We start from the raw sequence: 112,357 nt of genomic DNA, 5'->3' as shown, positions 1-112,357 counted from the left end.
TGCGCTCGCTCCTCGGCGTTCCCCGGCGCTTCGACGAGCTGGCGGGCGACCTCGCCGCGCTCCCCGTGCCCGCCTACGCCACCGACGCGGAGACGATGGCCGCCGTCGTGGGTTTCCACCTCAACCGGGGCGTACTCGCGGTGGCCGACCGGGCCGCGCCGCCCGACGTGACCGAGCTGCTGCGGCACGCCCGGCTCGTGGCGGTGCTGGAAGGCGTGAACGACCACGAGAACCTCGGAGCGCTGTTCCGCAACGCCGCGGCGCTGGGCGTCGACGCGGTGCTGCTGGGCCCGCGCTGCTCCGACCCGCTCTACCGGCGCAGCGTGCGCGTCTCGATGGGGCACGTGCTCCGCGTCCCGTTCGCCGAGCTGCCCGGCCCGTGGCCCGCGTCGCTGGACCTGCTGCGGGCCGCCGGCCTGCGGGTGGCCGCGCTCACCCCCGCCACCGACGCGCAACCGCTCGCCTCGGCGGCGCTGGGCGGGCAGCGGGTCGCGGTGCTCCTGGGTGCCGAGGGACCCGGGCTCACCCCGGAGGCCCTCGCCGCCGCGGACCTGCGGGTCCGGATCCCGATGGCATCCGGCGTCGACTCGCTGAACGTGGCCACGGCGGCGGCCGTGGCGTTCCACGCGCTTACGCCGCCGCCTTAGTTCCCCGCCGGGGCACTAGCCCGATTGGTCCGTTCTCACGCTGCCACCGGAACACCGCCGACCTAGGCTGGCGGGGTGCGGCTCGGTTCGGGGGGACGGGTCCTGCTCGGTGAGCGCCGGGCGGGCGATCCACCCCTGCCGGCCGAGCTCGAGGACGCGCTGCGCGAGTGGGCGGCGTTCGCCGTCACCGTCTCCGGATCGGGCGGGGCCGAGGAGCGCGACATGCTGCAGCGCAGGGGGCGTCAGCTGGCCGTCCGCGTCGCCGACGCCCTGGGCCGCACCGTCACCTACACCGATCCCGTGTCCGGGCGGGTCGAGGCGGTGCCCGCCCCGCCCACCGGTCTGATCCCGCGCCGGCCCGATGACGCCGAGCCCACGCCGTGGGCCACCGGCCTGGGTGTGTCCGTGTTCACGGCCGTGGTCGTCGCGGTGGGCGACGTCGCGCTGAGCCGGGCGTTCGCCGAGGCGTTCGGCCTGCTCTGGGTGCCGGCGAACATCCTCGTCGGGCTCGGCCTCGCGCCCTCGCTGCACCTGCTGCGGCTCACGCGGTTCTGGCGCTGGCCCGCGCTCGGCGCCGCCGCCGGCCTCGCGGTCGCGTGGATCGTGCTGCTCCTCGGCGAGCTCGGTTGACGCTCAGTAGGTGTTCGAGATGCCCGCAGGTGGGCCGCAGACGCCGGTGATCCAGCAGGTCCCGGCTGCCCTGGGTGGCCCGCTCCGCGCTTCCCGAACACGTTCTCATGGACGACCGGCGTGGGCGGCCGGGGCGCGCGCGGTGAGCACCTGCCCGGTCTCCGGGCCGGTCAGCAGGCGTCGGATGTTCTCCTCGAAACCCTCCTGCATGTGCCAGTCCGCCGCGAGCACGAACAGCGTCCGGCCGTCCTCGCCGCCGAGCGTGCAGGCGAACCCCGCCCGGTTGAGCGGGACCGTGGCCAGCACCTCCCCGCCCTCCGCCACCCGCAGACAGGCGGGCCCGTCGTCGGTCCAGCCAGGAGTCCACACGGCACCCTCGGCGTCCAGGACGATGCCGTCGCCGGGCACCGGAGCCCACACCCGCCGGTTCGACAGGCTCCCGTCCGGCTCGATGTCGAACGCGGTGAGTGTGCCGGCGAACGACTCCGAGACGATCAACGTCGAACCGTCCGGCGTCACGGCCATCCCGTTCGGGAACGCGATCCGATCCGCGACCCGCCGCACGGCCCCGTCGGGGGTGACGAGCGCGACGAACCCCGGCGCCTCGCCCGCGTCCGGGTGGAAGTCCGTGCCGCCGTTGACGTAGATGTTGCCGCGGCCGTCCACGACGATCTCGTTGAGGCCTGCGCCGAGGCCGCTCAGATCGGCGTGATCGACCAGCGAACCGTCGGGTTCCTGGCGCAGCAGCCGCCCCTCGGGCCCTGCGACCACCAGCAGCCGTCCGTCCGGAAGCCAGTCGATCGAGAACGGCATGGTGGTCGGCACGGTGGCCATCACCTCGGTGGTGCCGTCGAGGCCGACCGCCAGCACCTGCTGGGTGCCCCAGTTGGACAGCCACAGCCTTCCCCCGTGCCAGCGCGCGGACTCACCGATCTTCAATCCGGTCAGCAGAACGTCGCTCATGCCACCCATACGAACGGGAGCCGCCCGATTCGACAACTACTGGTGCGGGGCACTAGGCATCGGGCGGGATGAGCCCGGCGTCGTGGGCGACGATCGCGGCCTGCACCCGGTTGCGAACGCCCAGGCGGCCCAGGATCGTGCTGACGTAGATCTTCACCGTGCCCTCGACGACGTGCAGCCTGCGGCCGATCTCCGCGTTGGACAGGCCCGCCCCGATCAGGCCCAGCACGTCCCGCTCCCGATCGGTGAGCGCGGCGACCCGCGCGTGGGCGCTGCCCGCGTGGCGCGTCGTCGGCAGGCCGTCCAGGACCCGGCGGGTCACCAGCGGCGACAGGTACGCGGCACCCGAGGCGACGGCGCGGACGCCCGCGATGAGCTCCTGCGGGTCGCCCGTCTTGAGCACGAACCCCGCTGCCCCGCCGCCCAGGGCACGCGAGATCGATGCGTCGTCGGCGAACGTGGTCAGCACGAGTACCGGGGTGGCCGAACCGATCCGGGCCAGCTCGGCGGCCGCCTCGACGCCGTCGAGGTGCGGCATCCGGATGTCCAGCACCGCCACGTCCGGCCGGTGCGCCCGCACCAGCTCAACGGCCTCCCGCCCGTCGGCGGCCTCCGCGACGACCTCGATGTCGCCCGCCGTGCCCAGCACCGCGGCGACACCCACGCGGACGACCGGCTCGTCGTCGGCGACCACGACGCGGATCATCGGGCGATCAGGTCCACACCGACCACGCGGTCGTCGCGGACGCAGAGCCGGTACAGGTCGCTGCCGCGCGCGTCGAACGGGTTGGCGTGGGTGCTGTAGTAGCGGCAGCTCGCGCCGGGCGGTTCCGGCGGCACGTCGCCGGGACCGTCCGTGCGGATTCGGGCGGGCAGCAGGGACGAGACCTCCGAGACCGGATCGCCGGGACGGATGCCCGCCGGGTCGAGCACGGACGTGGCCGCGTCGAACCACATGTACGCGAGCACCGCGGCGAGTCCACCGACCGACACGAGCGCGGCGGCCAGGACGACCCGCCGTCCGGAGCGCCGCACCCGTTCCTGGGCGCGGCGGTGTTCGACGTCGGTGGTCATGGGGGCGGGGGCCGCAGGTGACCGGGGAAGCGCGGCCGTGACGCGGAACCCGCCGTCCGGCGTGGGGCCGGCCGTGAACGTGCCGCCCAGCAGCCGGACGCGTTCCGCGAGGCCGGCGAGCCCGAGCCCTGCGCCGGGTGCGGTGGCGCTCGGCGCGGGACCGCTGTCGACGGTCACCTCGGGCCCGTGCACGGCGTCCTGCACCCCGACCAGGACGCGGGCGTCGGGCGCGTGCTTCATCGCGTTGGTCAGCGCCTCCGCCACGACCCGCGTCAGCGTGGCGGCCACCACCGGATCGTGCGGGCGGAGCTCGCCGGTCTCGAGGGTGACGTCGAGACCGGCCGCGGCGCTGCGTTCGACGAGCTCGGACACGCTGGTGCCGGGATCGTCGGGCTCGGCGCGCAGCAGGCGCACGGTGTCGGCGAGCCGCTCGGCCGCGGCCGTGACCCCCATGCGGGCGATCCCGGCGGCGGAACGGTACTTCGCGTCGAGAGCGGGGTCGAGCTCGAGCGCGCCGATCTGGAGCGCCGCCTTGGCCAGCTCGTGCCCGACGAGATCGTGCATCTCCCCGGCGAGCCGCGCCCGCTCCCGGGCGCGGGCGTACTCGGCTTCGCGCTCCCAGCGGGCCGCCCGGTCCCAGCCGGTGCGCACCAGCTCGTCGTGCAGGCGGCGGTAGCGGCCCACCGTCCACGGCACGGTGGACAGGACGGCTGCCCCGACGGCGGTCCCGATCGCGGTGTCGGCCTCACCGGTGGTGAGGAGGGCCGTGGCCGCGCCCGCTGCGGGTCCCAGGACGAGCACGACGGCATCGCGGTGCCCCGACGCCGCGCTGTGCCCGCTGAGCAGTGCGACACCCGCGAGCCCGACCGCGAGCGCGGACGCCCCGAGCAGCGAGTCGACCTCCGCCCGGCCGAGGAACACGATCTCCCACCCGGCGACGGCGATCGCCAGCGCGAGGGCAGGGCGCCGCTCGGTGAGCAGCACCGCGGCGCCGAGAGCCGCAACGTGGGCGGCGATCTCGGCCGGGGTGAGCCGGCCGGGTGAGGAGGTGAGACCCGCCCACAGCACCGGAAGGGTGCCGAGGACCCACAGGGTCGCCCGCAGCCTCACCGCACGGGGAGCGGCTGTGTCGGAGCCTCGACCGGCCCCGAGCCGAGGGCCAGCCTGCCCACGGGCCGGGAGCGCAGCCGCAGCACGGTCGTCTCGCCCATGCGGGCGATCGTAGGCAGCGCCGCGGCCACGACCGCGCCGAGCAGGAATCCGGCCACGACGTCGTGCGGGAAGTGCACCCCGACCACCATCCGGGACGCGGCGGCTGCGGCGGCGAGCACGAGTACGGCCGCACCGAGGCGGAGGGCCGACCACAGCACGGCCACCGCGACCGCTCCCGCGACGGCGGCGTGGTTGCTCGGGAACGACCAGTCGCCCACCTCCGGGCACGGCGCGATCGTCGGCACGGCGAGAAGCCGGCACGGCCGGTCGACGGCCTTCCACTCCTTGGCCGTCTCGCTCAGCGTGTACGCCAGCACCGTGACGACGGGAGCGGCGAGCGCCCTGGCCACCACCGGCGCCGTCCGGGTGCGGGCGCGCCACCACAGCAGCGCGAACGCGGCGACGTACACCGCGAGCACGGCTTCCGTGGCGAACGCGGCCGCGGCCTGCAGCGGGGCGGGCAGCTCGGCGGCGGCGTCGACGATGCGGCGGTACCACTCGGCGCTGACGTCGGGGACGTCCGAGATGTCGGCAACGATCACCCGTCCCAGCGTCGGGACGGCGGGTGATCGGCACCGCTGCCGAACGGCAGTGGTCGCCCCTGTCGATCGGCAACAGTTCCCGTGCGGTGCGGGTCAGCGCTGGCCGCGAACCCCGAGCAGGACCTCGTCCCAGGACGGCATCACCGGCTTGCCCTTCTTGGTGCGCTTGCTCGCGGCGGGCTGCTGTGCCGCCGCGGCTGCCGGCTCGGGCGCGGTAGCGGGGGCCTCGGCCGGCTCCTCGGGAGCAGGAGCCTCGGTGGCCGGGGGCTCGGCGCTCGCCGCGGGCGTGCTGGGCTTCTCGGGACGGGCCGGTTCCGGACGACGGCGCTCGGGGCGGCCCGCGGGCTGGCGCGTCGCAGGTTCGCGGGCGGCCTGCTCGCGTATCGCGCTGCCGTTGTTCGCCCGCGGCTCCGCCGCGTCGGGCTTGGCGCGCTCGGTGCGCTCCGGTCCACTCACGGTGGTGGCGGGCTCGTCGTCCTGCGCGGATGGCCGACGCCGGTCACCCGCCTCGAGGGGGGCGGGCGCGCTGCGGTCGGGGTCGGCACGGGGCGGCTCGGCGGGCGGGGGTTGCCGCTGTGCGGGTGCCGCCGGCCGGCGCGGCTCCTGTGCGGTACGGGCCGGGGCACGCTCGACGGCGCGGGCCTCGGCGGCGGGTGGCGGATCGATCCGCGAGCCGCGGACGTTGTCCGAGGCGACGGCCCGCAGCTCCTCCTCGGGCCCGGGAGCGGGTGCCGGGTCCTCGGGGCGGGCGATGTCGATGACCGGTCCGACGGTGCGCAGCGGCCGCGCGGGCAGGCCCTCGACGAGGTCGCTGGCGTGCTCGTCGACGGCGGTGACGGTGCCGCCGTGCGCGCCGGGCTGGAACGTCCAGTGCGCGCGGTTGTCGGAGCGCCCCGCGCGCCAGGACAGGGCGACGACCCACTTGCCGTCCTCGCCCTTCCAGGAGTCCCACTCGGCGTCGGCGTACTCCTGGCCGCGCAGGCCGAAGGTGTGGGCCACGACGTCGCCGAGGGTCCGGGTGTCGGGTCCCTCTGGGCGCATGGGGTGGGCGCGCTGGGCGACTTCGGCGGTCCGGGAGCGTTCCAGCAGCACGGGGTAGGCGAACCGCTCGATCTTCTGAAGCGGGACACCGGCCGCAGCGGCAACCTGCTCCACGGACGCTCCGGCACGGATCCGGGCCTGGATCTCTCGTGGACGCAACTGGCTCTCCAACTCGATCGAGATCTGTCCGAGCCGGGTGAGATCCCCCCTCGCAGCGGCGCGCAGCTGCTCGTCCGCAGGCACGGTGAAGCGCTCGCGTCGCACCGGGTCCTCGAGGACGACGGAGAACTCACCGCCACCCTCGGTGATCCCGACGACCCGCAGCGCCCGCATCAGCGGCCCTCCCGCTCTCGTTCTCCCCGTCCGGGTGACGTTAGTTGCCGGATCGCACCCCGCGTCGGAGGCGCGCCGACGACACCCGGGTTGAGCTGGGACGCATGTTACTGGTGTGACTACGCACCGCTTACAGCGGTGATCAGGACAGCCGCTCGACGACCCAGTCGATGCACTCGGTGAGGGCGCTGACGTCGGCCGGCTCGACCGCCGGGAACATGCCGATGCGCAGCTGGTTGCGCCCCAGCTTGCGGTACGGCTCCGTGTCGACGATGCCGTTGGCCCGCAGCGTCTTGGCGACGGCCGCTGCGTCGACCGAGTCGACGAAGTCGATCGTGCCGACGACCTGGGACCGGTGGGCCGGGTCGATCACGAACGGGGTGGCGAACTCCGACTTCTCGGCCCATGCGTAGAGCCGCCCCGACGAGTCGGCCGTGCGTGCGACGCAGGCGTCGAGCCCGCCGAGCCCGAGCATCCAGTCGATCTGCTCCGCCATGAGGTAGAGCGTGGCGAGCGCGGGCGTGTTGTAGGTCTGGTCCTTCACCGAGTTGTCGACCGCCGTGGCGAGGGACAGGAACGGCGGGATCCAGCGGTCGGTGGCGGCGAGCTCGTTCACGCGCTCCAGCGCGGCGGGGCTCATCAGGGCGGCCCACAGCCCGCCGTCGGAGGCGAAGCCCTTCTGCGGCGCGAAGTAGTACGCGTCGGCCTGGCTCACGTCCACCGGCAGCCCGGCGGCACCGGAGGTGGCGTCGATCAGCACGAGCTGGTCGGACGTGGCGCCCTCGGGGCGCACGACCGGAACGGACACCCCGGTGGACGTCTCGTTGTGCGCCCACGCCAGCACGTCGCAGGAGGGGTCGGCGGTGGGCTCGGGCGCGCTGCCCGGATCGGCATTGACCACCACCGGCTCGGCGAGGAAGGGGGCTCCGCGGGTGGAGTCGGCGAACTTGGAGGAGAACTCGCCGTACGCGAGGTGCAGCGCGCGCTCGCGCACCAGCCCGAACGCGGCGGCGTCCCAGAACGCCGTGGAACCGCCGTTGCCGAGCACGACCTCGTACCCGTCCGGCAGGGAGAACAGCTCCCGCAGCCCGCTGCGCACCCGCCCCACCAGCGACTTCACCGGCTTCTGGCGGTGCGAGGTGCCCATGATCGCCGCACCTGCCCCGGCGAGTGCCGTGAGCTGCTCCGGACGGACCTTGGAGGGGCCACAGCCGAAGCGTCCGTCGGCGGGCTTGAGGTCGGCGGGGATCTGCAGGTCGGTGGACGAAGAAGCGGTCACGGTCCCAGTGTCGCAGCCGCGGCGAGGCCCGAACGGGTGTGGGTCCTCACGGTGGCCGGAGACGAACCGCACTTCACAGACCGAATGCGCACATCACACCGCGCCGGCCTTGTGTGAAGCTCGCACCGGGTGTGTGAAGTCACGGCGGCGTGCGCCCGACTCGTCGGCGCCGCCTCCGTTCGGCGCCACGGGTGCGGCCGTTCGCTGACACGATGGTGGTGGATCATCGGCCGAAAGGGCAGTGGAGATGTCGAACGCATCGGATGGACCGGAGCCGGGTTCGCGGCCCGACGGGCAAGGCGCCGGGCAGCCGGGCGAGCCCGCCCCGCAGGCCGGCGACCGGCCGACCGCCCCCGTACCCGAGCCGGACGAGGACCAGCGGGAGGCCGAGGCGCCCGATGCCGGGGCCGAGCCGGCCGCCGCCGCGACGGCTTCGAGTGAGCCCGCTTCGAACGAGTCGGCTTCGGGTGAGTTGGCCGTGGGTGAGTCGGCGTCGAGTGAGCCCGCGTCGAGCGAGTCCGCTTCGGGTGAGGCGGCGGCGGGTGAGTCCGCTTCGGGTGAGTCGGCTTCGGGTGAGGCGGCGGCGGGTGAGCCCGCTTCGGGTGAGGCGGCCGCGAGTGAACCTGCCGCGGGTGAGTCGGCTGCGGCCGGTGCCGGTGCGCACGATGCGGCTGCGGCTCGCGATGCGGACGCGTCTTCGCCGCCCGCCGCCGATCCAGGCGTGGAGCAGAGCAGCGCAGCCACCCTGCCGGGGATCGACCTCGGGAAACGAACGACCGAGGCCGCGACCGAGCCCGGTCCCGTCGATCCCGGGACCGGCGGTCCCGCGGGGCATCCCGAGCCCGGGTACGGGCCTGCGGGTTACGGGCCCGCGGGCTTCGGCCAGTCCGGTTACGGGCCCGCGGGCTTCGGGCAGTCCGGGTACGGACCAGCGGGTTATGGCCAGTACGGCCCCGCGGGTTACGGCCAGGCCGGGTACGGGCCTGGGGGTTACGGTCAGCCCGGGTACGGGCCTGCGGCGTACGGGCAGGCCCCCGGGTACTGGACCGGCTACGGCCAGCCGTCCTGGTACGGGCAGCCTGCCTACGGGCCACCCGGCTACGGGGCGTTCGGCTACGGCCAGCCGACGGCGTTCGGGCCGCCGCCCTACGGCGGGGCGTCCGGTGGCCAGGCGCCGCGGCCGGGCATCGTGCCGCTGCGCCCGCTCGCCGTCGGCGACCTCCTGGCCGGCGCCGTCGGCTACATCAGGGCCGACCCGCTGCCGACGATCGGGGTGACGGCGGCCGTCATGGTCGTCACCCACGTGATCCAGCTGATCGTCGAGCTCGCCCTGCCCCGGATCGACCCGGCCGACCTCGCCGAGGGCCGCACCGGCGGGCTGGCGGCTGCTGCGGCCGGCGGGTTCCTGAGCGGGATCGTCGGCATCGTGCTCGGCGCGGCGCTCACCGGCCTGCTGCTCGTCGTGCTCAGCCGGGCGGTGCTCGGGCAGCGCGTCGACGTGCGCGAAGCGTGGCAGGCGGTCGCCCACCGGGTGCCGGGCCTGGTCGGGTTGACGTTCCTGGTCGCGCTCGCCGTCGGGGCGATCGCGGTCGTCCCCGTCCTGATCGCGCTCGTCGTCGGCGCGACGGGATCCGGCAGGATGATCGCGCTCGGCGTGCTGCTCGTGCTGCTCGCGGTGGCCGCCGCCGCCTACCTCTCGGTGCGGTGGGTGCTGGCGCCGGCCGCGTACGTGCTGGAACCGATAGGGGTGACGGCGGCTCTCGGCCGCTCCAGCAGGCTGGTGCACGGTTCGTGGTGGCGGATGTTCGGCATCATGCTGCTCAGCGGGCTCATCGTGGTCATCCCCGCGGTCGTCGTCCTGGGCGTGTTCGGCGCGTTGGCGCCGGAGCCGCAGGACACGGGCACGCTCGTCCGCGCCGCGATCGCCTACATCGTCGTCGGCACGTTCGTCACCCCGTTCGTCACGGGGGTCACCGGGTTGCTCTACGTCGATCAGCGGATTCGCCGGGAACGCCTCGACCTCGAGCTGGCCCGCTATCCCTCCGCCCCGCGGTAGGTGCGGCGGTACGCCAGCGGTGCCACGCCGATGGCGGCGTGCAGGTGCTGGCGCAGCGACGCGGTCGTGCCGAACCCGCACTCGGCGGCGATGCGCTCGACCGGCAGCTCCGTGGTCTCCAGCAGCCGCCTCGCCGCCGCCACCCGCTGGGTGGAGAGCCAGCGGGTGGGGCTCATGCCCGTCTCCTCCCGGAACCGGCGGGTGAAGGTCCGCACGCTCATGGCGGAGTGCGCGGCGAGGTCGGCGAGGCCGAGCGGTTCGTGGAGGCGTTCGACGGCCCATGCCCTGGTGCGTGCCGTGCCGGGGCCGTCGGGGTCGGGCATCGGCTCCATGAACTGCGACTGCCCGCCCTCGCGCCACGGTGCGACGACGCTGCGGCGGGCCACCCGGTTGGCCACGCCTGCGCCGTGGTCGCGCCGCACGATGTGCAGCAACAGGTCGATGCCTGCGGCGTTGCCCGCGGAGGTGAGCACGTCGCCGTCGTCGACGTACAGGACGTCCGGGTCCAGCTTCACCTGCGGGAACAGTGCCTGGAACGCCTCGGCGTGCATCCAGTGCGTCGCGGCCGGGCGGCCGTCGAGCAGGCCGGCGGCGGCGAGCACGAAGGCGCCGGTGCAGATCGAGACCATCCGGGCGGAGAGGCCGTGCAGCGCCGCGGCGAGGTCCGGTTCGAGGACGCCGCGGTCCTTCGCCGATCCGCTGTAGATGCCGGGGATGATCACGGTGTCGGCGGTGCGCAGGATCGAGGCGTCGTGCTCGGGGAGCACCTGGTACCCCGCCGACGTGCGAACCGGGCCACCGTCGAGGGTGGCCACGCGCACGCGGTAGAGCAGGCGCTCCTCGTCGTCGACGGCCGTGCCGATCAGCTTGTGCGGAAGGCCGAGCTCGAACGCCACCACGTCCGGCAGCGCCAGCACGGCGACCTCGTGGCGCGCACCCATGGCCGGATTCTTTCACGTATTGGCCGTCGGGCCACTGTTGGATCGCGCCCGGGACAGCGATGCTCGGTGCGTGACGCAGCTTGAGACCGCGCGACGCATCCACCCCGCCTGGTGGGTAGCGGCCGTGACCTTCCTCGCCCTCGTCGGCGCGGCCGGGTTCCGAGCCGTGCCCGGCGTGCTGATGACCCCCCTGCACGACGAGTTCGGCTGGTCCATCAGCACGATCTCCCTCGCCGCCGCCGTCAACATGGCGCTCTACGGACTCACCGCTCCGTTCGCGGCGGCGCTCATGGAACGCTTCGGCATCCGCCCGGTCGTCACGGCCGCTCTCGTGGTGGTCGCCGCGGGGAGCGGCCTCACCGTGTTCATGACGGCGAGCTGGCAGCTGATCCTCTGCTGGGGCGTGCTCGTCGGCCTGGGCACCGGGTCGATGGCGCTCGCCCTCGTGGCCACCGTGACGGGGCGCTGGTTCGTCGCCCGGCGCGGCCTCGTCTCCGGTGTGCTGACCGCGGGCGGCGCCGCGGGCGGGCTGGTGTTCCTCCCGCTCGTGTCCCAGCTCGCCGAAGCGTACGGCTGGCGGCCTGCGTCGCTGGCGGTCGCGTTCTCTGCGCTCGCCGTCGCGCCGCTCGTGATGTGGCTGCTGCGCGACCGGCCCCGCGACCTCGGGGTGGCGCCCTACGGCGGCACCCCGGCCGACGACGTCGACCCGGTGCGCACCGGGGCCGCCCGGATGGCCCTGCGTGTGCTCGCCGACGCGGCTCGGACGAAGGGGTTCTGGTACCTGGCCGCAGGCATGATGATCTGCGGCGCCACGACGATGGGCCTGATCCAGCCGCACTTCGTCCCGGCCGCGCACGACCACGGCATGCCGCAGACGGTGGCGGCGGGACTGCTCGCCCTCGTCGGGATCTTCGACGTGGCCGGCACCATCGCGTCCGGCTGGCTCACCGACCGCGTGGACCCGCGCTACCTGCTGCTCGTCTACTACGTGCTGCGCGGGTTGTCGCTGCTCGCGCTGCCTGCACTGTTCGGGCCGGACATCCAGGCGAACATGGTGGCGTTCATCGTGTTCTACGGCCTGGACTGGGTGGCCACGATCCCGCCGACGATGGCCTTGTGCCGCGAGCTCTTCGGCGCGGCGGCACCGGTCGTCTTCGGCTGGGTGTTCGCCTCGCACCAGGTGGGCGCCGCGGCCATGGCGCTCGGCGCCGGCATCGTGCGCGACGAGCTGGGCGCCTACGACATGGCCTGGTACGCGGGCGGCGCGATCTGCGTGGTGGCGGGCTTCCTCTCGCTCCTCGTGCGCAAGCGCGTCCCGACGAACGGCGCGCTCGTCGGATAGGTTCCGACTCCCTCAGTGGCACGACAGCGCCGTTCGTCGGAATCAGGCGTGGTTGATCTCGTCCCAGCCCTCGACGTCCTCCGGGCGCCTCGGGCCGGGGCCGATGTACTGCGCGCTCGGGCGCACCAGTTTGGCCTCGCGCTTCTGCTCCATGATGTGCGCCGACCAGCCCGCGGTACGGGCGCTGGTGAACATCGCCGGCATCATGTGCGGCGGCACCTGGGCGAAGTCGAGGATCACGGCGGCCCAGAACTCGACGTTGGTCTCGATGGGGTGGTCCGGCCTGCGGGAGCGCAGCTCGGTGAGCGCCGCCTGCTCGAGCGCAGCGGCGGCCTCGTAGCGCGGGGCCTTCAGCTCCAGGCACGTTCGGCGCAGCACGCGGGCGCGGGGGTCCTCGGCCCGGTACACCCGGTGGCCGAAACCCATCAGGCGCTCCCTGCGGTCGAGGATGCCCTTGACCAGGCCATCGGGGTCGCCGGTCCGCTCGACCTCCTCGATCATCGGCAGCACCCGGGCGGGTGCGCCGCCGTGCAGCGGGCCGGACATGGCGCCGATCGCGCCGGACAGCGAGGCGGCGACGTCGGCGCCGGTCGAGGCGATGACCCGCGCCGTGAACGTCGACGCGTTCATCCCGTGCTCGGCGGCGGAGACCCAGTACGCGTCGACGGCCGCGATGTGCGCCGGGTCCGGTTCGCCCCGCCAGCGCGTCATGAAGCGTTCGGTGATCGTGGAGCACTGGTCGATGCGCGACTGGGGCACGGCGGGCACGCCGATCCCGCGCGCCGACTGCGCCACGTACGACAGCGCCATCACCGATGCCCTGGCGAGCTGGTCGCGGGCCTCCTCGTCGCCGATGTCCAGCAGGGGGCGGTAACCCCAGTAGGGGGCGAGCATCGCCAGCGCTGCCTGCACGTCCACCCGGACGTCGCCGGTGTGCACGGGGATCGGGAACGGCTCCGCGGGCGGAAGGCCCGGCCCGAAGCGGCCGTCGACGAGCAACGCCCACACGTTGCCGAAGGTCACCTTGCCGGCGAGGTCCTCGATGTCGACGCCGCGGTAGCGCAGCGATCCGCCGTCCTTGTCGGGCTCTGCGATGCGGGTGCGGAAGGCGACATGGCCCTCCAGGCCGGGGGCGAAGCCGGGCGGGGGCGGGGGTACCGCCTCATGGCCCTGGTCGGATCCCGGTGCGGTCGGCGCAGTGGTCACCGCGTCCTCCTCGTCGTGGTTGTCGCAACCCTCCCGCTGCATCGGAGGTGGTGCAACGGGCGACCGGGTGTCATCGGTCACCGGGGGTGCCCATCGGCTGGTGTTGCACATAGCGTGGTGGGTCCGCTACCGGGGGAGGGCGTCGATGGCAGAGCAGCTGGCGACGATGCGCGTCGACTACGTGCGCACGGACGAGCTGGACGTGGGTGATCTCGCTGCCACGTGGCACGAGCAGCTGGCGCGGTGGATGGACGAGGCCATCAGCGACGGTGTCGCGGAACCGAACGCGATGGTGCTGGCCACCACGGGTGAGGACGGCCGGCCGTCCTCGCGCACCGTTCTGTGCAAGGGCCTCGACGCCCGCGGGATCGTCTTCTACACGAACTACACGTCCGCCAAGAGCCACCAGCTGCGCGCCACGCGGTACGCCTCGGCCACCTTCCCCTGGTACGCCCAGCACCGGCAGGTCCACGTCCGCGGCCACGTCGAGCTGGTCTCCGCAGCGGAGAACGCGGCGTACTGGGCCAGCCGTCCCCGCGGCAGCCAGCTCGGTGCGTGGGCGTCCGCCCAGTCCGTGGAGGTGCGGGACCGTCGCGTGCTCGACGATGCGCTGGAGGTGGCCACCCAGCGCTTCGCCGCCGACGAGGAGGTCCCCGCCCCGCCGCACTGGGGTGGCTGGCGGATCCTGCCGGAGCAGGTGGAGTTCTGGCAGGGCAGGCGCAACCGGATGCACGACCGGCTCCGCTTCGAGCACGATCCCCACAGCCGCACCTGGCGCATCCGCCGCCTGGCCCCCTGACCCGACTCGCGCGCACTTCGGTCAGCGCGCGCGTGTCGGGTGATTCGTCTGGTTCTGCCGTGAAGCAGGGCACTCGGGGTGGAACCGGGGCGCGCTCCGGCCGGGTCGGGTGGTAGTCGTTGTCGTATGACAACGTCCGGTCCGGATGGGCCAACGAAGCCGATCGACGCCGGCCCGGACGCCCCCACGAGCCCGACCGGGCGCCCCGAGCCCGCCACCAGGCGCATCGCCCGGGCCGTGCGCGGGGTGCTCACCGACACCAGGCCCCTGCGCACCCCGGCCTACCGCAGGCTGTGGACGGCCGGCATCGTCACGGTCATCGGAGCGCAGCTCTCCGTCGTCGCGGTGCCCGCGCAGATCTACGAGCTCACGGGCTCGTCGGCGTACGTCGGGCTGACCGGCCTGTTCGGGCTCGTGCCGCTGGTCGTCTTCGGGCTGTGGGGCGGGGCGATCGCCGACGCCATGGACCGGCGCACGCTGCTGTTGCTCAGCGGGGCGGGCATCGCGCTGTCGTCGCTGGCGCTGTGGGTCACGGCGGCGAGCGGCGTGGGCGGGGTCTGGCTGGTGCTCGGTCTGTTCGCCGTGCAGACGGCGTTCCTCGCGGTCAACCAGCCGGCGCGCAACTCCGTGATCCCGCGCCTGCTGCCCGCCGACCAGCTCCCCGCCGCCAACACGCTCAACATGACCGTCTACCAGACGGGCGCGATCGCGGGGCCGCTGCTCGCGGGCGTCCTGATCCCGGTGATCGGGCTCCCGACGCTCTACCTGCTCGACGCGGTGGCGCTGCTCGCCACGCTGTGGGCCACCTGGAAGCTGCCACCGGTGCCGCCCGAGACGGGTGGCGAGCGCAGGCGGGCGGGGTTGCGGGAGATCGCCGAGGGCTTCCGGTACGCCGCCCTGCACGCCGTGCTGCTGGTGTCGTTCCTGATGGACATCGTGGCGATGGCGTTCGGCATGCCGCGCGTGGTGTTCCCGGAGCTCGCGCAGACCGTGTACGGGGACCCGCCGGGCGGGGGGCTCGCGTACGGGCTGCTGTTCGCCGCGATCCCGGCCGGGATGGTCATCGCCGCGCTGTTCTCCGGCAGCCTGAACCGGATCCGGCGCCAGGGCGTCGCCGTCACGCTCGCGATCTGCGTGTGGGGTCTCGGCGTGGCGCTCTTCGGGCTCGCCGGGTCGCTGTGGCTCGCAGTGATCTTCCTCGCCGTCGCCGGTGCCGGCGACATGGTGAGCGGCGTCTTCCGCATGTCGATGTTGCAGTCCGTGGCAACCGACGAGATGCGTGGGCGCATGCAGGGCGTCTTCTCGGTGGTCGTCGTCGGCGGTCCCCGGGTCGCGGACATGTGGCACGGCCCGGCAGCCGACTGGTGGGGGCCCGGCATGGCGGCGACGGTCGGCGGCGTCCTCGTGGTCGTCGGGGCGGTGGTCGTGGCCGCGGCGTTCCCGGCGTTCTGGCGTTACCGCCCTGTGCACGGCGTGTGACAACGGTCGTGATGAACGCGTCAACGCCAGGAGGGGCGCAACCTGGATCCGGAGCACTAGCGTTGCGGCCAACCACGCAAAACATGAGTGTGAGGGAACCTCCACATGGCCGACGAGACCACCAGCGCCGCTGTTCTGAACCACCCCGGCGGCGAGTACGAGATGTCGATCCGGCCGGCGACCGAGGGTGCTTCCGCGTTCGACATCGGGAAGCTGCTCCCGTCGACCGGACTCGTCACGTTCGACTCCGGATACGGCAACACGGCTTCCTGTGCGTCCGCGATCACCTACATCGACGGTGACGCCGGCATCCTTCGGTACCGCGGGTACCCGATCGACCAGCTCGCGGAGAGCTCCTCGTTCCTGGAGACCAGCTACCTGCTGATCTACGGGGAGCTGCCCACGAAGGAGCAGCTGGACTCGTTCACGAACCGGATCAGCCGCCACACCCTGCTGCACGAGGACCTCAAACGGTTCTTCGACGGCTTCCCGCGCGACGCGCACCCGATGCCGGTGCTCTCCAGCGCCGTGAGCGCGCTGTCGACCTTCTACCAGGACAGCCTCGATCCGTTCGACGAGGACGCCGTTGAGCTGTCCACCGTCCGGCTGCTCGCCAAGGTGCCGACGATCGCGGCGTACGCCTACAAGAAGTCGATCGGCCAGCCGTTCCTGTACCCGGACAACTCGCTGGGCCTCGTCGAGAACTTCCTCCGGATGACCTTCGGGTTCCCGGCCGAACCGTACGAGGTCGACCCCGACTTCGTGCGCGCCCTCGACGTGCTGCTCATCCTGCACGCCGACCACGAGCAGAACTGCTCCACCTCCACCGTCCGCATGGTGGGCTCGTCGCAGGCGAACCTGTTCGCGAGCATCTCGGCAGGCATCAACGCCCTGTTCGGGCCGCTGCACGGCGGTGCCAACCAGGCGGTGCTGGAGATGCTGCAGCGGATCCGCGACGTCGAGGAGGGCAACGTCGACGCCTTCGTCGAGCGCGTCAAGAAGAAGGAGAAGGGCGCCCGGCTGATGGGCTTCGGGCACCGGGTCTACAAGAACTACGACCCGCGCGCCCGGATCGTGAAGCAGAGCGCCGACGAGATCCTCAAGAAGCTCGGTGTCAGCGACCAGTTGCTCGACATCGCGAAGGCGCTCGAGGAGCGGGCGCTGGCCGACGACTACTTCGTCGAGCGCAAGCTCTACCCGAACGTCGACTTCTACACCGGCGTGATCTACCGGGCCATGGGTTTCCCGACGAAGATGTTCACGGTCCTGTTCGCCCTCGGCCGCCTCCCGGGCTGGATCGCCCACTGGCGCGAGATGATCAACGATCCGGCCACGAAGATCGGCCGGCCGCGCCAGCTGTACGTGGGTGCCACCGAGCGCCCGTACGTGCCGATGGCCAACCGCTGATCCGGTGCCCCGGCGCGCCAGGGCGGCGGGGCGTGACGCGGATGGCGGGCGAACGGCTTACCCTTCGTGCGCATCCGGCGGAAGGGTGAGAGTCGATGGCGAAGAACGTCGAGGGGCACCGGGGTCGTCGCGGCCGATGGCTGGTGCTCGCCGTGTTGCTGGCGATCGCGGTGTGGGTCGTCCGGTCGCGGCGGGCAACCAGAGCGGAGTACGGCGGGGAGTGGCAGCTGCCCCCGGAGGCCGCGCCCGCCCCGCATCCCGTGCCCGCCCCGGCCGCTGCCGACGCCGCGCCTCGTCGCCCGTCGCCGCGGCCTCGTCCCGCTCCGACGGCCTGATCAGGACGACTTGCTGGTCAGCGCCTCGCGGAGGCTGACGCGGGCGCCGGTGCGCAACACCGAGTTCCGGTAGATGCGCCCGGCGACCCGCACCACCACCACGATGGTGGCCGCGGCGAGCGCGGCGGCCACCAGCACCTCTCCCAGCGACGCGACGCCGAGGGCGTAGCGCGCGGGCATCACCGTCTGCGAGAAGAACGGCACGAACGACAGCACGGCGGCGAGGCCGTTGCGCGGGTCGCTCGGCAGCAGGTTCACCGTGAGGATGAACGGGATGAGCAGCAGGAAGATCATCGGTGCCACCACCGACTGCAGCTCCTCCTGCCGGGAGACCGTGGAGCCGACGGCGGCGTAGAGCGAGGCGTAGAGGAAGAAGCCGAGCAGGTACCAGAGCACGACCATCACGAACATGCCCAGCGCGGCGCCCGGCAGCACCAGGAGCCCGGCGGCTGCGGCGCCGAGGCCCGCGATGGCGCTGAGGATCACCAGCTGCAGCAGCCCCACCGCGCCCAGCCCGATGACCTTGCCGGCCAGGAGCTGCCACGGTGTGATCGTGGCGAGCAGCAGCTCCACCACCCGGCTCTGCTTCTCCTCGACCACCCCGGTTGCGACGAGGTTGCCGTACCCGCTGAGCGAGAAGAACAGCAGCAACGTCCCGACGAAGGCGATCGCGAGCCGTTGCCCGCTGCCGCTGTCGAACGGTTCGAGCGTGGTGACGGCGAGCGCTGATGAGCTCGCGACCTGTGCGGGGTCGACCCCGGCTCCGGCGAGGGCCGCCGACACCGCCTGCTGCTCGACCGCCGCCTGCACGATCGCCTGCAGGCCGCCGTCCACCGAGTCGTGACCGACCAGGTCGAAGGCCCCGGGTGCGCCGGTGAGGAGGGCATCGAGTTCGCCGTCCCGCACCTGCTCGCGGCCCGGGGCCTCGTCGACCTGCCGGACGTCGAGCTCGACCCCGTGGCCGTGCGCGGTCTGCTCGAGGACCGGGCGCAGGCCCGCGGCCTGCGGCGTGACGCCGAGCGCGTGGCTCGAGGTCTGGCCGCTGATGTAGCTGCCGAGCAGGAACATCCCGGCGAAGAAGACGAGCGTGATCAGGATCCCGATCACGAAGCTGCGCGAGCGGACCTGCGTGACGAACTCGCGGCGCGCGACGAGCACGACCGCGCTGCGGGCGGGCAGCGGCGCGTTCACGCCACCGCCTCCGTCGACGCCGGGCCTGCCTGCACGACGTCGCGGTAGAGCTCGGTGAGCGGCGGGTGCCACCGGCGGAACTCGTGCACCGGCCCCGCGGCGAGCGCGGCCCGCAGCACGTCCTGGTCGTCGGTGCCTGCGGCGAGGCGCACGCGCGTGTGCCCGGCCCCGTCGTCGCTGAGCACCTCCACACCCGGCAGGGCCGCCGCCCAGCCCGCCGGCGGCCCCTCGACGTCGAGCACAGCGGCGGCGCCGTCCCGTTCCCGCAGGTCGGGGACGCTGCCGACGGCCACCATGCGCCCGCCCGCGATGATCCCGATCCGGTCGCACAGCCGCTCCACGAGCTCGAGCTGGTGGCTGGAGAAGATCACCGGGACGCCGGCGTCGGCCTTGTCGCGCAGCACGCTGCTCATCACCTCCACGGCCGTGGGGTCGAGGCCGGAGAACGGTTCGTCGAGCACGAGCACCTCCGGGTCGTGCACGAGCGCAGCGCACAGCTGCACGCGCTGCTGGTTGCCGAGGGAGAGCTTCTGCACCTCGTCGCCGAGCCGGGCGCCGACGCCGAGCCGCTCGGTCCACCGCGTGACGGCCGCGGCGGCGTCCGGCCCGGAGAGGCCGTGCAGGCGGGCCAGGTAGCGCAGCTGCTCACCGACCCGCATCTTCGGGTAGAGGCCCCGCATCTCGGGCATGTACCCGATGCGTCGCCGCAGGTCGGCGTCCACCGGGCGGCCCTTCCAGCTCACCTCTCCCGCGTCGGTGGAGAGCACGCCGAGCACGATGCGCATCGTCGTGGTCTTGCCTGCCCCGTTGCTGCCGACGAACCCGAACACCTCGCCCGGCTCGACGGTGAACGAGACGTCGTCGAGCGCCTGCCGCGTCCCGAACCGCTTGCTGATCCGTGCGATCTCCAGCACGCACAGACAGTAGTGCCAGCTGTTGCGGGCCCTCCGGACCGCTCATAGGTTCGGCCGGCAAGACCGTTAGGGGAGCTTATGACCACGCCGCAACAGCAGCAGGCACACGAGGTCGACGAGCGCACCGTGCGCAAGGCGGTCGGTGCCGCTGCCATGGGCAACCTCGTCGAGTGGTTCGACTACGGCATCTACAGCTACGTAGCGATCTACATCGCGATGAGCTTCTTCCCGGGCGGTGACTCCGGCTCGAACGTCGCGCTCACGTTCGCCCTCTTCGCGGTCGCGTACCTGGTGCGCCCGCTCGGCGGCACGATCCTCGGCCCGCTGGGGGACCGGATCGGGCGAAAGCGGGTGCTCGCGCTCACGATCGTGGTGATGTCGGCGGCGAGCTTCGCGATCGGGCTCCTCCCGACGTTCGGCGCGGTGGGCTGGCTCGCACCGATCCTGTTGGTGATCGCGCGGCTGGTGCAGGGCTTCGCCACGGGCGGCGAGTACGGCGGGGCGGCCGCGTTCATCGCGGAGTACGCGCCGGACAAGCGCCGCGGCTTCTACTGCAGCTTCCTCGAGTTCGGCACGACGGGCGGCTTCGTGCTCGCGGCGGGGCTGGTGACGGTCCTGCAGCTCGGCCTGTCCCCCGAGGCAATGGCGTCGTGGGGATGGCGGATCCCGTTCCTGATCGCCGGTCCGCTCGGGCTGGTGGGGCTCTACCTGCGGAGCAAGCTCGAGGACACGCCCGCGTTCCGGGAGCTGGAGGAGCGGCACCAGGTGTCGGAGTCGCCGCTCAAGGACACGCTCGTGCACCACTGGCGGCCGGTGCTGGTCTGCATGGGGCTGGTGCTGTTCTACAACGTCGCCGTCTACACGATCCTCTTCTACATGCCGACCTACCTGCAGACCACGCTCGGTCTCGGGGAGACCCCGGCGCTGCTGTACATCCTCGGCATGATGCTGATGATCATGTTCGTGATCATCCCGGTGGGCGCGCTGTCGGACCGGGTCGGCCGCAAGCCGCTGATCGTGACGGCGTGCATCGGGTTCATCGTGCTCGGTTACCCGTCCTTCATGCTGCTCGCGCTCGGCACGGTGCTCGGAACGGTGGCCGGCCTGGTCATCCTCGGTCTGCTGCTGGTGCTGCTGCTCGGCACGATGTCGGCCACGCTGCCCGCGCTCTTCGCCACGGACGTCCGGTACGGCGGCTTCTCGATCGGCTACAACCTGTCGACGTCGATCTTCGGGGGCACCGCGCCGTTCATCCTGGAGACGCTGGTGATCAGCACGGGCAACAACGCGATGCCGGGGATCTACATCGTCGTCGCCTCCGTGATCTCGCTGGCCGCCGTGATCGCGGTGACGGAGAGCGCGCGGAAGCCGCTGCCGGGAACCTCGGCGGCGGTGTTGCGGGTGCAGCCGGCCTAACGCCAGCCGGCGGGAAGGGGCCGGAGCCCGTCGAACGGGGCCGCCCACACGTAGCTCCAGCAGATGGTGCCGTCGGCCGCCACGACCCGCTCGCGGCGGTACTGCCCGCCCTCGTACTCGTCGAGGACGGGCAGGAGTGCGGCCGGGTCGCGCACCGGCACCAGCCAGCCGGGTGCGCGGTCCGCGGTGCCGCGGCGCAGGGCCGGGTAGCCGAGGCCGGTGTCGTACACCGACCCGACGACGGTCGCGCGCCGGGGATCGCCCGCGGCGTGCGGCGCCACCAGCGACCATGAGGGCTGGCCGGGCTGCAGGAGCCCGTAGACGAACAGGGCCGCAGGCCACTCGTCGCCGTGCGGCGTGCCGGCCACCGTCGGTGCGTCGAGGCCGTCGTCGCCGGGCTCGCCGGCGAGCCCGCGCGCCGCTTCCTGCGTCAGGTCGGCGCACCGGACAGGTGCCCCGTCCACGAGCAGGGGGAGGCGGATCGCGCCGTGCCCGACGTAGCACCACGGCTCCGGGATCCGGACGCCGTCTGCCGTGTGCACCTCCCCGGTGCGCAGCCGGGCCAGCCGGAAGCGTTCGTCGCGGCCCTCGCAGCGGTCCAGCACCGCGATCTGCTCGCTCGTCGCGAGCCAGACGACGTGCTCCTCGACCACCCCGGGTGCGTCGGCGAGCACCGCGGGCCGCTGGCCGTCACGCCTGCGCAGCCCGCTCGCCCATACGGCCGCGACGTCGCGGGTGCGCACGCGCAGCGCCACCACCGGGTCCTCACCCATCCCAAGGGCCCGGCGCAGCCAGGTGATCTTGCTCGGGCAGCGGTTGGAGCCGTAGGCGAGCAGGGGAACGCGCTGGGAGCAGGGCACTGCGCCGTGGGCGGCCAGCCAGTCGTCGACGGGGGTGTCCGCCACCGTCCAGCTGTCCGTGTGGAGTACGTGCGACTCCCCGTCGACGTGCGCGAACGAGAAGTCCGGCACGACGCCGGGATAGGGATCGGCGGGGAAGTCGGCGTCGGGGAGCGGTGCCACCCGATCAGGGTGCCGCGACAACCGGCGCCCGTGCACCCCGACTTCGCTCACGCGACGCGTCGACGGGTGGCGCGGGCGGCGATGGGGCGGGTCAACGGAGAAGGGGCGCGTCGGCCACGATCCGGCGCCGACGCCAGCGGCGGGTGAGCAGGCCGTGGCTGGGCGAGAGGAGGAGCGCCAGTACGAAGCAGGCCGTGCAGACCAGGCCCATCGCGCCCGCGATCGAGCTGTCCATGGGCAGCGCGACGGCGTACCCGGCGGCCGCGCCCACCCATCCGACGGCGATCGCGAGCGCCACCATGACCACGAGCCGGTCGGTGAGCAGGTACGCGGTGGCGGCGGGCACGATCAGCAGCGTCACCACGAGGATCGCGCCGACGGCGTCGAACGCGGCCACCGCGGTGACGGCCGCCGCCACCAGCAGCAGGCGGGAGAGCAGCCGCGGGCGGAGCCGGACCGTGGCACCGAACTGCGGGTCGAACGTGGTGGCTTTGAGCTCCTTCCAGAGCAGCCCGACGAGCAGCAGGTTGAACAGCACCACCCCGCCGAGCACCAGGCCGGACCGCGCGACCTCGTAGCCGCCGAGCCGCACCGTGTCGAACGGCACGAACGCGATCTCGCCGTAGATCGTGGAGTCCAGGTCGAGGTGGATGCCGGCGGCGTAGCGGGTGACACCGAGGACCCCGAGCGAGAACAGCGCGGGGAAGACCAGCGCGATCGCCGCGTCGGACGCGACGAGGCCGGTGGCCCGCAGCGCGTCGATGCCGAGCACGCAGAGCACGGCGAATGCCGCAGCGCCGACGATCACCGGAAGCGGGGCGCGGGTCTGGGCCACCAGCCAGACGGCGACGATCCCCGGCAGCACCGCGTGGCTCACCGCGTCCGACAGCAGTGCCATCCGCCGCAGCACGAGGAACGGTCCGAGCAGCCCGCACGCCGTGGCCACCAGCCCGGCGATGAGGACGATGAGGATCCCGTCAGGCATCGGCGACCTCGCAGATCATCGCGGAGCTCCTGCTGCGAGGGCGCGGAGCTGGGCGACCGCGTCGTCGCCGAGGCTGCCGCGCAGGTCGGTGGGGTCGGGTTCGCGCGCGTCGGGCAGCCGGATCGACGGGCCGTGCTCGAGCCACGCCGTCCACAGCGCCCTGCGCTCGGCCGTCTCGGCTGCCGCGGCCCGCCCGGCGGCGGTGAGCGTGCCGTCGGCGGCGAGCAGCCCACGGCGGCGCAGGCCCGCGCGGACGAGCCGGTCCCGTAGACCGCTCACGGGCGCGTCGGGCTGGGTGAGCACCGCGTCGCGACGCACGGTGCGCCGCCGCGCCGCGAGCCGACGGGCCTGCCACAGCACGCCGCGACCGGGTGCCAGCAGCAGCGCCGCGACCGCCACGGTGAAGCCGGTGAGGACGACCACCGGCCCGGTGGGCAGCTGCCCGCGGGTGGCCGTGAGCGCGCCCGTGACCCCGACGGCCGCCCCGATCAGCCCGGCGAGCACGAGGACGCGCGGGAAGCGGTCGGCGAGCTGGCGGGCGGTGACCGTCGGCACCACGAGCATCGCGACCATGAGGATGGCGCCGACCACCCGCACCCCGATCACGACCGCCACGACGAGCAACGCCGTCATGACCGTCTCGAGAGCTCGCACCGGGAGCCCGATCGCGCCCGCGTAGGCGGGGTCGAACAGGGTGGTGGTGAGCGCGCGCCGCAGCACCCCGACCACGAGCAACGCCGACGCGGCGAGCCCGGCCATCACCGCGACGTCGCGTTCCAGCAGCCCGGCGGCCTGCCCGAACAGGTAGTTCTCCAGGCCGGCCTGGTCGGCGTCGGAGCTGTTGGACAGGTGCGTGAGCAGTACGACGCCGAACGCGAAGAATCCCGACAGGACCACGCCGATGGCCGCATCGGGCCGGATCCGGCTCGCCCGTTCGATGCCCACCATGAGCAGCGCGGCCACCAGGCCCGCGATCGCGGCACCGAGCAACAGGCCGGGAACGTCCTTCATGCCCGCGACGAGGAACGCGACGCAGACGCCCGGCAGCGTGGCGTGCGCGACGGCGTCACCGACCAGGCTGCGGCGGCGCAGCACGGCGAACGCTCCGAGCACCCCGCTCGTGATGCCGAGGACGAGCGCGCCCGCGATCACGACCGCGTCGGTGTACGGCAGGCCGAGGGCCGTGCTCAGCATCGATGGTTCGCTCGCGAGCTCGCTCACGCCGTCCACGTCACGTCCGCCCCGTACGCCGCGCGCACCGCGTCGGTGGTGAGCACGTCCACGGTGGGCCCACACCCCAGCACGCGCACGTTGAGCAGCAGCGTCCAGTCGAACGCCGCGCGCACCTGGGCCATGTCGTGGTGGACAACCAGCACCGAGCCGCCCGCGTCGCGCAGCTCGCCCAGCAGGCGCAGCAGGTCCTCCTGGGTGCGAGCGTCGATCCCGGCGAACGGCTCGTCCATGACGAGCACCGGTGCCCGCTGCGCGAGGGCGCGGGCCAGGAAGACCCGCTGGCGCTGACCGCCGGACAGCTGCCCGATCTGACGCTTCCCGAAGCCCGCCATCCCGACCCGCTCCAGGCACTCCGCGGCGATCGCCCGATCGGCCCGGCCGAGGCGGCGGAACCAGCCGGCCGATCGGTAGCGGCCCATCTCGACGACCTCGCGGACGGTGATCGGGAAGTCCCAGTCCACCGACTCCGCCTGTGGCACGTACGCCACGCGGTCGAGCGCGCCGGTCCCCTCGACGCCGTCGATCAGCACGCGCCCGGCGTCGGCGGGGACGAGGCCCAGTGCGGCTTTCAGGAGCGTCGACTTGCCCGCCCCGTTCGGCCCGACGATCGCCGAGAGGTGCCCGGCGGGGAACGCGCAGTCGACCTCCCAGAGCACGGGCGCCGAGCGGTAGGACACCGTCAGCCCGCGCACCTCCAGCGCACTGGCGGTCCGGGTCTCGGTCGACATGAGCATCGCGTCATCCCCTCTCGTCGGTCAGCCCGTCCGCGATCCGGTCGGCGTTGGCCCGCAACATCCCGATGTAGGTGCCCTCGGGGGTGCCGGGGTTCCCCGCGGCGTCGGTGAAGAGCTCCCCGCCGACGTGGATCCGTGCGCCCTGCTGGGCGGCGGCCGCGAGCAGGGCGTCGATCGTCTGGCGGGGCACGCTCGACTCGATGAAGACGGCCGGGACCTCGCGCTCGGCCACGAGCCGCGCCACCCGCTCGACGTCGGTGGTGGTGGCCTCGGCCGCGGTGGAGATGCCCTGGATGCCTGCGACCTCGAGCCGGTAGCGGCGGCCGAAGTAGCTGAACGCGTCGTGCGACGTGACGAGCACGCGCCTGCGGGGCGGGATCGCCGCGAGCCGCCGCTCGATCTCGGCGTCCAGGGCGGCCAGCTCGGCGAGGTACGTGTCGCGCCGGGCGCGGTAGCCGTCGGCGTGCTGCGGGTCGCGCTCGACGAGCGCGGCGGCGATCGTCTCGCTGACGCGTGCCCACAGCGAGACGTCGAACCAGATGTGCGGGTCGTACTCCGTGGTGGTGTCGGGAGGAGCGAGCAGCTGCTCGCGGGGGATTCCGTCCGTGACGGCGGTGGTGGGTTGCCGCTCGGCGAGCTCGTGGAGCAGCTCGCCCATGCGGCCCTCCAGGTGCAGCCCGCAGTAGAGGATCACGTCGGCGCCGCGCAGGGCCTGCACGTCACCCGCGCTGGCCCGGTAGAGGTGCGGGTCGACCCCCGGGCCCATCAGGCCGGTGACCTCCACGCGGTCGCCGCCGATCCGGCCGACGGTGTCGGTGAGGAAATTGGTGGTCGTCGTCACGCGGACCCGCCGGCCGCCGATCGGGTCGGTGGCGGACGGCGGCGCCGCCACGCAGCCGGAGAGAGCGAGCAGACCGGCCGCGACCAGCACGGACCGCCGTCCCACCTCCGGCATTAGCCACCTCTAATTCAACAGTGAGCCTCGTCTAATGATCCACGATAGCGTATGCGCCGGACTACCCGGAAGCGTGAGACCTACGCTCGGGGTGTGGTCTCGACCAGCACACCCGCGGGCATCACCGGCGGGCCGTTCCGGTTCATGCTCGGCGCCACCGTGCTCTGCTTCAGCGGGTACGCGCTGCTGCTCCCGGTCGTGCCGCTCTGGGCGGAGCGCGGCGGATCGGGAGCGCTGGGCTCGGGTGCCACCACTGCGATGCTGATGGCGACGACGGTCGCCACCCAGCTCGCGGTGCCGTGGTTGCTCGTGCGAATCGGCCACCGCTGGGTGCTCGCGGCCGGGTCGGTGCTGCTCGGCGCCCCGGCGCCCTTCCTCGCCCTCTCGGCCGACCTCGCGCCCGTGCTCGCGCTCTCCGCGCTGCGCGGCATCGGGTTCGGGCTGGCGACGGTGGCCGGGAGCGCGTTGGTCGCCGAGCTCGTGCCGCGTGCGCAGCACGGCCGGGCGGCGGGCCGGTACGGCCTCGCGGTCGGGGTGCCCCAGCTCGTGCTGCTCGCGGTCGGGGTGGCCGCGGTCGAGCGGTTCGGCTTCACCGCGGTGTTCGTCGTGGCGGGGGTCGCCCCGGTGCTGGGCGCGCTGCTCGTGCCGGCGATCCGGATGCCGGGTGCCCCCGCCGCGACCCTGACCCGTCCACGTCCGCGGCCGGCAACGCGCTCGGCGCTCGCCCCGGTGCTCGCGATGGTCACCTGTTCGATCGCGCAGGGCGGCCTGATCACCTTCCTCCCGCTCGCCGTGCCCGATGCCGGGCTGCTCGTGCCCGGAGCCCTGCTGGCGACGGCGGCGGGGGCGTTGTTCGGCCGGCTGGCGGCGGGCGAGCTGGTGGACCGGCGCGGCTGGGGAGGCAGGCTGCTCGTCCCGGGGATGCTGCTCGCCGCGGCCGGGATGGGAGCCGAGGTCGCCGGCGGCGGCGCCCTGGTCGTGATCGGGGCGGTCGCCGTCGGCTTCGGCTTCGGCCTGGTGCAGAACGATTCCCTCACCGTGCTGTTCGCCGCGTTCGGCAGCAGCGGTTACGGCGCCGCGAGCGCGCTGTGGAACATCGCCTACGACGCCGGCACGGGCGTGGGCGCCCTCGGCCTCGGAGCCGTGGCGGAGCCCTTCGGCTACCCCGCCGCGTTCGGGGTGGCGGCGGTGCTGCTGGTGGCCGGGGTGGTGGTGTCCTGGATCAGGCCGGGGACGGCCGTCGGTAGACCGTAGGTGGCGGCAGGTCCCACAGGCGCGGGCCACCAGCCCGTCGCCGGGGCATCACGCACCGATTTCTATCCGACGAACGGCGCGTTCGTCGGATAGGTTCCGACGAACGCGCCGTTCGTCGGAATGTCAGTGACCGCGCGCGATCCACTCCTCCAGGTGCGGCAGCTCCGCCCCGATCGTCGTCTGGTCGCCGTGGCCCGTGCGGACCACGGTGTCGCCGGGCAGCGTCAGCAGGCGTCCGCGGATCGAGTCGATGATCGTGTCGAACGACGAGAACGAGCGGCCGGTGGCGCCGGGCCCACCCTGGAACAGGGTGTCGCCGGTGAAGACCGTGCCCAGGTCGGCGGCGTGCAGGCTGCACGAGCCGGGGGAGTGGCCGGGGGTGTGCAGCACCCGCAGCACCACGCCGCCCGCGGTGAGCTGCTCGCCGTCGGCGAGCTCGGCGTCGGGCTTCCGGTCGGGGTGGGTCATCTCCCACAGCGGCGCCTCGGCGGGGTGCAGCAGGATCGGCGCGCCGAACCGGTCGGCGAGCGCGGGGGCCTGGTTGACGTGGTCGTCGTGGGCGTGGGTGCACACCACGGCGACGACGCGCCGGTCGCCCACGGCCGCGGCGATCGCCTCGGCGTCGTGCGCGGCGTCGACGACGAACACCTCGCGGTCGTCGCCGACGATCCACACGTTGTTCTCGACGTCCCAGGTGCCGCCGTCGAGCGAGAACGTGCCCGACGTGACGAGGTGGTCGACCGGCGGCATCAGAAGACCACCACCGAGCGCAGCACGTCGCCCTTGTGCATCTTCTCGAACGCGGCCTCCACGCCGTCCAGGCCGATCGTCTCGCTCACGAACTTCTCCAGCGGCAGCCTGCCCTGCAGGTGCAGGTCCACGAGCATGGGGAAGTCGCGCGAGGGCAGGCAGTCGCCGTACCAGGACGACTTGAGCGAGCCGCCTCGGCCGAACACGTCGATCAGGGGCAGGTCGATCGTCATGTCCGGGGTGGGCACGCCGACGAGCACGACGGTGCCGGCGAGGTCGCGGGCGTAGAAGGCCTGCTTGTAGGTCTCCGGGCGCCCGACCGCCTCGACGACGACGTTCGCGCCGTTGCCGTCGGTGAGGGCCTTCACGCCCTCGATCACGTCCTGGGTGCGGGAGTTGATGGTGTGGGTGGCGCCGAACTCCTTCGCCCATTCGAGCTTCCGGTCGTCCACGTCGATCGCGATGATCGTGGACGCGCCGGCGAGGCGCGCACCCGCGATCGCCGCGTCACCCACGCCGCCGCAGCCGATCACGGCGATCGAGTCGCCGCGGCCCACCTTGCCGGTGTTGATGGCCGCGCCGATCCCGGCCATGACGCCGCACCCGAGCAGGCCGGCGACCTCCGGCTTGACCTCGGGGTTCACCTTCGTGCACTGCCCGGCGTGGACGAGGGTCTTCTCGACGAACGCGCCGATGCCGAGCGCGGGGGACAGCTCCTGGCCCGACTCCAGCGTCATCTTCTGGGCGGCGTTGTGCGTGGAGAAGCAGTACCAGGGCTCGCCGCGGCGGCAGGCACGGCAGGTGCCGTCGACGGCGCGCCAGTTGAGGATCACGAAGTCGCCGGGGGCGACGTCGGTGACGCCCTCGCCGACCGACTCGACGACACCGGCGGCCTCGTGGCCGAGCAGGAACGGGAACTCGTCGTTGATCCCGCCCTCGCGGTAGTGCAGGTCGGTGTGGCAGACACCGCAGGCCTGCACCTTCACGACCGCCTCACCGGGCCCCGGGTCCGGCACGATCACCGTCTCCAGCGAGACCGGCTCACCCTTCTTGTGCGCGACGACCCCGCGGACCTGCTGCGGCATGACTATCCCTCACCTCATCGTCCGGATGCATTCATGCGCAGCCTGCCACGTGACGGCCCCGTCGGTACGTTGCATGCGTGCTCGAACGCGATGACGTCGATGTCGAAGGTGTTCCCGTCGCGGTGCTGCGCATGGCGCACGGCCCGGTCAACGCGATGGATCTCGAGCTGTGCCAGGCGCTCGCCGAACGGTTCCGCGAGCTGGTGGCCGATCCTGCCCGCGCGGTGGTCGTCACCGGATCGGACCGAGCCTTCTCGGCAGGTGTCGACCTCAAACGTTGCACGGCGGGCGGCGACGCGTACGTCGAGAAGTTCCTCCCGGCGCTCGCCGACGCGTTCCGGGCCGCCTTCGAGCTGCCGAAGCCGCTCGTCGCGGCGGTGAACGGGCCCGCGATCGCCGGTGGCTGCGTGCTCGCTGCCTGCGCCGACGTCGTGCTGATGGCCGAGGGCTCTGCCCGGATCGGGGTGCCCGAGCTCAAGGTCGGGGTGCCGTTCCCCCGCATCGCGCTGGAGGTGCTCGGCGCCGCGGTGGGTGAGCGGGGTGTGCGCGAGCTCGTGATGGGCGCGCAGACCTACCCGCCGGAGCGGGCCGCGCAGCTCGGGCTGGTCCACGACGTCGTCCCCGCGGCCGAGCTGGGGTCGCGGGCGGTGGCAGCGGCGGCCGCGCTGGCGGGCGACGTCCCGCCCGACACGTTCGCCACCGCCAAGGGACAGCTGCGGCGCGCCGCGCTGGAGCGGACCGACCGCTACGCCGACGAGGACGAGCCGGTGGCGACCCTGTGGAAGCGGCACATCGCCGACGGCTGGGTGGCGCGGTACCTGGCCTCGGTCACCGGACGCCGCTGACCCACCGCCTCGGATCCTGCCGAGGGGCCGTCACCGGGCGGTGAGGGTGTCGATCACCGATTCGATGTACGCGGGTATGCCGGCCCCGGTCGGCGCCGCGTCCGGGGTGGCGTGGGCGAGCTGCGCGTGGCCGAGGTAGGCGGTGTAGGCGAGCAGGCTCCGCTGCCGGGCCTCGTCCGGTGGGAAGCCGAGCTCGCCGAACATCCGGGACAGGTAGTCGAGACGGCGTGCGGTGATCCGGGCCAGCACGGGGGCGACCAGCGGGTGGTCGGCGCTGGGTTGCAGCGCGAGCTCGACGCTCGACGCCGGGCGCTCGATGCCTGCGCCCAGGGCCACTGCGAGCAGCATGCGCAGCCTGCGGGGGACGTCCGGCTCGGTCTCGACGAGCGTGATCACGTCGTCGGTCTCGGTGCGTTCCCACTCCAGCAGGGCGGCCTGCAGCAGCGCGTCCCGGCTGTCGAAGTGCCAGTAGAAGCTGCCCTTGGTCGTGCCGAGGGACGCCGCGATCGGCTCCACCGCCACCGCCGCGACCCCTCCGCGGGCCAGTGCCTCGAGCGCGGCCGACGTCCAGTCGCGCGCGGTGAGGCGCTTCCGACCGGGCATTTCCGTACGGTAGCGTACAGACATTCCATACGGTGGCGTACGGAGGTGGCCCGGTGGTGCGCAACGTCCACGCGCGGATCGTTCATGCTCCGGTCGAGCAGGTCGGTCCGCTGCTCGACCGGCTCGGCGGGCCCGACGACGTGCTGTGGCCGACACCGGGCTGGCACCCGATGCTGCTGGACGGTCCGGTGGCCGTCGGGGCGGCGGGCGGGCACGGCGCGATCCGCTATCGCGTCACCGGCCACGAGCCCGGCCGCACGGTCGAGTTCGAGTTCACCCCCGGGCCGGGGATCCACGGGTGGCACACGTTCTCGGTCGAGCCCGCGGGGCCGGACCGCACCGCGCTGCGTCACGTCGCCGAGGCCCGGTTCTCCGGCGTGATGCGGCTGGCGTGGCCGCTCGCCGTCCGCTGGGCGCACGACGCGGTGCTCGAGGAGCTGCTCGACAACGCCGAGCGCGCCGTCGGGGCCGAGCCCGTTCGCCCGGCCCGCCGGTCGGCGTGGGTGCGGGTGCTGCGCGCGATGTGGACGCCCCGGTCCCGGCCCACGGAGCCGCAGCACACCCCGCTGCTGGACGGCGCGCTGCCCCGCGTCGACGCGATGGACGCGCAGGCCGTCGCCGCCCTTCCCGGCATGCCGCTCGACCCGCAGGTGTGGGCGGACGCGTTGTTCCGCGACCCACCGCGCTGGGTTCTCGCTGCCCTCGGGCTGCGTGAACTGCTGGTCGGGCTCGTCGGCATCGACCGCGGTGGCCCCGGTGCGTTCGACACGCTCGCGCGCACCGACAACGAGGTCCTGCTCGGCGCGGACTCCAACCACCTCGACTTCCGGGCGTCCGTGCGTCGCGAGCCGGACCGCGTCGTGCTGACCACGGTCGTGCAGCTGCACAACCTGCGCGGACGGCTCTACTGGGCGCTGGTGCGGCCCGTGCATCCGATCGTCGTGCGGGCGATGTTCACCCGCGCGGCGCGCCGGCTCTCGGGGGTGACGCCGCGGAAACCGGTGGACCGATCGGCGTGAATGCGGTGATCTCGACCCGTGGTGAACGGAGGCGGGGCCCGGCTCGGTATCGACGAGGTGCCGGAGCGCGTGCGCCGGGCGATCGAGGAGATCCTCGGCGCCCCGGTCGTGGCGGCGCACTCCCAGCCCGGCGGGTTCTCGCCCGGCCTCGCCGCGCGCCTCGTGCTCGCCGACGGACGACGCGCGTTCGCCAAGGCGGTGGGTGCGGAGCGCAACCCGGACGCCCCGGTCTTCCACCGGCGCGAGGTGGAGGTGCTCGCCGCCCTGCCGCCCGACCTGCCCGTGCCGAGGCTCCTCGGCAGCTACGACGACGGCGACTGGGTGGCGCTCGTCGTCGAGGACGTCGACGGGGAGGCACCCGCCGAGCCGTGGCACCCTGCCCAGCTCGCCAGGGTCGTCGAGGCGATGGCGGAGCTCGCCGACCGGCTCACCCCCAGCCCGATCGCACGCGGGCCGGTCGCCTCGCTCGACGAGAAGGCGTTCCGGGGCTGGCGGACCCTCGCCGCCGACCCGTCCGCGGCCGCCCCACTCGGCCCGGTGGTGTGCGCCCGGCTCGACGAGCTCGCCGCGATCGAGGAGGGCTGGACGGCCGCCGCCGAGGGACGCTCGCTGGTGCACGGCGACCTGCGCGCCGACAACATCCTGCTGACGCCCGACGAGGTGGTCTTCGTCGACTGGCCGCACGCCCGGATCGGCGCGCCGTGGCTCGACCTGCTGTTCCTGCTGCCCAGCGCCGCGGCCACCGGCACCGACCCGGAGGAGGTCTGGGCCGCCTACCCGCCGGCGCGGGCCGCCGATCCGGACGCGGTCACGGCCGTTCTCGTCGCGCTGACGGGGTTCTTCCTGCGCCAGTCGGTGCTGCCGCCACCGCCGAACCTGGAGAAGGTGCGGGCGTTCCAGCGGGTGCAGGGCGAGGCGGCGCTGCGCTGGGTGGACGCGCGGATTCGCTGATTCAGGGCAGGCCTGCGAGATCGGCCATCGTCTGCATCTGGTGGTCGAAGTGGCCTGCCGGGTCCTCGAACATCCCCGCAAGCCGGCCGAACACCTCGAAGCTCACCAGCCCGAAGAGCTGGCTCCACGCCGCCAGCCCGGCGAGCAGTGCCGGGTCGCTCGGGCGGGCGTCCGGGGGCGGGCCGGGTGCCTGCGCGACGATCCGGTCGAGATCCGCGTGCAGGGCCGGGGCGACCGGTGCGCCCCCCGCGTCCGCCTCGGCGGCCACCCGGACCAGCGCCACGACCACGCGCGACGCGGGCGGCACCGTGTCGGAGGGTGCCGTGTAGCCGGGCACCGGCGTGCCGTAGAGCAGCGCGTACTCGGCGGGGTGGTCCAGCGCCCAGCGCCGCACCGCCCGGCAGAGCGCCATCCAGCGGGCCCGCAGGTCGGCCGGGTCCTCGGCGGCCTCCGCCGCATCCGCGGCCGCGCCGAGCTCGTCGTACGCCTCCGTGATGAGCGCGGTGAGCAGGGCGTCGCGGCCGTCGAAGTAGCGGTAGAGCGCGGACGGCACCATCTCGAGGTCGCGCGCCACCGCGCGGAGGGTCAGGCCGGGGCCGTCGATCGCCAGGCGGCGGCGGGCGGCGGCCTTGATCTCTTCCACGAGCTCGGCGCGCACCCGGGCGCGCAGGGACGGGGCGGGCACGCAGCGAGGGTGCCACACGGGCAGAGCGCGTGCACGGAAGGAGAACATTGTTCTTGGAAGGCAGACCCGGTTGCGCTAATCTCGCGGTGAGAACACTGTTCTCGCATCGGAACGAGCTTCTGGAGGTAGGCCCGTGGCGCTGCATGTGATCGTGGGAGCGGGTGCCGTGGGAGTGGCGACAGCGCACCTGCTCGCCGAGCGCGGTGAGCAGGTGCGGCTGGTCAGTCGCCGAGGCACCGGGCCGGAGCACCCGTCTGTCGAGCAGGTGGCGGCGGACGCGACCGACTCCGCCGCACTCGCCCGCGTCGCCCGGGGCGCGGTCGCCCTCTACAACTGCGCCGCGCCGCCGTACCACCGCTGGACGCTCGAGTGGCCGCCGCTGGCGGACGCTCTGCTCGACGCGGCCGAGGCATGCGGCGTCGTTCTCGTCTCGGCCGGCAACCTCTACCTGTACGGCCCGGTCGACGGTCCGCTCACCGAGGACCTGCCCCCGCGGCCGGTCGGCCCGAAGGCGCGGGTGCGGGCCCGGATGTGGCAGGACGCGCTCGCCCGGCACGAGGCGGGCCGGATCCGGACGGCGGATGTGCGGGCCTCCGACCACCTCGGCGCCGGGAGCCAGTCCCTGCTCACGCTCGCGGTGCTGCCCCGGGTGCTCGCGGGCGAGCGGGCGAGCGTGCCCGCCGACCTCGACGCCCCGCACACCTGGACCGCGGTCGGCGACGTCGCCCGCGCCCTCGTCGCCGTCGCCGACGACGAGCGGACCTGGGGCCGGGCGTGGCACGTGCCGAGCGCGCCGCCGCTGTCCCTCCGCGAGGTCGTCACCCGCGCGTGCGCGCTCGCCGGCGCGCCGCAGCCTCGGCTGTCGACGATGCCCGGGCTCGTCCTGTGGCTCGGCGGGCTGGGGGACCCGCTGGTCCGCGAGCTGCGGGAGACCCAGTACCAGTTCCGCAGGCCGTTCGTCATGGACTCGACGGCCGCCACCGCGGCCCTGGGCATCACGGCGACACCGATCGAGGAGAGCCTGACCGAGACGGTTCGCGGAGTGACGCCCGCACGCCGCTGAGGCCTCCGGAGAACGACCGCACACACCCTGTCGAGACCGCACAGATGCCGCGCCGTCCGCGCGGCACGCACGAGGTGTGTGCCGTGCCTCAGTCGGCCCGCAGCGGGGCAGGGTCGCCCAGTGCGTCCGCGATCGGCGGCGGGATCTCGCGCTTGCCGGAGCCGTCGGTGGCGATCACCACGTAGACGGTGCGACCCGAGCACGTGACCTCGTGCCCGTCGCGCCGCACCTCGAAGTCGAGGGCGAAGCTGGTGCGTCCGATGCGGGCGGTCGACACGGCCACCTCCGCCCGGTCCTGCCAGCGCAGCCCGGACCTCCAGTCGATCTCCGACCGCACCAGCTGCACGTCGTAGCCCGCCTCGATCATCTTCTGGTACGGCAGCCCGCGCGCGGTGAGGAACGCGGACATGGCCTCGTCGAAGTAGGTCAGGTACCAGCCGTTGAACACGACGCCCTGGGCGTCGACCTCCATGTACCGGACGGTGAAGGGGAAGGTGAAGACGTCGCTCATGGCCGGGGCTGCTCCGCGTTCACGCGACGCGACGCTACCCGGGACCACGACTCGGGCGCACTCACGCCGCGACTCGCGTGCACGGAGGGCGACGACTCGCGTCAGCGGGCGGCACTGCCGAGCGCTCGGCCGAGGAAGGCCGTGACGTCGTCCAGGACCTCGTCCTTGTTGGTCTCGTTGAAGACCTCGTGCCGCGCGCCGGGGTAGACCTTCTCCTCGAACACCACACCGCGCAGGGCCTCGATGCCCTCGCGGGTGGCGTCGACCGGGACGAGCTGGTCGTCCTCGCCGTGCACCCAGAGGGTGGGGAGTGCGCCGAGCGGGCCCTCGTCGCGGATGCGCTCGAGGCACGCGACGATCGCCTCGAGGGTGGGGCGCTGGAAGCGGCCGTGCCACACGAGCGGGTCGTCGGCGTACGCCTTGCCCACCTCCGGGTCGCGGGAGAGCGTGTCGGGGTCGATCGGGGTGTCCGGGATCTCGTCGAGGGTGAGCAGCCCGCTCGCCGCGTCCCACCGGCCGAGTACGGGGCCGGACAGCACGAGGGCGGCCAGCTCGTGGCCGTACCGCTGCGCGTAGCGGGCGGCGATCATCCCACCCATCGAGTGCCCGACGAGCACGGTGGGCAGCTTCGGGTCGCGGACCCTCGCGGCGAGCTCGTGGAAGTCGCTCACCACCGGCTCGTAGTCGGCGATCAGCACCCGCTCGCCCGCGCTCCTGCCGTGGCCGACGTGGTCGATGCCGTGTACGACCGCTCCGTGGCGCACGAGGGCGTCGGCGACGTGCTCGTACCGGCCGATGTGCTCGCCGTAGCCGTGGCAGAGCAGCGCGATGTAGCGCGCGTCGGGGCGCGGCCAGGTGCGGGCGGTGAGCTCGCCGGCATGACCCGCGAAGGTCCACTCCTCCGATTCGGACACCTCGTCCTCCTCAATCGCCCAACCGTTCCCGGATCGTCCGGTTCACCGCGCGCCCGAACGCCGTGACCAGCCCGAGCACCGTGACCGGCTTGAGCTGGGACAGCGCCGCCGCGAGGCGGTTCCGCTCGTCGGCGCGGTGGCCGCGGTCGCGGTAGGGCTGCAGCACCTCGTCCTGGAACATCGCCATCAGATCCTCGGCCAGGGCCGTGGTGTGTTTCTCGATGAGCCCGTGTGCGCGCCGCCACACGTCCGTCGGCAGATCCGACTCGATCACGGTGAGGGCGCTGCCGAGCGTGCCGGCACCGTGCAGCTGGAAGCGGTCGTCGGGCAACGGTGTGACGGCGCCGAGGTCGCGCAGCGAGTCGACGTCCTCGGCCGACAGGGCGCGGCCGGCGCGCTTCTCCAGCTCGGCCCGGTCGACCTCCTCGATCTCCTCCGGCACCCACGGGGTGAGCAGCGCGCGGTGCAGCGCCAGCTCCGCGTGCCCCGCGTGCCGGGGGAGGCGTTCCAGGTGGCCCTCGATCGCGGAGAGGGTGAACCCCAGCGCGGACAGCTCGCTCACCAGCTCCAGCCGGGCGAGGTGGTCGGGCCCGTACAGACCGGTGCGGCCGCGCAGCTGCGGCGGGGGGAGCAGCCCACGCGCGGCGTAGTACCGGATGTTGCGGACCGTGATGCCCGAGCGGTCGGCGAGCTGGTCGATCGTGAGGAGCTCGCCCCGGTCGGGTAGCGATGGTGCCGCCATGGGCCGCAGATTACGGCACCGCTTGACCTATGTGACAGCGCTGCTGTAACAAAGCGGGAGAGGTCCCACCCTGTCGTCGAGGAAGAGGTTCCCATGGCAGAGATGCCCGAGGCGTACGTCTACGACGCCATCCGCACCCCTCGCGGCCGGGGCAAGGCCTCCGGCTCGCTCTACGAGACGAAGCCGGTGTCGCTCGTGGTCGGGCTCATCCACGAGCTGCGCGCCCGCTACCCGGAGCTCGACCCGGCCGCGATCGACGACGTCGTGCTCGGCGTCGTCTCGCCGATCGGCGACCAGGGTGGCGACATCGCCAAGACCGCCGCGATCCTCGCCGGCCTCCCGGAGACCACCGCGGGCGTGCAGCACAACCGGTTCTGCGCCTCCGGGCTCGACGCAGTCAACAGTGCTGCCCACCAGGTGCGCGCCGGCATGGCCGACTTCGTGCTCGCAGGCGGCGTCGAGAGCATGTCCCGGGTGCCGATGGGCTCCGACGGGGGCGCGTGGGCGATGGACCCGGAGACCTCCTACGAAACCGGCTTCGTACCGCAGGGCATCGGCGCCGACCTCATCGCCACCCTCGAGGGCTGGGGCCGCGACGACGTCGACGCCTACGCGCTGGAGTCGCAGACCCGCGCCGCGAAGGCATGGGCCAACGGGTACTTCGCGCGCTCGGTGGTGCCGGTCGAGGACCGCAACGGCCTCGTGGTGCTCGACCGCGACGAGCACGTGCGCGCCGGCACCACACTCGACGCGCTCGGCGGGCTCCAGCCCTCGTTCGCCATGGTCGGCGACCAGGGTGGCTTCGACGCCGTCGCGCTGCAGCGCTACCACTGGGTCGAGAAGATCGACCACGTCCACACCGCAGGCAACTCGTCCGGCATCGTCGACGGAGCCGCGCTCGTGCTCATCGGCACCGAGGCCGCCGGCAAGGCTGCCGGGCTCACCCCGCGGGCCCGGATCGTGTCCACCGCCCTGTCCGGGGCGGACCCGACGATCATGCTCACCGGCCCGGCGCCTGCCACGCGCAAGGCACTCGCCCGGGCGGGGATGACCGCCGACCAGATCGACCTGTTCGAGATGAACGAGGCCTTCGCCGCCGTCGTGCTGCGGTTCATGAAGGACATGGGCGTGCCGCACGAGAAGGTCAACGTCAACGGCGGCGCGATCGCCATGGGCCACCCGCTCGGCGCCACCGGCGCCATGATCCTCGGCACCCTGATCGACGAGCTCGAACGCCGCGACCAGCGCTTCGGCGTCGCCACGCTCTGCGTCGGCGGAGGCATGGGCATCGCCACCGTCGTCGAGCGCCTCTCCTGACCGATATTCCATACGTGCCTTGCGAAGCGGTGCGGGTAGCGGAACCTCAGACGCCTTCTCGCTCCGGGATCGCCTCCTCATGAATGCCAATTCACCACGTCGGCGCTGTCCTCGCGAGAAGGCGCCTGAGAACCCGCGGCGGTGCCGGCTGCGTGCTCTCACAGGCGGCTTCGCCGCCAACAGAACACGAAGGGACCTCGAACCGTGACTGAGCAGAAGGCCGTCCGCTGGGAGAAGGGCGGGGACGGGATCGTCGTCGTCACCCTCGACGACCCGGGCCGCAGCGCCAACACCATGAACGACGGCTACCTCGAGGCGATGGGCGAGTGCGTCGACGCGCTGGTGGCCGACAAGGACACCATCACCGGGGTGATCGTCACCTCGGCGAAGAAGACGTTCTTCGCCGGCGGTGACCTCGACAGCCTGATCAAGGCGACGCCCGCCGACGCGGGGGCGGTCATGGAGAAGTCCATGACCATCAAGAAGCAGCTGCGGAAGCTGGAGACGCTGGGCAAGCCGGTCGTGGCCGCCATGAACGGCACCGCGCTCGGGGGTGGGCTCGAGATCGGGCTGGCCTGCCACCACCGGATCGGGCTCGACGCCAAGGGCGTGGTCTACGGGCAGCCCGAGGTGACGCTGGGCCTGTTGCCGGGCGCCGGCGGGATCGTGCGGACCGTGCGCATGCTGGGCATCGCGAACGCCGTGATGAACGTGCTGGTGCAGGGCCAGCGGCACAAGCCGGCCAAGGCCCTCGAGATCGGCATCATCGACGAGCTGGCGTCGAGCGACGAGGAGATGCTGGAGAAGGCGCGCGCCTGGATCGCCGCGCACCCCGAGTCGAGGCAGCCGTGGGAGGAGCCGGGCTACCGGATCCCGGGCGGCACCCCGTCGTCGCCGAAGCTCGCCTCGATCCTGCCTGCGTTCCCGGCCAACCTGCGCAAGCAGCTCAAGGGCGCGCCGATGCCCGCACCGCGCAACATCCTCGCCGCGGCCGTCGAGAGCACGCAGGTCGACGTCGACACCGCGTTCCGCATCGAGGCCCGCTACTTCGCGGAGCTGGTCACGGGGCAGACGTCGAAGAACATGATCAAGGCGTTCTACTACGACCTGCAGGCGATCAACGGCGGCAAGTCCCGGCCGGACGGTCACGAGGCGTGGCAGCCCACCAAGGTCGCGGTGCTCGGCGCCGGGATGATGGGCGCGGGGATCGCCTACGTCTGCGCGCTCGCCGGCTGGGAGGTCGTGCTCAAGGACGTCTCGCTCGAGGCGGCCGAGAAGGGCAAGGCCTACTCCGAGGGGCTCGTCGCGAAGGGCGTCAAGCGCGGGAAGACCACCCTCGAGAAGGGCGAGGCGCTCCTGCAGCGGATCACGCCCACCGCCGACTACAACGAGCTCGCAGGCTGCGACATGATCATCGAAGCCGTGTTCGAGTCGATGCAGCTCAAGCAGGAGGTCTTCCGCGAGGCGATGAAGGTCGTCGAGCCGGATGCCTTGCTCTGCTCCAACACGTCGACCCTGCCGATCAGCGAGCTCGCCGCAGGCCTGGACCGTCAGGGCGACTTCATCGGGCTGCACTTCTTCTCACCGGTCGACAAGATGCCGCTCGTGGAGATCATCCGTGGCGAGCGGACCTCGGACGCGTCGGTCGCGAAGGCGTTCGACGTCACGCTCGCGATCAAGAAGACCCCGATCGTCGTCAACGACAGCCGCGGGTTCTTCACCAGCCGCGTGATCGGCACCTTCCTCAACGAGGGCGTCGCGATGCTGGCCGAGGGCATCGACCCGCAGACGATCGAGCAGGCCTCCTCGCAGGCCGGCTACCCGGCGCCGGTCCTGCAGCTGATGGACGAGCTCACGCTCACGCTGCCGCAGAAGATCCGCAACGAGTCCAAGGCGGCCGTCGAGGCGGCAGGCGGCACCTGGGAGCCGCACCCCGCCGAGGCGATCATCGACCGGCTGGTCGCGGAGTTCGACCGCAAGGGCAAGAGCACCGGCGCCGGCTTCTACGAGTACGCCGACGGCAGGCGCACCCGCCTCTGGCCGGGCCTGCGCACCGAGCTCGGCGCCACGAACCACGACGTCGACCTGCACGAGCTCTCCGAGCGCATGCTGTTCGTCGAGGCCATCGAGACGCAGAAGTGCTTCGACGAGGGCGTGCTCACCACGGACTCCGACGCCAACATCGGCTCGATCTTCGGCATCGGGTTCCCGCCGTGGACCGGCGGCGTGGTGCAGTACGTCGAGGGCTACCCCGGCGGCGTGGCCGGCTTCGTGGCGCGGGCCGACGAGCTGGCGAAGCGCTACGGCTCCCGCTTCGAGGTCCCGGCAAGCCTCAGAACCCGAGCGACGGCGGCGTAGCCCCGGTAGTTGTCAGCAAATCCACTTTCACGACGTCAGGCGTCAGGAAAGTGGCTTTGCTGACGTCCGGTGCACCGCGTCGCGCACCACCTCCGACAGATCGCCCGTTCGGGCGAGGACCTCGCGCTGGCGTTGCGCGCCGGTGCCCCTGCGCAGCACGGCGTCGAGCAGCTCGCGCACCAGGTGGAGGTCGCCCGCCTCCTCCAGCGCGGGGGTGGCGTGGGTGATCAGCGCGTCGATCACCGCGGCGGCCGGGGCGGGGCGCCACGTCAGCGGGTCCAGCAGCTCGGCCTCCATGCCCCATCGGCTGGCCCGCCATTCCGCGAGCTGCAGCACCTCCGTGCGGACCGGGTCCGGGGCCGAGCCGCGCGCGGCGTCGTCGGCCGCGGTCTGCACGAGCGCCCTGACGAGCCCGGCCACGAGCACGGCGTCGTCGGGCTCGCGGCAGACGTCCGCCACCCGCACCTCGACGGTCGGGAAGTGCCGCGACAACCGCGCTTCGATGTAGACCATCCCCTCGTCGAGCAGCGTGTCGGTGGCCAGTGCCGTGGCGACGAACGCCCGGTACTCCTCCGCGGAGCCGAACGGCGAGTACGGGCCCGCACACGGCCAGCGCTGCCAGGCCTGCGTGCGGTAGCTGCGGTATCCGGAGTCGTTTCCGTTCCAGAACGGGGAGTTGGCCGACAGCGCGAGCAGCGGCGCGAGCCACGGCCGGATCCGGTCGAGCACGGCGACGCCCTCGTCCGGCGAGTCGACCTCGACGTGGACGTGGCAGCCGCACGTGAGCCCCTCCGCGACGGTGAGCCCGAACCGGCTCGCCATCTCCGCGTACCGCAGTGACGGCGTGATCGTCGGGGACACCGTGAGCGGTGAGGTCGCGATCGGCACGAGTGCCGCTCCCACGTCGTCGGCGGCCGCCGCTGCCGTGGAGCGGGTCGACCGGATCTGCGCCGATAGTTCGCCGAGCGTGCGGCACGGCCTCGTCGCGGTCTCCAGCTGTTCCTGCTGCAGCTCCCCGGTGAGCTCGGCCTCCGCGGACATCGCGAGCACGGCCTGCCCCACTGCCTTCGGCTGCCCCGTCACGGGGTCGACCAGCAGGAACTCTTCTTCGACGCCGAGCGTCCGCATCGTCACGGGGAGGAGGTACCCGGCTGTCCCACTGTTCGATACCGGACATCTTGGGCACTCTTGAGCCGTGGCCGGCTGGGTGTTCTCGATCATCGACGGACTGGGGGCAGCGGGTGTGGGGCTGCTGATCCTGCTCGAGAACATCATTCCGCCGATCCCGTCCGAGGTGATCCTCCCGCTCGCGGGCTTCCGGGCACGTACCGGCGGCGTGAACGTCGTCGCGGTGTGGCCCGCGGCCACGGCCGGGTCCGTGCTCGGTGCGCTGCTGCTCTACGGCTTCGGGGCGCGGCTGGGCTACGACCGGTTGCACCGGCTCGCCGGCCACCGGTGGTTCGTCTTCGTGAGCCAGAAGGACCTGGACCGGGGTGAGCGGGTCTTCGAGCGGCACGGGGGCAAGGTCGTGCTGCTGGCCCGGTGCGTCCCGTTCCTGCGCAGCGCGGTCTCGATCCCGGCCGGGATCGCCGGGATGCCGCTGCCGCGCTTCGTGGTGCTCACCGCCGTCGGGAGCGGGATCTGGAACGCGGCCTTCATCGCGCTCGGCTGGGTGCTGGGGGAGAACTGGGCGCAGGTGGAGGGGGTCCTCGGGCCGGTGAGCTACGTGGTGCTCGGGCTGCTCGGGGTCGGGCTGGTCGTGCTGATCGTGCGGCGGCTCCGTTCGAGGTCGGAGTCGGTTCCCCGGCGGTGACCGACCCACCTGCGAAGTGCCGTCTTCCCGCCACCGACCGGATCGATCAGGCTCCGGGGCATGACAGCGAAGGTCACGTCGTTCGGCGCGATCAAGGACGAGTTCGACGCCTACGTCGGCTCGATCGGGTACGCCACGATGGTCACGGTGGACGCGCGCAACCGCCCGCGGACGAGGGTGCTGATCCCGGTCTGGGAGGTCGTGGACGGCACGCCGCTCGGCTGGCTCGCCACGTACCGGACCCCGGTCAAGGCGGCGCACATCGCAGGCAACCCGCACACGAACTTCTCCTACTGGTCGCCCGGCAACAACTCGGTCGCGGTCGACACGGTCGCGGAGTGGACCGAGGACCTGCAGGTCAAGCACCACGTCTGGGATCTGTACCGGCGGACCAGCCCGCGCGGCGCAGGCTACGACCTCGGCGCCTTCTGGCGCTCGCCGTCCGACCCGCAACTCCACGTCCTGCGCCTGACCCCGTGGCGCATCCAGGTGATCCGCGGCACCGACCTGCGCAGCCGGATCTGGCGGTCCGGGTCCTGAGCCCGCGGGCTCAGGAGCGGGGCGAGACCCGTCCGGCAGGATGAGGGCGTGGGGGTGCGGCTCGCCGGCGTGCGGAAGTCCTACCGGCGCCGCGGCGAGGTCCTCGCGGGGATCGACCTCGAGCTCACCCCGGGTCGTCCGGTCCTCGTGGTGGGCGGGAACGGGACCGGCAAGTCCACGCTGCTGCGGATCGCCGCCGGAGCCAGTGCCCCGACAGCCGGGAGTGTCACCGGCCGGCCGCGGGTGGTCGGGTTCCTCCCCGGCCGGGTGCCCGCGTCCACCCGGATGCCGGCGCGGGCGTACCTGCGCCACATGGCGGCCGTCCACGGCGTGCGTCAGGACGCCGGTGCGCTCCTCGGCGATCTCGGCTTCAGCGGCGATCTCGACGCGCCGGTCGCGCGGCTGTCCACCGGCAACGTGCAGAAGGTCCTGCTCGTTCAGGCGCTCGGCTGCGGGGCCGGCCTGCTGGTGCTGGACGAGCCGTGGTCGGGCCTGGACGCAGGAGCCGCCGCGGCGCTGGACCGGTTGCTGGCGGTGGCGGCCGCGACGACGGCCGTCCTGGTCGCCGACCACACGGGCCGCGCCGCGCAGCAGGCCGGCGCCGCGGTGTTCCGCCTCTCGCGCGGGGTGCTGGCGCCGGAAGCCGTCGCCCCACCGGGGGCCGCGCACACCGTGGTGGAGCTGTCGTGCCCGGGCGATCCCGCCGAGGCGCTGCGCGGCCTGCCCGACGTGCGCGAGTCGTGGCTGGGCGTGGGCTCGCTGACCGTGCGGGTGCCGGTCGACCGCGGTGACGGGCTGCTGGCCGCGGCGCTGGCGCGCGGCTGTTCGGTGCTGAGCGTCCGGCGCGAGGAGGCCCGGCGGTGACCGTGGTGGCCCGGACGCTGGCGGTGGCGCGGTTCCTCGTCGCGGACGTCGCGCGCTCGCAGCGCTTCCTGCTCCCGTTCGTGGCGCACGGCGCCGTACTGGCCGTGCTGTTCGGCGGCGATCCGGGGCCGCCGCCGGGGCCGTGGGCCGTGTCGGCGCTCGCGGTGTACCCGGCAGCCGCGTGGCTCGCCGTGGTCGTGGCCAACACCGAGGCGCCCGAACAGCGCGCCGTCACGATCGCATCGGCGGGCGGTCCCTCCCGGGTCGCGGCCGCCACCCTGCTCGTGGCGCTCGCGGGCGGGCTCGTCCTCGCGGCCCTCTCGGTGGTGCTGCCCGCGGTGGTGAGCCGCTACCCGTACCCGCCTCCGGTGCTGGTGGCGGGCACGCTCGCCCACGTCGCGTGCGCGGCGACGGGCACGGCCGTCGGTCTGCTCGTCGCCCGGCCCGTGGTCACCCGGATCGGCTGGTCGTTCTGCGTCGGCATCGCGGTCGTCATGGCGACGGCGGTGCAGCCGTGGCTGCCGCCCGTCGGCTCCGCCGTCGACGCGCTCCTGTCGGGTCGGCTCCCGGTCGCGGAGGCGGCGCTCGGCGCCGGGCTGGCCGTGGCGGCGGCCGTCGTCTCCTGGGCGCGGGAGATCCGTACGGCCTGAGGACGGGGCGTCAGTACTCGTACGGGTCCGGCGGGGCCGGGACGACCGTCGCCGCCGTCACCGTCAGCGTCGGGACCAGGCCGGTCGGCGCGGTGGCGCTGCCCTCCTGCAGCACGCCCTGCACCTGCAACCAGGTGTCGGTGGCGTGGTCGTCCAGGTTCCCGACCAGCCGGACGCGGTTGGGGCGCGCGTCGGCGGCACAGCAGGCGATCGTCAGCCGGGCGAGCTCGACGGCCGCGCCGCGACGCACCACGAACCCCGTGAGCACGACCTCCCGCCCGGCGAGGGATCCGGTGCTGTCCCACACCGCGCGCTGCACGAACTCGGCGACCGGGAGCTCGGCCGGATCGTCGGGCGGCAAAGGCCCGAACACGTCCGACGCCTGCACCGTGGCGTTGCCCGCGCCGGCGCGGCCCACGGCGTCGGCGCCCAGCGCGGGCGGGGCCACCAGCGCGATCACGAGGACGGGTGCGAGCAGCAGCCATGGCGTGTGGCCGCCGTGCTCGTGGGGCGGGGGACCGGCGCGGTCGCGCAGCAACCCCGTGACCGCGAGCACCACGATGACGGCGCCCGCGGCGAGCAGCAGCCACCGGTGGGACGGGCGGACGTAGCGCAGGTAGGTGTCGTCGGCAGCGATCCGCAGCAGCGCGCCGCCGAGGAGCACGAGCAGGACGTGCTGGGTGTCGCGCCTCACAGCAGCACCAGCCCGGAACCGACGGCGCACAGCACGGCGACCGCGAACGTCAGCGGCGCGAAGCGCGCGGCGAACGCACGGCCGAACGTGCCCGACTGCAGCGCGATCAGCTTGACGTCGACGGCGGGGCCCACGACGAGGAACACGAGCCGGGGCAGCAGCGGGAGCATCGTGAAAGAGGCGGCCACGAACGCGTCGGCCTCGCTGCACAGGGCGAGCACGACGGCGAGCAGGGCCATGACCAGCACCGCGAGCACCAGTTGCCCGGCGAGCGACTCCGTCCACGCGGGTGGCACGAGCACCGACAGCGCCGCCGCGGCGGCCGCGCCGACCACGAGGAACCCGCCCGCGGAGACGAGGTCGTGGCGCGCGGTCTCGGCGAGCACGGCCCAGCGCCCGCCGTCCGACGCGGGTGGCACGGCCCGGCGCACGATCCACTCGGCCTTCCCGAAGCGCTGCCACAGCCAACCGGTCACGCAGGCGGTGGCGAGCGAGCCGACGGCCCGTGCCAGCACCATGCGCGGCTCGCCGGGGAACGCGACGGCGGTGGCCACCAGCACGACGGGGTTGATCGCCGGGGCGGCGAGCAGGAAGGTCAGCGCCGCGGCGTCCGGCACGCCTTGGCCCATCAGCCGCCGCGCCACCGGCACCGACGCGCACTCGCAGCCGGGAAGCACGAGCCCGGCGGCGCCGGCCACCGGGACGGCCGCGGCCGGCCGCGAAGGCAGCAGCCTGCGCAGCGCCGCGGGCGAGACGAACGCCGCGATCGCCCCGGAGAGCAGGACCCCGAGCACGAGGAACGGCAGGGCCTGCACGCAGACCGCGACGAACACCGTGGCCGCGGTCTGCAGCACGGGCACCGAGAGCGCGTCGACGAGCAGTGGCCGCGCCAGGATCGCGACCAGCAGCACCGCGCAGAACACGTGCATCGACGTGACGCGGGAGCCGATAGCGACGGTCACGGGAGGGGATGGTGCCAGCGCGCCCGACCCCCGTGGGCCGGATCGCCACTATCGGGATACTGCTCGGAGCAATCTCGGATCAATGTGTGGGGACGCGGTCCAGGAGTCGCTGCAGCGCGGCGTTGAACGCGTCCGGACGTTCCAGGTTCGGCATGTGCGCCGCGCCGTCCACGACCACCAGCTCCGCGCCCGGAACGCCGTCGGCGATGACGCGCGCGTCAGTGACCGGGGTGAAGGCGTCCTCGCTGCCGACGACCACGACCGTCGGCACCGTGACCGTTTCCAGGCCGGCGCGCCGGTCCGGGCGGTCGGCGCGGGCACGCTGAGCGGCCGCGGCGCCGGCGGGGTCCGTCGACCGCATCATCGCGAGCACGTGCCGGGCCACCTCCGGCGGCGCGTCCGGCGAGACCATCAGGTAGAGGTTCTCGACGGCGTACGGGTCCATGCCCTCGCGCAGCAGACGCTGTGCCTGCGCGATCCGTGCCGCCCGCGATTCGACGCTCTCGCCGGCCGCCGTCGTGTCCGCGATCAGCAGGCCGGCCACCCGGCCGGGGTGCCGCGCCCAGAGCTCGAGTGCGATCTGCCCGCCCATGGACAGGCCCGCGACCACGGCGCGGGGCACCCGCAGGCCGTCCAGGAGCGCGGCGAGGTCGTCGACGAACGCGGGCCACTCGGGCACCGCTCCGCCGCTGGCGCCGTAGCCGCGCAGGTCGGGCACGATCACCCGGCGGTCCGCGCCGAAGTGGCGCAACTGCGGCTCCCACATCGACCGGTCGAACGGGTGGCCGTGCACCAGGAGCAACGGGATGTCGCCGTCCGGTCCGACGTCCTCGTACGCGAGAACGGTCCGTTCCAGTGCGATGGTGCGCATCCCCTGCTCCTCTCGGTTTGACCGCTCCGAGTCTGGTCGGTACAAAGCGCGTAAGGCAATGCATCTCAGGCGCGACAATGAACTCGGAGCAATCGTGGACGATTACCGGGCACTGGCCGATGCCGTGGGCGCGGACATCGCCGCAGGACGGCTCCGCGCAGGCGACCGGCTCCCCACACAGCGGCGGTTCGCGCGTGACCGCGGCATCGCGGTCTCCACGGCGTCTCGCGTCTACGGGGAGCTGTCGCGCCGCGGGCTCGTCACCGGCGAGGTGGGCCGCGGCACGTTCGTGAGGGCCGCGCCGCTGCAAACCGGCCCCGCGCTCGCGGAGCACCGCTCGGGCATCGTCGACCTCGAGATGAGCTTCCCGATCCTCGACGGGCAGGCCGCGCTGATGGCGCCCGCGCTGTCCGGGCTGTTGCGGCCCGACGGGCTGCGAGCCGGGCTGTCCCCGGGCAGCGCCGCCGGGACGGAGGCGGCCCGAAGGGCGGCCGCCGACCTCCTCGCCTGCGAGGGCTGGACACCACGCCCGGACCAGCTGCTGTTCGCCGGCAACGGGCGGCAGGCCATCGCGGCGGCGATCGGCGCGCTGGTCCCCGTCGGCGGGCGGCTCGGCGTCGAGGCGCTCACCTACCCGGTGACGCGCACGATCGCCGCGCGGCTCGGAGTCGAGGTGGTGCCACTCGCGGTGGACGCCGAGGGGCTGCAGCCCGACGCGGTGCGTGCGGCCGGCCGGCTCGACGCCGTGTTCGTGCAGCCGACGATGCACAACCCCCTCGGCGTGACCATGCCCGTGGCGCGCAGGCGGGAGCTGGCCGATGTGCTCGTCGAGCACGACGTCCCGGCGGTCGAGGACCGCGTCTACTCCTTCCTCCGCGACGACCCGCCACCCCTCGCGGCGTTCGCGCCGGAGCACACGGTCGTCGTGGACAGCCTGTCCAAGCGGGTCGCGTCCGGTTGCACGCTCGGGTTCCTCGTGCCCCCGATGGCCCGCCACCAGCGGGTGCGCGCGGCGATCCGCGCAGGCGGGTGGCTGGCCCCGAGCTTCGCCGTCGAGGCCGCCACCCGGTGGATCACCGAGGGCGTGGTGGCGGAGATCCAGCTGGCGAAGCGTGTGGACGCGGCCGAGCGCCAGGCGATGGTGGCCGAGCGGCTGGCCGGGTTCGCGGTGCGCGCCGACCCGGCGTCCTACCACTGCTGGTGGGAGCTGCCGCCGCCGTGGCGGGCGGAGACGTTCGTCGCGGCGGCCGCGCGCCGGGGGATCGCGGTGACGCCCGCCGCGTCGTACGCGGCGGGGGCAGGCCACGCGCCGAGCGCGGTGCGCCTGGCGCTGGCCACGCCCGCGCTCGACACGCTCGCCACCGCCCTCGACGTCCTCGCCGGGCTGGGTCGGGGCGCTCCCGGCGACGACGGCACGGAGTAGAACTGCGCCCGTGCTGATCGTGCGGGGTGCCGAGCTGGTGTGGACGGGGAGCGCCGAGCTGCCGGGCGGTGAGATCGCTTGCGGACCCGACGGGAAGGTCGCCGCCGGCCCCGTCGACGGTGAGGTGCTCGACGCGTCGGGGTGCGTGGTGACACCCGGCCTCGTGAACGCCCACCACCACCTGCTGCAGACCGCGTTCCGGACGCTGCCCGGGACCCGCGGCGTGCCGATGCGTGACTGGCTGCCCCGGATGGCCGCCGCCTACGCGGCCGTGGGCGTCGACGACGAGCTGGCGCACGCCGCCGCGGCGGCCGGGCTGGCGGAGGCGCTGCTGTGCGGCGTGACGACGGTGGCCGACCACCACCTCACCTGGCCCGCCGGCACCGGCGACGGGGTGGGTATCGCCCGCGCGGTCGCCGCGGCCGCCTGCGAGCTGGGCGCGCGGCTGGTGTTCGTCCGCGGCAGCGCGCGCGACGACCCGCAGGAGGCCGCGGCCTCCGCGGACGCGATCGCGGCGGCGCTCGGCGGTGACCCGTCCGGGATGGTGCAGGTCGCGGTCGGACCGGCCGGCGTGCACAGCGACGGGGAGGAGACGTTCGCGCTGCTCGGCGAGGTCGCACGCCGGCACGGCCTGCGCCGCCGGACGCAGGCGAACGAGCAGGTCGACGTCGAGGTCGCGGCGCAGCGCTACGGCCGCCGCCCCCTCGACCTGCTGGACGAGTGGGGCTGGCTCGCCCCGGACGTCACGATCGCGCACCTGTGCGACGTCACCGGGGAGGAGATCGCCAAGGTCGCGGCGGCGGGAGTGACCGCCACCCACGCTCCCGGTTGTGACGTGCCGATGGGGTGGGGCGTGGCCCCGATGGCCGCGCTGGCCGATGCCGGCGTCCCGGTCGGGCTCGGCACCAGCGGCGGCGGCAGCAACGACGCGGGCCACCTCCTCGCCGACGCCCGCCTGGCGATGCAGGTGGCCCCGCTCGCCGGCCGCCCCGTGACCGCTCGCGAGGTCCTGACCTGGGCGACCGCAGGCTCGGCCACCGGGCTGGGCCGCCCGGAGCTGGGCCGCCTCGACCCGGGCTGCGCGGCCGACCTCGCCTGCTGGGACGTCACCGGCGTCGCCGACGCGGGCGTCGCCGACCCGCTCGCCGGGCTGCTGTGGGCCGCCCCGGGCAGGCGGCCCAGGCACGTCGTCGTGGGCGGCCGGGTGGTCGTGCGGGACGGGGAGCTCGTGGGCCGGTCGGAGCGGGAGGTGGCGGACGCCCTCCGCGTCCTCCTCGCCCACCGCCCAGCTCCCGGCGCTTGAACCGACGCAATCGGACGTGAGTCGCATCCCGGGCAGCTCATATCCCGGATGGGCCGAGAAGTTCCCGGACACGCCGTGGGTAGGACCCGGTGCGCTCGACGATCGCGGTCATCCGGGCTCCGCGGCTGTCGGCGGGGCCTGCTGGCGGCGCCGCGCATTGTGCGGGGCCGCCCCTCCCAGCTCAAGGGCGCCTTCGGCGTCGCTGCGCGATCGCTTCGCGACCCTTGACCTGCGAGCCTCTGCGGCCCCTCGGGCATGCGGTGCGGGCAGGCCGGGGGCCTGCCCGATGGGGCGCGCGGCGCCGCCAGCAGGCCGGTCCCACAGGTACGTGATGGGGGTCTCCGCGTTGGTCGCGCACCTGGTGTGCGCTCGCGCGCCCCGTGTCGGGCCACGCGCCCGGTCGACGGGGTGCGTGGGCGGAGAACGGGTGCGTGAGCGGCGCAGATCGTTCCGATCAGCACATCGCGGGCTCGGCGGAGACCTGATGTACTCCTCGGGCCGATCACCAGGGCCCTCGCCCCCGCCGACAGCCACTTCACACACCCATTGGCCACTTCACACAAGGCCGGCCTTGTGTGAAGTCCGTACTGGGTGTGTGAAGTCGGCTGTTGGCGGCGCTGCGCGCGGCATGATCGGCTGTTCGGTGGGTTCTCGTGTCGTTTTCGGCCGTTTTCGCGCCGGAGCCTCGATCTTGGCCGTGGGACCGCCTTCGGTGGCGCCGCGCGCCCTCCGGGCAGGCCCCTGGCCTGCCCGCGTAGTGCTGCCCGGAGGGGTCGCAGAGGCTCGGAGGTCAAGGGTCGCGCAGCGATCGCGGAGCGACGCCGTAGGCGCCCTTGAGCTCTGAGGGGCGGCCCCGCAGAATGCGCGGCGCCACCGAAGGCCTTGCGGAAGGCGCCACCGAAGGACCTGGCCGAGGGGCGCCAGCGAACGCCCAGCGACAAGGGCACGCGGCGCCACCGTTCCGACCGCCCACGAGTTGCCGAGATCACCTGGATGAAGCCGGCAATCACGGCTCAGGGCAGGACCGGGAAGTGCCGCCACCCCCCGCCGTCCCGGACGAAGCGGGTCTTGGTCGACGGGGAGGTCTCGGTGCCCGCCTGCCAGAAGTCGACGCGGTGGGGTTCGAGCCGGATCGTCGTCCAGGTCGGCGGTGCCTCGTGGGAGGCCGGGTCGGCGGCCGCCGCGTCGAACGCCTTCTCGACGGCGCCGGGCGGCACGGCGTAGTGGGGTGGTTCGAGCTGCGGGAGGAGGGCTTGGTAAGCCCAGGCGATGAGCTGCAGCTGCCGGGCCTGGGTGCGGAAGCCGGCACGCGAGGTCTCGGCGTCGAGCTCGGCGGCGCGCCCCTCCAGCACCACCTGCCGCTCGTGCGCGGGCCAGTAGAAGACCGCGGAGGCGCGCGGGTTGGCGGCGAGGTCGCGGGTCTTCGTCGTCGGCGTGGAGGAGTGGAAGCGCACTCCCGCCGAATCGATCTCGGTGACGAGCACGCTGCGGGCGTGCGGGACGCCGTCGGCATCGGCCGTCGCGAAGGTCATCGTCCGGTGGTCGGCCGCGGCCATCCACCGGGCCAGCACGACGAGGGGGTCGCCGGAGAGCTGCTCAGGCATCGGGTGCTCCCGAGTGCACCAGTACGATGACGCACGTCTCCGGCCCGACCTGGCGGAACCGGTGATCCACGTGTCCAGGGTAGGTGATCGAGTCCCGGGCCTGCAGCGTGCTGAACCGGCTGGTGCCGTCCTCGCGGAGCTCGACCTCCACCGTGCCGCGGGCGACGTAGAGCAGCTCGCGGCGCCCGTGCCGGAAGAACTCGCCGAACTCCTGCGGGGAGCCGACGAACTCGGTGACGTCCGCGCCACCCGGGTCGTGGAGCAGCAGCCGGGCGCCGCCCGCCCCGATCTCGACGAGTGCGGCGTCGTCCCCGCGCACGGCCTCGCCGGGCGGCGGGCCCGCGGCCCGGCCGAGAAGCGCCTGCTGGGTGGTGCCGAGTGCGGTGGCGATCCGGAACAGTGAGCGCATGGACGGACGGGTGCGCCCGAGCTCCAGCTGCGACAGGAACGGCTGGGACAGCCCGGCCTCCGCCGCGACCTGTGCGAGGGTCATCCCGCGGTCGTGGCGCGCGGTCCGGATCGCCCGGCCGAGGCGGACGTCCGCCGCGCGCTCGGCCCCGCTCGCGGTCGGCACGGATTTCACGCGGCCGCGCGAACGCGGCAACGTCGCTGAAACATGGGCTCCCTAGCGTCGGTCAATGTTGACTACATCAATAAACTGCAGGTAGACAGCCGGTCAAGGAGGAAGCTATCGACGAGGAACGGGCCCGCCCGATCGGGGCGCCGGATGATCCGGCGCAGCTTTCCGGCGTGCAGCTGCGCTCCGTGCGCGGTGTCCGGCTGCTCGACGGCACGGTCACCGACCTGCACGTGGTGGACGGTCGGATCACGCCGGACCCGGTGCAGGTGAGCGACCCGGGTGTGGACCTCGACGCCACCGGCTGGCGCGTCCTGCCCTCCGCGGTGGAGCCGCACGCCCACCTCGACAAGGCACTCACGGCACACCGCATCGACCCCGACGCCGGCAACGACCTCCCCGCCGCGATCGCGCAGTGGCGGGCGCTCGTGGCCGGGATCGACGGCGCCGACATCGCCGAGCGGGCCCTGCAGGCCGTGCGGAGGTACGTCGCGAACGGGATCACCACGATCCGTACGCACGTCGACGTCCCGAGCTCCGGCGACCCGATGCGCGGGGTCGACGCCCTGGTCGCCCTCCGCGAGCGGCTGCGCGGCCGGGTCACGCTGCAGGTCTGCATGCTCGCCGGGCACCAGACCCCGACCGCTGTGCTGGCGGATGTCGCCGCCCGCGGGGTCGACGTCATCGGCGGCTGCCCGCACATCGCCCCCGACCCGCGGGCCGAGACCGCCCGCATGCTCGACCTCGCCGAGCGGCTCGACCTGCCGGTGGACCTGCACGCCGACGAGCAGACGAGCCTCCCCCCGGCGGACGCGGGCCTCGACATCGTCGACCTCGCCGAGCAGGTGATCGCCCGCGGGCTGCAGCAGCGGGTCACCGCGAGCCACTGCGTGCGCCTGGGCATGCTGCCGCCGGAGCGCCTTGCGCGGGTGCTCGAGCTCGCCGCCCGGGCCGGCCTCGGCATCGTCACGCTGCCGATCACGAACCTGTACCTGCAGGGCCGGGACGCCACGCATGCGGCGCCGCGCGGCATCGCCGCCGTGCGGCAGATCCTCGACGCAGGCATCCCGCTCGCCGCGGGCGCCGACAACCTGCGCGACCCGTTCAACCCGGCCGGCCGCGCCGACCCGTTCGAGACCACGTCGCTGCTGATGACCGCAGCGCACCTGCGCCCGGTGGAGGCGCTCGCCGCCGTCACGACCGGCGCCCGCACCGTGCTGGGCCTGCCACCGGCCGGCGGCGCACCCGGTGCCGCCGCCGACCTCGTGCTCGTCCCGGACGTCGATCTGGGTGACGTGCTGGCCGGCGCGGTCGGCGCGCGGGTGGTGGTGGCGGCCGGGCGCGTGCTCGCCGACACCCGCGTGGCCCGCGCGCTCGACCTGCCCACCGCGGCGGCCCCGGATCTTGCCCCCCGACCGCTCACCGAGGTGAGGTGACGAGCGTGACCACCGATATCGCCGAGCGCACGCGCACGCTGGCGCTCGAACGGGTGACGAAACGGTTCCCGACGGGCACCGTCGCGCTCACCGACGTGAGCCTGTCGATCGACGCGGGCGAGTTCGTCACCGTCGTTGGACCGTCCGGCTGCGGCAAGTCCACCCTGCTGCGGCTCGCGTCGGGGCTGGAGACCACCACGAGCGGCACGATCGAGGTGTCCGCGCGCGCCACCAGCTACGTCTTCCAGGACGCGACGCTCCTGGAGTGGCGCAGCGCCCTGCGCAATGTGGAGCTGGTCGGGGAGCTGCGCAGCGTGCCGCGCGAGGAGCGGCGGGAGCGCGCCCGGGCCGCGCTCGACCTCGTCGGTCTCTCCGGGTTCGAGGGCCAGCACCCGCGGCAGCTCTCGGGCGGAATGCGGATGCGCGTGTCGCTGGCACGCGCGCTGGTCGCGGAGCCGGACCTCGCCCTCTTCGACGAGCCGTTCGGCGCGCTCGACGAGATCACCCGCCTCCAGATGCAGACCGAGCTGCAGCGGATCTTCCGGCACGAACGGTTCGCGGGCCTGTTCATCACGCACTCGGTCTCGGAGGCGGTCTACCTGTCCACGCGCGTGCTGGTGATGAGCGGGCGACCGGGCCGGATCGTGGCGGAGATACCGATCCCGTGGGACTACCCGCGTCCGCCCGAGCTGCGGTACTCGGCCGAGTTCGGCGAGATCACCGGCCGCGTCTCCACGGCGCTGGGGGAGCACTCATGACCACGGTGGAGACCCGGGTCGACGCGCCCGCCCCGCAGGCGGCACCACCGCGTTCGGTCGCGCGTTCGGCCCTGCGCAGCTCCGTCCCGATCATCGGTGCGCTCGCCGGGTTCGTGGCGCTCTGGTACGCGGTCACCTACCTGCTGCTGCCGGCGAAGCAACGGTTGCTGTTGCCGCCCCCGCACGAGGTGTACGGCGGGGCGTTCTCCAACCCGCAGCTGATGGGCCCGATGATGGAGGCGCTGGCCCGCAGCTTCGCGGTGGCGCTCGTCGGCCTCGCGATCGCGGTGGTGCTCGGCATCTCCTACGCCGTGGTGATGTCGCAGTGGGCGTGGGCGGAGAAGGTGCTCTACCCGTACGCGGTGATCCTCCAGACGATCCCCATCCTCGCGCTGGTGCCGCTGATCGGGATCTGGCTCGGGTACTCCTTCCTCGCGAGGGTGGCGGTCTGTGTGATCATCGCGCTGTTCCCGATGGTCGCCAACACGCTGTTCGGGTTGCAGTCGGCCAGTGCCGCCGCGCACGACCTGTTCACCCTGAACAAGGCCACCCGGTGGCAGCGGCTCATGAAGCTGCAGTTCCCCGCGGCGGTGCCGTCGATCTTCACCGGGCTCCGCAACGCGGCGGGCCTCTCGGTGATCGGGGCGATCGTCGGCGACTACTTCTTCCAGCAGGGCGCGCCCGGCATCGGGGGCCTGCTGCGCGTCTACACCCAGCGCCTGCAGATGGAGGCGCTGCTCACCTCCGTCACGCTCACCGCGCTCTTCGGCGTCGTGATCTTCACCATCTTCGCCGTGCTCGACCGGGCCGTCGTCGGCCGCTGGTACGGCCGAGTCGCCCGCTGACCCCGCCCACCACTGGAGCTCCCCATGATCCGCAGATCCGGCCCACTCGCCGCGACGGCCCTCGCCGCCGCGCTCGTCCTCTCCGCGTGCGGCGGCGGTGGGGAGGAGGTGGGCGGCCCCGCGACGCCGGCCGCCCCCGCCGCGGAGGCGGGTGGCCCGCTCGACCTCAGCGGGGCCTGCCCGGCCACGGTGGTGCTGCAGCAGGACTGGCAGCCCGAGGCGGAGCACGGCTCGATGTACTCGCTCGTCGGCCCCGACTACACGATCGACACGAGCGCCAAGTCGGTCACCGGCTCGCTCGTCGCGCAGGGCGTGGACACCGGCGTGGACGTCGAGGTGCGGCCGGGCGGGCCGAACGTCGGGTTCCAGCCGGTGCCGGCGCTGATGTACCTGGACGAGTCGATCACGCTCGGCGCGGTCAACAGCGACACGGCGATCGCGGCGGCGGCCGACCAGCCGACCGTCGCCGTCGCCTCGCAGATGACCGTGAGCCCGCAGATCCTCATGTGGGACCCGGAGAGCCACGCGGGGATGACCACGATCCGCGAGGTCGCGGCCACCGGCGCGGCGGTGGTCACCTCCGGGGACATCGTCCCGGCGCTGCTGGCGGGCAAGGGCATCATCCAGCCGGGGCAGATCGACACGAGCTACGAGGGCACGCCCGCGCGGTTCGTGTCCGACCCGACGATCCTGCAGCAGGGTTTCGCGACGGCCGAGCCGTACGTCTACCAGAACGAGATCGCGGAGTGGGGCCGTCCGGTCGGCTACGAGCCGCTCGCGAACTACGGCTACTCGATCTATCCCGAGCCGGTCGCGGTGCGCGCCGACAGGCTCGAGGAGCTGCGGCCGTGCCTGCAGAAACTGGTGCCGATCATGCAGCGGTCCCAGATCGACTACCTCGCGAACCCCGGCCCGACCAACCGCCTCATCGTGGAGCTCGTCGAGGCGTACCAAACCGGGTGGAGCTACACGGCGGGCGTCGCGGAGTTCTCCGCGAAGGCGCAGCTGGAGCAGGGCTTCGTGAAGAACGACCCGGCGTCGGGGGTGTTCGGGCAGTTCGACCCGGCCCGCATGCAGGAGATCGTCTCGACGTTCGGGCCCATCCTGCAGGCCCAGGGCACGATCACCTCGGTTCCGGACGCGGCGAGCCTCTACACCAACGAGTTCATCGACCCGAGCATCAAGATGGAGGGCCCGTGAACGTCGCGGAGCGCACCGCGGCGGCCGTCGCCGAGATCGAGCGTCTCGGCGCCGGCACCGTCTCCGCCGATCCGGCGCTGATCCTGAAGGTCTCCTCGGACTGGTCGCGCATGTCGCCCGTGCTGCAGGAGAAGGTGCCGCCCGGGCGCTACCTCGCCGACGCCGTCGTGCGGCCGACGCGGCCGGAGCACGTGCCGCAGCTGCTGCAGGTGGCCTTCGAGCACGAGGTGCCGGTCACGCCGCGCGGTGCGGGCACCGGCAACTACGGGCAGGCCACGCCCTTCGACGGCGGCATCCTGCTCGACCTGCGCGGGCTGGACACGATCACCGTGAACCCCGGCGGCACGATCACCGCGGGCGCGGGCGCCCGGCTCACCGCGATCGACACGGTCGGCCGCGCGGCCGGGCTCGACATCTGGATGTACCCGTCCACGAAGACCTCCACGATCGGCGGTTTCATCGGTGGCGGCAGCGCGGGCACCGGCACGATCGAGCACCGGACCACGAGCGACGGATTCGTCGTCTCCGCGCTGGTCGCGCCCATGGACGGCAGCGGCACGATGCGCCGGGTCACCGGCGAGGAGCTCACGCCCTACATCCACACCTACGGCGTCACCGGAATCCTGGTCGACGTCGAGATCCGCACCGACCCGGCGCGCGACTGGGTGGCCGTCTACGGGAGCTTCGGCTCGTACGCCGACCTGGTGGCCGTGCACCGAACACTGCTGGACCTGCCGCAGCTGCCGCGGCTGGCCTCGGCCGACGAGCCCGCGCTGGTGCCGACGCTGACGGCGCCGATGGAGCTCGACCCCACCCGGTACAGCCTGCGCGTGATCGCCGAGGCGTCCACGGCGGACGAGGTGGCCGCCCGGATGGCGGCGGGCGGCGAACACGTCGCCACGCTCACCGACTACGCCGAGACCGACCGCCTCTCGGGCATGTCCTACAACCACCCGGTCTGGTTCTTCCAACGCGGCAACCGGCGCCGCACGTACTTCCACATGGAGTCGGGCGGCACGCCGCTCTGGGACGACCCCGACGCCGTCCGCGAGGTGTACGAGGGGCCCGTCCACTTCCACCTGGAGCTGTTCGGCCACGGGCCGGGCGCCATGATCGTCGCCGAGTACCGGGGGGAGGAGGCCGTGCTCGCCGGCATCCCGAAGCTGGAGGCGCTCGGCGTGGGCGTCCACTCCCCGCACCAGTGGTACGTGGACCGCAACGTCGAGAGGGCCATCGAGACCGCGCGGGTGACCGACCCGAAGGGCCTGCTCAATCCGGGCAAGCTCACGGCCGCTCCGCCCGTCGACTCGCGTGTGAACATCGGGGTGCGCTGATGGTGCCGCGGTTCGTCGACCTCACGGCGCCGCAGATCGCGGCGCTCGCGCCGGACACCGTTGCGGTGCTCCCGCTCGGGGCGATCGAGCAGCACGGCCCGCACCTGCCGGTCTCCACCGACTACGTCGCGGCCACGGAGGCGGCCGAGGCGGCGGTGCGCGTCGTCGCGGAGGCCGGCAGCGCGCCCGTCGTGCTGCTGCCCGGGCTCGCGTACACGAAGTCCGACGAACACCACTGGGCTGCGGGCACGATCTGGCTGTCCTGGGACACGCTGATGCGCACCCTCGTGGACATCGGCCGGTCGCTCTCGACGTCGGGTATCACCCGGCTGCTGTTCGTCAACGGGCACGGGGGCAACTCCGCGCTCGGCCAGGTGGCGTGCCGGGAGATCCGGATCAAGTTCGGGCTGCGCACGTTCTTCGCGCACCTGTCGGTGCCCGCCGACCAGGGTGGGCGCACGTCGGCGGCGAACGAACACGGGATGGGCGTGCACGGCGGCCACGGCGAGACGTCGCTGATGCTGCACCTGCGCCCCGAGCTCGTGCACATGGAGCACGCGCGGCGCAACGTGCCGGAGGGGCTGCTGGACTACGAGCACATCGGGTTCGGCAAGCCGGTGTCGTTCGGCTGGACCAGCGCCGATTTCGGGCCCGACGGTCACGTCGGCGACCCCACCGGCGCCACCGCCGAGCACGGGAAGGCGATCTTCGAGGCGGCGGTCGGCAGGCTCGCCGAGGTGATCGTCGAGGCCCACCGCTTCACCACCCCGGCCTGACGTCGGCTCGGCCCGGAGAGGGGACGATGACGCGGTGCTGACACGACAGGAATGTGCGGCGACGGTGCTGGGCGGGCCGACAACGGTGCTCGACCTCGGCGGCCTTCGCATGGTCGTCGACCCGACCTTCGACGCCCCGGGTCCGCACGGTTATCTCACCAAGACCGCCGGGCCCGCCGTCCAGGAAGAGGCGCTCGGACCGGTCGACGTGGTACTGGTCAGCCACGCCGCCCACCCCGACAACCTCGACGACCGCGGCCGGGCGTTCGCCGTCGCCGCACCGTTGGTGCTCACGTGCCCGTCCGCCGCGGCGGAGCTGGGTCCGCGGGCCATCGGATTGCGCCCGTGGACGTCGCACACGGTGCGCGCGGGCGACGGCGGGGACGTCACGATCACGGCCGTACCCGCGGTCCACGGCCCGGAAGACGCGCCCCGCGACGAGAACGGCAACGTCAACTGCGAGGTGACCGGATTCCTCGTCTCCGGCCCCGAGCTTCCCACGGTCTACGTCAGCGGCGACAACGCTTCGATCCGGGTCGTCGCCGAGGTGGCGCGCAGATTCCCGCGCATCGATGCAGCCGTGCTCTTCGCCGGCGCGGCCCGCGTGGCGGAGAAGTTCGGTGGGCGTCCGCTCACCCTGGATGCCGTACGCGCAGCCGCGGCCGCAGCGATCCTGAACACACCGATCGTCGTGCCCGCGCACTATGACGGTTGGGCCCACTTCTCCGAGACCGAGACGGACATCGCGGAGGCCTTCGAGCAGGCGGGCTACTCGTCCGCTCTACGGCTCGTCGACCACGGCAGCTGGATTCCGCTGACCGGCTCGAGCCGATGAGAACCTGATGGGCGACGAGCCGGTCCAGCGTCGCACAGTCCGCTGGGAACAGCCTTCGGTTCCTGCATGACGACGGTCAGAGGGCACGGCTCGACCGACCGGCGCTCAGCTCGATGACCGCAGGGTCGTTGGGGTGTGGGGTGAGCGGAACGGTCTCGATGTCGAGCCATGGGCTGAGGGGGAGCGTCCCGAGGATCGCCTGAAGCTCGCCGGCGCTGTCGGCTTGCCAGAGGCCGAGCGCGCGCCCGTGGCCGGGCAGTCCCCACAGCCGGACGAGATACCCCTGGGCGGCCAGCTCTCGGGCGCTGCGTGCCTCGGCTGCTTGCGCCTCGTCGATGCTCTGAGGCTCGACGGTGTCGGGGACGTCGAGGGCGAAGGTGGTGAGGAACTCCATCGCTGCACCACGTCGAGCGGGTGGCGTCGGCGGGTCGTTCGGGTGTGGCGAGAGCGGGGTGACCTCGTCATCGCGCCAGATCCGGAGCGGCATCGAGGCGAGCACCTCCTCCAGCCGGTCCCCGTCGTCCGCGGCGAAGAGCCCGAGGGAGCGCCACTCGCCGGGCTCGAGCGGTGGACGCCACAGCCGGATCAGGTGTCCGCCTGCAGCGAGCTCGCGGGACCGGGCCGCTTCCCGGCCCCGGACGTCGTCGACCTCCTCCTCCGGCACCCCTCGGGGTACGTGGGTCGTCATCGTGACGAGGTACTGCATGTCGTCCACCTCCGGCCGGTCATCCGGTTCGGCCCGACTGTCCTGGCTGCGGAGCGCGCTCCGCACCAGGGGGACCCACTGGTCCTTGCCGGGCCAGGGCACGTCGGACCGCAGGCGGGACCGGGTGCACGCTGTGACGTGACGGCACCGCGATCTGCGTGCACTCAGACCCGACTCGCGGTTGTGGGCGGGCTACCGTTGCGCCGTGCCCATGATCCGTCCCTACCGGCCTGAGGATCGCGCCGCGGTCGCCGAGATCTGCGTGCTCACCGGTGATGCGGGAGGCGACTCGCGCGAGAGGTGGCCGGACCCGGACCTCCTGCCGAGCATCTTCGCCCTGCCCTACGTCGACCACGAACCGGAGCTCGCGTTCGTGCTGGACGACGGCGGACGGGCCGTCGGGTACGTGCTCGGCACGGCAGACACCCCGGCCTTCGTGAAGTGGTTCCGGGAGCAGTGGCTGCCGCCGTTGGCGCGGCGTTACCCGCCCCCGCCGGACCCGCCCGCCACCCAGCTGGAGTGGCTGGCCGGCCTGCTGCACAACCCGGAGCGGATGCTCGTGGCGGAGGTGGCCGACCACCCCGCCCACCTGCACATCGACCTGCTGCCCGGATACCAGGGCGCAGGGCACGGCCGGGCGATGATGACGGCGTTCCTGCAGGCGCTGGGCGGAATGGGGGTGCCGCGGGTGCACCTGCAGATGGACCCGGGCAACACCCGCGCGCGGGCCTTCTACGACAGGCTGGGGTTCTACGAGATCGCGGTCCCGGGCTTCCCCGACGGTGCCTTCCTCGGCCGGGACACCATCGCGCGCGGGGCGTGATCGGCCCCGGGAGGACGCCACCCCGCCCGCGCGGGGCGGGCGAGGCAGCGGGACGTGTCACCGTCGGCGCTGGTCGCGGTCGTCCTCGTCGACGTCGATCTCCGCCGGCGCGACGGTCGCACGTGGTGTGAGCCCGTCACCGGGTCGGGTGTTCTCCGGTCCGGGCGGCCCCCGGACCCGACGCGCTCCGCGAACCGGCGCGGAAGCCTTCGCCCGGGGTGTTCGTGGCCGTAACGTGCTCGCGTAGCCGTTGGGGATCGATCGGAGGTGCGGCCGGTGAGCGGTCGGGGGTGGGTGCTGTTCGCGGCGATGAGCATCCTCTGGGGGATCCCGTACCTGATGATCAAGGTGGCCGTGGAGGGCGTGTCCGTACCGGTGCTCGTGTTCGTGCGCACCGCGGTCGGGGCCGCCGTCCTGTTGCCGCTGGCGTTGCGCGCCGGCAGGCCGACGTGGCTGCGCGAGCGCTGGAAGCCGCTGCTCGCGTTCGCGACGATCGAGATCATGATTCCGTGGGGCCTGCTGTCGGACGCCGAGCGGCACATCACCAGCTCGATGACCGGGCTGCTCATTGCGGCCTCGCCGATCCTCGCGGTGCTGATCGGCCGCCTCACCGGCGACGCGGAACGGCTCGGGGCCGCGCGGTGGGTCGGGCTCGGCGTGGGGGTCGTGGGCGTGACCGTGCTCGCGGCGCCCGCGCTGGGTGAGGGGAGCCCGTGGGCGATCGTCGAGGTGCTGCTGGTCGCGCTCTGCTACGCGACCGCGCCGATCATCGCCGCGCGTCGGCTGTCCGACGTGCCCAGCCTCCCCATGACGGCCGTGTGCCTCGGCGGCGCCGCGCTCGTCTACGCCCCGCCTGCTGCACTGACCTGGCCGCAGACCCTGCCCGACGGCCGCGTGCTCGCCGCGCTCGCCGGTCTCGCCGTCCTGTGCACCGCGCTGGCGTTCCTCGTGTTCTTCGCGCTGATCCGCGAGGTGGGGCCGTCGCGGGCACTCGTGTTCACGTACGTGAACCCGGCCGTCGCGGTCACCGCGGGCGTCCTCGTGCTCGGCGAGCCGCTCACGCCCTCGATCCTCGTGGCGTTCGCGCTCATCCTCGCGGGTTCGGTGCTGGCCACCGCACCGCGGGCGCGGAAGACCGTCACACCCGTCGGGTCTCCCGAATGCCGATGACCGCGACCAGGCTGATCACCGCGACGACCACCATGTAGGCCGACACCGACAGCGACGTCCCCGTCGAGGTCTGGAGCGCGGTGGCGATCAGCGGCGCGAACCCGCCGCCGAGCACCGCGCCCACCGCGTAGGAGAACGAGGCACCGCTGTAGCGGTAGCGCGCATCGAACATCTCGGCGAAGAGCGCCGACTGCGGGCCGTACGAGGCGCCGAGCCCGATCGTCAGGACGATCACGGCGAGGATCATCAGCGCCGTCGACCGGGTGTCGATCAGCAGGAAGAACGGCACCGGCCACACGACGAGCAGCACCGAGCCGACGAGGTACACCGGCTTGCGCCCCACCCGGTCCGACCACTGTGCCGAGACCACGATGCTGACCAGCCACGAGACGCTGCCGATGATCACGACCAGGAGCATCGTCGTGCGGTCGACCTTCAACACGGACGTGCCGTAGGAGAGCAGGTAGGCGAGGAAGACGTAGCCGATCGCGGTGTTGGCGATGAAGCTGGCCGACGCCACCAGCAGCTCGCGGGGCCGCTCGCGCAGCACGTCGATCATCGGCACCCGGGCCCGGACGTTCTCCGCGCGCAGCGCCGTGAACACCGGGCTCTCCTCGATGCGCAGCCGGATGAACAGCCCGACGCCGACGAGCACGATGCTGAACAGGAACGGCAGCCGCCAGCCCCAGCTCGCGAACTGCTCGTCGTCGAGCGGCCCGAGGGCGACGAACACCAGCTGCGCGAGGATCAGCCCGGCCGGCACCCCGATCTGGGAGTACGAGCCGTACTTGCCCCGCTGGCCTTCAGGGGCGTGCTCGACGGCCATGAGCGCGGCCCCGCCCCACTCGCCGCCCGCGGACAGGCCCTGCAGGAGCCGCAGCACGAGCAGCAGCACCGGCGCGAGCAGGCCGATCTGGTCGTAGGTGGGCAACAGGCCCACCCCGACCGTGGCGAAGCCCATGAGCAGCAGCGACGCGATGAGCATCGCCTTGCGGCCGACCCGGTCGCCGAAGTGACCCCAGATGATGCCGCCGACCGGTCGGGCGAGGAAGCCGACGCCCAGCGTCGCGAACGCGGCGAGCGTGGCGGACGCCGGTTCCAGCGTGGAGAAGAACTGCGAGCCGAACACCAGCGCGGCCGCGGTGGAGTAGATGAAGTAGTCGTACCACTCGATCGTCGTGCCCACCGCGCTCGCGAGCGCGACCCGTCGCAGCTGGTCGGGGCGGGACCCCGTCTCCGCAGCAGCGACTTTCGACAGCGATGTCGGATCCGGCTCCACCGCGCCACCTCCTCGTGTGCTGCGCACACGATCTAGCGCGGGGACCCGGGCGTCAACCGGTTCAGGTCACCCGGCGACGGCCGATGGTTGCGGGCCCGCGGGTGCCGCCGCGATGATCGCGACCATGGGCGCCAGTGGCTCCTCCGGTGACCTCGACCAACTCCTGGCCGAACAGGTCGGCTACTACCGCGCTGTCGCCCCGGAGTACGAGCAGCACGCCCTGCCGTTCGACGGCGGCGAGGAGCTGGCCGCGGCGCTCGACGCGTTCCGGCCGAGCGGCAGCGTTCTCGAACTCGCCTGCGGCCCGGGCATCTGGACCGGTCAGCTCCTCCGGCACGCCAGGGACGTCACCGCCGTGGACGCGTCACCCGAGATGCTCGGGATCGCCTCGGCCCGGATCGGGAGCGAACGAGTGCGGTTCGTCGAGGCGAACATCTTCGACTGGGAACCGGATCGCCGGTACGACGTGGTCTTCTTCGGGTTCTGGCTCTCGCACGTGCCGCTGGAGCGGTTCGAGTCGTTCTGGTCGCTCGTCGCGGACTGCCTGAAACCGGGTGGCCGGGTGTTCTTCGTCGACGACGCGTACCGCACCCCCGACGAGCTCGTCGAGGGCGAGGCGTCCTCGACGATCCTCCGTCGCCTGAACGACGGGTCCGCGCACCGGGCCGTCAAGGTGCCCCACCGGGCGGACGAGCTCGAGGAACGGCTGGCCCGACTCGGGTGGCGGGTTCGGGTACGGCCTACGACGACCGGGCCGTTCTACTGGGGAGCCGGAAGCCCGGCACGACCCTCGTGATCATGGTGCGGCGCGGCCGGTCGCCGCGCCCGTGATCAGCGGTTCGGCGCAAACCGGGTCGAATCCGCCCGTTCTCGCCCCGACCTGCCAATCGCAGGCCGGCGATCACGACGCCGACGGCCCACGCGGGAAGCACGGACTTCACGATCGACAGCCGCAGCACTTGCCGGCAGGGGAACGGGCGCGACCGCCCCCGGGCCGGCCAGCAGCGAGACGGGCGGGCACCAGCGGCGATCAAGGGCGGATGGTCGCGATCGAAGATCGACAAGCGACCATCCGCCCTCGGTCAACACATCGGGCAGCCATGGGGAACATCACGGGGTCCCCGCTGTAGCGCTAGCCGGTCCAGCCGGGGCGCACGAGACCGCTCTCGTACGCGAGCACCACCACCTGCGCGCGGTCGCGCGCGGCCAGCTTGATCATGGCTCGGCTGACGTGCGTCTTCGCCGTCGCGGGGCTCACCACGAGCCGCTCGGCGATCTCGTCGTTCGACAGGCCGGCCGCCACCAGCGCCACCACCTCGCGCTCGCGCTCGGTGAGCTGGTCGAGCAGCGCGGCGATCTGCTTGGCCGGCTGAGGAGGTTTGGCCCGGGCCGCGAACTCCTCGATCAGCCGCCGGGTGACCACGGGGGAGAGCAGGGCGTCGCCGCCGTGCACCACGCGGATCGCGTGCACGAGCTCGACCGGCTCGATGTCCTTCACGAGGAAGCCGCTCGCGCCGTTGCGGATGGCGTCGAAGACGTAGGCGTCCTCGGCGAACGTCGTGAGCACGATGACCTTCACGCCCGACAGGCGCGGGTCGGCCACGATGTCCTTGGTGGCGTCGAGGCCGTTGCGGCCCGGCATGCGGATGTCCATCAGCACGACGTCGGGCTTGGTGTCGCGGGCCATCGTGACGGCGGCCGCGCCGTCCTCGGCCTCGCCGACCACCTCGATGTCCCGCTGGGCCTGCAGCAGTGCGCGGAACCCGGCCCGCACCAGCGCCTGATCGTCCACCAGCAGCACACCGATCACCGGTTGCCTCCCGTCGTGAGCAGGTGCGCGTCCACCCGGAACCCGCCGCCCGGGCGCGGGCCCGCCGTGAGCGTGCCACCGAGGGCGGCGGCGCGCTCACGCATTCCGGGGAGGCCGTCGCCGCCGTCGGAGCTCCCCGCCGGGCCGGTGCCGTCGTCGTCGATCCGCACGGTGATCCCGTCCTCGGTGTAGGTGAGCAGCACCGACGCCCGCGCGGGCCCCGCGTGCTTGCGGGTGTTGGTCAGTGCCTCCTGGATGATCCGGTACGCCGCCGTGTCGACGCTCGGCGGCAGCTCCCGGGGCTCGCCGCCGATCTCGACGGTGACCGGCAGCCCGGCCGCGCGGGTGGCCTGCACGAGCTCGTCCAGCCGGGCGAGCCCGGCCACCGGCTGGTGCGGCGGCTCCTCGTCCACGCCGCGCAGCACACCGAGGGTCGAGCGCATCTCGCGCAGGAGTTCCCGGCTCGACTGCTTGATCGCGGTGAGCGCCGACCGAGCCTGCTCCGGGTCGTCGTCCATCAGGTAGAGCGCCACCCCGGCCTGCACGTTGATGAGCGAGATGTGGTGGCCGAGCACGTCGTGCAGGTCACGCGCGATGCGCAGCCGCTCCTCGCTCCCGCGGCGGCGCTCGGCCTCGGCCGCCGCGGCCTTCGCCTGCTCGCGCCGCTCGCGCCGGGCCCGCCACAGCTCCGCGCCCGCGATGATCGCGGCGATCCACGCGAGCCACGCCGACGCTCCGGCGAGCGGGAACCCGGTGCCCGGGTTGCGCAGCACGTGTACCACCAGGACGCCGGCGAACGTCACGGCGGCGAGCGCGTAGCCGGCGCGCCGGTGCCCTTGCCCTACCGTGGTCCCGAGCGCCACGAACGCCGCGAGGGGCACCGGCCCGAACGGGTAGCCGGCGGCGAGGTAGATCAGCAGCGCAGCGGCGATTCCGGCGAACACCACGGGCGGGTTCCACCGGCGTGCGACGAGCGCCGCAGGCCCGGCGAGCAGCAGGATCCCGCCCAGCGGGTCGAGCAGGCGGGGCCCGGTGCCGAACCGCTGCGCGAACCCGGTGCCGACGACGGTGAACACGGCGACGGCGATCGGGAGCACGACGGTGGGCAGCACCCCGGCCCACCAGTTCGGACGCCGCTCGGTTCGCATGCTCGTGACGGTAGCCAGCCGGCGGCCGCGCCACGTCCGTCGGCGGGAGTGCCCTGCCGTACTGCGGGCGGCGTACGGACCAGCACGCCGAGACGAACGGAACAACGCACGAGTGCTGGAGCCTGAGCTCTGGGGCGCTGCTCGGAACGACCATCGGGCCGCGCGGCCGCTGGACGGGGTGGCGCATACCGTGCTCGTGTGGTCGAGGACGGGGCGGAGGTCGTCGCGCACGTCGTGCGCGGCGGGGTGGTGGAGTCCGTGCACCGGGGGCACCTGGTCGTGCTGGCGCCGGACGGATCGGTGCTGCTGCGGCGCGGTGAACCCGGCCGCACCTTCTTCCCTCGGTCCTCGCTCAAGCTCGTGCAGGCGGTCGCGATGCTGCGAAGCGGGCTCGGTCTCGACGGCGAGCTGCTCGCCCTCGCCTGCGCCAGCCACTCCGGCGAACCGGACCACCTGGCCGGCGTGCGCCGCATCCTCGCCGGGGCCGGCCTCGACGAGGCGGACCTGAAGAACACCCCGGCCCTCCCGCTCGACGCCGAGGCCGCGACCGCGTGGGTGGTCGCCGGGAACAAGCCCGCGCGGCTCACCCAGAACTGCTCCGGCAAGCACGCCGCGATGCTCGCCACCTGCGTGGCGGCCGGCTGGGACCGGGAGACGTACCTCGAACCGACCCACCCCCTGCAGCGAGTGATACGGGAGACGGTGGCCGAGCTGACCGGCGACGGCCCGGCGCACGTCACCGTCGACGGTTGCGGCGCCCCGCTCTTCTCCTGCACGCCCACCGGCCTCGCCCGCGCCTTCGCGCGCATCGCCACCGCCCCTGCCGGAACGCCCGAGCACCGGGTCGCCACCGCGGTGCGCGCCCATCCGTGGTGGTTGGGCGGCACCGGGCGGTTCCCGACGCGCCTGATCGAGAGCGCGCCCGAGCTGATCGCGAAGGACGGCGCGGAAGGCGTGTTCGCGGCGGCCCTCCCCGACGGCGGCGCGCTCGCCGTGAAGATCGCGGACGGCTCACCGCGCCCGCTGCCCCCGGTGGTCACGGCGGCCCTCGAGTCGCTCGGCGTCGTCGGCCTGGGCGACGTCGGCAAGGTCGCGGTGCTGGGCCACGGCGAGCCGGTGGGCGAGGTCGAAGCGGTTCTCTGATCCGCCGTCCGTGCTCCTCGTCTCGCTTCGGCTAGGTGGGCGTCGGAGCACACCGGTTCGTGGGTGCAAGCGGGGCGATCAGTCGTGGGAGCGTGCCATCGCGCCCACCCGGTCCCGGGCGGCGGCCACCCGCGCCTCGGTCCAGGTGATGTCGGGGTCGGGCTCGAGGAAGGTGAGCGCGATGCCGGCCAGTGCGACGGCACGCACCGGCCAGCGCGCCGTCTCCCCGGTGCCGAAGGGGTCGGCCTCGATGTGCGCCTCGACGATGTCGGGGCTCGTGGGTGACATCAGCACCATTCCCCGGAAATGCGCGCTGACCAGGCTCGCGAGGGCCTCGAAGCCGGTGCCGAGCGCGGGGCGCAGCCGGAAGCCGAACAGCTCGGCCCACTCCTGCCACGCCGCGGCGATCCGGGTGGTGAAGCCCCGCTCGGACGCGGTCAACGCCGCCTGCACGTCCGCGCGGAGGTCCCCGTCCGGCAGGCTGAGGAACGTGGCGTGGAGGGCGAGGTAGGTCCGCCATTCCGCGGACCGGTGGACGACGGCGAAGTCCTGTTCGCGCCGGATCAGCTCGAGCAGCATCGAGCGACGTCCCTCCGGCGTCTCGAGCCGGTCGAGCCGCTCGGCCGCGACCCTGGCGAGGACGGCATGCCCGGTCTCCCGGCCGGCGACGGACGCGGGCGCCACGGCTCGGGCGAGCTCACGGAGCAGGTCGCTGAAGAACAGGTCCTTGTAGGGCCAGCGGCGGTACACGGCGCTGCGCGCGACCCCGGCGTCCCGGATCACCTCCTCGAGGCTGATGTGCTCGAGGCTCACGGTCAGACCGGCCGCATTCACCATGCCCACCGCGGTGTCGAGCATGCGCCGTTCGGTCTCGCGGTCGGACAACCGGCGCCGCCGGCGGGAGAGGCCCGTGGGTTCGGGAGCGGTCGGCACTGCAGTCTCCAAACTTGGGATACGATGTCTCAAGTCTCACGCGCTGTCGGTAGTCAACCAGAAGGAGCCCTGCCCGATGCGCCCGCTCGAAGCCTGTCTGCTCGCCGCCGTCGTACCCGCGTTCCTCGTCCTGGTTGCGCGGCTGCCGGGCCGGGCGCGCCACGTCCGTGCCCTCGCGCTCCTGCCGCTCCCGGTGCTCGCCGCGCAGGTGCTGGTCGAAGGAGCGCGCTGGCAGATGATCCCGGCGTACGTGCTGAGCGGGCTGCTCGCACTGGCCTTGCCCGCGCAGACCCGGGTGCGGGGCGGTCGGGCCGGCACCGGCGTGGCCGTGGGTCTGGGCGTCCTGGCACTGGTCGTGGCCATCGCCCTACCGCTGGCGGTGCCGGTGTTCCGGTTCCCGCACCCGACCGGCCCGTTCGCGGTCGGCACGCAGACCTACCACTGGGTGGACGCCGCCCGACCGGACGTCTTCACCACCGATCCGGACGACCGGCGCGAGCTCGTCGTGCAGGTCTGGTACCCGGCTGAGGACGACCCGTCGGCACCGCGAGCGCCGTATGTGGCCGACGGTCACGCGCTCGCGCCGTTGGCCCGCCTGATGCGGTTGCCGGGCTCCACCTTTGAGTACCTCGATCAGGTGAGGACCAACGCCGTCGCCGGTGCGCCGGTCGCCCGCGGGGACGTCCGCTACCCCGTGCTGCTCTTCTCGCACGGCCGTGGCGGCTACCGCCAGCACAACACGGCGCAGGTCGAGGAGCTCGTGTCCCACGGCTACGTGGTCGCGGCCATCGACCACCCGCACGCCGCGGCCGGCGTGGCCTTCCCGGACGGGCGGCAGGTCGACATGGATCCCCGAATGCTCGACCGCGCCTTCATCGACAGCGTCATTCCGTTCCTCGCACAGGACGCGGTGTTCACGCTGGACCGGCTCACCGACCTCGACCGCTCTGACGACGTCCTGGCCGGACGGCTTGACCTGGACCGCGTGGGCATGTTCGGGGTGTCGCTCGGCGGCGCCGTCACCGGCGAAACCTGCAAGGTCGAGCCCCGCGTGCGGGCCTGCCTGCCCATCGACGTGTTCCTGCCCGCCGACGTGGTGGAGCAGGGCCTGCGCCAGCCGGTGATGTGGATCAGCCGCGACGCCGGGACCATGCGGCGCGAAGGCTGGAGCGAGTCGGACGTGGAGGAGACGCACCGCACCATGCGGGCGGTCTTCGACCGGCTGCCCGGTGCCGGCTACATCGTGCTGGTGCCCGGGATGTACCACGCCGACTTCTCCGACTTCCCGCTCTTCTCGCCGTGGCTCGCGAAGCCGCTCGGCCTCAGCGGCGCCCTCGACCCGCACCGGGCGCGCGTCATCCCCGACGCCTACGCGCTCGCCTTCTTCGACAGGCACCTGAAGGGGCTGCCCGCCCCGCTCCTCGACGCCCCGTCTGCGCAGTACCCGGAGGTGCTCTTCGAGCGTCGGGCCGATCCGGGCCGCACGAACGGCCCGCTCGTCCGATAGAGCGGTACGAACGGACCGTCCGCACGTCAGGCCAGGGCGGCGCGGATCAGCTCCACGGGGTGGTGGGCCTCCCGGGTGGTTCCGTGGGCGATCTGCTGGCGGCAGGACACGCCGGTCGCGGCGATGACCGTGCCCTCCGGCTCGGCGCGGACGGCCGGGAACAGCCGGTCCTCGCCCACCTTCATCGACACCTCGTAGTGCTCGGCCTCGAACCCGAACGAGCCGGCCATGCCGCAACACCCGGCGTCGACCTCGACGACCTCGGCACCCGGGATCCGGGAGAGCAGCGCCACCGTGGCGGCCGTGCCGACCTCGGCCTTCTGGTGGCAGTGGCCGTGGTAGAGGATCCGCTGTCCGGCGGGCCACGCGTCCTCGCGCAGCCGCAGGGCGCCGTCGTCGATGGCCTCGACCAGCAGTTCGTCGACGAGCCGGGCACGGCCGGCCACGTCGGCGACGCGGGGGTCGTCGGCGCCGAGCAGGGCGCGGTGCTCGTCGCCCAGTGTCAGCACGCAGGACGGCTCCACGCCGGCGATCGGGCCCTCGGTGCCGGCGAGCGCGTCCACGAGCCCGGACGCCTGGCGCTTGGCCTGGTCGAGCATGCCCTTGGAGAACGCGGCCCGCCCGCAGCACCCGTTCGACTCCAGCCGCACGTCCCACCCGGCGAGCTCGAGCAACTCGATGGCCGCGATCCCGATGGCGGGCTCGGTGAAGGAGGTGAAGGAGTCGCCGAGGAAGGTGAGCGGCCCCCGGCTCCGGCGTTCAGGAAAGCCACTTTCCGGGCCGGCAAAGCCCTGAATGTGGCTTTCCTGAACTCGCCGGGAGTGGAACCACGTCAGGAGCGTCTCTGCCGCGAAGGTCGGGAGGGGGCGTTCCGGGGCGATGCCGATCGCCCGTGCCATCAGCTTCCGGATCCCCGGGACGCGGTTGGGCAGGTTCGCCAGCGGGGCGCTGGCCGCGCCGAGCCGGTTGAGGCCTCGGATGCCCGCGAAGACCCGTGAGCGGAGCGGGATGCCCTTCGTCTCGTGCTTGTGGTGCAGGGCCTCCGCCTTGAGGGTGGCCATGTCCACCGAGAGCGGGCACTCGCTCTTGCACGCCTTGCACATGAGGCACAGGTCGAGCACCTCGTGCAGCCGCTCGTCGCCCAGCGCGGTGCGCGGGTCGGGGTCGGAGAGGGCCTTGACCAGCGCGTTCGCCCGGCCGCGGGTGGCGTCCTCCTCCCGGTGGGTCGCCATGTAGGACGGGCACATCACGCCTGCGGCGTCCTTGCGGCAGAGCCCGATGTTCTGGCACCGGTCAGCGGCACCGCGCATCCCGTGCTCGCCGCCCGCCACCACGGTGAAGTCGAGCGCGGTGGTGAGCGGGCCAGCGGGGGGCAGGGCCGGTTCCCGCAGGTTCTCGGTCATCGACGGGGCATCGACGATCTTGCCGGGGTTCATCCGGCCGTCCGGGTCGAAGATCCCCTTGACCCGGCGCATCGCCTCGTAGAGCTCGTCGCCGAAGAGCGACCGGTTGAACTCGCTGCGGGCGAGGCCGTCGCCGTGCTCGGAGGAGTTGGCGCCGCCGAACTCGGCGACCAGGTCCCGGACCTCCTCGGCCACCGCCCGCATCTTCGCGACCTCCTCCGGCCGGGAGAGGTCGACGAACGGGCGCACGTGCAGGCAGCCGACCGAGGCGTGGCCGTAGAAGCCCGCGCGCATGCCGTGCCGGTCGAGCACCTTCGCGAACCGCTCGCTGTACTCGGCGAGCCGGTCCGGGCCGACGGCGGTGTCCTCGACGAACGCCACGGGCCGGTTGGCACCGCTGCTCGCGGCCATGAGCAGCCCGAGGCCCGCCTTCCGGACCTTGAGCAGCGCCGACTGCTGCGCGGGCGTCTCGGCGAGGAGCGTGTGGTAGCTGTGGCCGTGCTGCTTCCACACCGCGTCGAGCCGCTTCAGCTGCCCCGAGAGCTCGTCGGCGTCGTCGCCGGTGAACGAGACGAACAGCAGCGCGTCCGGGTCGTCGTGGAGGATCGAGCCGAGCGCGGCGTACTCGAGCTTCGACCGCGACAGGTCCAGGATCGTGCGGTCCATCAGCTCCACGGCCGCGGGCTCGCAGGACAGCGCGTCCTCGGTGGCGTTGATCGCGGCCTGGGTGGAGCGGAAGTGCCCCACCGCGATCACGGTCTTGGCGGGCTTGGGCACGAGCCCGACGACCGCCTCGGTGGCGACGACCAGCGTGCCCTCCGAGCCGACCACGAACCGGGCCAGGTCGAAGGAGTCGGTGAGCCGATCGAGCCGGTAGCCCCCGGCACGGCGCCAGAACTTGGGGAACCCGGTGGCGATGGCGTCGCGGTGCGCGTCGACGAGCGCAGGCAGCTCGCGGTACAGCCGCGCCTCGAGCGAGTCGCCCGCCGCCCGGCGTGCGCGTTCCGCCTCGTCCACCGGCCCGAACCGCGCCGTCGAGGCGTCGGACAGCACGACGTCCAGCTCCCGGACGTGGTCGATCGTCATCCCGTACCGGACGGAGCCGCTGCCCGCGGAGTTGTTGCCGATCATCCCGCCGAGCGTCGCCCGGTTGGACGTCGAGGTGTCGGGCCCGAACATCAGCCCGTGCGCCGCGGCGGCGCGGTTGAGCTGGTCCTGCACGACGCCGGGCTGCACGCGCGCGGTGCGTGCCTCCGGGTCGAGCTCGACGATCGAGCTCATGTGCCGCGAGAAGTCGAGGACGAGTGCCTCGCCGACGGTCTGCCCGGCGAGGCTCGTGCCGCCGCCCCGGGGAAGCACGGGCACGCCGTGCTCGCCCGCGATGCGCACCGCGGTCACGACGTCGCCCGCGTGCCGCGGCGCGACCACGCCGACGGGCGTGATCGCGTACATGCTGGCGTCGCGGGAGAAGAGGTGACGCGTGTAGTCGTCGAAGAGGACCTCGCCGTCGAGCTCCCGGTCGAGCGCCCGCTGGAGCTCGGTCGTTGCGAGCGTCATTGCGCTTCCTCCCGCAGGTGCTCGAGTGCCGCTTCCACACCCCCCGGCTTGATCGGGACGCCGGCGAGCTGCAGACCCATCTGTACCCCGCCGAGGGTGCCGACGAGCGTCAGGTCGTTGAAATGGCCGAGGTGGCCGATGCGGAAGATCTTGCCCGTGAGCTTGCCGAGGCCCGCGCCGAGTGACATGTCGAACTTCTCGAGGATCACCCGGCGCACTTCGTCGGCGTCGTGCCCGTCGGGCAGGAGCACGGCGGTGAGGGAGCCGGAGTGCTCCCGCTCGTCGGCGCACAGCACCTCGAGGCCCCACGCCCGGACGGCGGCGCGGGTGGCCGCGGCGTGGCGCTGGTGGCGCGCGAAGACGTTCGGCAGACCCTCCTCGGCGAGCATCGCGCACGCCTCACGCAGGCCGTAGAGCAGGTTGGTGCCCGGCGTGTAGGGGAAGAACCCGCGCTCGTTCGCCGCGATTATGGGACCCCAGTCCCAGTACGAGCGCGGCAGGCCGGCCGACCGGTTCGCCGCGAGGGCCTTCTCGCTGATCGCGTTGAACGCGAGGCCCGGCGGCAGCATCAGCCCCTTCTGGGAGCCGGCGACCGTGACGTCCACGCCCCACTCGTCGTGCCGGTAGTCGATGGACGCGAGCGACGAGATCGTGTCGACGAGCAGCAGCGCAGGGTGGCCGACCGAGTCCAGCGCCGCCCGCACGTCGGGCACGCGGCTCGTCACGCCCGTTGAGGTCTCGTTGTGCACCACGCAGACGGCCTTGATCTCGTGCCGCTCGTCGGCGGTGAGGCGGCGGGCGATCTCGGCCGGGTCGGCGCCGTGGCGCCAGTCGCCGGGGATCACCTCGACCTGCAGCCCGAGGCGGCCGGCGAGCTCGGACCAGAGCGTGGAGAAGTGCCCGGTCTCGCTCATCAGCACCCGGTCACCGGGGCTGAGCGTGTTGACCAGCGCCGCCTCCCACGCCCCCGTGCCGGACGACGGGTAGATCACGACGGGCCCGCGTGCGCCGAAGACGGGGCCGAGCGCGGCCAACACGGCCTTGGTGAGCTCGGCGAACTCCGGTCCGCGGTGGTCGATCGTCGGTGCGGCCATCGCCCGCAGCACCCGGTCCGGCACGTTGGTCGGTCCGGGGATCTGCAGGAAGTGACGCCCTCCGGTGATGTGCACGCGGACCTCCATGTCGTCTTGCCCGAACGTCGTCGCAGTCGGGAGGGTTGACGCTCCGAGTGACCCGAACCATACTCCACCCGGAATCAGACTTCCGCGATGCGGAACGCCCTCCGACAACGCTGCCGTGAGGAAGTGCGCATGTCCATCCACCTGATTTCGATTCTCCTGCTGGTGGTCGCGTTCGTGATCGCCACGACGCTGCCGATCAACCTCGGAGCGATCGCCCTGGTCGCGGCGTTCATCGTCGGAACGATCGTGTTGGAGGGCCCGCCGGACGACGTCGCCGACGGGGTCGTCGCCGGGTTCCCCGGCGGTTTGTTCGTGACGCTGGTCGGCGTCACGTTCCTGTTCGCGATCGCCCGTGCCAACGGCACGATCGACTGGCTGGTCGACCGGGCGGTGCGCGGGGTGCGCGGCCGGATCGTGCTCATCCCGTGGATCATGTTCGCGGTCACCGCCCTGCTCACCGCGTTCGGATCGGTGGTTCCGGCCGCGGTCGCGATCATCGCGCCCGTCGGGCTCAGCCTCGCGGTGCAGCACCGGATCAACCCGGTGCTCATGGGTCTGTCGATCATCAACGGGGCGACGGCGGGCGGCTTCTCGCCGATCAGCATCTTCGGTGGGATCACCAACGACGTGGTGGCGGGTGCCGGTTTGCCCGGGAGCCCGCTGATCCTCTTCCTCGGCAGCCTCGTGTTCAACACGTTGCTCAACGTCGTCATGTTCTTCCTGTTCGGCGGGCGGGAACTCATCGGCCGCGTCGCCGAGGAGCCCGCGCCGGTCGGCGGGCCCGAGGTCGCACCGGGAGGCGGGCCCGGCGCGGCCAAGGCCAACGGCGCGACCACGGGCGCCACCGGAGCCGGGTTCACCGAGGGCGAGCGCCGGCCGGTCACCACGCTCGACCTCAACCGGTCGCTCACGCTGGTGGTGCTCCTCGCCCTGGCGGTGGGAGCACTGGCGTTCCAGCTCGACGTCGGCCTGCTCGCCGTCACCGCGGCCGTGCTGCTCTCGCTCCTCTCGCCCACGGCCTACAAGGGAGCCGTCGCCCAGGTCGCCTGGCCGACCGTGCTGCTGGTCTGCGGTGTCGCCACCTACGTCAGCCTGATGGAGGAGAACGGCACCATCGAGTGGCTCGGTGATGGCGTGGCGGCGCTCGGCATCCCGCTGCTCTCCGCACTGTTGCTCTGCTACATCGGTGCCGTCGTCTCGGCGTTCGCGTCCACCACCGGCATCCTCACCGCGCTGATCCCGCTCGCGGTGCCGTTGCTGCTCGGCGGGCAGCTCGGCGTGGTCGGTGTCATCACGGCGTTCGCGATCTCCTCGTCGGTGGTCGACTCGAGCCCGTACTCGACCTCGGGCGCCCTCACCGTTGCGAACTCGCCGGAGGACCACCGCGACTACGTCTACAAGCGGTTGCTCCAGTGGGGCATGTCGATGGTGGTCGTTGCGCCGCTCGTCACATGGCTCGTGCTGGTGTTGCCCGGTTGGCTGTAGGGCATGACCGATCTCCTCGTCGAGCAGGACGGCCCTGTCCTGCAGGTGACGTTCAACCGCCCCGAGGCCCACAACGCACTGACGTTCGCGATGTACGAGGGCGTGCACGACGCCTGCGAGAAGGCCGATGCCGACCCGGACATCCGGGTGCTGGTGCTGCGTGGCGCCGGTGGGAAGGCGTTCGTCTCCGGCACCGACATCGCCCAGTTCACGGGCTTCGACGGTGCGGCGGGCGTCGAGTACGAGGAGCGGATGACCCGGGTGCTGCGGCGGCTGGAGGACACCGCGGTGCCCACCGTCGCGGCGGTGGACGGCTACTGCATCGGCGGCGGGCTGGCCCTCGCGGCGGCCTGCGACCTGCGGATCGCCACCGGTGTGTCCCGGTTCGGGGTGCCGATCGCGCGGACGCTGGGCAACTGCCTGTCGATGGACACGACCGCGCTGTTGGTGGCGAACCTGGGCCGGGCCCGGGCCATGGACGTGCTGCTGCGCGCCCGCCTGCTCGACGCGGCGGAGGCGCACGCCGCCGGGTTCGTCACCCAGCTCGTGGAGGACACGGCCGAGCTCGATGCGACGCTCGCGGAGACGGTCGCGACGCTCGCCTCGCACGCGCCGCTGTCGATGTGGGCCACCAAGCAGACGCTCGCGCGGTTGCGGCGGGCCGGCCTCCCGGACGGCGACGACATCGTCGCGCGCGTGTACGGGAGCGCGGACTTCGCGTCGGCCGTCGCGGCATTCGCCCGCAAGGAGCGTGCCGCCTGGACCGGGGAGTGATGGTCACCGCTTAACCTGGAGGGCCAGGATCTCGCAGGAGGAGCACGGTGGGCGCAGCCACCCAGCCGGACCGCAGCGGCGGCGTGCAGTCCCTCGACCGCGCGTTCGCCCTGCTCGAGCACATGGCCGACGCCGGAGGCGCGGTGGCGCTGTCGGAGCTGGCCGCCCGGTCCGGGCTGCCGCTGCCGACCATCCACCGCATCGTCCGCACGCTGGTGGCGTCCGGGTACGTCCGCCAGCTCCCGTCCCGCCGGTACGCCCTGGGCCCGCGCCTGATCGGGCTGGGCGACGCCGCGTCGCGGATGCTCGGGGAGTGGGCGCGCCCGCAGCTCGCCGAGCTCGTCGACCAGGTGGGTGAGACGGCCAACCTCGCGATGCTCGACGGTGACGCGGTGGTCTACGTGGCGCAGGTTCCGTCGCGGCACTCGATGCGCATGTTCACCGAGGTCGGCAGGCGGGTGCCGGTGCACTGCACCGGGGTGGGCAAGGTGCTGCTGGCCCAGTTGCCTCCCGCGGAGGTCCGCGCGATGGTCGCCCGCACCGGCATGGCGGCCCAGACCCCGCACACCATCACCGACCCGGACCGGCTGGAGCGCGAGCTGGAGCGCATCCGCGCCCAGGGCTACGCCGTCGACGATGCCGAGCAGGAGCTGGGCGTGCGCTGCGTGGCCGTCGCGGTGCCGGGTGGCCCGGCGTCCACCGCGCTCTCGGTCTCCGGACCCGACACCCGAGTGACGTGGGCGGCCGTCGAGCGGATCGTGCCGATGCTGCAGACGGCCGCCGCCTCGCTCGCCGGACATCTCGACGCGCGTGGCGCGCTCGCCTAGTGATCCAGTTGTAGGTCGTTGCGTCCGTGCTTGAGCGGCTTCCCGCAGCCGGCGCCGAGCGGGCCGCACACCATGATCACGAACCCGAAAGTGGCACCAGCAGCGGATTTTCGTTCACACTTCCGGGTTACTCGCCCGGTTGCCGGATGCGCAGCGGCCGCATGGCTGGTAGGTCGTTGCGGGTACCCCCGACCAGGGAGGTGAGCGGCATGGAGTGGACCGCTGACGACGACCAGCAGCTCGCCGAAGCCGTGCGCCGGCACGACGCCGGTGAAGATCCGTCTGCCCGCCCCGGTGAGACGACGGTGCCGGAGTGGGCGATGATCTCGATCGTGCTGGGGCTCGTGGCACTCACCGGGTCGGTGTTCGCCGTGGTCGTGGTCGCGGCGTTCGGCTCGGTCTGGTGGCTGCTGCGCACGGCCGACGCCGTGGAGCCCAGCGAACACGATGCCAACCGCGAGGCACGGGGACCGTTCGGCGGGCCGGGTATCTGGCTCTGACCGCTCTCGGAGCGACGGTCACTGCGTGGTTGGTCACGGGCGCGTTCCTGCGCCCGATCAGGGGAGATACCCTCCTCTGTCGTGGCAGGTTTGTTCGACCACGTCGCCGACCATCACGCACAGCGTTGGCTGGCAGGCCTGATGGAACAGTTGGGTGAAGCGGGGCTCGCCGCCGCCGCGGCCGTGCCCGCGTTGCTGGCCGCCGTCGACCAGCACGCGGCGGGTGTGCGCGACATCCTGCTGCTCGGTGTGGAAGGCGCGGCCGCGGCCGCGGGTGCCGTGCTCCTCGCCGGTTACGCGAAGGGTCTGCTCGACCAGGCCGGCACGGACGCCGCCCGGCTGCGGGCCGCGGTGGGGGAGTGCTGGCACCGCGCCGACTGGCTCACCGTCCGGGTGCTCGCCGTCTGTGCCCTGAGCCGCGACGACCGATGGCACCGCTCGCCCGCCCCGATGTTCGAGGCCTGAGGCGTCAGCGCGCCAGCAGGCCGGCGAGGTAGGTCCAGACGAACCGGACGAGCGAGGCCCTGAAGTCGGGGTAGGGGGCCGCGCCGGGGTCCTCGGCATGCAGCGCCACCACCTGCGGTGAAGGATGCGCCGCCTGCCACAGCCCGGCCGCCACCATTCCCGTCATCATGAACAGCTCGAAGCAGGCGTCCGCGTCGAGCGCCGGGAGCGCCCGCTGCAGCGCGGGCATCACGTCCTCCATCGATCCCTTGATCGCCAGCTTGAACACGCGGACGACGTCCAGGGAGACGTTGCGCTCCAGCGTGAGCGGCGTGTAGAGCAGGAGCTGGCAGAACAGCGGCCGGTCGGCCACCGAGCCCGCCAGCGCGTCGGCCACCTCCCGGGGGTCGGGGCCCGCTGTCGCCAGCGCGGCGAGCGCACCGGCGGCCCATTCCCCGAACTCCGTCTCGGCGAGCCGCAGGAAGATCTCCTCGCGCGTCTCGAAGTACTTGAGCAGTGCCGACTTGTGCATGCCGACCTCCGCCGCGATGTCGGCGAGGCTGACCGCGCCGACGCCGTCGTGCAGTGCGAGCTCGCGCGCGGCGTCGAGGATCGCGGCGTAGCGCTGCTGCTTCTGCTCGGGCCGCCGGGCGCGCAGGAAGCCGGCTTTCGTACTCATCGCGACGACCCTAACCCGGAGATAGGGCAACAGTGTTGACTTGTTAGGGCAACGCTGTTGCCTTAGGGTGGCGGCGTGACCCCCGTGAAGCTGCGCGTGAACGGATCCACGGAGCTCCTGGAGCTCGATCCCCGGGTCAGCCTGCTCGACGCCCTGCGCGAACACCTGGGCCTGACCGGCACGAAGAAGGGCTGCAACCAGGGTGCGTGCGGTGCCTGCACCGTGCTCGTCGACGGCGAGCGGATCGTCGCCTGCCTCGCGCTCGCCGTGCAGTACGCCGAGCGCGAGATCACCACGATCGAGGGAGTCGGGCAGCCCGATCACCTGCATCCGCTGCAGGAGGCGTTCGTGCGGGAGGACGGCTTCCAGTGCGGCTTCTGCACGTCGGGCCAGATCTGCTCGGCGCTGGGGATGCTCGCCGAGCACCGCGCCGGCATGCCCAGCGTGGTCACGCCGCACCTCACCGACGACGAGATCGCGCTGACCGAGGCGGAGATCAAGGAGCGGATGAGCGGCAACCTGTGCCGCTGCGGCGCGTACGAGGGCATCGTCGGAGCGGTCCAGTCGGTCGCGGAGGAGATGTCGCAGTGAGAGCGTTCGGGTACGTCAGTGCGCCCGACCTGCCCACCGCGCTGGGCGCCGTCGCGGCGGGGGCGCGGCCGCTGGGCGGCGGCACCAACCTCGTGGACCTCATGCGCGACGACGTCGAGCGGCCCGAGACGCTCGTCGACGTCACCGCGCTGCCCCTGGCCGGGGTGGACGAGCTGCAGGAAAGTGGTGGCCTGCGGATCGGCGCGATGGTGCGCAACAGCCGGCTCGCCGCCGATCGGCGGGTGCGTTCGCGGTACCCGGTGCTCGCCGAGTCACTGCTCGCAGGCGCGTCGGGCCAGCTGCGCAACATGGCGACGGTCGGCGGCAACCTCCTGCAGCGCACCCGCTGCCCCTACCTCCGCGACCACGCCGCGGCCTGCAACAAGCGCGAGCCCGGTTCCGGCTGCGCGGCGATCGACGGCATCCACCGCGGTAGCGCCGTCCTCGGCACCAGCGAGCACTGCATCGCGGCCCACCCGTCCGACATGGCCGTCGCGCTGGTCGCGCTCGACGCGGTGGTCGAGGTGCAGAGCCTGCGGGCCACGCGGCGCATCCCGCTCGCGGAGCTGCACCGCCCGCCCGGCGACACCCCGCACGTCGAGACCGACCTCGCGCCCGACGAGCTGATCACCGCGGTCGAGCTGCCCGCGTTGCCGGTCGCCCGGACCTCGCGGTACCGCAAGGTGCGCGACCGCGCCTCGTTCGCGTTCGCGCTGGTGTCGGTCGCCGCGGCGCTCGAGGTCCGCGACGGCGATGTCGTCGACGTGCGCCTGGCGCTGGGCGGGGTCGCCACCACGCCGTGGCGGGCGCGGGAGGCCGAGCGCGTGCTGCTGGGCGCCCCGGCCACCGAGGAGACCTTCCGCCGGGCGGCCGCGGCCGAGCTGGCGTCCGCGATCTCCAGACCCCAGAACGCCTTCAAGGTCGAGCTGGCGCAGCGCACGATCGTCGCGACGCTGCGCCGGCTCGCCGCGGAGCGAGCAGACGATGCCGAGGGAGGCCCGGCGTGACCCAGGCACCGGAGCGAACGCGCCCCACGACCGCCACCGGCCCCGCGGTCGGGCGTCCGATCGACCGCGTCGACGGCGCCGTCAAGACCACCGGCGCCTCCGAGTACACGGCCGACCGGCCCTACCCGGACCTCGCGCACGCCACGCTCGTGCACGCCACGATCGCGCGCGGGCGCATCACCGGGATCGACACCGCGGCCGCCGAGGCGGTGGACGGGGTGCTCGCCGTGATCACCCATCGGAACGCGCCCGCGCTCAAACCCCCGGCCGCCCGGGTCAACCCGCTCGACCTCAGCACGATGGCGTCGGGCACCAGCGTGAACTACCTGGGCAGCGACGAGGTGCACTGGAACGGGGAGCCGGTCGCGGTCGTCGTCGCGGAGAGCCTGGAGGCCGCGGTGGAGGCCGCCCGGCTCGTGCGGGTGGGCTACGCCGCCGAGCCGGCCGTCACCGACTTCCGCGGCGCGGAGGGCTCGGCCGAACCCGCACGGGGGCTCCCGATGCTTTCCGGTGCAGGCCGCAAGGGCGACGCCGAGCAGGCGCTGGCCGCTGCTCCCGTCTCGGTGGACCTGCGCTTCACCACCCCGCCGCAGAACCACAACGCCATCGAGCCGCACGCCACCACCGCCGTGTGGGACGGCGACCGGCTCACCGTCCACGACAGCACCCAGGCGATGGACTTCGCGCGCAGGCACCTCGCGCTGCGGTTCGGGGTGCCGGTGGACGCGGTCCGCGTGATCGCCCCGAACGTGGGTGGCGGCTTCGGTGGGAAGGGGTTCGTCTGGGCCGGCACCGTTCTGTGTGCGATGGCGGCCCGCGTGGCCAAGCGCCCCGTCCGGCTGGCGCTCTCGCGCGAGGCGGTGTTCCGCACGGTCGGGGGGCGCACGCCCACCGTGCAGCGGGTCGCGCTCGGTGCGGAACGCGACGGTGCACTGACAGCGCTCGTGCACACCGGGATCTCGCAGGTGGGGCGGGTCGGCGGGATGCCGGAGCCGGTGGGCTCGCAGTCCCGTCACCTCTACGCGGCCCGCACCATCCTCGTCCGGCACAGCACCGCGACGCTCGACATGCTGCCGAACTCGGCCATGCGGGCGCCCGGCGAGGCCGTCGGGACGTTCGCGCTGGAGTCCGGGATGGACGCGCTGGCGTACGAGCTCGGTATCGACCCCGTCGAGCTGCGCATGCGCAACGAACCGGAGCGCGACCCCCTCGGGGGCAAGCCGTTCACCCACCGCAACCTGCGTGCGGCCTACGCGCGTGGCGCGCAGCGGTTCGGCTGGGCCGACCGGCCGCCGCAGCCACGTTCGATGCGCGACGGGCGGCGACTGCTCGGCTGGGGCGTCGCCACCGCGTTCCACATGCCGATCCAGCTGACCGCCGACGTCACCGTCCGGCTGGGGATGGACGGCACCGTCCGGGTGCGCTGCGGCCTCCATGAGATCGGCGTGGGCGTGGCGACCGTCCAGGCGCAGGTCGCGGCGGATGCGCTCGGTGTCCCGGTCGAGGCGGTCACCGTCGAGATCGGTGACTCGGCGCTGCCGGTCGGGCCGATGGCCGGTGGGTCGGGGCAGACGGCCACCGCCGCGGCGAGCGTGCTGCGGGCCTGCGAGGAACTGAGGCGGTCGGCGCTCGCGCTCGCCCGCCGCTCGCCGGGCTCACCGCTGCGCGGGCGCCGGATCGACGAGCTCGTGGCGCGTGACGGCGGGCTCTTCGCGGCCGACGGGTCGGGCGAGACCTACGGCGAGATCCTCGCCCGCGCCGGACGTCCCTCGCTCGAAGGCCGGGTCGGCGCCCGGACATCGCTCGGCCGCGTCGCGGGCCAGGTCCGCCTCCTCGCCGGCGTGGTCAGGGATCAGCGCCGGCAGGTGCGTGCGGCTACCGGGGCCCACTTCTGCGAGGTGGCGGTCGACGAGGACACCGGCGAGGTGCGCGTGACCCGCTGGGTCGCGGTGTTCGACGTCGGGCGCGTGATCAACCCGAAGACCGCCACCAGTCAGCTGCGCGGCGGGATCGTGATGGGGATCGGGGCGGCGCTGTCGGAGGAGACGGTGGTCGATCCGGGCAACGGCCGCATCATGAACGCGAGCCTCGCCGACTACCACGTGCCGGTGCAGGCGGATGTCCCGGCGATCGACGTCTACTACCTCGACGAGCCGGACCCGACCACCCCGCTCGGGCTGCTCGGGGTGGGGGAGGTCGGCATCACCGGCGTCGCCGGGGCGATCGCCAACGCCGTGCACCACGCAACGGGCGTGCGCGTGCGGGACCTGCCGATCACCCCGGACCGCCTCCTCTGATCACAGCAGAGCCGATCACAGCAGGGCCCGATCTCACAGCAGAGCCACTTCCACGTGCTTGCGTGGAAGTGGCTCTGCTGCGACGAGGGCCGCGGCGGGGCCGGCCCGTTCGTGCCCGACCCCGCCGGGTGCTCCGAGAGGGGAGCGACCTTACGACTTGCGCACATCCGCGGCCGGGTCTGTGATAGGAGTGTCCATCCGCGTGCCCATGGGATCAGTGGACTCGGCCGGCATGGCGTGCGCGCCCGTGGTGGTGGGACGCGCGGCGTCCTCGCGGCCGCGCTCGTAGGCCTGGGAGTGGGCCCGGGCCATCGGGGCCTCCTGCTCGGCGCGGTCCAGCCAGCGCTCCCAGCGCTGCTGCATCGGCCGGATGAGACCGCCGCCGACACCGACGACCATGATGCCGCCCACCGTCGCCAGGACGGCGATCAGCACCGGCATCGTGACGGCGATCGCGACACCGATCTGGCTCAGCGCGGCGATCACACCGAGGGCGATGATGAAGATCGACGCGATGTTCGCGAGCACCCGGCCGTAGGACAGCCCGCCCGTGACGCTCATGACGAGGTCCTTGACGGCGGCCGCGATGGCGGACGCGATCACGACGATGATGATCGCCACGGCGATCCGCGGCAGGAACGCGACGATGCCCGTCAACAGGGCACTGATCGGGTTCGGACCGAACACGCCGAACGCGAGCTGCAGCGTGAGCAGCAGCACCGCGTAGTAGACGACCAGTGCGATCAGGTCGCTCGCGTCGTACTTCGACCGTGCGAGCGCCTGTCCGATTCCGCCGCGCTCGACTGCGCGATCGAAGTGCAGGCGCTCCAGGACCGTATCGGTCAGCTTGCGCAGCCCCTTCGCGATCAGCCATCCGATCAGCAGGATGACGAGGAAGAGCAGCAGCTGCGGCACGAAGACCGCGACCATGCGCATGGCATCGCCCAGCGCTGCGCCGAGGTTGTCGAACATCGGAACTCCCAGGTCGGTGGATGTCGCACCCGTTGGATGCCCATCCCAACCCGCTCCACACCCGGTTCACACGAAATCCGCACCACCGGTGGACACACCAAAGTGGACGAAAGCCCCCGCTCAGCGGCGGAAACGGAAGCCGCGCCTGCGACGGTGGCTCGCGTCGCGCTCAGCGCACGCGGGGCAGAGCTCGCCATCGGGGGCGACCATCGGAGCGGGCGTCACGACGTGGCCGCAGACCGCGGAGTACTGGCCGCCGCGGTAGGCGATGCCGATCGCGAGCTCCTCGTCGGGGACCGAATGGCAGCGGCCGTCCAGAACGCACGTGACGGAGATGGTGGCGCCCTCGCCGAGCTCGGACGCCTCCGACTGCCCACGCGGTCTGCTCACGGTCCCCACTCCGCCACAGGTCCACCCCTCGGGCGGCTGCCCACGGGCAGTGCCACCCACCGCATCCAGTTTGTCGCTCTCTGCTTGCATCCGCAAGAGGACTCTGCAACCTTCTTCTGCACTTGCATTCGTCTCTTACGCGCCGCTCGGCTCACGGAGGTTGCCGGGTGCCGTGGCGGGGTGTCGAACGCCGAGATCAGCAGCCTGGAGCCCGGTCGCGTGGCGTCGGGGGTGCGACCTGGATCCCCACCGGCACTACGCGGGACAGTAGGCTTCGATTCGTGATCCGTCGTGCCGTTCTGTCCGCGATGTCCGTTCTCGCCGCGCTGGTGCTCGTCGCCGGTTGTGGCGGTGGAGGCTCCCAGGTCGACTGCGGGTTGGACGGCTGCACGATCACGTTCCCGCGCAGCGGGGACGTCGCCGTCTCGGTGCTCGGCGTCGAGGCCCGCCTCGTCGGGGTCCAGGACAGCACGGCGCAGCTGGAGGTGGCGGGCCAGCAGATCACCGTGCCGGTGGGGGGCGAGACCGAGGCGGGCGGCTTCATGGTCGGGGTCGAGCGGGTCACCGACGCCGAGGTCGTCGTGCGGGTACGCGCCTGAGGTGGCCGAGATCCCCGAGGTCTTCCACGACCTGCTGCGCTCGCGCGCGGTGGCATTCGTCTCGACGCTCGGCAGGAGCGGCGCCCCGCAGGTCACCCCGCTGTGGTTCCTGTGGGACGGCGACCGCGTGCGGATCAGCCTCGTCGAGGGCCGTCAGAAGCTGCGCAACCTGCGCCGCGACCCGCGGATCGCCGTCGCGATCGCCGACCCGGCCAGCCCCACCTTCTACCTGGAACTGCGCGGCGTCGTGAGCGAGCTCGTGCCCGACCCGGGCCTGGAGCTGGAGCGCGCGATCGCCGAGAAGTACACCGGTGGCTGGGAGGACGTGGAGCCGCCGGGCACGACGCGCTACGCCACCAGCGTGATCGTCGAGCGGACCACATCCCAGCTCGGGCACTAGGCCGGTTCGGCAGGCGGGTCCGCCGCCTCCGAGAGCATGCGCTGCATCCAGGCGACGTCGTGCCACCGGCCGTGCTTCCATCCGATGCGCCGGTAGGTGCCGACCGGCTCGAAGTCGAGTGCCCGGTGCAGGCCGGCGCTCGCCTCGTTGGGCAGGGTCATGCCTGCGATGGCCGTGCGATAGCCCCGCTCCGCGAGGCGCGGGAAGAGCGCCTCGTACAGGGTGCGCCCGCCGCCGGTGCGCCGCCGTCCGGTCTCGAGGTAGACGCTGGTCTCGCAGGCCCAGCGGTAGGCGGGCCGCGTCTTGAACGGGCCGGCGTACGCGTAGCCGACGACCCGGCCGCCGTCCTCCAGGTCCTCGAGGACGAGCCAGGCGTGCGTACGCTCCGCCGCCGTGATGCGCTCGGCCATCTCCTCCGGCGTCGGCGGGTCGATCTCGAAGGTGATCGCTGTGTCGGTGACGTAGGGCGCGTAGATGGCCGCGCAGGCCGCGGCGTCCTCTTCGCTGGCTGCACGAACCTTCATGGCGACGATGATAAGCAGAACTGTCACTATAGTGACAGCGTGTCCGACACACTGACCGCGTCCCTCGCCGCCGCGCTGCAGGCGGCCCGCAAGTCACGCGGCCTCTCGATCAGCGCACTCGCGGAGGGGGCGGGCGTGTCCCGGGCGATGATCACGAAGGTGGAGCGCGGCGACGCCCAACCCACGGCCGTGCTGCTCGCCCGGCTCGCGAATGCGCTCGGGATGACGCTCTCGGAGCTCGTGTCGCGTGCGGAGGACGGCGGCGGACGGCTCGTGCGTGCCGCCGACCAACCCACCTGGACCGACCCGGCCAGCGGCTACCGGCGCCGGACCGTGTCGCCGGCCAGCGGGCGACCGCTCGAGCTCGTGGAGATCGAGCTGCCCGCCGGGGCGAGGGTCGCGTTCGCCGCCGACGCCTATCCGGACGTCCACCAGCAGATCTGGGTGCTCGACGGCCACCTGCGCCTGCACGAGGGCGACGCGGTCCACGAGCTCGACCCCGGTGACTGCCTCCAGCTCGGCCCGCCGTTGACGCGCGCGTACGTCAACCCGACCGACCGGACGTGTCGATACCTGGTGGCGCTCACCCGGCGTTGACGCTCCGCCCGTGGTGAACAAGGGTGCCAGGCCCGGTCGACGCCCCCGACGATGGCGGGGTGGACATCGTGGATCTCACTCCTGACCTGCGCATGCTGCGCTTCCCCGTCGGCCAGGCGTACGCGTTGCGGGACGGGCGGGACGTCACGCTCGTCGACACCGGCCCGCCGGGCTCCGCGGACCGGATCGCGGCCGCCCTGGACGGCTGGGGCCGGGTGCGGCGCGTGGTCCTCACGCACTACCACGCCGATCACGCGGGCTCGGCCCGCGAGGTGAGCGAATGGCCCGGCGTGCAGGTGGCGGCCCACCACGCCGACGCGCAGGTCGTCCGGGGTGAGGCGAAGGGCGAGTGGCCGGCTTTCACGCCCGCGGAACGCGAGCTGCACGCCGTGGTCGGCGCCGGGCTGCCCGATCCGCCCGACGTCCCGCAGGCGCGGGTCGACATCGACCTCGACGACGGCGACGTCCTCGACGGGCTGCAGGTGATCTGGACGCCGGGCCACACCCCGGGCAGCATCGCGCTCCGGCACGGCGAGCGCGGGGTCCTGTTCACCGGTGACACCGCCGCCGAGCGCGCGGGCGCGGTGTTCCTCGGGCCATTCAACACCGACCGGGAGCGGGCGAAAGCGTCGTTCCGGCGCCTGGCCGAGCCGGGCGTCACGACTGTGTGCTTCGGGCACGGCGACCCCCTGCTCGACGAGCGGACCGGCCTGCTGGCGGCCGCCGCGGGAGACGTGGAGGTGCCGGACCCGCTCGGGTGACCGGGCCGCTGCCGCCGCTGACCTGCACCGGGAGTTCCCGCAGGTCCCGCGGTCGCCGCGCCCGAGAGGCTGATCGCTACCATCCGATCGTGCTGAGCGTCCGGGGGCTGACCAAGATCTACGGTGGTCGGCCCGCCGTCGAGGACGTCTCCTTCGACCTGCAGCCCGGCACGGTCACCGCGTTCCTGGGGCCCAACGGTGCGGGCAAGTCCACCACGCTCAGGATGATCACCGGGTTGACCCCGCCCACGCGGGGCGGCAGCTGGATCGCGGGCAAGCCGTTCCGCGACTGGCCCAACCCCGCGCACGTCGCGGGTGTCCTGCTCGACGCCGCGGCCGTGCACCCGGGCCGCACCGGGGGCGCCCACATGCGCAACGCGGCTTCCCTCATGGGGGTGCCTGCGCGGCGGGCGGACGAGCTGATGGTCCAGCTCGGGCTCGGCGACGCCATCCGCAAGAAGATCGGCAAGTACAGCCTCGGCATGCGCCAGCGACTCGGGCTCGCGCACGCCCTGCTCGCCGATCCCCCTCTGCTCATGCTCGACGAGCCGATCAACGGCCTGGACCCGGTCGGCATCCGGGCCGTGCGCGAACTGCTGCGCGGACACGCCGGGCGCGGCGGCACGGTGCTGCTGTCGAGCCATGTGCTGTCCGAGGTGGACCAGACCGCCGACCGCATCGTCATGATCGGCAACGGACGGGTGGTGGCCGACGGGCCGATCCGCGAGCTGCTCGCGTCCCACCGGTCCTTGGTGCGCGGCCCGGACATGCAGGCGATCGCGAACGCGCTCATGCAGGCCGGGGTGCGTATCGAGCCGAGCCCCGACGGCCAGATCCTCGCCGACGCGCCGAGCGACCGGGTGTCCGACATCGTGTTCGCGGCGGGCGTCCGGGTGCACGGCGTCAGCGATCACCAGCAGAACCTCGAGGAGCTGTTCTTCCGGCTGTCCGGAGGCGGGCGATGACGACAGGGCAGGGCCAGGCCTGGGCGGGGCCGCCAGGAGCGGCGCCGCAGGGGCCGATGCCGCCGGGAGCGGCCCCGCACGGCCAGACTCAGCACGGCCCAGTCCCGCACGGGCAGGTCCTGCACGGGCAGGTCCAGCACGGTCCCGCGCAGTACGGCCCGGCGCAGCCGGGGTGGGGCCAGCAGGGGGTGGCGCCCCAGCCGGTCCCGGCCGGGCCCTGGCCGGGTCCGGCGGGACGGGCTCCGGGCGTTGCCGCCGCGGCGACACCGCTTCCCGCGGCGGCTGCGGGGACCGTGGCCCCGGAGTGGGCCGGGCCGCAGGCTCCGGGTGCATGGGCGCCCGCACCGGCTGCGGCAGCACCGCGGCTCCAGCAGCCCTCCGCGCCGCCGCCGGTTCCGGCTCTGCCCGGTCCGCCCGCCGCCGCGCCACCGCCGGTTCCGGCCCTGCCCGGTCCACCCGGCGACGGCCCGTTCGCCGCCGCGTCCCGGCGCACTCCGTTCCCGAAGCTGGTCCTGGTGGAGCTGCGGAAGCTCTCCGGCACGCTGTCGGACCGGATCCTGCTGGCGCTCGCCCCGATCGTCCTGGTCGGCATCACCGTGCTGATCCACACCGGCGCGGACTACGCGTCGTCGTACGCGTCGGCGGCGGAGCAGATCTCCCCGACGTTCTACACGGTCCGGGTGGGGCACGTGCTGCTGCACGCCGTGCTGATCAAGCTCATCGCGGGTGAGTGGCAGCACCGCAGCGCCCAGCCCACGCTGCTCGCCCAGCCGTCGCGGGCCCGGTACTTCCTCGCGCAGGCCACGGTCGTGCTGATGCTGTGGCTGGTCGCCGCCGTCCTCCAGTTGGTCACCACGCTGCTCGTGGCGCCCGGCGCGATCAGCGGCGTCGGTGCCACCTACCTGTTGGGCCACCGGCCCGGCTGGGTCATCGGGGTGTGCGTGCTCGGTTCGCTGCTGACGATCCTCGTCGCGCTCACCGTCGCGATGCTGGTGCCGAACGCAGCGGGCGCGCTCGCGATCTACTTCGCGACGGTGCCCGTGATGCTCACGATCAGCGGGCTGGCTCCGCAGGTGTTCGCATGGGTGGACCCGTCGAGCGCCGCGGCGGCGCTGGCCACGCTCGCACCGGTCGATGGCCCGGCACCGGTGATCGTCTCGCTGCTGTTGTGGGCCGGCCTGCTCGGGCTCGCGGGCTACCGCGTCGCCCGCCGCGACCTGGCGTAGACCCTCCTAGCTCGTCGCGAGTGACCCGCCGCCGGGGTCGATGTCGCCGAGCAGCGCGATCGCCGCCTTCTCGACCGCCGGGCAGTTGTCCTTCATGAACTTCTCGGTGCCGGCGTGGTCGACAGTGTAGTTCGTGAACGACGAGTTCAGCTCGCCGTAGCTCGCCGCGAGCGCCTCGGGGACGATCCCGCGGAACTGCACGGCGTCGGGCGAGCCCGTGTCGACGGTGACGTAGCAGCCGGGCTGGCCGCCGTAGAAGTCGATGGTCTCCACGGCGTAGTAGCGCCCGTCGAGCAGGAGCCTGCGGTGGTAGGTGGTGCTGCCGGCCTCGCCGTTCCACACGAGCGGGAAGTACCGCGGCTCGGACGGGTTCGGTGGGGACCGGGTCTCGATCCACAGCTCGTCGAGCTCGGCCGTGCCGAACTCGACCGCGCACCCCACGGGCCCGGCGATGCCCTGCAACACCTGCACGTCCCGGGCGCCCAGCTCGTCGACGGTGCCGGGGTCCAGCTGGTCGCAGGTGTTGTCGAACGGGAACTCCCGGTCGGCCGAGAGCAGGTCGTCGTAGGCGATCGCGTCCTCGGGGAGCACCGGGGCGGGCGACGCGGGCGCCGGACCCGGCGGGGTGGAGCAACCGGCCAGCGCCGCCAGCGCGACCGCGACGGCGGCGAGACGGATCTTCACGGGCCCAGTGCACCACATCGCGGACGGCGTCCTCAGGGCACCTTCTGGGCCACCTGCTCGAGCACCGCCCGGTTCACCCGGCACGGGTCGTCGGGCAGGGTCGTCACCATGGCGGCGATCCCCTGGGAGATCTGGACGGCGCTGTAGCAGGTCGGCTGGCCGTTGCCCGTGTTCGTGCTGGTCTGCTCCACGCCGGGGCGGCCGCCGTACTGCACGGCCACGGCGCCTGCGCCACGTGCGGCCGGGTCGGCCGAGAAGCCGTCCTCGGTGGGCGTGCCCCAGACCAGGGAGGAGAAGATGCCACCCGCGTTGAACGTACAGCCGACCTTGAACGGGTCCTGGGGGCGCACGGTCATCGGCACCGCGGGCCGCGGCGGCGTCGGCTGCACGTCGGCCGGGTAGGCCTGCCAGCCGCCGACCACGGTGCACGGGTCGAACGGGGCGCCGACGCTCTCGGCCGTCGGGGGCGGGTCCAGGTCGCCGAGCGCGAGCGCGTTCGCGCCGGGGCGACCGGCCGCGGGCGCGATCGCGCCGGCCGCTGCCGTGGCGAGCGCGTCGATCTGGTCGCACTCCGCGTCGACCTCGACCACCGGCACGCTGGGCGACTGCCCGGGGTTGCCCACCAGCTGCACGTCCTGCGGCGCGAACAGAACCTGGCAGTTGATGCCGAGCGGGTTGCTCGCCCCGGGGAAGCCCCCGACGGTGGCGCTTCCGACGTCCTCGGTGGCGCTGAGGGCGAACTCGACGGACGCGCGCACCTTCCGCTTGCCCCCGCCGTCGTCGACCGTCGCGTTGACGCCGCACGTGTACGGCCCGATGTCCCCCACGTCGAGCGCGTCGGGGCCGAGAGCCTGCCCGCCGGACATGACGGGCACCATCGCGGCGGCCACCACGCACGGATCCGACGAGGTGATGTCCAGGGCCGGCATCGTGGCGCCCGCGCTGCGCAGGGGCGGGTCCGCCATCCGCGGCGCGATCGCCGTGACGTACTCGCGCGCGACGTCGCACGGGGGCTTGTCGGGGGAGATGTTGAGGACCGACAGCTCGATGCCCCACCGCTCGTCGCCCTGGCCCGGGGAGCCGATCGGGTAGCTGTACGCGCAGCTCGACTCGTCGTTGTCGCGCACCTGCGGCATCTGCACCCCGCCGACGTCCAGCGGCTGCCCTGCGCCTTCGGCGGGGATCACCTGGAACACGTCGAGCTGCAGCTCCCACTCCGACACCCCGCCCGGGTCCTTCATCACGAGGCGGCAGATACCGGGTTCGCGGTAGGGGAGCAGCTCGTCGGGGGTGTAGCCGGTGGCCCGGCTCGCGGCGTCGATGTCGTGCATGGCGCACATGTCCCACGAGCGCACCTGCGCGAACAGCTCGGCCAGGCGCTGCTGCTCGGCGGTCAGCGGGAGGCCGCCGCCGGCCGGGGCGGTCGGCGCCGTGGCCGCGTGCGGTGTGCCGGCTATCGGTGCCGAGCACGCCGTGGCCAGCGCTGTCAGCACGACGAGCACGACCCCTGCTGCCCCCCGGATCATCACTCGCCGGACGGTAGCCCGGCCCGCTCGGCCTGAGGAAGCGGGTCGGGAGCCCTTCAGGTCGGAGACGCCGTGGCGCTCCTCAGGAGACCCGGTCGAGCATCGAGCGACGCCACGCCTCGGTGCTCGCAACCTCGTTGAACGTGAAGAAGTGGAAGCCGTCCAGCTCCGTGGCGGGCCGGTGCAGGTGCGGGGCGAGCCGGTTCGCCAGGCGGCCGGGGTGGTAGCCGCCGGGCAGGAAGAACCGCCAGAACAGGCTCTGCTGCTTGAGCAGGAACCGGGCCGACTGGCCGAGACCGAGCCCGGCGGAGATGCGGACGAGCTTCTGCCTGCTCACGACCCCGGGCAGCCCGACCCGGACCGGCAGGACGACGCCCCGCTCCTTCACCTGGCGCGCCCAGCCGACCGTCGCGGCGGCGTCGAAGCAAATCTGCGTGATGACGTGCGTGGCGTAGGGGGCCTTCTTCTCGAGCGCCTCGTCGAGGAGGTCGGTCTCGATCCTGGCGTGCCCCTCCGGGTAGCCCGCGACCCCGATCCGCTGGAACGGGTGACCGAGGTCGTCGAGTGCCACGAGCAACGCGAAGGCGTCATCGAACGGGCCGGCCGGTTCGGGGGCGTCGCCGCCGATGATGAAGGCGCTGTCGATACCGGCGTCCCGCAGCCGCGCCACGAGGTCGGACAGGTGCGCGGTGTCCCGGATCTGCCGAGCCGCCAGGTGCGGGGCCACGGAGTAGCCGTGGCCGGTGAGCCGGACGGCGAGGTCGATGGTGGGCTCCGGGCCCTTGGCGTGGCTCGTGCTGACGGTGAGCGGTACGTCCCGGGGCACGTGGTCGACGACGGTTTCCTCGGTGCCCTTCAACGGGAGGACCTCGTAGGAGACGCGACGCAACGCCCCCGCGAGATCGGCCACGTCTGGCAGCTTACGGCGCGAACCCGCGCCGACCGCAGTCCTACAGAGCCCATGAGCCATGCGAAGAGCACATCCGGCGCACGGTCAGAGCCTTCCGGCCGTCCGTTCCGGGACCAGTCGCACGGCGACCACATCGCCTGCCTCGGCCTCCGGGGTCCGCGCGACGTGCTCGGCGTAGGGCACGCCGGTGTACTTCATCGTCAGGTCGTCCCGGAGCCGACCGGAGAGCGACGGCTCGAACACCGCGGTGCCCCGGATGGCGGCGTAGCCGTACGGCGCCTCCGGTGGGCAGACCAGCACGCTCACCCGCGGGTCGCGGCGGAGATTGCGTTCCTTGCGGCTGCCGACCCCCACCATGAAGAGCACGTCGTCGCCGTCCCGATCCACCCAGACCACGGACTGCTGGGGCGTCCCGTCGGGCTGGATGGTGGCGACCGTGGCGAAGATCGGCGAATCGAGCACCTCGCGCAGCCGCTCTGCCGACACGCCCGACATCACGTACCGCCGCCGGCCCGGCCGGGGCAGCGTGGTGAGCAGGCGCTCCGTCTCGGTGCGCAGCCGGCGGGCGGCGGCGACCTCGAAGGTCGAGCCGGTCAACGGGATCGGGTCGTGCCGTGCCCATGCGCTGATCGGCTCGGCGGGGGGCCGCTCCAGCAGCGCCACGATGGGCCCGATGCCCTCCTCCACGGGCCTGGCCGTCGCCTTGACGGCCTCGATCCGGGCCGCGGTCGCGGGGTCGTACTCGCCCGAGAAGCTGGTGCTGACGGTGCCCGGGTTGAGCAGGACGTAGCGGACCTTCCGCGACGGCGGGTCGTCGGCGTACCCGACACCGAGCAGGTCGTTGAGCGGGCCCCCGTGCATCAGCGCGGTCATGGCGTCGTAGCCCTGCTCGAACTCGAGGTCGTGCCAGCGGATCTCACCCGCGGGAGCTCCCGGGCCTGCGACGTTCACGATGACCGGCTCCTCCGCGGCGTCGAGCAGGTCCGCCATCTCGTGGCTCGCGACGTAGCGGCTCAGGTAGAAGAGCGCGAAGTTGTCCTCGACTCCCTCCTCGGTGACCGCCCTTGTCGAGCGGTAGTGCCGCGCGCACAGCACGAGCGCGTCGACCGCCGGGAAGAGGGCGCGGATCTCCGCGATCGCCGCCCTCGTGCCGGTGACCAGGCTCAGGTCGGCCCGCACGAAGTGGGCCCGCCCGGACGCGCCGCGCCGTGCGGCCAGGTCGAGGAACGCGGCCCCCTTGGCGGCGTTGCGGCCGACGATCACCACCTCGTGACCCCGCTCGAGGCGGTCGAGGGCGACCGCCCTGCCCATGCCGTCGGTGCCGCCCATGACCACGACTCGCTTTGAACTCACGAGTTCAAAGTAATGTTCGATCTCGTATTAATCAACTGACCGTAGGATGCAGCTGTGACCGCCCGGGGCCGGATCGACAAGCGACAGGCGATCCTCGCGGCCGCCGGCCGGGTGTTCGCCCGCGAGGGATACGCGCTGGCGGGTGTCGACGCCATCGCGGCCGAGGCCGGGGTGGCCAAGCCGACGGTCTACAACCACTTCGGCGACAAGGAGACGCTGTTCCGCGAGGCGATCGCCGCCGACGCCGACGGCGCGCTGGCGAAGCACCTCGCCGCGGTCGACGAGCTCAGGGACGGCAACGACCTGCGGACGACGCTCGAGAACGTCGGCCACCACATGCTGGTGTGCCACTGCGAGGAGCGGTCGGTGGCACTGCGTCGGCTCCTCAACGCCGAGCTCACCCGGTTCCCCGACCTGATCGACATCGTCCGGGGGCGGGCCGCGGATCGCGTCACCGAGGCGCTCGCCGACCGGCTCGCCCGGCTCGCGCTGGCGGGCCGGCTGCGGCTGCTCGACCCGGCCCAGGCCGCCGAGCAGTTCATCGCGCTGCTCACCGGCCCGATCGAGGCGCGCTCGCGGCTCGGCACCCGGCAGGTGCCGGACGACGAGCTGTGGGCCGTGACGCGCGCGGCCGTGGAGACGTTCCTGCGAGCCTTCGGCGACGCGACGTAGGTCCTGCGGTCGGAGCAGGGCCTGCGCAATCCGATGTGCTGACCACGGGCGGATGGTCGCTGGTCGATCTCGATCGCGACCATCGGTCCTCGACCGGTGCCGGCGCGCGGTCGCCATGTGCGACATATGACTCACCACAAGATAGTCGCCAGAATTGTTGACAATCTCCCCGCGCGGCGCCGATGCTGGAACGAGTCGGCGGGACGGGAGTGGCGATGGGGTCGGGATCGGGACGCGGCAGCCTGTTGGTCGTCAGCGCGCACGCGGGCGACTTCGTGTGGCGGGCAGGCGGGGCGATCGCGCTGGCCGCCGAGCGGGGGGACAGGGCCACGGTCGTGTGCCTCTCCTTCGGCGAGCGCGGTGAGTCCGCCAAGGCCTGGCGGGAGGGCCGCACGCTCGACGAGATCAAGGAGATCCGCCGGGCGGAGGCCCAGAACGCCGCCGCGGCGCTGGGTGCCGAGGTCCGGTTCCTCGACGCGGGGGACTACCCGCTCGTGGAGTCGCACGAGCTGGTCGACCGGCTCGTGCGCATCTACCGCGAGCTCACCCCCACCGTGGTGCTCACGCACACGCTCGCCGACCCGTACAACGGCGACCACCCGGCGGCCGCCCGGATGGCACTGCAGGCGCGGGTGCTGGCGCAGGCCATCGGCTACGACGCCCCCGGCGAGCCGCTCGGTGCACCGCCGGTCTTCTTCTTCGAGCCGCACCAGCCCGAGCAGTGCGATTTCCGCCCGGACGTGCTGCTGGACATCACCTCGGTGTTCGACCGCAAGCGCAAGGCGATGGAGTGCCTGCCGGCGCAGCAGCACATGTGGGACTACTACACCGACCTCGCCAAGCGCCGCGGCGTGCAGCTCAAGCGCAACGCGGGCCCGAACCTCGGGCTGCCCCACAGCACGATGGGCGAGGCGTTCGTGCGGCTCTACCCGCAGGTGACGGGGGAGCTGGCGTGAAGCCGGTGATCGTCACCGACCCGCCGCGCGCGGAGCTCGCCGACGTCGACACCCTTGCCGGGTTCGGGGTGGCCACCGTGCACGAGGCGCTGGGCCGCACCTGCTACCTGGGCCCCGACCTGCGGCCGATCCAGAACGGTGCGCGCGTCGGCGGCACGGCAGTCACGGTGCTGTGCTGGCCGGGCGACAACCTCATGATCCACGCGGCCGTCGAGCAGTGCAGGCCCGGTGACCTCATGGTCGTCACCACCACGTCGCCGTGCTCGGACGGCCTCTTCGGCGAGCTCTTCGCCACCGCGCTCGCACATCGTCAGGTCCGCGGGGTCGTCACCACCACCGGCGTCAGGGACGTGGCCGACCTGCGCGCGATGGGCTTCCCGGCGTGGTCGGCCGCGGTGAGCGCGCAGGGCACCGTCAAGGCCACGGCGGGTGCCGTGAACGTCCCGATCGTGATCGGCGGTCAGGTCGTGCGGCCCGGCGACGCGGTGCTCGCCGACGACGACGGCGTGGTGTGCGTGCCGCGCGAGCGAGTGGGTGAGGCGCTCACCGCGGGACGGGCCCGGCTGGCCAAGGAGGAGGCGACCCGCCAGGCGTTCCGCGAGGGCGAGCTCGGCCTCGACCGGTACGGCCTGCGCGCCACCCTCGCCGAGCTGGGGGTGGAGTACGTGAAGGCCCAGCAGTGACCGGCGTGCGTTGCCTGCTCATGCGAGGCGGCACCTCGAAGGGGGCGTTCTTCCTCGCCTCCGATCTCCCCACCGATCCGGCCGAGCGCGACGACCTGCTGCTGCGGATCATGGGCAGCCCGGACCCGGCACAGATCGACGGGCTGGGTGGGGCGCAGCCGGTGACGAGCAAGGTGGCCGTCGTGTCGCGCTCCGCGGAGCCGGACTGCGACGTCGACTACCTGTTCCTGCAGGTCGGGATCGACGTGCCCACCGTCTCGGACCGCCAGACCTGCGGCAATCTGCTGGCCGCCGTCGGCCAGTTCGCCGTGGAGCGGGGCCTCGTGGCCGCCGGGGCGCAGCGCACCAGCGTGCGGATCCGCATGGTCAACACCGGTGGACGGGCGAAGTCGACCTTCGCCACGCCCGGCGGGCGCGTCGACTACGCGGGGGACACCGCGGTGGCCGGTGTACCCGGTACGGCGGCCCCGGTGGCGCTGGCCTTCGCGAACACGGAGGGCTCGGTCTGCGGCAGCCTGCTGCCGACCGGCCGGCTCGTCGACGAGATCGACGGCCTCCAAGTGACCTGCATCGACAACGGGATGCCGGTCGTCGTCGCCCGCGAAGAGGATCTCCCGCCCGATCGCATCCGGTCACTGCGGATCGAGGCCGGCAAGGCGATGGAGCTGGGTGACGTCACCGGCTCCGCCGTCCCCAAGATCACGTTCGTCTCCGCACCGCAGGGCGGCGGGGCGATCCGCACCCGCACGTTCAACGCCTTCGACCCCGTCCGCCAGCACCCGTCGATCGGCGTGCTCGGCGCGGTCAGCGTGGTCACCGCCGCGCTGCTCGACGGTGCGGTCGGCCACGAGCTGCTGGTCCGGCCCGCGGCCGGACGCCCGTTCTCGGTGGAGCACCCGAGCGGGTCGCTGGAGGTCGACGTCGACGTCGAGCCCGGCAACCCCCCGAGCGTGCGGCGCTCCGCGGTCATCCGCACGGCGCGACCCCTGTTCGACGGCACCACCTTCCCCCGCCCCTGACCGTCTGGAGCCGACGATGTCCCTCGAGAAGTCCCCTCGTCACGAGATCGCCCACCTCGGCCACGTGGAGCTCTTCACGTCAGAGCCGGAGCGCAGCCTCGACTTCTTCGTCCGCGTGCTGGGCCTGACCGAGAACGGCAGCCATGGCGACTCGGTCTTCCTGCGCACCTGGGACGACTACGAACACCACAGCCTCAAGCTGACGGCCGCGAAGACGTCCGGTGTGGGCCGCACGGCACTGAGGGCGTCGAGCGAGGAGGCGCTCAAGCGGCGGGTGGCGGCCGTCGAGGAACGCGGCATGGGGATCGGCTGGGTCGACGGGGACCCCGGCATCGGCCCGACCTACCTCTTCCGCGACCCCGACGGCCACGAGATGGAGATCTACTGGGAGACCGAGCGCTACCAGCCGCCCGAGCACCTGCGCCCGGCGCTCAAGAACCAGGCTCAGGCCTACCCGGGCCGCGGCGTCAGCGTCCGCAGGCTCGACCACGTCAACTACCTCGCCAAGGACGCCGCCACCAACGGCGGGTTCGTCTGCGAGGCCCTCGGCGGCCGCGTGACCGAGCAGATCCAGCTCGACACCGGGGTGATCTCCGGCCAGTGGACCAACTTCGCGCAGAAGTCCTACGACCTGGTCTACACCAACGACTGGACCGGCTCGACCGGCCGCCTGCACCACATCGCGTTCGCCACCGACACGCGCGAGGACATCCTCCGAGCCGCGGACATCGCCCTCGACAACGGCGTGTTCATCGAGACCGGGCCCCACAAGCACGCGATCCAGCAGACCTTCTTCCTCTACGTCTACGAGCCGGGCGGCAACCGCATCGAGCTGTGCAACCCGACGGCGCGGCTGATCTTCGCCCCGGACTGGGAGCCGGTGACCTGGACCGAGGCCGAGCGGGCCAAGGGCCAGGCCTGGGGGTTGAAGACCATCGCGTCCTTCCACACCCACGGCACCCCGCCGGTCGACACCCCCGCACAATGAGCGCGCCGATCTGCACGCGGAGGTAGTTGACGATGACGGGGACCGAGAGCCCGCGCGCGGTGGAGGCGGTTCCTGTCGTCGACGCGATCCGCGCGGCCATCGCCGACGGTGAGTTCGTCCCCAACCAGCGCCTCGTCGAGGCGGACCTGTCCGAGCGGTTCGGGGCGAGCCGCGCCAACGTGCGGACCGCGCTGGTGCAGCTGGCCGGCGAGGGCCTCGTCGAGCGGGTGCAGAACCGGGGTGCTCGCGTCCGGGCCGTGTCGCTCGCCGAGGCCGTCGAGATCACCGAGGTCCGGATGGCGCTGGAGGGGCTCTGCGCGGCGAAGGCGGCCGAGCGGCTCACCGACGCCGACCGCGAACGCCTCCGCGAGATCGGGGACGCGATGCGCGCGGCCATCGCCTCCGGGGACCTGCTGGGCTACTCGGAGCTGAACCGGCGCCTCCACGGCCTCGTCCTCTCGCTGGCCGGCCAGACCACCGCGGCCGCGATCCTCGAGCGGCTGCGCGGGCAGAGCGTGCGCCACCAGTTCCGGCTCGCGATGCACCCCGGCCGTCCCGCGATCTCCCTGCCCCAGCACCTGGAGATCATCGAGGCGCTCTGCGCGGGCGACGCCGACGGCGCCGAGGCCGCGATGCGCCGTCACATCCGCAGCGTCATCGACACCCTCCCCGAGGTCGACGTCACCCGTACCCGTCGCTTCGACGCCCTCTGACGCGGCTCCCCGTCGAACGCTCGCGCCGCTGCTGCGTTCCGCCGCGCCATCGTGCATGCTGCGGCGGATGCCATCGCGGCGCGCGACGCGCCGGACCGGTGGCGTGCGGACGTCCGGGACCTCGCTCGCCGCTGGTCGAGCCGGACCGCCGCGACGGCGGACACGCGTCCTCGAGGTCGGGCTGCGGTGTCGTGAGGGCATGGGATTCGTGAAGGACGTGCGCGCGTGACGGCTCTTGCTCACGCGCTGACCCGGCCGAAGTGGGGCCGGGTCAGCATGGCGGATGTCCTCGTCGTCGAGGGCTACGTGCTCGCGGCCGTGATCCTGTACGCCGGGCTATGGCGGCACCTGGGCAGCGGCTACCTCGTCGCGAGCATGCAGGACCAGAACCTCTTCGAGTGGCTGTTCGCCGCGCAGGCGCACGCCGTGGCGAACGGCCGGAACCCGCTGTTCTCCGATCTGCAGAACGCCCCGCTCGGGGTGAACCTGATGGCCAACACGGCGCTGCCCGCGCTCGCCGTGCCGCTGACGCCGGTGACGCTGGCCTTCGGGCCGACGACGACCTGGACACTCGTCCTGACCGGCGGTCTCGCCGGTACCGCAACGGGCTGGTACTGGCTCTTCTCCCGCCACGTCGTCCGTTCGCGGCTCGCGGCGGCCGTCGGCGGGCTCCTCTGCGGGTTCGCGCCGCCGGTGATCTCGCACGCCAAGGCCCACCCCAACTTCGCCGCGACCTTCCTCATCCCCGTGATCGCGATCTGCCTGATCCGACTGCCGGGAGCGCGCCGGCCTGCGCTGCACGGGGTGGGGCTGGGCGTGCTCGGGGCGCTCCAGGTCCTGATCGGGGAGGAGATCCTGCTGATCGCGGTGCTGGCCTGCGCGCCGTACGCGATCTGGTTCGCCGTCACCAGGAGGAGGCTGCCCCGGCAGGTCGTCGTCGGCGGAGTGACGGCCGCGCTCGTCTCCGGCGCGCTCGTCGCCTACCCGCTGTGGCTGCAGTTCGCCGGCCCGCAGAGCTACCGCAGCATCGAGCACGGCCCCACCGGCAACTCGCTCGCCGCGTTCGTCGCCTACTCCAGCCAGTCGACCGGTGCCCTGCTCACCGGCGGGCCGGGCGGTCTCGCGCTGAACGGCACGGAGGAGAACGCGTTCTTCGGGTGGGGTCTCGTGGCGCTCGTCGTCGTGCTGGCGATCCGGCTGCGTGCCGAGCCGCCCGCCCGGATCGCCGCGGCGGTGGGCGGGGTGGCCGCCGTCCTGTCCCTCGGGCCGCAGATCACCCTCGACGGGCGGCCGACCGGCTGGCCGGGGCCGTGGGCGCTGCTGGCGGACCTGCCGCTCCTCGAGTCGGTGCTGGAGTCGCGGATCGCGCTGGCCTGCGTGCCCGCGGCGGGGTGCCTGCTCGCCATCGCCACCCAGCGGGTGCTCGACGCGCCCCGGGATCGCCGGTTCGGTCCGGTGCCCTTGCGGGTGGCATGGGCCGGCGCGCTGGCCGCGGCGCTGCTCCCGATCGCGCCTTTGCCGTTCGAAACCGTGACGCGGGCGCCCACCCCGGACTTCTACGCCGGCGGCGAGTGGGCGAAGTGGGTCGATCCGGGCGGCACGATCGTGCCGGTCCCGCTCCCCGAGCCCCTCCACGCCGAGGCCCTGCGCTGGCAGGTGGACGCCGGCATGGGCTTCGCCCTGCCGCAGGGCTACTTCGTCGGCCCGGCGGGTGTGGAGCAGTTGGGCGCTTACGGTGCGCCGAAGCGGCCGAGCTCGATGCTCCTCGACGGGGTGGCCGCCACCGGGCAGGTACCGGCGATCTCCGATGCCGAGCGGGCCCGCACGCTGGACGACCTGCGCTTCTGGGGTGCCGACGCCGTCGTTCTCACCGGTGGGCCGCGCGAGCCGGAGCTGCGCGCCACGCTCTCCGCACTCCTCGGCCCCGGCCGCCCGGCCGCGGACGCGTGGGTGTGGGATGTCCGGTCGATCACCTGAGCACGCCACACCCGCCACGGCGTTGTCCGCGGCCGTCGTGCGCTGGTTGGCTCGCGAGTCGTGACGCCGATCATCCTCGACTGCGATCCCGGCCACGACGACGCGATCGCGATCATGCTCGCCGCGGGTGACCCGGCCGTCGACCTGCTGGCGATCACCACGGTCGCCGGGAACCAGACGCTCGAGAAGACCACGCTCAACGCGCTGCGCGTGTGCACCCTGGCCGGCATCCACGACGTGCCCGTGGCCGCCGGGTGCGCCCGCCCACTGACCCGGCCGTTGCAGGTCGCCGAGGACGTGCACGGCGAGTCCGGTCTGGACGGGCCGCGGTTCGGCGAGCCCAAGGTGCAGGTGGTCGACGAGCACGCCGTCGACCTGGTGCACCGCATCGTGGCGGAGCATCCGGAGCCGGTGACCCTCGTCCCGACCGGGCCGCTCACGAACATCGCGCTGCTGCTCACGCGGTATCCGGAGGATGCGGCCCGGATCCGCGAGATCGTGCTGATGGGCGGCTCGACCGGGCGCGGCAATGTCAGTCCGTACGCCGAGTTCAACGTCTTCGTCGACCCGGAGGCCGCGGCGATCGTCTTCGGCAGCGGCGTGCCGGTCACGATGTGCGGGCTCAACGTCACGCACCAGGCGCTCGTCACGCCGGACGTCGTGGCGCGGCTGGAGGCGCTCGGCGGCGAGCTCGGCCCGGTGTGCGCGGAGCTGATGACGTTCTTCGCCTCGACGTACCGGAAGCTGTGGGGCTTCGCGGCGCCGCCGCTGCACGATCCGGTGGCGGTGGCGCGGGTGATCGACCCGTCGCTGGTGGAGTGCGTGGACGCGCACGTGGCGATCGAGGTCTCGGGGGAGCACACCCGCGGCGCCACCGTCGTCGACCTGCACGGACACCCCGGCAGGGCACCCAACGCGAAGGTGGCCGTCGTGCTCGATGCGCCGCGGTTCTGGGACCGCCTCATCGCCGCGCTGGGAGGCCTGGCGCCTGCCCCGGAGTAGCCGCCTGGCGGGGTGGGTAGTCGGCACTCGTGCCCGAGCTGCCCGATGTCGAGGGCTTTCGCCGGGTGCTGGCCGAGCACGCCACCGGTCGGCGCGTCGAGCGGGTCGACGTCCTCGATCGCGGCGTGCTGCGCGGAGTCGCCCCGAGGCGGTTCACGGAGCGGTTGTGCGGGCGACGGTTCGACGAGCCGAGCCGTCACGGGAAGTGGCTCATCGTCCCCATGCGGGACGGGCCGGTGCTGCTGGCGCATTTCGGCATGACCGGCTCGCTGGTCTGGGCATCCGACGGCTCGGAGCGGCACCGGCACGACCGGGTGGTGTTCGTGCTACCCGACGGTGAGCTGCGGTACCGGGACATGCGCAAACTGCAGGGACTGCGGCTGGCAGCGGACGCCGGTGAGGTCGAGGAGGTCCTGGCCGACCTGGGGCCAGACGCGGCGACGGTCTCCCGTGAGGAGACACGCACGCTGCTCCAAGGGATGCGGCGTCAGGTCAAGGCTGCGTTGGTGGATCAGTCGGTGCTCGCGGGTTTGGGCAACCTGCTCGCCGACGAGATCCTCTGGCACGCCCGGATCAACCCCCGCCGGATCTGTGCGGGTCTGAGTGATGACGATCTCGCCCAGGTGCACCGCAGCATGCGGAGCGTGGTCCGCCGGTCGGTACGGGACGAACGCGTGCCGCCGAGGAACTCCTGGCTCACGGGGCACCGTGATGATCGGCCCGGCTCGTGCCCGAGGTGCGGGGCGACGCTGGCGCACGACCGCGTCGGTGGGCGCGGTACCGCCTGGTGCCCGAGCTGCCAGCCGGACCGAACCTGACGGAATGATCGGTGCATGCGCGATTTCGTGAGCCCACGAGACATCGCCCGCCGCACCTCGGCCGCGGTCGGCGCGGCTGTCGGAGCAGGGCGCGACCTCGGACTCTCGCTCTGCTCGAGAAACGGCCCGACCTGGTCGGCCCGTCCGACCTGGACCGCGCACGCCGCGAGTGGCAGGTCCTGGAACCCCTCGTGCGCTCACGCTCGGCGTTCGAGCGCGCGTTCCCGGGGATCGAGATCCAGCCCATCCACGGCGACTCCCCGCCCGCGAACGTCTTCTCCGGGGTGAACCGGAACCTCTACTCCGACTTCGAGCTGGTCACATCGGGTCCGGTCGAGTGGGACCTCGCCGGTCTCGGGTCCGACCTGGAAGCCGCTTACAACCGGGGCGCGCAGCGCAATGGCTTGAGGCCGTTGAACGAGGACGTCCTGCGCTTCGTGAACGCCGTGGGGATGCTGCGGGCAGTCTCCGTGCTCGCGCTCGCGCCGCAACTGCCGGTGTTGGTGGAGTACGTGATGCCGGCCGTCGACCAATGGCGGACGATGCCGTTCGCCGGCGGAGTAGCTCAGTCGCGCCCGCGCTGATCCCGGGCTCGCTGGGCCCGCATCGCGAAGCGCGCGACCGGACACGGCCATCTCGTGGCCGTCGTGAGGCAGCCACGACACCGCCGGTCGGGCAGCCGCCGATGGATGGCGAGCACGCGTTCCGCGCCGCCGGGCTGCTGAGCCATGAACCGGATGGCGACGTCGACGCCCGTCTCGGGGCCGTCAGCCACCGCGGCCGAGCCGGATGCGGCACCGGAAGCGGCGCGCCCGGCGCTGCTGAAGCGGCTGTGCCGGCGAACCGATCGCGCGTCAGATTTCCAGGTCGCTCGGTGTTCCGATGGGTAGCCAGCGGACGAGGCGGTGCACGTCAGGCGCCCGCGCGAAGGCGTGCTCGATCACCGGCCGCGGCTCCTGGAAGTGCTTCCAGCCCTCGTAGTGGACGGGGACGACCGTGCGCGGCCGGACGAGCCGGCACAGCTCGACCGCCTGCCGGGCCGTCATCGTGTACCGCACCGGGCCGGTGACCGGGAACCGGACCCCGCCGAGGTGCAGCAGCGCCACGCCGACCCGTACCCGGTCGGCGACCTCGCGAAGGCCGCCGTACAGCACGGTGTCGCCGGAGATCCACAGCTCGCCGTGTTGCTGGCTCTCCCAGCGCAGGGCGAAGCCGACCACGTCGCCGACGATCGCGCCGGAGAGCGGCGGACCGTGCCGGCACGGGGTGGCCGTGACCTCGATCGTCGGCAGGCCGGCGCGTTCGAGCCGCATCGACGACCAGGGTGCGAGCCCTCGCGCATTGCCGCCGAGGCGGCCCGCCCCGGACACCGTGGTCAGCACCGTGCCCGCCGTCGGCAGCAGCGCACGGCCCGCGTCGTCGAGGTTGTCGCCGTGGTGGTCGTGGGTGAGCAGCACCGCGTCGATCGGCCCGAGCGCGTCCGCGCTGACCGCCGGGCCGACCAGCTTGCGCGACGACGTGCCCCACCCGAACGCATACCGGCGCCCGGGTGGGTCGAGCGTCGGGTCGGTGAGGATCCGCCACCCGCCGACCTCGACGAGCGAGGTCGGCCCGCCGACGTGGGTGACGCGAACCCCCGTCACTTCGGCGCGTGCTCCAGCGCCCAGTCGAGGACGTGGTCGGCGATCTCCTCCCAGCCCTTCTGGGCGGGCAGGAGGTGCGCGTAGCCCTCGTACTCCTCGATCTCGGTGACGGTGTTCGACTTGTAGTGCTTGGCGTTCGACTGCTGGATCGCCGGCGGCATGATGTGGTCCTCGCTGCCGGAGACGAAGAGCAGCGGCGCCCGATCGTCGTTGTGGTAGTCGACCCAGGTGTCCTGGTGGCCGGGCTGGAAGTTGGCCAGCACGCCGCCCCACACGATCGAGCCCGCCGCCGGGATGTGATAGCGCTCGTACAGGGACCGGGACTCCTCCTCGCTGAACGTGTTGGTGAAGGCGTAGCGCCATTCCTCGAACGAGAGCCCCACCGCCTTGTGCCGGTTGGCGGGGTTCTTGAACACCGGGAACGTGGACTTCAGCTGCGACAGCGGAACCACCCGCACGCCCTCGGTCGGCGCCGAGTTCAGCGCCACGCCCGCGGCGCCGAGGCCGTGGTCGAGCAGGATCTGCGTGAACGCCCCGCCGGCGGAGTGGCCGATGATGATCGGCGGCGCAGGCAGTGCCTTGATCACCGACGTGAGGTGGTCGATGATCGCCGGCACCGTCACGTTCGCGATCGGCGTCGGGTCGGCGTTCAGGGCCTCCACCTCGACCTCGAAACCGGGATACGCCGGCGCGAGCACCCGGAAGCCGCGCCGCTCGTAGTGGGTGACCCAGTTCTCCCAGCTGCGCGGCGTGACCCAGAAACCGTGGACGAGGACGATCGTGTCGGGGGCGGTCACGAGAAGCTCCTCAGGAAGGCGAGCAGATCGTCGCAGAGCTGCTGCTTGTGGGTGTCGGTGATGCCGTGCGGCGCCCCCGGGTAGACGGTCAGCGCGGCGTTCTTGATCCGCTCGGCCGAGGCCTTCCCACCCACCTCGAACGGCACGACCTGGTCGTCGTCGCCGTGGATCACGAGCGTAGGCACGTTGATCGCGTCGAGGTCGGAGCGGAAGTCGGTGGCCGAGAACGCGGCGATGCACTCGTACGCGTTGCGGTGGCCTGCCTGCATGCCCTGCCGCCAGAACGCGTCGCGCGTCCCCTGCGACACGTTCGCGCCCTGGCGGTTGTTGCCGAAGAACGGGCCGTCGGCGAGGTCGCGGTACTGCTGCGACCGGTCGGCGAGCGAGCCGGCCCGGATCCCGTCGAACACCGCGATCGGCACCCCGCCGGGGTTGTCCTCGGTCTGCAACATGAACGGCGGCACGGCGGAGACGAGCACGACCTGGGCCACGCGCGCCGTCCCGTGGCGGCCGACGTAGCGGGCCACCTCCCCGCCACCCGTCGAGAAGCCGACGAGCGTGACGTCGTGCAGGTCGAGCTCCCTGATCACGGCGGCCAGGTCGTCGGCATAGGTGTCCATCTCGTTCCCGCCCCAGGTCTGGGTGGAACGGCCGTGACCGCGGCGGTCGTGGGCGATCGCGCGGAACCCGTTCTCGGCGAGGAAGAGCTGCTGCGCCTCCCAGCTGTCGGAGTTCAGGGGCCACCCGTGGCTGAGCACGACCGGCCGGCCCTCGCCCCAGTCCTTGTAGAAGATCTGCCCGCCATCAGCGGTCGTGACGTGGGGCATGCAGCACTCCCCTCCAGGTGGACCAGATGGAGCTCCCGACCCCCGAACGCTCCGGTTCACGACCGTTCCAGACCCCACCCGGCTGTCGGTGCACCGTTCGCGGCCCACCGTGCACACTGAACCGGTTCCGAGAGAGGTGGCGCGCATGTCATACGTCCTCGACACGGCGACCATCCCGGCGCAGGAGCGGGTCGAGGCCGTCCACGTGGCGATGGCCCAGGCCTCGGCTCCCTGCCACGTGATCCACGAGGACCCGCACGGCGACGTGCACGCCCGGATGGGTCTGTGGGACCTGGGGGGCGCCAACATCTTCACCACCCGCGCCTCTGGAATCCGGCTGCTGCGCACCCCCAAGCAGGCCAGGCAGGACGTGATGCCGGTCGTCGCCCTGTCGGTCCAGCAGCAGGCCGACGGCAGGCACGAGCAGCTGGACCGGCAGGAGATCGTGGCGCCCGGCGACCTGATGGCGGTCGACCTGTCGGCGCCGTACGACTTCTCCTGGTCGGGCGACGGCGCGGCCGGCTGCATCCAGATCCCGGTCGACCAGCTCGGCCTGCCCGTCGACGTCATCCGCCGCGCCGTCGGCAATGTGCGCAGGAGTCCGCTGTACCGCCTGGTCGCCCGGCACGTCGCCGACGTCACCGCCGACGCCGAGCGGCTCGGTGCCGACCCGGCGGCACCCGCGCTCGGTTCCGCCAGCGTCGAGCTGGCGAGGGCGCTGCTGGTCTCGGCGGCGCGAATGGACGCGCGCGCGGTGCTGGCCGACACGCTCCTCACCCGGGTGCGGGCGTACGTGCGCCGACACCTCACCGATCCCGACCTGCGGCCCGCCGCCATCGCCGCCGCCCACAACGTCTCCCTGCGCCACCTGTACAACGTGTGCGCCCAGGCCGACCTCAGCCTCGAACAGTGGATCATCGGCGAGCGGCTGCGGGGCGCGCGGGAGGAACTTCTCCGCCCCGAGAGCCGGCACCGGTCCATCGCGGCGATCGCGCGAGGGTGGGGGTTCCGCGACCCGACCCACTTCACCCGGCGATTCCGCGCCGAGTTCGGCGTGACGCCTGGGGAGTGGCGGAGCCCCATCACCCGGCCCTGACTCGGCCGGCGGTCGGTCGCTGCAGCACCGTGATCTCGGCTGCCGACACCGGCCGCCGGGAGTTAGACGCTCGCCAAGACCCGGACGGGTGTGTGAGCGAGCGTCAGATGGCGGAGTGCTCGCGGCCCGCCGCTCGCCGCCGCCACCGCGGCCGACGAGCAGGGCGTCACCAACGGGATCGCCTCCACGAGCCTCAACATCGGCAACGCGACCGGCCTGGCGGTGTTCACCGCTGTCGCCGAGATCGGCACCGAGGACGCGCCCGACGCCGCATCGCCCGCCGTCGCCGACGGCCGCGCACTTACGGCATGACCCGTCGACCGCAACAGCCGTCCACCACCCGGCGACCTCGCCGGCGCGTCGATTTCGCCTCGTCCCGATCGTCGACGAGGCGGAGGTCCGGACCAGACCGGACCGCGTCGACAGAGGTGGCCAAGGGTGAACTATCGCTCCGCCGGGTGGGATCCCGGCTTCACGCCCCAGGACGTCACAGCGCTGGCGAGTGTCACGGAGGGGCCGGTGCTGGTTGCCGGTGACCCGGGACTCGCCGACGAGCTGTCCTGCCCCGATGCCGGGATCCTGCACGAACCCGACATCACGGTCGGGGCGACGAACCCGGCAGACGTCCGGGCCGCCGTGCGGTTCGCCGCCGACTTCCGGCTTCCGCTCGCCGTGACGGCACCTGGGCACCAGGCTCCCCCGAAAGGCGGCGTGCTCGTCAGTACGCGCCGCATGAACCGGGTCCACCTCGACCGGCGCAGCCGAACCGCGATCGCCGAGGCCGGCGTGCTGTGGCGGGACGTGGTCGATCGGGCCGCCGAGCTTGGCCTCGCCCCGCTGGTCCCGTCATATCCCGGGGCGGGGATCGTCGGGCGCAAGCACGGATGGGCGGCAGGTCACGTCCGCGCGATCCAGGTCGTCACCGCCGACGGGGATTTCCGCCACGTCACCGACGGCAGCGATTCGCGCTTGTTCCGGCTCCTGTGTGTGAGCGATCCCGACGACGTCGGCCTCGGCATCATCACGGCGATGGAGTTCGCGCTCTTCCGCTAGTGCCTCCGGCGGGGAGCACTAGGAAGGAGGACGGGATTCGGCGGCGCGCTGCCCTACGGCGTGCTGGCGTCGGTTCTCGGGCAGCTGTGGGTGGCGGCCGTTGGCGTCGTGCCGCTCGGCAGCCCGAGCGGGGGCCTCAGCGACCAGCCGTGAGGCGCGAGCGGGTGCGGGTCGGCGCCGTCGGGGGAAGCTCGGAGAGGATGTCGGCGAGCGTGGTCGCGGCGAGGTGCCGGCGCCACACGTCGTGGGCCTCGGCCATCTTCCGGGCGAGGATGCAGGTGTCGCGGCAGTCCTCGGGCGGCAGCGCACCGCGACCCTGCTGGCGGATCTCGCGGCACTCGTACGGCGGGGCGGCGCCGTCGACGGCCTCCACGAGCTGGAGGAACGTGATCTCGGCTGCCGGTCGGGCGAGGCGGAACCCGCCGCGAGGGCCGGTGGTCGCGGCCAGCACGCCTGCTCTGACCAGCGCCTGGAGCTGCTTGGCGAGGTAGGGCCCCGGGAGGTCGAAGTACTCGGCGAGCTGCTTCGCCGACGCGGTGGCTCCCGGTTCGAGCTGCGCCAGCGTGGTGGCGCAGTGCAGGACCCATTCCGTGCTCGCCGGCAGCTTCACGGACCCATCATATCGTCGATATTGCAGATCTATTTAGTCCGAGATACGGTGTCGACATGCGGATCGCAGTAGCCGGTGCCACCGGCAACATCGGAGCACTCACCGTCGCCGCGCTCGAGCGGGGCGGCCACGAGGTCGCGCGGATCAGCCGCTCGCTGGGTGTGGACCTCACCACCGGCGAGGGACTCGACGCGGCGCTGGCCGGGGTCGAGGCCGTCGTCGACGCCACCAACGGCCCCTCGACCACCGCGGACGAGGTCGTGGCGTACTTCGGCACCACCACGCGGAACCTGCTCGCCGCCGAGGAGCGGGCGGGCGTGCGCCACCACGTGCTGCTCTCGATCGTCGGGATCCAGCGGGTCGAGGGCAACGCGCACTACGCAGGCAAGCGCGAGCAGGAACGCCTGGTGTCCGAAGGTCCCGTGCCGTGGACGATCGTGCCCGTCACGCAGTTCCACGACTTCGCCGAGATGGTCGCGGGCTGGACCGAGCAGGACGGAGTCGCACCGATCGCGCCGCTGCTCGTGCAGCCGATCGCGCCCGCGGACGTCGCCGACGTCCTCGCCGAGATCGTCACGGGTGAGCCGCGGGGCCGGTACGCCGACGTCGCGGGCCCGGAGCCGCACGACCTCGTCGACATGGCCCGGCGCACCCATCAGGCGCGCGGCCGGGAGGTCAAGCTGGTGCCGACGTGGTCGGGGATCTTCGGGCCGGCGATGGCCGGCGACGTGCTGCTGCCCGGCGACGGCGCCCGCATCGCGCCGACGACGTTCGACGAGTGGCTCACCAAGTCGGTGTAGCCGGGTGTCGAGGACCGATGAGTTCGGGACCCGATCCCGGTCTCATCGGGCATGACCACCCACACGCTCGTGACACCAGAGGTCGACCTCGTCCACGACGTCCACGGGCCGCTGCCACCTGCCGGCGGCCGCCCGCCGCTCGTCATGATCGGCCAGCCCATGCAGGCCGACGGCTTCGCGACGCTCGCCTCCCACTTCCCGGATCGCACGGTGGTGACCTACGACCCGCGCGGTCTCGGCCGCAGCACGCGCAAGGACGGCAGGACCGACCACGACCCCGAGGTCCAGGCGGGCGACGTCCACGCACTGATCCAGGCGCTCGGTGCCGGGCCCGTCGAAGTGTTCGCGAGCAGCGGCGGAGCGATCACCGCGCTCGCGCTCGTGGCGGCCCATCCCGGCGACGTGACCGTTCTGGTGGCGCACGAGCCGCCGCTCATCCCGGTCCTGCCGGACGCGGCCGCCGCCGAGCGGGCGCGGGCCGGGTTCCGGGACGCGTACGAGGCCAAGGGCTTCGGCGCCGGTATGGCCGCGTTCATCGCGATGACGTCGTGGCAGGGCGAGTTCACCGAGGAGTACTTCGCCCAGCCCGCGGCGGACCCGGCCGCGTACGGGCTGCCGACCGAGGACGACGGCACCCGCGGCGACCCGCTCCTCTCCGACCGGTCCTGGGCCGTCAGCAGCTACCGCCCCGACGTGCCCGCGCTCGCCGCCGCCCCGACCCGGATCGTGATCGCGGTGGGTGAGGAGACCGGGAACACCTTCACCGGGCGCACCGCGGTGGCCACGGCCGAGCTGCTCGGCCAGGAGGTCACGGTGTTCCCGAGCCATCACGGCGGCTTCGCGGGCGACGAGTTCGGCTACCCCGGGCAGCCGGAGGCGTTCGCCCGCAGGCTGCGGGAGGTGCTCGACACCGGGCCGTGATCGTGCGCCGTCCTCCCGCAGCAGATGCCCGTCGGCGAGGTCCCACACGGCGACGCGCTCCCCGCCTCCGGCGGCCAGCCTCGTGCCGTCGGGGCTCACGGACATGCCGAGCAGGAAGTCCTCCAGCCGCAGTCGCAGCCGAGGCGCGCCGTCGAGGCCGGCGACGAGGACGGTGCCCTCCGAGCCGCCGACGACCATCCCGCCGGGCAGCGGCCTGCAGGCGATGACCGGTTCGCCCAGGTCGAGCCGGTCACAGGGCCACCCCGGTGAGGCAGGACCGGAAGCCCGCCTCGAGCTCGGCGCGGTCGAGGTTGCGCCCGATGAACACCATCCGGTTGCGCCGCGACTCGCCGGGACGCCACGGCGCGCCGAGGTCGCCGTCGTGGAGCATGTGCACGCCCTGGAAGACGTAGCGGCGGTCGGAGTCGGCGAGGTTGAGCACGCCCTTGCTGCGGAACAGGTCCGGACCGCGTGTGGCCAGCAGCGCGCCGAGCCAGGTGTTGAGCCGGGGGACGTCGACGGCGCCGCCCGCGTCGATCCCGACGCTGGTGACGCTCTGGTCGTGCTGGTGCTCGCCGTCGGGGTCGAGGAAGCCGGGCTCGGTGATCAGGGTGGCGTCGAGGTCGAACGCGTGGACGTCGAGGATCTCGGCGAGGTCGACGTCGCCGCGTACGGCGGGCAGCACTGCGACGTGGCCGTTGATGGCCCTGATCTCGCGGGTGATCTCCTCGACCTCGGCAGGGCCCACCAGATCGGTCTTGTTGAGCACCACGCGGTCGGCGAACGCGATCTGTTCCACCGCCTCGTTCTCCACCCCCTCGGGCTTGACGTCGTCGAGGTGCGTGCGGACGTGCTTGGCGTCCACGACCGTGACGATGGCGTCGAGCCGCAGTTGGGCGCGCAGCGCGTCGTCCACGAAGAAGGTCTGGGCGACCGGGGCGGGATCAGCCAGACCGGTGGTTTCGATGAGCACTGCGTCGAATCGGTCCTTGCGGCGCAGCAGGGCGCCGAGGATCCGGATGAGGTCGCCGCGCACGGTGCAGCAGATGCACCCGTTGTTCATCTCGAACACCTCCTCCTCGGCGTCGAGCACGAGCGCGTCGTCCACCCCGACCTCGCCGAACTCGTTCTCGATCACGGCGATCCGCCGGCCGTGGTGCTCGGTGAGGATGCGGTTGAGCAGGGTGGTCTTGCCCGAGCCGAGGAAGCCGGTCAGGACGGTCACCGGGATGCGGTCGTCTGTCACGCGCCACAGTCAAACCTTGTTGAACATCGTTTTCAAATAGCGGTCCATGCATGGCTGCGGGCGGGCATGGCACGATTTCGCAGGTGACCACCAGATCCGCCGAGACGGAGCGCCTGCGCGACCTCGCGCGGCTGCGCCGGGTCCGTGACCGGATCGACCGGGAGTACGCGCAGCCGCTGAACGTCGATGCGCTGGCCAGCGGCGTGAACATGTCGGCCGGGCACCTCAGCCGCCAGTTCCGCGCCGCGTACGGCGAGTCGCCGTACTCGTACCTGATGACCCGGCGCATCGAGCGCGCGATGGCGCTGCTGCGCCGTGGCGAGCTCAGCGTCACGGAGGTCTGCTTCGCGGTCGGCTGCTCGTCGCTGGGCACCTTCAGCACCCGGTTCGCCGAGCTGGTCGGCGTGCCGCCGAGCGTCTACCGGCGGGACGCCGCCGACGAGATGGCCGGGATGCCGCCGTGCGTCGTGAAGCAGGTGAGCAGACCGGTCAGGAATCGAGAAGCACGCGCTCTCGAACCCCACCTAGCGTGAGCGCCATGGACCTCACCATTCACCACGCCTACCTGCCGCACAACGACCCGGCCGCCTCCCTGGCCTTCTACCGCGACACCCTCGGCTTCGAAGTGCGCAAGGAGGTCGAGTACGGCGGGCTCCACTGGATCACGGTCGGGCCGCCCGGCCAGCCCGACACGTCGATCGTGCTGCACCCGCCCGCCGCCGACCCCGGCATCACCGACGAGGAGCGCCGCACCATCACGGAGATGATGGCCAAGGGCACCTACGCCGGCATCAACCTGGCCACCAAGGACCTCGACAGCACCTTCGAGCGGCTGCAGGCCGGCGTGTCGAACGGCGAGGGCGAGGTCGTGCAGGAGCCGACCGACCAGCCGTGGGGTGTGCGCGACTGCGCCTTCCGCGACCCGGCGGGCAACATGATCCGCATCTTCGAGGTGCGTTGATCATGAGCTCGGCCATTCGGCAGTTCCACCGCTGGCTGTCCATCGCCTTCACGCTGACCGTGATCATCTGCTTCGTCGCCCTGACGGGGATCCTGCCCTTCTGGGTGTTCTACGTGCCGCTGCTGCCGCTCTTCCTGCTGATGTTCACCGGTCTGTACATGTTCGCCCTGCCGTACGTCACCAGGCGACGCGCTGCGCCCGAGAGCTGACCACCCGCCCCATCCACCACACGGAGAGCCGATGACCACGGCCACGCGAGCCGACAGGCAAACGCCCGCGCTGCACGTCGCCGACAGCCACGACCTGATCCGCGTGCACGGAGCGCGCGTGAACAACCTCAAGGACGTCAGCGTCGAGATCCCGAAGCGCAGGCTGACGGTGTTCACCGGCGTCTCCGGGTCGGGCAAGAGCTCGCTGGTGTTCGACACGATCGCCGCGGAGTCGCAACGGCTGATCAACGAGACCTACAGCGCGTTCGTACAGGGCTTCATGCCCAGGCTGGACCGGCCCGAGGTCGACGTGCTCGACGGGCTGACGACGGCGATCGTCGTCGGCCAGGAGCGGCTCGGCGCCAACCCCCGCTCCACGGTCGGCACCGTGACCGACGCCAACGCGATGCTCCGGATCCTGTTCAGCCGGCTCGGTCGGCCCCAGGCCGGGCCCCCGATCGCCTACTCGTTCAACGTGCCGACCCGCAGAGCGAGCGGCTCGATGGTCACGGAGAAGGGCAAGGGGGAGCGGACCGTCGTGCGTGGCGCCGTGTACCACGGCGGCATGTGCCCGCGCTGCGAAGGCATGGGCAGCATCTCCGACATCGATCTGACCCAGCTGTACGACGACAGCATGTCGCTCAACGAGGGCGCGCTCACGATCCCCGGCTACAGCATGGACGGCTGGTACGGGCGCATCTACCGCGGCTGCGGCTACTTCGACCCGGACAAGCCGATCCGCAAGTTCACGAAGAAGGAGCTGCACGACCTCCTGTACAAGGAGCCGACGAAGATCAAGGTCGACGGTGTCAACCTCACGTACGCGGGCCTGATCCCGCAGATCCAGAAGTCGTACCTGTCGAAGGACATCGACTCG

Annotated in this window: 114 protein-coding genes (2 of these 114 running past the window's edge); 66 read left to right on the top strand and 48 right to left on the bottom strand. The window is 72.9% G+C overall.

Features of this window, described 5'->3' with window-relative positions; all coding sequences use genetic code 11:
- Together FHX44_RS13150 and FHX44_RS13145 are read left to right on the top strand one after the other, a co-directional pair.
- On the top strand, positions 1–647 hold the 3' portion of the coding sequence (locus tag FHX44_RS13150) for a TrmH family RNA methyltransferase (protein ID WP_147256064.1). It extends 163 nt beyond the left edge of the window; only the last 647 of its 810 coding nucleotides appear in the window; its start codon lies off the left edge, out of view; it ends in the stop codon at positions 645–647.
- Between the two features lie 75 nt (positions 648–722).
- Positions 723–1,277 (top strand): DUF2537 domain-containing protein, encoded by a 555-nt coding sequence (locus FHX44_RS13145; RefSeq protein ID WP_147256063.1) that lies wholly within the window; start codon positions 723–725, stop codon positions 1,275–1,277.
- 105 nt (positions 1,278–1,382) lie between these two features.
- Here FHX44_RS13145 and FHX44_RS13140 read toward each other — a convergent pair whose 3' ends face one another.
- The 6 genes from FHX44_RS13140 to serC all read right to left on the bottom strand — a co-directional run bounded on the left by FHX44_RS13140 (position 1,383) and on the right by serC (position 7,721).
- On the bottom strand, positions 1,383–2,240 hold the full coding sequence (locus FHX44_RS13140) for an SMP-30/gluconolactonase/LRE family protein (protein ID WP_147256062.1): 858 nt from the start codon (positions 2,238–2,240) through the stop codon (positions 1,383–1,385).
- 52 nt (positions 2,241–2,292) lie between these two features.
- Positions 2,293–2,946 (bottom strand): response regulator, encoded by a 654-nt coding sequence (locus tag FHX44_RS13135; RefSeq protein WP_147256061.1) that lies wholly within the window; start codon positions 2,944–2,946, stop codon positions 2,293–2,295.
- Positions 2,943–4,424: a sensor histidine kinase gene (locus FHX44_RS13130; protein ID WP_147256060.1), complete on the bottom strand. Its 1,482-nt coding sequence runs from the start codon at positions 4,422–4,424 to the stop codon at positions 2,943–2,945. The genes FHX44_RS13135 and FHX44_RS13130 overlap by 4 nt, the downstream gene beginning before the upstream one ends.
- Complete coding sequence (locus tag FHX44_RS13125) at positions 4,421–5,068, bottom strand: phosphatase PAP2 family protein (protein ID WP_170308891.1); 648 nt, start codon at positions 5,066–5,068, stop codon at positions 4,421–4,423. The genes FHX44_RS13130 and FHX44_RS13125 overlap by 4 nt, the downstream gene beginning before the upstream one ends.
- A 93-nt stretch (positions 5,069–5,161) precedes the next feature.
- The gene (gene sepH, locus FHX44_RS43225) at positions 5,162–6,442 is read right to left on the bottom strand and encodes a septation protein SepH (protein WP_147256058.1); all 1,281 of its coding nucleotides are present in this window, start codon (positions 6,440–6,442) and stop codon (positions 5,162–5,164) included.
- 142 nt (positions 6,443–6,584) lie between these two features.
- A complete protein-coding gene (gene serC / locus FHX44_RS13115) occupies positions 6,585–7,721 on the bottom strand; it encodes a phosphoserine transaminase (RefSeq protein WP_147256057.1) in 1,137 nt (378 codons plus the stop codon).
- 721 nt (positions 7,722–8,442) lie between these two features.
- Here serC and FHX44_RS43830 point away from each other — a divergent pair.
- Positions 8,443–9,777 carry a glycerophosphoryl diester phosphodiesterase membrane domain-containing protein gene (locus FHX44_RS43830; protein ID WP_147256056.1) on the top strand — a complete coding sequence of 445 codons (1,335 nt, stop codon included), beginning with the start codon at positions 8,443–8,445 and terminating at the stop codon, positions 9,775–9,777.
- Here FHX44_RS43830 and FHX44_RS13105 read toward each other — a convergent pair.
- On the bottom strand, positions 9,756–10,718 hold the full coding sequence (locus FHX44_RS13105; RefSeq protein ID WP_147256055.1) for a GlxA family transcriptional regulator: 963 nt from the start codon (positions 10,716–10,718) through the stop codon (positions 9,756–9,758). The two genes, FHX44_RS43830 and FHX44_RS13105, sit on opposite strands and share 22 nt — an antisense overlap.
- Positions 10,719–10,788: 70 nt before the next feature.
- On the opposite strand from FHX44_RS13105, the gene FHX44_RS13100 reads away from it, so the two are divergent.
- The gene (locus tag FHX44_RS13100) at positions 10,789–12,060 is read left to right on the top strand and encodes an MFS transporter (RefSeq protein ID WP_425469130.1); all 1,272 of its coding nucleotides are present in this window, start codon (positions 10,789–10,791) and stop codon (positions 12,058–12,060) included.
- Between the two features lie 42 nt (positions 12,061–12,102).
- On the opposite strand, the gene FHX44_RS13095 is transcribed toward FHX44_RS13100, so the two are convergent.
- A complete protein-coding gene (locus FHX44_RS13095; RefSeq protein ID WP_425469129.1) occupies positions 12,103–13,266 on the bottom strand; it encodes a citrate synthase 2 in 1,164 nt (387 codons plus the stop codon).
- A gap of 145 nt (positions 13,267–13,411) precedes the next feature.
- Here FHX44_RS13095 and pdxH point away from each other — a divergent pair, with 145 nt between their 5' ends.
- The 4 genes from pdxH (at position 13,412) to FHX44_RS13075 (ending at position 17,286) form a co-directional block, all read left to right on the top strand.
- Complete coding sequence (gene pdxH / locus FHX44_RS13090) at positions 13,412–14,065, top strand: pyridoxamine 5'-phosphate oxidase (RefSeq protein ID WP_147256053.1); 654 nt, start codon at positions 13,412–13,414, stop codon at positions 14,063–14,065.
- A gap of 126 nt (positions 14,066–14,191) precedes the next feature.
- Complete coding sequence (locus tag FHX44_RS13085; protein WP_147256052.1) at positions 14,192–15,544, top strand: MFS transporter; 1,353 nt, start codon at positions 14,192–14,194, stop codon at positions 15,542–15,544.
- Positions 15,545–15,649: 105 nt separating this feature from the next.
- On the top strand, positions 15,650–16,951 hold the full coding sequence (locus FHX44_RS13080) for a citrate synthase (protein ID WP_147256051.1): 1,302 nt from the start codon (positions 15,650–15,652) through the stop codon (positions 16,949–16,951).
- 95 nt (positions 16,952–17,046) lie between these two features.
- A complete protein-coding gene (locus tag FHX44_RS13075) occupies positions 17,047–17,286 on the top strand; it encodes a hypothetical protein (protein ID WP_147256050.1) in 240 nt (79 codons plus the stop codon).
- On the opposite strand, the gene FHX44_RS13070 is transcribed toward FHX44_RS13075, so the two are convergent.
- Complete coding sequence (locus tag FHX44_RS13070) at positions 17,287–18,477, bottom strand: ABC transporter permease (protein WP_147256049.1); 1,191 nt, start codon at positions 18,475–18,477, stop codon at positions 17,287–17,289. It lies immediately after the preceding gene.
- Positions 18,474–19,391, bottom strand: a complete 918-nt coding sequence (locus FHX44_RS13065) for an ABC transporter ATP-binding protein (protein WP_147256048.1) — start codon at positions 19,389–19,391, stop codon at positions 18,474–18,476. The genes FHX44_RS13070 and FHX44_RS13065 overlap by 4 nt, the downstream gene beginning before the upstream one ends.
- 78 nt (positions 19,392–19,469) lie before the next feature.
- Here FHX44_RS13065 and FHX44_RS13060 point away from each other — a divergent pair, with 78 nt between their 5' ends.
- Complete coding sequence (locus FHX44_RS13060) at positions 19,470–20,807, top strand: MFS transporter (RefSeq protein ID WP_147256047.1); 1,338 nt, start codon at positions 19,470–19,472, stop codon at positions 20,805–20,807.
- On the opposite strand, the gene FHX44_RS13055 is transcribed toward FHX44_RS13060, so the two are convergent.
- The 5 genes from FHX44_RS13055 to FHX44_RS13035 all read right to left on the bottom strand — a co-directional run bounded on the left by FHX44_RS13055 (position 20,804) and on the right by FHX44_RS13035 (position 25,736).
- A complete protein-coding gene (locus FHX44_RS13055) occupies positions 20,804–21,829 on the bottom strand; it encodes a gamma-glutamylcyclotransferase family protein (RefSeq protein WP_147256046.1) in 1,026 nt (341 codons plus the stop codon). The two genes, FHX44_RS13060 and FHX44_RS13055, sit on opposite strands and share 4 nt — an antisense overlap.
- A 91-nt stretch (positions 21,830–21,920) precedes the next feature.
- Positions 21,921–22,814 (bottom strand): metal ABC transporter permease, encoded by an 894-nt coding sequence (locus FHX44_RS13050; protein WP_147256045.1) that lies wholly within the window; start codon positions 22,812–22,814, stop codon positions 21,921–21,923.
- A 15-nt stretch (positions 22,815–22,829) separates the two neighbouring features.
- Entirely contained in the window at positions 22,830–24,035 is a 1,206-nt protein-coding gene (locus FHX44_RS13045) for a metal ABC transporter permease (RefSeq protein ID WP_246170349.1), read from the bottom strand.
- Positions 24,032–24,781 (bottom strand): metal ABC transporter ATP-binding protein, encoded by a 750-nt coding sequence (locus FHX44_RS13040; RefSeq protein ID WP_147256044.1) that lies wholly within the window; start codon positions 24,779–24,781, stop codon positions 24,032–24,034. The genes FHX44_RS13045 and FHX44_RS13040 overlap by 4 nt, the downstream gene beginning before the upstream one ends.
- 4 nt (positions 24,782–24,785) lie before the next feature.
- Positions 24,786–25,736: a metal ABC transporter solute-binding protein, Zn/Mn family gene (locus FHX44_RS13035; protein WP_147256043.1), complete on the bottom strand. Its 951-nt coding sequence runs from the start codon at positions 25,734–25,736 to the stop codon at positions 24,786–24,788.
- A 93-nt stretch (positions 25,737–25,829) separates the two neighbouring features.
- Here FHX44_RS13035 and FHX44_RS13030 point away from each other — a divergent pair, with 93 nt between their 5' ends.
- A complete protein-coding gene (locus tag FHX44_RS13030) occupies positions 25,830–26,990 on the top strand; it encodes an MFS transporter (protein WP_246170348.1) in 1,161 nt (386 codons plus the stop codon).
- A 123-nt stretch (positions 26,991–27,113) separates the two neighbouring features.
- Here the strand turns inward: FHX44_RS13030 and FHX44_RS13025 are convergent, their stop codons facing one another.
- A complete protein-coding gene (locus FHX44_RS13025; protein ID WP_147256041.1) occupies positions 27,114–27,740 on the bottom strand; it encodes an MBL fold metallo-hydrolase in 627 nt (208 codons plus the stop codon).
- Positions 27,740–28,825 carry an S-(hydroxymethyl)mycothiol dehydrogenase gene (locus FHX44_RS13020; RefSeq protein ID WP_147256040.1) on the bottom strand — a complete coding sequence of 362 codons (1,086 nt, stop codon included), beginning with the start codon at positions 28,823–28,825 and terminating at the stop codon, positions 27,740–27,742. Before FHX44_RS13020 ends, FHX44_RS13025 begins: the two co-directional genes overlap by 1 nt.
- A 77-nt stretch (positions 28,826–28,902) precedes the next feature.
- Between FHX44_RS13020 and FHX44_RS13015 the strand changes: the two genes are divergently transcribed.
- The gene (locus FHX44_RS13015) at positions 28,903–29,670 is read left to right on the top strand and encodes an enoyl-CoA hydratase/isomerase family protein (protein ID WP_147256039.1); all 768 of its coding nucleotides are present in this window, start codon (positions 28,903–28,905) and stop codon (positions 29,668–29,670) included.
- Between the two features lie 30 nt (positions 29,671–29,700).
- On the opposite strand, the gene FHX44_RS13010 is transcribed toward FHX44_RS13015, so the two are convergent.
- Positions 29,701–30,273: a TetR/AcrR family transcriptional regulator gene (locus tag FHX44_RS13010; RefSeq protein WP_212612450.1), complete on the bottom strand. Its 573-nt coding sequence runs from the start codon at positions 30,271–30,273 to the stop codon at positions 29,701–29,703.
- A 53-nt stretch (positions 30,274–30,326) separates the two neighbouring features.
- Between FHX44_RS13010 and FHX44_RS13005 the strand changes: the two genes are divergently transcribed.
- Both FHX44_RS13005 and FHX44_RS13000 read left to right on the top strand, forming a co-directional pair.
- On the top strand, positions 30,327–31,292 hold the full coding sequence (locus tag FHX44_RS13005; protein ID WP_212612449.1) for a DUF2867 domain-containing protein: 966 nt from the start codon (positions 30,327–30,329) through the stop codon (positions 31,290–31,292).
- Positions 31,293–31,310: 18 nt separating this feature from the next.
- A complete protein-coding gene (locus FHX44_RS13000; RefSeq protein WP_147256036.1) occupies positions 31,311–32,243 on the top strand; it encodes a phosphotransferase family protein in 933 nt (310 codons plus the stop codon).
- Position 32,244: 1 nt separating this feature from the next.
- On the opposite strand, the gene FHX44_RS12995 is transcribed toward FHX44_RS13000, so the two are convergent.
- Positions 32,245–32,928: a TetR/AcrR family transcriptional regulator gene (locus FHX44_RS12995; protein WP_147256035.1), complete on the bottom strand. Its 684-nt coding sequence runs from the start codon at positions 32,926–32,928 to the stop codon at positions 32,245–32,247.
- 133 nt (positions 32,929–33,061) lie between these two features.
- On the opposite strand from FHX44_RS12995, the gene FHX44_RS12990 reads away from it, so the two are divergent.
- On the top strand, positions 33,062–33,991 hold the full coding sequence (locus FHX44_RS12990) for an NAD-dependent epimerase/dehydratase family protein (RefSeq protein ID WP_147256034.1): 930 nt from the start codon (positions 33,062–33,064) through the stop codon (positions 33,989–33,991).
- Positions 33,992–34,079: 88 nt separating this feature from the next.
- Here the strand turns inward: FHX44_RS12990 and FHX44_RS12985 are convergent, their stop codons facing one another.
- The 3 genes from FHX44_RS12985 to FHX44_RS12975 form a co-directional block, all read right to left on the bottom strand.
- Positions 34,080–34,502, bottom strand: a complete 423-nt coding sequence (locus FHX44_RS12985; protein ID WP_147256033.1) for an acyl-CoA thioesterase — start codon at positions 34,500–34,502, stop codon at positions 34,080–34,082.
- Between the two features lie 101 nt (positions 34,503–34,603).
- The gene (locus FHX44_RS12980) at positions 34,604–35,416 is read right to left on the bottom strand and encodes an alpha/beta hydrolase (protein WP_147256032.1); all 813 of its coding nucleotides are present in this window, start codon (positions 35,414–35,416) and stop codon (positions 34,604–34,606) included.
- Positions 35,417–35,426: 10 nt separating this feature from the next.
- A complete protein-coding gene (locus FHX44_RS12975; RefSeq protein ID WP_147256031.1) occupies positions 35,427–36,158 on the bottom strand; it encodes a MerR family transcriptional regulator in 732 nt (243 codons plus the stop codon).
- 102 nt (positions 36,159–36,260) lie between these two features.
- Between FHX44_RS12975 and FHX44_RS12970 the strand changes: the two genes are divergently transcribed.
- Positions 36,261–37,475 (top strand): acetyl-CoA C-acetyltransferase, encoded by a 1,215-nt coding sequence (locus tag FHX44_RS12970; RefSeq protein WP_147261142.1) that lies wholly within the window; start codon positions 36,261–36,263, stop codon positions 37,473–37,475.
- A 204-nt stretch (positions 37,476–37,679) separates the two neighbouring features.
- Positions 37,680–39,833, top strand: coding sequence for a 3-hydroxyacyl-CoA dehydrogenase NAD-binding domain-containing protein (locus tag FHX44_RS12965; RefSeq protein WP_147256030.1), 2,154 nt, complete (start codon positions 37,680–37,682; stop codon positions 39,831–39,833).
- A gap of 42 nt (positions 39,834–39,875) precedes the next feature.
- On the opposite strand, the gene FHX44_RS12960 is transcribed toward FHX44_RS12965, so the two are convergent.
- Entirely contained in the window at positions 39,876–40,961 is a 1,086-nt protein-coding gene (locus FHX44_RS12960) for a glutamate--cysteine ligase (RefSeq protein WP_147261141.1), read from the bottom strand.
- Positions 40,962–41,028: 67 nt separating this feature from the next.
- Here FHX44_RS12960 and FHX44_RS12955 point away from each other — a divergent pair, with 67 nt between their 5' ends.
- Genes FHX44_RS12955 through FHX44_RS12940 form a run of 4 tightly spaced genes read left to right on the top strand, consistent with a single transcriptional unit; the run spans position 41,029 to position 43,700 of the window.
- Positions 41,029–41,646, top strand: a complete 618-nt coding sequence (locus FHX44_RS12955; RefSeq protein ID WP_246170347.1) for a DedA family protein — start codon at positions 41,029–41,031, stop codon at positions 41,644–41,646.
- A gap of 60 nt (positions 41,647–41,706) precedes the next feature.
- Positions 41,707–42,186: a pyridoxamine 5'-phosphate oxidase family protein gene (locus FHX44_RS12950; RefSeq protein ID WP_147256029.1), complete on the top strand. Its 480-nt coding sequence runs from the start codon at positions 41,707–41,709 to the stop codon at positions 42,184–42,186.
- A 48-nt stretch (positions 42,187–42,234) separates the two neighbouring features.
- Entirely contained in the window at positions 42,235–43,050 is an 816-nt protein-coding gene (locus tag FHX44_RS12945) for an ATP-binding cassette domain-containing protein (RefSeq protein ID WP_147256028.1), read from the top strand.
- The gene (locus FHX44_RS12940; protein ID WP_147256027.1) at positions 43,047–43,700 is read left to right on the top strand and encodes a hypothetical protein; all 654 of its coding nucleotides are present in this window, start codon (positions 43,047–43,049) and stop codon (positions 43,698–43,700) included. The genes FHX44_RS12945 and FHX44_RS12940 overlap by 4 nt, the downstream gene beginning before the upstream one ends.
- Before the next feature lie 10 nt (positions 43,701–43,710).
- On the opposite strand, the gene FHX44_RS12935 is transcribed toward FHX44_RS12940, so the two are convergent.
- The 3 genes from FHX44_RS12935 to FHX44_RS12925 form a co-directional block, all read right to left on the bottom strand.
- Entirely contained in the window at positions 43,711–44,394 is a 684-nt protein-coding gene (locus FHX44_RS12935; protein WP_147256026.1) for a TIGR03943 family putative permease subunit, read from the bottom strand.
- Positions 44,391–45,323, bottom strand: coding sequence for a permease (locus FHX44_RS12930; RefSeq protein WP_147261139.1), 933 nt, complete (start codon positions 45,321–45,323; stop codon positions 44,391–44,393). The genes FHX44_RS12935 and FHX44_RS12930 overlap by 4 nt, the downstream gene beginning before the upstream one ends.
- Before the next feature lie 112 nt (positions 45,324–45,435).
- On the bottom strand, positions 45,436–46,227 hold the full coding sequence (locus tag FHX44_RS12925; RefSeq protein WP_147256025.1) for an alpha/beta fold hydrolase: 792 nt from the start codon (positions 46,225–46,227) through the stop codon (positions 45,436–45,438).
- Between the two features lie 94 nt (positions 46,228–46,321).
- Between FHX44_RS12925 and FHX44_RS12920 the strand changes: the two genes are divergently transcribed.
- Together FHX44_RS12920 and FHX44_RS12915 are read left to right on the top strand one after the other, a co-directional pair.
- Complete coding sequence (locus tag FHX44_RS12920; RefSeq protein WP_147256024.1) at positions 46,322–47,650, top strand: aminotransferase-like domain-containing protein; 1,329 nt, start codon at positions 46,322–46,324, stop codon at positions 47,648–47,650.
- 10 nt (positions 47,651–47,660) lie between these two features.
- On the top strand, positions 47,661–48,953 hold the full coding sequence (locus FHX44_RS12915) for an amidohydrolase family protein (protein WP_246170346.1): 1,293 nt from the start codon (positions 47,661–47,663) through the stop codon (positions 48,951–48,953).
- A gap of 1,013 nt (positions 48,954–49,966) precedes the next feature.
- On the opposite strand, the gene FHX44_RS12910 is transcribed toward FHX44_RS12915, so the two are convergent.
- Complete coding sequence (locus tag FHX44_RS12910; protein ID WP_147256023.1) at positions 49,967–50,557, bottom strand: pyridoxine/pyridoxamine 5'-phosphate oxidase; 591 nt, start codon at positions 50,555–50,557, stop codon at positions 49,967–49,969.
- A complete protein-coding gene (locus FHX44_RS12905) occupies positions 50,550–51,131 on the bottom strand; it encodes a helix-turn-helix domain-containing protein (RefSeq protein WP_246170345.1) in 582 nt (193 codons plus the stop codon). Before FHX44_RS12905 ends, FHX44_RS12910 begins: the two co-directional genes overlap by 8 nt.
- Positions 51,132–51,307: 176 nt before the next feature.
- Here FHX44_RS12905 and FHX44_RS12900 point away from each other — a divergent pair, with 176 nt between their 5' ends.
- Genes FHX44_RS12900 through FHX44_RS12870 form a run of 7 tightly spaced genes read left to right on the top strand, consistent with a single transcriptional unit; the run spans position 51,308 to position 58,318 of the window.
- Positions 51,308–52,570, top strand: coding sequence for an amidohydrolase family protein (locus FHX44_RS12900; protein WP_212612445.1), 1,263 nt, complete (start codon positions 51,308–51,310; stop codon positions 52,568–52,570).
- Between the two features lie 5 nt (positions 52,571–52,575).
- On the top strand, positions 52,576–53,328 hold the full coding sequence (locus FHX44_RS12895; RefSeq protein ID WP_246170344.1) for an ABC transporter ATP-binding protein: 753 nt from the start codon (positions 52,576–52,578) through the stop codon (positions 53,326–53,328).
- A complete protein-coding gene (locus FHX44_RS12890) occupies positions 53,325–54,173 on the top strand; it encodes an ABC transporter permease (RefSeq protein ID WP_147256021.1) in 849 nt (282 codons plus the stop codon). The genes FHX44_RS12895 and FHX44_RS12890 overlap by 4 nt, the downstream gene beginning before the upstream one ends.
- Before the next feature lie 24 nt (positions 54,174–54,197).
- Complete coding sequence (locus FHX44_RS12885; RefSeq protein WP_147256020.1) at positions 54,198–55,373, top strand: hypothetical protein; 1,176 nt, start codon at positions 54,198–54,200, stop codon at positions 55,371–55,373.
- Positions 55,370–56,707 (top strand): FAD-binding oxidoreductase, encoded by a 1,338-nt coding sequence (locus FHX44_RS12880; protein ID WP_147256019.1) that lies wholly within the window; start codon positions 55,370–55,372, stop codon positions 56,705–56,707. Before FHX44_RS12885 ends, FHX44_RS12880 begins: the two co-directional genes overlap by 4 nt.
- Positions 56,707–57,483 (top strand): creatininase family protein, encoded by a 777-nt coding sequence (locus FHX44_RS12875; RefSeq protein WP_147256018.1) that lies wholly within the window; start codon positions 56,707–56,709, stop codon positions 57,481–57,483. Before FHX44_RS12880 ends, FHX44_RS12875 begins: the two co-directional genes overlap by 1 nt.
- Before the next feature lie 34 nt (positions 57,484–57,517).
- The gene (locus FHX44_RS12870) at positions 57,518–58,318 is read left to right on the top strand and encodes an MBL fold metallo-hydrolase (protein ID WP_246170343.1); all 801 of its coding nucleotides are present in this window, start codon (positions 57,518–57,520) and stop codon (positions 58,316–58,318) included.
- Between the two features lie 76 nt (positions 58,319–58,394).
- Here FHX44_RS12870 and FHX44_RS12865 read toward each other — a convergent pair whose 3' ends face one another.
- Positions 58,395–59,024 carry a muconolactone Delta-isomerase family protein gene (locus FHX44_RS12865; RefSeq protein WP_147256017.1) on the bottom strand — a complete coding sequence of 210 codons (630 nt, stop codon included), beginning with the start codon at positions 59,022–59,024 and terminating at the stop codon, positions 58,395–58,397.
- 211 nt (positions 59,025–59,235) lie between these two features.
- On the opposite strand from FHX44_RS12865, the gene FHX44_RS12860 reads away from it, so the two are divergent.
- Entirely contained in the window at positions 59,236–59,847 is a 612-nt protein-coding gene (locus FHX44_RS12860; protein ID WP_147261134.1) for a GNAT family N-acetyltransferase, read from the top strand.
- Positions 59,848–60,123: 276 nt separating this feature from the next.
- On the top strand, positions 60,124–61,017 hold the full coding sequence (locus FHX44_RS12855) for a DMT family transporter (protein ID WP_147256016.1): 894 nt from the start codon (positions 60,124–60,126) through the stop codon (positions 61,015–61,017).
- Here FHX44_RS12855 and FHX44_RS12850 read toward each other — a convergent pair.
- Positions 60,986–62,275, bottom strand: coding sequence for an MFS transporter (locus FHX44_RS12850; protein WP_147261133.1), 1,290 nt, complete (start codon positions 62,273–62,275; stop codon positions 60,986–60,988). The genes FHX44_RS12855 and FHX44_RS12850 overlap by 32 nt on opposite strands.
- Before the next feature lie 145 nt (positions 62,276–62,420).
- Here FHX44_RS12850 and FHX44_RS12845 point away from each other — a divergent pair, with 145 nt between their 5' ends.
- Positions 62,421–63,092, top strand: a complete 672-nt coding sequence (locus tag FHX44_RS12845) for a class I SAM-dependent methyltransferase (RefSeq protein ID WP_147256015.1) — start codon at positions 62,421–62,423, stop codon at positions 63,090–63,092.
- A gap of 336 nt (positions 63,093–63,428) precedes the next feature.
- On the opposite strand, the gene FHX44_RS12840 is transcribed toward FHX44_RS12845, so the two are convergent.
- Together FHX44_RS12840 and FHX44_RS12835 are read right to left on the bottom strand one after the other, a co-directional pair.
- Positions 63,429–64,106 (bottom strand): response regulator transcription factor, encoded by a 678-nt coding sequence (locus FHX44_RS12840; RefSeq protein ID WP_147256014.1) that lies wholly within the window; start codon positions 64,104–64,106, stop codon positions 63,429–63,431.
- Complete coding sequence (locus FHX44_RS12835; protein ID WP_147256013.1) at positions 64,103–65,254, bottom strand: sensor histidine kinase; 1,152 nt, start codon at positions 65,252–65,254, stop codon at positions 64,103–64,105. Before FHX44_RS12835 ends, FHX44_RS12840 begins: the two co-directional genes overlap by 4 nt.
- 198 nt (positions 65,255–65,452) lie before the next feature.
- On the opposite strand from FHX44_RS12835, the gene FHX44_RS12830 reads away from it, so the two are divergent.
- Positions 65,453–66,397 carry an asparaginase gene (locus FHX44_RS12830; RefSeq protein ID WP_147256012.1) on the top strand — a complete coding sequence of 315 codons (945 nt, stop codon included), beginning with the start codon at positions 65,453–65,455 and terminating at the stop codon, positions 66,395–66,397.
- 78 nt (positions 66,398–66,475) lie between these two features.
- Here the strand turns inward: FHX44_RS12830 and FHX44_RS12825 are convergent, their stop codons facing one another.
- Entirely contained in the window at positions 66,476–67,330 is an 855-nt protein-coding gene (locus FHX44_RS12825; RefSeq protein WP_212612442.1) for a TetR/AcrR family transcriptional regulator, read from the bottom strand.
- Between the two features lie 76 nt (positions 67,331–67,406).
- On the opposite strand from FHX44_RS12825, the gene FHX44_RS12820 reads away from it, so the two are divergent.
- Positions 67,407–68,837, top strand: coding sequence for an alpha/beta hydrolase family protein (locus tag FHX44_RS12820; protein WP_170308890.1), 1,431 nt, complete (start codon positions 67,407–67,409; stop codon positions 68,835–68,837).
- Positions 68,838–68,863: 26 nt separating this feature from the next.
- On the opposite strand, the gene FHX44_RS12815 is transcribed toward FHX44_RS12820, so the two are convergent.
- The gene (locus FHX44_RS12815; protein ID WP_147256010.1) at positions 68,864–71,797 is read right to left on the bottom strand and encodes an FAD-binding and (Fe-S)-binding domain-containing protein; all 2,934 of its coding nucleotides are present in this window, start codon (positions 71,795–71,797) and stop codon (positions 68,864–68,866) included.
- Entirely contained in the window at positions 71,794–72,966 is a 1,173-nt protein-coding gene (locus FHX44_RS12810; RefSeq protein ID WP_246170342.1) for a pyridoxal-phosphate-dependent aminotransferase family protein, read from the bottom strand. Before FHX44_RS12810 ends, FHX44_RS12815 begins: the two co-directional genes overlap by 4 nt.
- 141 nt (positions 72,967–73,107) lie before the next feature.
- On the opposite strand from FHX44_RS12810, the gene FHX44_RS12805 reads away from it, so the two are divergent.
- The 5 genes from FHX44_RS12805 (at position 73,108) to FHX44_RS12785 (ending at position 77,029) form a co-directional block, all read left to right on the top strand.
- Positions 73,108–74,463 (top strand): SLC13 family permease, encoded by a 1,356-nt coding sequence (locus FHX44_RS12805; RefSeq protein WP_147256008.1) that lies wholly within the window; start codon positions 73,108–73,110, stop codon positions 74,461–74,463.
- Between the two features lie 3 nt (positions 74,464–74,466).
- Positions 74,467–75,237 carry an enoyl-CoA hydratase gene (locus FHX44_RS12800; RefSeq protein ID WP_147256007.1) on the top strand — a complete coding sequence of 257 codons (771 nt, stop codon included), beginning with the start codon at positions 74,467–74,469 and terminating at the stop codon, positions 75,235–75,237.
- Between the two features lie 47 nt (positions 75,238–75,284).
- Complete coding sequence (locus tag FHX44_RS12795) at positions 75,285–76,064, top strand: IclR family transcriptional regulator (protein ID WP_147256006.1); 780 nt, start codon at positions 75,285–75,287, stop codon at positions 76,062–76,064.
- Between the two features lie 209 nt (positions 76,065–76,273).
- Complete coding sequence (locus FHX44_RS12790; protein ID WP_147256005.1) at positions 76,274–76,564, top strand: hypothetical protein; 291 nt, start codon at positions 76,274–76,276, stop codon at positions 76,562–76,564.
- 81 nt (positions 76,565–76,645) lie between these two features.
- On the top strand, positions 76,646–77,029 hold the full coding sequence (locus tag FHX44_RS12785) for a DUF6401 family natural product biosynthesis protein (RefSeq protein ID WP_147256004.1): 384 nt from the start codon (positions 76,646–76,648) through the stop codon (positions 77,027–77,029).
- Positions 77,030–77,033: 4 nt separating this feature from the next.
- Here FHX44_RS12785 and FHX44_RS12780 read toward each other — a convergent pair whose 3' ends face one another.
- Complete coding sequence (locus tag FHX44_RS12780) at positions 77,034–77,687, bottom strand: TetR/AcrR family transcriptional regulator (RefSeq protein ID WP_147256003.1); 654 nt, start codon at positions 77,685–77,687, stop codon at positions 77,034–77,036.
- A gap of 75 nt (positions 77,688–77,762) precedes the next feature.
- On the opposite strand from FHX44_RS12780, the gene FHX44_RS12775 reads away from it, so the two are divergent.
- The 3 genes from FHX44_RS12775 to FHX44_RS12765 are packed head-to-tail and all read left to right on the top strand — an operon-like array spanning position 77,763 to position 81,582.
- Complete coding sequence (locus tag FHX44_RS12775) at positions 77,763–78,278, top strand: 2Fe-2S iron-sulfur cluster-binding protein (protein ID WP_147256002.1); 516 nt, start codon at positions 77,763–77,765, stop codon at positions 78,276–78,278.
- On the top strand, positions 78,275–79,285 hold the full coding sequence (locus FHX44_RS12770) for an FAD binding domain-containing protein (protein WP_147256001.1): 1,011 nt from the start codon (positions 78,275–78,277) through the stop codon (positions 79,283–79,285). Before FHX44_RS12775 ends, FHX44_RS12770 begins: the two co-directional genes overlap by 4 nt.
- A complete protein-coding gene (locus FHX44_RS12765) occupies positions 79,282–81,582 on the top strand; it encodes a xanthine dehydrogenase family protein molybdopterin-binding subunit (RefSeq protein ID WP_147256000.1) in 2,301 nt (766 codons plus the stop codon). The genes FHX44_RS12770 and FHX44_RS12765 overlap by 4 nt, the downstream gene beginning before the upstream one ends.
- 150 nt (positions 81,583–81,732) lie before the next feature.
- Here the strand turns inward: FHX44_RS12765 and FHX44_RS12760 are convergent, their stop codons facing one another.
- Both FHX44_RS12760 and FHX44_RS12755 read right to left on the bottom strand, forming a co-directional pair.
- Positions 81,733–82,554 (bottom strand): mechanosensitive ion channel family protein, encoded by an 822-nt coding sequence (locus tag FHX44_RS12760; protein ID WP_147255999.1) that lies wholly within the window; start codon positions 82,552–82,554, stop codon positions 81,733–81,735.
- 120 nt (positions 82,555–82,674) lie between these two features.
- Entirely contained in the window at positions 82,675–82,944 is a 270-nt protein-coding gene (locus FHX44_RS12755) for a hypothetical protein (RefSeq protein ID WP_147255998.1), read from the bottom strand.
- A 281-nt stretch (positions 82,945–83,225) separates the two neighbouring features.
- Between FHX44_RS12755 and FHX44_RS12750 the strand changes: the two genes are divergently transcribed.
- Together FHX44_RS12750 and FHX44_RS12745 are read left to right on the top strand one after the other, a co-directional pair.
- On the top strand, positions 83,226–83,543 hold the full coding sequence (locus FHX44_RS12750) for a hypothetical protein (RefSeq protein ID WP_212612441.1): 318 nt from the start codon (positions 83,226–83,228) through the stop codon (positions 83,541–83,543).
- A 1-nt stretch (position 83,544) separates the two neighbouring features.
- Positions 83,545–83,943: a PPOX class F420-dependent oxidoreductase gene (locus FHX44_RS12745; RefSeq protein ID WP_147255997.1), complete on the top strand. Its 399-nt coding sequence runs from the start codon at positions 83,545–83,547 to the stop codon at positions 83,941–83,943.
- Here the strand turns inward: FHX44_RS12745 and FHX44_RS12740 are convergent.
- Complete coding sequence (locus FHX44_RS12740) at positions 83,940–84,467, bottom strand: GNAT family N-acetyltransferase (protein ID WP_147255996.1); 528 nt, start codon at positions 84,465–84,467, stop codon at positions 83,940–83,942. The two genes, FHX44_RS12745 and FHX44_RS12740, sit on opposite strands and share 4 nt — an antisense overlap.
- 39 nt (positions 84,468–84,506) lie before the next feature.
- Here FHX44_RS12740 and FHX44_RS12735 point away from each other — a divergent pair, with 39 nt between their 5' ends.
- The 4 genes from FHX44_RS12735 to FHX44_RS12720 all read left to right on the top strand — a co-directional run bounded on the left by FHX44_RS12735 (position 84,507) and on the right by FHX44_RS12720 (position 88,016).
- A complete protein-coding gene (locus FHX44_RS12735; protein WP_147255995.1) occupies positions 84,507–85,064 on the top strand; it encodes a helix-turn-helix domain-containing protein in 558 nt (185 codons plus the stop codon).
- Between the two features lie 68 nt (positions 85,065–85,132).
- Positions 85,133–85,825 (top strand): MBL fold metallo-hydrolase, encoded by a 693-nt coding sequence (locus tag FHX44_RS12730; RefSeq protein ID WP_246170341.1) that lies wholly within the window; start codon positions 85,133–85,135, stop codon positions 85,823–85,825.
- Positions 85,826–85,914: 89 nt separating this feature from the next.
- Positions 85,915–86,790: an ABC transporter ATP-binding protein gene (locus tag FHX44_RS12725; RefSeq protein ID WP_147255993.1), complete on the top strand. Its 876-nt coding sequence runs from the start codon at positions 85,915–85,917 to the stop codon at positions 86,788–86,790.
- Positions 86,787–88,016 (top strand): ABC-2 family transporter permease, encoded by a 1,230-nt coding sequence (locus FHX44_RS12720; protein ID WP_147255992.1) that lies wholly within the window; start codon positions 86,787–86,789, stop codon positions 88,014–88,016. Before FHX44_RS12725 ends, FHX44_RS12720 begins: the two co-directional genes overlap by 4 nt.
- A 6-nt stretch (positions 88,017–88,022) precedes the next feature.
- Here FHX44_RS12720 and FHX44_RS12715 read toward each other — a convergent pair whose 3' ends face one another.
- The 4 genes from FHX44_RS12715 to FHX44_RS12700 form a co-directional block, all read right to left on the bottom strand.
- A complete protein-coding gene (locus tag FHX44_RS12715) occupies positions 88,023–88,700 on the bottom strand; it encodes a hypothetical protein (protein ID WP_147255991.1) in 678 nt (225 codons plus the stop codon).
- 32 nt (positions 88,701–88,732) lie between these two features.
- On the bottom strand, positions 88,733–90,226 hold the full coding sequence (locus FHX44_RS12710; protein ID WP_147255990.1) for a hypothetical protein: 1,494 nt from the start codon (positions 90,224–90,226) through the stop codon (positions 88,733–88,735).
- 82 nt (positions 90,227–90,308) lie between these two features.
- A complete protein-coding gene (locus FHX44_RS12705; protein WP_246170340.1) occupies positions 90,309–91,136 on the bottom strand; it encodes a methylenetetrahydrofolate reductase in 828 nt (275 codons plus the stop codon).
- 84 nt (positions 91,137–91,220) lie between these two features.
- Complete coding sequence (locus FHX44_RS12700) at positions 91,221–92,489, bottom strand: TIGR03618 family F420-dependent PPOX class oxidoreductase (RefSeq protein WP_246170339.1); 1,269 nt, start codon at positions 92,487–92,489, stop codon at positions 91,221–91,223.
- Positions 92,490–92,543: 54 nt separating this feature from the next.
- Here FHX44_RS12700 and FHX44_RS12695 point away from each other — a divergent pair, with 54 nt between their 5' ends.
- The 10 genes from FHX44_RS12695 (at position 92,544) to FHX44_RS12650 (ending at position 101,901) form a co-directional block, all read left to right on the top strand.
- Complete coding sequence (locus tag FHX44_RS12695; RefSeq protein ID WP_147255988.1) at positions 92,544–93,161, top strand: TetR/AcrR family transcriptional regulator; 618 nt, start codon at positions 92,544–92,546, stop codon at positions 93,159–93,161.
- A 215-nt stretch (positions 93,162–93,376) separates the two neighbouring features.
- Positions 93,377–94,117, top strand: a complete 741-nt coding sequence (locus tag FHX44_RS12690) for a PIG-L deacetylase family protein (RefSeq protein WP_147255987.1) — start codon at positions 93,377–93,379, stop codon at positions 94,115–94,117.
- Complete coding sequence (locus tag FHX44_RS12685) at positions 94,114–94,800, top strand: 4-carboxy-4-hydroxy-2-oxoadipate aldolase/oxaloacetate decarboxylase (protein ID WP_147255986.1); 687 nt, start codon at positions 94,114–94,116, stop codon at positions 94,798–94,800. Before FHX44_RS12690 ends, FHX44_RS12685 begins: the two co-directional genes overlap by 4 nt.
- Positions 94,797–95,819, top strand: a complete 1,023-nt coding sequence (locus FHX44_RS12680; protein ID WP_246170338.1) for a PrpF domain-containing protein — start codon at positions 94,797–94,799, stop codon at positions 95,817–95,819. Before FHX44_RS12685 ends, FHX44_RS12680 begins: the two co-directional genes overlap by 4 nt.
- A 16-nt stretch (positions 95,820–95,835) precedes the next feature.
- Complete coding sequence (locus FHX44_RS12675) at positions 95,836–96,807, top strand: VOC family protein (protein ID WP_147255985.1); 972 nt, start codon at positions 95,836–95,838, stop codon at positions 96,805–96,807.
- Positions 96,808–96,839: 32 nt separating this feature from the next.
- The gene (locus FHX44_RS12670) at positions 96,840–97,520 is read left to right on the top strand and encodes a GntR family transcriptional regulator (RefSeq protein WP_147255984.1); all 681 of its coding nucleotides are present in this window, start codon (positions 96,840–96,842) and stop codon (positions 97,518–97,520) included.
- Positions 97,521–97,745: 225 nt separating this feature from the next.
- The gene (locus FHX44_RS12665; RefSeq protein WP_147255983.1) at positions 97,746–99,497 is read left to right on the top strand and encodes a DUF6311 domain-containing protein; all 1,752 of its coding nucleotides are present in this window, start codon (positions 97,746–97,748) and stop codon (positions 99,495–99,497) included.
- A 60-nt stretch (positions 99,498–99,557) separates the two neighbouring features.
- Entirely contained in the window at positions 99,558–100,499 is a 942-nt protein-coding gene (locus tag FHX44_RS12660; RefSeq protein WP_246170337.1) for a nucleoside hydrolase, read from the top strand.
- A 29-nt stretch (positions 100,500–100,528) separates the two neighbouring features.
- Entirely contained in the window at positions 100,529–101,317 is a 789-nt protein-coding gene (locus FHX44_RS12655; RefSeq protein ID WP_147255982.1) for an Fpg/Nei family DNA glycosylase, read from the top strand.
- A gap of 191 nt (positions 101,318–101,508) precedes the next feature.
- Positions 101,509–101,901, top strand: coding sequence for a hypothetical protein (locus FHX44_RS12650; protein WP_212612440.1), 393 nt, complete (start codon positions 101,509–101,511; stop codon positions 101,899–101,901).
- A 270-nt stretch (positions 101,902–102,171) separates the two neighbouring features.
- Here the strand turns inward: FHX44_RS12650 and FHX44_RS12640 are convergent, their stop codons facing one another.
- Genes FHX44_RS12640 through FHX44_RS12630 form a run of 3 tightly spaced genes read right to left on the bottom strand, consistent with a single transcriptional unit; the run spans position 102,172 to position 104,584 of the window.
- Positions 102,172–102,960 (bottom strand): MBL fold metallo-hydrolase, encoded by a 789-nt coding sequence (locus FHX44_RS12640; protein ID WP_147255980.1) that lies wholly within the window; start codon positions 102,958–102,960, stop codon positions 102,172–102,174.
- Positions 102,957–103,757, bottom strand: a complete 801-nt coding sequence (locus tag FHX44_RS12635) for an alpha/beta hydrolase (protein ID WP_147255979.1) — start codon at positions 103,755–103,757, stop codon at positions 102,957–102,959. Before FHX44_RS12635 ends, FHX44_RS12640 begins: the two co-directional genes overlap by 4 nt.
- A complete protein-coding gene (locus FHX44_RS12630) occupies positions 103,754–104,584 on the bottom strand; it encodes an alpha/beta fold hydrolase (RefSeq protein ID WP_147255978.1) in 831 nt (276 codons plus the stop codon). Before FHX44_RS12630 ends, FHX44_RS12635 begins: the two co-directional genes overlap by 4 nt.
- A gap of 145 nt (positions 104,585–104,729) precedes the next feature.
- Between FHX44_RS12630 and FHX44_RS12625 the strand changes: the two genes are divergently transcribed.
- Both FHX44_RS12625 and FHX44_RS12620 read left to right on the top strand, forming a co-directional pair.
- Positions 104,730–105,680, top strand: a complete 951-nt coding sequence (locus FHX44_RS12625; RefSeq protein WP_147255977.1) for a helix-turn-helix domain-containing protein — start codon at positions 104,730–104,732, stop codon at positions 105,678–105,680.
- A 438-nt stretch (positions 105,681–106,118) separates the two neighbouring features.
- Complete coding sequence (locus FHX44_RS12620; RefSeq protein ID WP_170308889.1) at positions 106,119–106,733, top strand: FAD-binding oxidoreductase; 615 nt, start codon at positions 106,119–106,121, stop codon at positions 106,731–106,733.
- A 136-nt stretch (positions 106,734–106,869) separates the two neighbouring features.
- On the opposite strand, the gene FHX44_RS12615 is transcribed toward FHX44_RS12620, so the two are convergent.
- The gene (locus FHX44_RS12615) at positions 106,870–107,343 is read right to left on the bottom strand and encodes an RrF2 family transcriptional regulator (protein WP_147255975.1); all 474 of its coding nucleotides are present in this window, start codon (positions 107,341–107,343) and stop codon (positions 106,870–106,872) included.
- Positions 107,344–107,399: 56 nt separating this feature from the next.
- Between FHX44_RS12615 and FHX44_RS12610 the strand changes: the two genes are divergently transcribed.
- Entirely contained in the window at positions 107,400–108,143 is a 744-nt protein-coding gene (locus tag FHX44_RS12610) for an SDR family oxidoreductase (RefSeq protein ID WP_147255974.1), read from the top strand.
- 51 nt (positions 108,144–108,194) lie between these two features.
- A complete protein-coding gene (locus FHX44_RS12605; protein WP_147255973.1) occupies positions 108,195–109,064 on the top strand; it encodes an alpha/beta fold hydrolase in 870 nt (289 codons plus the stop codon).
- Between the two features lie 250 nt (positions 109,065–109,314).
- Here the strand turns inward: FHX44_RS12605 and FHX44_RS12600 are convergent, their stop codons facing one another.
- Entirely contained in the window at positions 109,315–110,310 is a 996-nt protein-coding gene (locus FHX44_RS12600) for a CobW family GTP-binding protein (protein WP_212612439.1), read from the bottom strand.
- Between the two features lie 83 nt (positions 110,311–110,393).
- On the opposite strand from FHX44_RS12600, the gene FHX44_RS12595 reads away from it, so the two are divergent.
- The 4 genes in view from FHX44_RS12595 to FHX44_RS12580 are tightly spaced (at most 31 nt apart) and all read left to right on the top strand, a layout consistent with a single transcriptional unit that may run on beyond the window.
- Positions 110,394–110,843: a helix-turn-helix transcriptional regulator gene (locus FHX44_RS12595; protein WP_147255972.1), complete on the top strand. Its 450-nt coding sequence runs from the start codon at positions 110,394–110,396 to the stop codon at positions 110,841–110,843.
- 5 nt (positions 110,844–110,848) lie between these two features.
- Entirely contained in the window at positions 110,849–111,271 is a 423-nt protein-coding gene (locus tag FHX44_RS12590) for a VOC family protein (RefSeq protein ID WP_170308888.1), read from the top strand.
- Positions 111,272–111,273: 2 nt separating this feature from the next.
- Positions 111,274–111,480, top strand: coding sequence for a hypothetical protein (locus tag FHX44_RS12585; RefSeq protein WP_147255970.1), 207 nt, complete (start codon positions 111,274–111,276; stop codon positions 111,478–111,480).
- Between the two features lie 31 nt (positions 111,481–111,511).
- Positions 111,512–112,357: the start of an ATP-binding cassette domain-containing protein gene (locus FHX44_RS12580; protein ID WP_147255969.1), read on the top strand. Its footprint extends 1,557 nt past the window's final position; 846 of the gene's 2,403 nt are visible here — the first part of the coding sequence; its start codon is at positions 111,512–111,514; the stop codon falls past the right edge of the window.

Origin of the sequence: Pseudonocardia hierapolitana, from assembly GCF_007994075.1 — a bacterium.
GTDB lineage: Bacteria > Actinomycetota > Actinomycetes > Mycobacteriales > Pseudonocardiaceae > Pseudonocardia > Pseudonocardia hierapolitana.
The sequence above is the reverse complement of the archived record's forward strand: the minus strand, read 5'-3'. Positions and strand labels throughout refer to the sequence as shown.

What these genes read in the sequence shown, in the direction of transcription:
- FHX44_RS12740 (WP_147255996.1), bottom strand. Translation starts at nt 84,467, where the DNA reads ATGAAGGTTCGTGCAGCCAGCGAAGAGGACGCCGCGGCCTGCGCGGCC.
- FHX44_RS12670 (WP_147255984.1), top strand. Translation starts at nt 96,840, where the DNA reads ATGACGGGGACCGAGAGCCCGCGCGCGGTGGAGGCGGTTCCTGTCGTC.
- FHX44_RS12760 (WP_147255999.1), bottom strand. Translation starts at nt 82,554, where the DNA reads ATGTTCGACAACCTCGGCGCAGCGCTGGGCGATGCCATGCGCATGGTC.
- FHX44_RS12820 (WP_170308890.1), top strand. Translation starts at nt 67,407, where the DNA reads ATGCGCCCGCTCGAAGCCTGTCTGCTCGCCGCCGTCGTACCCGCGTTC.
- FHX44_RS12970 (WP_147261142.1), top strand. Translation starts at nt 36,261, where the DNA reads ATGCCCGAGGCGTACGTCTACGACGCCATCCGCACCCCTCGCGGCCGG.
- FHX44_RS13140 (WP_147256062.1), bottom strand. Translation starts at nt 2,240, where the DNA reads ATGAGCGACGTTCTGCTGACCGGATTGAAGATCGGTGAGTCCGCGCGC.
- FHX44_RS13085 (WP_147256052.1), top strand. Translation starts at nt 14,192, where the DNA reads ATGACAACGTCCGGTCCGGATGGGCCAACGAAGCCGATCGACGCCGGC.
- FHX44_RS12800 (WP_147256007.1), top strand. Translation starts at nt 74,467, where the DNA reads ATGACCGATCTCCTCGTCGAGCAGGACGGCCCTGTCCTGCAGGTGACG.
- FHX44_RS12950 (WP_147256029.1), top strand. Translation starts at nt 41,707, where the DNA reads ATGACAGCGAAGGTCACGTCGTTCGGCGCGATCAAGGACGAGTTCGAC.
- FHX44_RS13010 (WP_212612450.1), bottom strand. Translation starts at nt 30,273, where the DNA reads ATGCCCGGTCGGAAGCGCCTCACCGCGCGCGACTGGACGTCGGCCGCG.
- FHX44_RS12925 (WP_147256025.1), bottom strand. Translation starts at nt 46,227, where the DNA reads ATGCGCACCATCGCACTGGAACGGACCGTTCTCGCGTACGAGGACGTC.
- FHX44_RS12875 (WP_147256018.1), top strand. Translation starts at nt 56,707, where the DNA reads ATGGTGCCGCGGTTCGTCGACCTCACGGCGCCGCAGATCGCGGCGCTC.
- FHX44_RS12610 (WP_147255974.1), top strand. Translation starts at nt 107,400, where the DNA reads ATGCGGATCGCAGTAGCCGGTGCCACCGGCAACATCGGAGCACTCACC.
- FHX44_RS13050 (WP_147256045.1), bottom strand. Translation starts at nt 22,814, where the DNA reads ATGCCTGACGGGATCCTCATCGTCCTCATCGCCGGGCTGGTGGCCACG.
- FHX44_RS12675 (WP_147255985.1), top strand. Translation starts at nt 95,836, where the DNA reads ATGTCCCTCGAGAAGTCCCCTCGTCACGAGATCGCCCACCTCGGCCAC.
- FHX44_RS13135 (WP_147256061.1), bottom strand. Translation starts at nt 2,946, where the DNA reads ATGATCCGCGTCGTGGTCGCCGACGACGAGCCGGTCGTCCGCGTGGGT.
- sepH (WP_147256058.1), bottom strand. Translation starts at nt 6,442, where the DNA reads ATGCGGGCGCTGCGGGTCGTCGGGATCACCGAGGGTGGCGGTGAGTTC.
- FHX44_RS13075 (WP_147256050.1), top strand. Translation starts at nt 17,047, where the DNA reads ATGGCGAAGAACGTCGAGGGGCACCGGGGTCGTCGCGGCCGATGGCTG.
- FHX44_RS13025 (WP_147256041.1), bottom strand. Translation starts at nt 27,740, where the DNA reads ATGCCGCCGGTCGACCACCTCGTCACGTCGGGCACGTTCTCGCTCGAC.
- FHX44_RS12885 (WP_147256020.1), top strand. Translation starts at nt 54,198, where the DNA reads ATGATCCGCAGATCCGGCCCACTCGCCGCGACGGCCCTCGCCGCCGCG.
- FHX44_RS12690 (WP_147255987.1), top strand. Translation starts at nt 93,377, where the DNA reads ATGGGGTCGGGATCGGGACGCGGCAGCCTGTTGGTCGTCAGCGCGCAC.
- FHX44_RS12605 (WP_147255973.1), top strand. Translation starts at nt 108,195, where the DNA reads ATGACCACCCACACGCTCGTGACACCAGAGGTCGACCTCGTCCACGAC.
- FHX44_RS12720 (WP_147255992.1), top strand. Translation starts at nt 86,787, where the DNA reads ATGACGACAGGGCAGGGCCAGGCCTGGGCGGGGCCGCCAGGAGCGGCG.
- FHX44_RS12790 (WP_147256005.1), top strand. Translation starts at nt 76,274, where the DNA reads ATGGAGTGGACCGCTGACGACGACCAGCAGCTCGCCGAAGCCGTGCGC.
- FHX44_RS12805 (WP_147256008.1), top strand. Translation starts at nt 73,108, where the DNA reads ATGTCCATCCACCTGATTTCGATTCTCCTGCTGGTGGTCGCGTTCGTG.
- FHX44_RS12985 (WP_147256033.1), bottom strand. Translation starts at nt 34,502, where the DNA reads ATGAGCGACGTCTTCACCTTCCCCTTCACCGTCCGGTACATGGAGGTC.
- FHX44_RS12910 (WP_147256023.1), bottom strand. Translation starts at nt 50,557, where the DNA reads ATGCCTGAGCAGCTCTCCGGCGACCCCCTCGTCGTGCTGGCCCGGTGG.
- FHX44_RS12835 (WP_147256013.1), bottom strand. Translation starts at nt 65,254, where the DNA reads ATGCGAACCGAGCGGCGTCCGAACTGGTGGGCCGGGGTGCTGCCCACC.
- FHX44_RS13060 (WP_147256047.1), top strand. Translation starts at nt 19,470, where the DNA reads ATGACCACGCCGCAACAGCAGCAGGCACACGAGGTCGACGAGCGCACC.
- FHX44_RS12890 (WP_147256021.1), top strand. Translation starts at nt 53,325, where the DNA reads ATGACCACGGTGGAGACCCGGGTCGACGCGCCCGCCCCGCAGGCGGCA.
- FHX44_RS12860 (WP_147261134.1), top strand. Translation starts at nt 59,236, where the DNA reads ATGATCCGTCCCTACCGGCCTGAGGATCGCGCCGCGGTCGCCGAGATC.
- pdxH (WP_147256053.1), top strand. Translation starts at nt 13,412, where the DNA reads ATGGCAGAGCAGCTGGCGACGATGCGCGTCGACTACGTGCGCACGGAC.
- FHX44_RS12625 (WP_147255977.1), top strand. Translation starts at nt 104,730, where the DNA reads ATGTCATACGTCCTCGACACGGCGACCATCCCGGCGCAGGAGCGGGTC.
- FHX44_RS12865 (WP_147256017.1), bottom strand. Translation starts at nt 59,024, where the DNA reads ATGCAGTACCTCGTCACGATGACGACCCACGTACCCCGAGGGGTGCCG.
- FHX44_RS12585 (WP_147255970.1), top strand. Translation starts at nt 111,274, where the DNA reads ATGAGCTCGGCCATTCGGCAGTTCCACCGCTGGCTGTCCATCGCCTTC.
- FHX44_RS12930 (WP_147261139.1), bottom strand. Translation starts at nt 45,323, where the DNA reads ATGCACGTGTTCTGCGCGGTGCTGCTGGTCGCGATCCTGGCGCGGCCA.
- FHX44_RS12815 (WP_147256010.1), bottom strand. Translation starts at nt 71,797, where the DNA reads ATGACGCTCGCAACGACCGAGCTCCAGCGGGCGCTCGACCGGGAGCTC.
- FHX44_RS13105 (WP_147256055.1), bottom strand. Translation starts at nt 10,718, where the DNA reads ATGGGTGCGCGCCACGAGGTCGCCGTGCTGGCGCTGCCGGACGTGGTG.
- FHX44_RS13035 (WP_147256043.1), bottom strand. Translation starts at nt 25,736, where the DNA reads ATGCCGGAGGTGGGACGGCGGTCCGTGCTGGTCGCGGCCGGTCTGCTC.
- FHX44_RS12630 (WP_147255978.1), bottom strand. Translation starts at nt 104,584, where the DNA reads ATGCCCCACGTCACGACCGCTGATGGCGGGCAGATCTTCTACAAGGAC.
- FHX44_RS12975 (WP_147256031.1), bottom strand. Translation starts at nt 36,158, where the DNA reads ATGGCGGCACCATCGCTACCCGACCGGGGCGAGCTCCTCACGATCGAC.
- FHX44_RS13080 (WP_147256051.1), top strand. Translation starts at nt 15,650, where the DNA reads ATGGCCGACGAGACCACCAGCGCCGCTGTTCTGAACCACCCCGGCGGC.
- FHX44_RS12960 (WP_147261141.1), bottom strand. Translation starts at nt 40,961, where the DNA reads ATGCGGACGCTCGGCGTCGAAGAAGAGTTCCTGCTGGTCGACCCCGTG.
- FHX44_RS12710 (WP_147255990.1), bottom strand. Translation starts at nt 90,226, where the DNA reads ATGATCCGGGGGGCAGCAGGGGTCGTGCTCGTCGTGCTGACAGCGCTG.
- FHX44_RS12780 (WP_147256003.1), bottom strand. Translation starts at nt 77,687, where the DNA reads ATGAGTACGAAAGCCGGCTTCCTGCGCGCCCGGCGGCCCGAGCAGAAG.
- FHX44_RS13040 (WP_147256044.1), bottom strand. Translation starts at nt 24,781, where the DNA reads ATGCTCATGTCGACCGAGACCCGGACCGCCAGTGCGCTGGAGGTGCGC.
- FHX44_RS13020 (WP_147256040.1), bottom strand. Translation starts at nt 28,825, where the DNA reads ATGCCGCAGCAGGTCCGCGGGGTCGTCGCGCACAAGAAGGGTGAGCCG.
- FHX44_RS12845 (WP_147256015.1), top strand. Translation starts at nt 62,421, where the DNA reads ATGGGCGCCAGTGGCTCCTCCGGTGACCTCGACCAACTCCTGGCCGAA.
- FHX44_RS12590 (WP_170308888.1), top strand. Translation starts at nt 110,849, where the DNA reads ATGGACCTCACCATTCACCACGCCTACCTGCCGCACAACGACCCGGCC.